Below are 91,591 nucleotides of genomic sequence, written 5' to 3'. Positions count from 1 at the left end.
TTTGTCTAAGAAAAACTTAATTTTAGGATTTACAGGCATGATCATTCTCCTTTTTTAAGAATAACTATAGTATACTATACAGTGTAATTAAATTATAACATTAAGAATAATAGACCTTTTTTAAACTTTTTTAAGATCATATAAATTAAAATTATATATTGGAGTGGGGTGAAAAATATTTTATTTAACTTTGACCGCATTAAATATTATCCAATAGATGAAAAGGAGATGAAAACGTTATTCGTCCTGTTTACTAATATGGGAAAACAAAATGTTACGATTGTTAAATAAAGGGGAACTTTAAGTGGAAATATGGGAAGCAGCATATATAGCAGGTATAATTGATGGTGAAGGTAGTATAACTCTCACAAGAATGCACAGTAAAGAACATAGGAGACCATGTATATCAATATCTTCAAATGATAAGGAAATGTTAATTTATATTCAAAATTTAGCAGGTGGAAGCATTTATAACAAAAAAAATTACAATCCAAATAAACACAAAAATTCCTATACACTTTACATAAAAAAGAAGAATGAGGTTTTCCATATTCTAAAAGAAATTCATCAATTTTTAAGAATAGACCAAAAAAAGAAACGTGCTGAATGGATCCTAACACATTATGACTCGGTAACCCCTAGGAATGGAAAATATAATAAACAGATGATCAGTGAAAAATTATTGTTTGAGCGTAATTTTTTTGAGCTTTAGCACTAGTATTGACATTTTGCCAAATAAAAAACCACCAACATATGTATTGGTGGAGACGGTGGGACGTGCTCTTCCATGCTTTCGTCATGGCACTGACTATATCTTGAACCTAATCCGTGTCAGGTTCTCCGGCGTCTTATGTGAAATATATATTTGCCTTATTTAGCGGAATTTCACATCCTAGTGCTACCCCATTTAAGTGGTAGCCTATAAGTCGATACACGGCTGTTGGATTACTCCACACACCGCTCGGCATTGCCATATTACTTATTAAATACCAATTAATTCCTCTTTAAAAGTAACTTAGGTTTCACCGATAAAGCCGGATTTTCACTTTTGTATCACTACAAAAGGCGACTATTTACTAATCGAACCCACGTCCAGAGATATCGCCACTCAGGCTTCTACACGCGTAGTTGGTATATTATATTTCGCTACATCATCAGCCTACCAACAGGCTTCCGAGTAGCTAGTCTGATTGGTTTCAACTATCATCCTCAGACGGCGAATGACAGTATAGCCCGCTTCATTTGAGACCCTTCAATCTGCATCACGGGCGAATGCAGGAAGGATCGCTTTAGAACTACTTACGCAGCTGCTAAAGCTGGTTGATTGTTAGTTTTGCCAGTTATATTTAGGCGAATAACGTTTTACGAGCCGTAACCTCGACGTGCAACCTGAGCTCAATCTACCCCTGTCGAATCCGTAACGTCCCCATAAAAGAGAAACGCTCGGGGTTTAAATCGAGCAATTATTAAGTTATGTCTTTTAATGACAATTCTTATTATATCATAAACAGCTTTAAAATCAAGGGCTGGAAGGTTTTACATACGATCGCGATCCTTTATGGCCCGATCAACATCGCGTTTCATTTGTTTGCGCTTCAAATCTTCCCGTTTATCATATTTCTTTTTCCCTCTACCAAGTCCAATAAGGATTTTTGCCACACCATTCTTAATATAAACCTTTAATGGAACAAGAGCATACCCCTGTTGCTGTGTTAAACCAATCAACTTATCAATTTCCTTGCGGTGCAATAGTAATTTACGTGTTCGTGTTGGATCATGGTTAAACCGATTTCCCTGTTCATACGTTGCTATATGCATGTTAATAAGTTTTATCTCGCCGCGATCGATTCGTGCATGTGAATCCTTTAAATTGATCCGGCCTGCGCGAATTGATTTTATTTCTGTACCTTGCAGTACAATACCCGCTTCATACGTATCTTCAATAAAGTAATCATGGGATGCTTTTTTATTTTGGGCAATTGTTTTTCCGGTTCCTTTTGGCATATCGGCTTCCTCCTACTACTTACGTGAACCTTATTCTACCAAAAATCAGTGTAATTAGCCACCATCTAAACAGTGTTTCCCGTATTTTTAACAAATTACTCCATCAACCCTTTTGTAATCATATCGACATTCCATTCCATCATCTTTATATACGTATCCCCTTCTTCACCCGCTTCTCCTAATGAATCCGTAAATATTTTCCCTACAATCGGTGCCCCTGTCTCATTGGATACTGTTTCCATGCTACGAGGATCAACGCTAGTTTCTATAAACAACCCTGGAATTTCTCTTTCATTAATAGTATCAACAACTGACTTTATTTGATCTGGTGTGCCTTGGTTTTCTGCATTGATTTCCCAAATGTATGCAGCATGGAAGCCGTATGCTGCCGAGAAATATTTAAACGCACCTTCACTTGTTACTAAAACCCGTTTTTCTTCCGGGATTTTATTAACTTTTTGCTTTATTTCATCATCCATTGCCTTTAATTTTTTAATATAGTCCGCAGCATTTTGTTCATATATTTCTTTATTATCCGGATCTGCCTTTATTAATGCGTCCCTTGCATTCTCCGCATAAACGATCCCATTTTTTGCATCCAACCATGCGTGTGGATCAGGCTCTCCTTTATGTCCACCTGATTCTAATAATTGTGGATCGATCCCTTCCGTAATGCGAAAAACTGTCTCGTCTTCTTCTGACTTTCCGGCTGTCTCAATCATCTTATGAAACCAGGAATTTCCTGCCTCTAAGTTGAAGCCGTTATAAAATACAATATCTGCATCAGACGTTAACTGCACATCCTCTGGCAATGGCTCATATGAATGTGGGTCCGTTCCAATTGGTACCAAACTGTGGACCTCTGCAAGATCACCAGCAACATTTTGCACAATATCATATAAGATTGAATACGTCGTGACAACCTGAAGTTTTTCTCCGTTTTGTTTTGCATCAGCAGCTTCCTCTTTATTCCCCGAACATCCTGCAAATATAAAAACTGCCGCAAACAATAACATGAAAAATAAACCTTTTTTCATTTTCAAAAGTTCCTCCTTTTTTATGAATACGAAGCACGTTTCTTACGGGACCGTATTGTCCGCCATAGAACACCATGCTTTGGTGAAAAAATAAATGTAATGAAAAACAAAACAGTTGCCACCAGTACTATCGTCGCACCTGAAGCAAGATTTGCTTTATAACTGATATAGAGGCCAATCACGGCCGCAATAACACCAAATCCTGATGAAATAAATATCATGGTCGATAGCCGATTGGTTAACAAATATGCCGTGGCTGCAGGTGTAATCAACATGGCAACTACCAAGATAATCCCAACTGTTTGCAATGACGCAACAGTTACCATCGTCAATAATGTCATCAAAAAGTAGTGAATTAACTTATTTGGTAAGCCATATGCTTGCGCCATTGTCGGATCAAAGGAAGTCACCAGTAATTCCTTGTAAAAAACATATACGCTTACAAGTACAATCAGCCCGATTACTAAAGTCATCCACATATCCGAAGGTCTGACAGCCAACACATTTCCAAACAGGATATGATATAAATCGGTGCTGCTTTTCATTAGCGTAATTAAAATAATCCCGAGCGCAAAAGCAGAAGTAAACACTATTCCGATTGATGAATCGTTTTTAATCCGGCTGTTTTGACTAATATAGCCAATTCCAATTGCCGTGAGTACCCCTGTAAAAACTGCCCCAAAGAAGAAGTTTATCCCTAAGAAATAAGAAACCGCTACACCAGGTAAAACAGCATGTGAGATCGCATCCCCCATTAAGGCCATTCCGCGTAGGACAATAAAACAGCCAATCACCCCACAAATAATTCCAACCATAATGGATGTTAACAATGCCTTTTGTAAAAATTCATAGTGCATTATTGCTTCAATAAAGTTCATGATTTCACCGCCAATTCTTTAAGAAAGGAAAGTTGGCCTTGGTATGCACGAGCAATTGTTTCCGGGCGCATGACATCCTCTACATCACCAAATTCAACTAACTCCTGATTAAGCAAAAGTATTTGTTGAAAATAATCTTTTGCCTTACTTAGATCATGGTGAACAACTAAGATTGTCTTCCCTTGATCCCTAAGCTCCTTTAAAATCCGAATGATAGTCTCTTCACTACTAATATCGATCCCAACAAATGGCTCATCAAGGAAAAACAGTTCAGCTTTCTGCGCTAGTGCGCGTGCTATAAATACCCGCTGTTGTTGCCCACCGGATAATTCACCAATTTGCCGATTTTTAAATTCAAGCATATCGACTTTTTCAAGGCATTTTAACGCTAAAGCTCTCTCTTGTTTTTTTGGCTTCTTAAACATCCCTAACTGTGGATATGTTCCAATCAAAACAGTATCAATCACCGAAATTGGAAAGTCCCAGTCAATATTACTTCGTTGTGGTACATAGGCAATCTCCTTTCTAACCGCTTTCCTATCCTTATTTAATATTGTAATTTCACCTCTGTCTTTAGGAATTAAACCGAGAACCGACTTGAGTAATGTGGATTTTCCAGCCCCGTTAGGTCCAATTATTCCGACCATCTTTCCAGGTGTGATGGAAAACGAAACATCCCTTATAGCCTCCTTGCCATAATAAGATACATGTAAATGATCAACAGCAATGGATCTACTCATTTTTAACCCTTCCTTCCTTTATTTTCCTAGGCTGACAACTTAAAGTGCCGTTATTAGACGTATATCATTTGCGTGTAACTTAATTAGTTTCAGTTAGGATAATTAATTATACTTTAACAATAAAGTTTCATTAGTGCAACTTATATAATTAAATCGTATGCTAGTTATATAAATTGATGACAATAAAATTAGTTTTTCTGATAAAAGGCACAAAAAAATGCTGACCCACTATCGAGTCAGCATTTCACATTATGATTTTTTCTTTGATTTATTTTTCGTTTTACGATGACTTGGTTCTTTTTCGCGCTTTTTTCGTTTTATGGTACCAGCTAATTCAAAATCAACAGCATATTCATCCAAATTTACGCTTTCAACCCGAACGTCAACTTCATCTCCAATCCGATACACCGTACCAGTGCGTTCCCCAATTAGGGAGTGGCTGCTTTCATCATAATGATAATAATCATCAGTCAAGGTACTTACGTGAACAAGTCCCTCTACTGTATTTTCCAACTCGACAAACATACCAAAATTGGTAACCGAACTAATGACACCCGTGTATTCCTCACCAATTCTATCTTTCATATATTCTGCCTTTTTCAGATCATCCGTGTCTCGTTCTGCATCAACTGCGGCCCGCTCCATTTCAGATGTGTGTCTAGCAATTTCCGGTAACCGTTCTTTCCATTGTGTAATTGTCTGTTTGTCCATCTGTTTCTCAATTAAGTAAGTCCGGATCAACCGATGTACAATCAAATCAGGATACCGCCGAATAGGAGAGGTAAAATGCGTATAAAATTCCGTTGCTAAACCGAAATGACCAATACTTTGAGGATCATATCTTGCTTGTTTCATCGACCGCAACATAAGTTTGGAAACGATCATTTCTTCAGGCTTGCCTTGAACCTCATCAATTACCTTTTGCAATGCCTGCGGGTGTACTTCATTCGCAGTACCTTTAACAACATAACCGAGACCACCTAGAAACTCAAAAAAGCTTTGCAACTTTCCTTGATCCGGTTCCTCATGAATCCGATGAATAAATGGCACATCCATCCAATGAAAATGTTCGGCAACTGTCTCGTTCGCTGCTAGCATAAATTCCTCAATTAACCGTTCAGCAACCGATCGTTCACGAAGTACAACATCTTCCGCTTTGCCATTTTCATCAACTAATACTTGTGCTTCTTTAAAATCAAAATCAATTGCTCCACGACCCATTCGCTTTCCGCTCAAAATAGATGCCAGATTTTCCATCTTTTCAAACATTGGCACAAGCGCTTCGTATTTGCTACGAACTTCCTCATCTTTATCAACTAAAATTTTATTTACATCACTGTATGTCATTCGTTCTGTTGTCTTAATCACACTTTGAAAAATTTCGTGATTGACAACTTCACCTTTTGTATTAATCTCCATTTTACAACCAAGTGTTAATCGATCTACATGAGGATTTAACGAACAAATTCCATTAGACAATCGATGGGGAATCATTGGAATAACACGGTCAACTAGATAGACACTTGTCCCCCGTTCAAATGCTTCCTTATCCATTGGTGTGCCTTCTTTTACATAATAGCTGACATCAGCAATGTAAACACCAAGCTGATAATTCCCATTGTCCAGCTCTTTTACTGATACTGCATCATCAAGGTCTTTCGCATCAGCTCCATCAATTGTTACAATAACCTCATCGCGTAAATCACGTCTAAGTGTCAATTCTTCGTCCCTGATTTGTTCTGGAGCTTTTGCCGCCTGATCTAATACTTCTTCAGGGAAATCTATCTTAATTCCATGCTTGTAAATGATCGAGATAATATCAATTCCAGGATCATTTTTATGCCCAAGGATTTGGATAACTTCCCCTTCCGCACTCTTTCTTCCTTCTGGATATTTTGTAATATAGACGATAACCTTATGGCCACTAACTGCACCATGTGTCATGCTTTTTGGGATAAAAATATCATTTGGAATTCGCTTATCATCCGCAATGACAAAGCCAAATGAACGGTTATTCTCGAATGTTCCGACAACCGTATGAACTGCCCGCTCCAGTATGCGGATTACCGTCCCCTCAGGGCGATTTCCACCCTCACTTTTCTTTTCCAAACGGACTAACACTTTATCATTATTCATAGCCGATGCCATGTCAGAATGGTGGATATAAATGTCTCGTTGTTCTTCATCATCCGGAATCAAAAATGCAAATCCTTTCGCATGCATTTGAATTCGCCCACGGATAAGATTCATTTTTTCTGGCAAGCCAAAGCGATTTTTCCGAGTGCGAACGAGTTCTCCTTCTTCTTCTAATTCGTTTAGGGATTTAATGAGCTCTTTAAATTCCTCTGCATATTCCAGGTCTAAGACTTCCTCTAATTCTTCAACGGACAAAGGCCTTGTACCATTTTCATTAAAAAAAGTAAGTATTCTTTCTTTCAATTCGTCCATATGCTCACCTTCTTCCTACTCTATTGTTACCTTTTAGTATGTTTTATAATCGAAAAAACATTCTATTCCTGCCAATCAAGCGATTCCAAGAAATCAAAGATATCCTCATATAGCTGTTGCTTTTCGTCATCCAATGTGATCACATGTCCAGATTCCTCATACCATTTTATATCTTTATGATCTGCTTCAACATTGTCATAGATAAATGAGGCACTAGCAGTATTTATCATTTGGTCTTTTCTCGCTTGTACTACAAATGTCGGTGTATAAATAGTATCGACATTATTTTTCACTTCTGTAATCAATGAACCTAACTCTTCAAACATTTGACCAGAGTTTTCCACCAGTTCAGCAACCTCCTGTTCGATGACAGTGGCTTCTTTTTCTTCTAACTGCTTATACTCTTTAGCAAATGTCTTAAATCCTTGCGTTAGCTGTGTCTCGTTATCAAAAAACATCGGTGCACACATTGGAATTACAGCTTTTAATTTTTCCGAGTATGCTAATTTCAGTCCTAGAACACCTCCAAGTGATAAGCCGGCAACAGCTATTTCCTGATAACCGAGATCACGCAAATGCTTTAAAGCGTTCTGAACATCTTCCCACCATTGATCTGGATTTGCTTTGATCAATTCCTCTGGTGGAAGTCCATGTCCACGATAAATTGGTGCGTGAGTTGTATACCCCTGCTTTTCTAAATAACGACCAAGCATTCTTACATCTGCTGAATGGCCTGTAAACCCATGTAATAATAATACCGCACGTTGACCTGCTTCAAACGTAAAAGGTTCTGGTTGTTTTATTTTCATTATGCTCAAACTCCTTCAAAAATCCTTTAGCATCATTTTATTTATCTATTGTACATGATACGACAAAAAATAACCCTTATCACGCAATTTGTGATAAGGGTTATTGTCTATTGTAGTACATATGCACTTAAGAAAGCGAGAACAAAAAAGAGAACACCGGTTATAATTGTACTGCGATGTAAAAACAGATCGGCACCTCTTGCTTTTTGTTTCCCAAATAATTGCTCTGCTCCACCTGAAATAGCGCCAGATAGACCTTCACTTTTTCCGGATTGTAATAGTACTAAAATAATCATAATTACTGCGTCTATAACTAATAATACGTGTACTGCCCCTACCATTTCGGCACCTCCTGTAACGTACAAATACCTATTAGTACTGTAGCATAAGTTTGTTTTATATAGCAAGTGAATCTTTTGAAAAATACCGGATTCTACTTAACCTTGGACGGATTACACAATAAATTTTATCATATAAAATAAGATTACGTATAGAAACAGGTGAAAAAATGGAAAAAGAATATTGGTTAACAATGAAGGATAACGTGGATGTCTACGTCAAAAAATGGTACGAGGAATACAAACAACCAAAAGCAATCATCCAGCTTGCCCATGGTATGGTTGAGCATATCAATCGCTACAATGATTTTGCCAATTTTCTAGTGAAGAATAATATTTTTGTTTATGGAAACGATCATCGTGGCCACGGAAAAACAGGCGAAAGTCAAGGTACTTTTGGCTATCTTGCCGATGAAAATGGCTTTACGAAAACAATGGAGGATCTATTTACAATTACAAAGACAATAAAACATGATTTCCCCGGCATACCCATTTTCTTGTTTGGGCATAGTATGGGGTCTTTTCTAGCACGGTATTATATTCAAACACACAGCGCTGAAATTGATGGTGTTCTATTATCTGGAACGGGATTTTATCCGAAAGCCACTTCCTATACTGGGCGAAAAATCGCCACTTTACTTGCACCTAAAAAGCCAAGCAAGCTGATGAATTTCATTGCTTTTAGTTCTTACAACAAACGCATTGAACAGCAGAAAACAACGTTCGATTGGTTAACACGCGATGATCAAATTGTCCAAGCGTATATGGATGATCCCTATTGCGGCCATGTACCAACAGCACGTTTCTTTGTTGATTTAATGACAGGACTTTCCATTATTCATCAACAAAAACGGAATTTGGGCATACGCCATGATTTGCCTATGCTTCTGATGAGTGGAGATGCGGATCCTGTTGGCGACTATGCAAAAGGTATTTGGAAAACGGCACATTTATATGAAAAAGCTGGCCTTGAAAACATCACGGTAAAACTTTTTAAAGATGGCCGCCACGAACTTCTGAATGAAATTAATAAAGAAGAAGTTTTTCACACAATTGTGGAATGGGTTAAGGCAAGTCTTAATTCAACCAATGTTAGCAGTTAATGGAAAAAGACAGCGTTTCCATTAAAAATGATTGTGCTAAACCGCTTGATAACTTGAAACCGCCAAGATAAAGAGGTTAAAATAAGAAATAGGATTTACATATTTTTTATTAGGAAAGGCTGGTCGTAAAATAATGGCAACGATTGACGGAATTGCTGCATCAAATGGAATTGCAATCGCCAAAGCTTATCAACTTGTTACACCTGATTTATCATTTGATAAGAAAACGATTGATAATCCCAATGCGGAAATCGAACGTTTAAATAAAGCACTGGAAATATCAAAAGAGGAATTAGAAAAAATCAAGGCACATGCCAAGCAGGAGATCGGTGACGAACATGCTGAAATTTTCTCAGCTCATTTGCTTGTGTTAAGTGACCCAGAATTAATTAATCCTATCAAGGACAAGATTAAATCTGAAAATGTCATCGCCGAAAGTGCTTTAGATGAAACAGCAAACATGTTTATCGACATGTTTAAAAATATGGATAATGAATACATGCGTGAACGTGCAGCAGATATTCAGGACGTAACAAAACGAGTGATGGCACATTTGTTAGGTGTTACATTTCCCGATCCTGCTCTAATCGATGAAGAGGTAATTGTAATTGCTCGTGATTTAACCCCTTCTGATACAGCACAGTTAAATCGCCAATTTGTGAAAGGTTTTGCTACAGATGTAGGTGGTCGTACATCCCATTCGGCAATTATGGCAAGATCACTGGAAATTCCAGCTGTAGTTGGATCTAAGGAAATTACCAATATTGTTTCCCAAGGTGACATGGTTATTGTGGATGGAATAGAAGGAACTGTTATAATCAACCCATCTGATGAAGATCTATCCAAGTACAAGGAAAAGCAAGCGAATTTTGCCAAGCAGAAGGAAGAATGGGCTAAATTAAAAGATGAACCAACTATCACATCTGACGGCGAACAAGTAGAATTAGTAGCTAATATTGGTACCCCTGAAGACATTACAGGTGTTTTAGCGAATGGTGGAGAAGGTGTTGGGCTTTACCGGACGGAATTTTTATATATGGGCAAAAGTGAACTACCAAACGAAGACGAACAATATGACGCCTACAAATCAGTATTAGAACAAGTAGGTAATAAACCGGTTGTTGTCAGAACATTAGATATCGGCGGCGACAAAGAATTAAGCTATTTAGATTTGCCAAAAGAACTTAATCCATTTTTAGGTTTTCGCGCTATTCGTTTTTGCTTAGAAAATGAATCCGTATTTCGAACCCAATTACGTGCCTTGTTACGGGCAAGCGTTCACGGAAATTTAAAAATTATGTTCCCAATGATTGCAACACTTGATGAATTCCGTCAGGCTAAAGCAATTCTGTTAGATGAAAAAGATGATTTAACTTCTGAAGGCATAGATGTTTCGGATGATATTGAAGTCGGAATTATGGTTGAAATCCCATCTACCGCTGTAATCGCCAAACAATTTGCTAAAGAAGTTGATTTTTTCAGTATCGGTACGAATGATCTGATTCAGTATACAATGGCTGCAGATCGAATGAATGAACGCGTTTCTTATCTTTACCAGCCATACCATCCAGCAATATTGAATTTAGTCAACAATGTTATCGAAGCGGCGCACGGTGAAGACAAATGGGTTGGCATGTGCGGTGAAATGGCTGGAGATCCAATTGCTATACCAATTCTCTTATCCCTTGGCCTTGATGAATTTAGTATGAGTGCAACATCAATTTTACCAGCACGCACTCAGATTCGTGACTTGTCAAAAGAAAAATTAGCTTCCTATAAAGACAAGCTTTTAGGAATGGGAACCGCAGAAGAAGTTGTCGAATTTGTGAAGGAGAAAACAGAATAAGTTATGAAGAGTGAAAACCCACCCGGATGTTTCTGGGTGGGTTTTTGCTTTGGTTTTCTAGCCGCGCCGCCGATGTTTCTGCTCTCGTGCCGATGTTTCTGCTCTCGGGACGATGTTTCTGTTCTCGGGCTGATGTTTCCGCTCTCGAGCTGATGCTTCTCCTCTGGCGCCGATGTTCCTGCTCTCGCGCCGATGTTTTTGCTCTCGCGCCGATGTTCCTGCTCTCCCGCCGATGTTTTTGCTCTCGGGCCGATGTTTCCGCTCTCCCGCCGATGTTTCTGCTCTTGGGCTGATGTTTCCGCTTTCGAGACGATGTTTCTGTTCTCGGGCTGATGTTTCCGCTCTCGGGACGATGTTTCTGCTCACGTGCCAGTGTTTTTGCTCTCCCGCCGATATTTCCGCTCTCGTGCCGATGTTCCTCGCTTTCCAGTCGATAATAGCCGCGAATTCCAGCCGCTACTTTCACGCAACCACGTCTACTCCGAAATGATCTCAAGCTTCTCTTCAATCGCGGTACGTCCTTTGTTTCGCGAAGTCTGTTTCGGATAGCCAATTTGCATGACAGCAGCTATCTTCACTTTTTCACTATCTAGCCCGATATCCCGCGCGAAACCGGGATCATGCATATAGGGTGTGATCGTCCAAAGCATTCCTATCCCATACGACCATGCTGCCAGTTGCACATTTTGAATAAAAGCACAAACAGACGAATACTCTTCTTCATACCGGATCGGATCTTGATTCTTTTCAAAAAATATTAGTGCATGGTGGGGAATTTCTAGCAAAAACTGTTTCATAGAATCAATCATCTTTACTGTCTTTGGATCATCATCGCTTTTAAGCATGCCGATGCGCTGGTAACTTGCAATAATTGCATCAACAAAAGGCTTTCTTCCTTCCCCTTGATAGAGTTTAATATTCCAGGATTCCTTCATATAATGGGTTGGTGCCCATGATCCGTATGTAAAAATTTCTTTTAACATTTGCAAATCGACTTCTTCTGGACAAAAACTAAACGTGCTTCTTCTTTCTTTGATTGCCTGTAAAATATCGATGGTACTCACCTCGTTAATCTATTATCCTTAAAAATAGATTAGCACATTGTGACACCATAACTGAACTATTTAGAATGTTTCTCCCGTCATCACCGACATAAATTCCTTATAAAACTTTGGATAATCCAATTTAAAGGCAATCCGGTGTTCCCTTCCCTTTTCATTCTTGAGATTCAAATATGGTCGGATATCGGCAATACTTTGTCCTTTCGCAATCCCATCTCCTTTTTGGACAATATGGACAGGCAGTTTATAAAAGACAAACATTTCCTCATGAATAGTGGCCATTAAAGTCAAAGCATCATGGACTGGGCTTCCCTGAACATTAGGATTCCGTTTCTTATAAAAATTATAATAATAATCCAACATAGGCTTGATAATTTTCGCTTTACCAATATAATCTATATAATCAACCATTTGCGGTGTAACGATTGCCTGCTCGGTAACATTTAATGGGATAATCGTTACATTATGTGCATAGGTTAATACCGTCTTTGCAGCGATCGGATCCTCATAAAAATTGGCTTCTGAAACAGCTGTAATATTTCCGGGAACCCAAAATGCCCCACCCATAATGTAAAAGCATCTTACTTTCTTCATTAATTCTTGATATAAAATAAACATCGTAGCTAGGGAGGTTAGTCTACCAATATTGACAATAACCAGTTCATCTTGATAGTGTTTAATAATGTTAACGATTTCAAAGAAGTTTTCAAAAACACCGTCATGCATATTTTCTGGCGGTATGATCGGGCCAAGTCCATATTCTCCATGAATCTCGGGAAAGAAGGTTGGTTTTTCACCATTCAAGGGGATATTCGCTCCCCCAATAATCTTAACTTCATCTTTTGTAATATCAAGTAAATTAGATACATATTGGACATTTTTAACTGCTCTTTCCTTTGGCACATTTCCATAATCCGCTACAATTCCAACAATATCAACTTCATCTTTAAAATAACCATAGATCAGCGCAACTGTGTCATCAATACCAATATCACCAAAGACTAAAACCTTTACGGCCATAAAAAGCCTCCCCTATTTTTATACGTGTAAAATAAGTCCTCTTTACACTTTATTGCTCTTTGATATTGTCCTAGACTACATCTTTTTACCCAATTTAAAATGCCATCTATTTATCATAAATAGATGGCATGTATGTTGTTGCACTTATTGTTTATTTTTTCAAATTATAAAATGAATCTAAACCACCGTATACACCCATGCCTGCTAATTCATCTTCAATGCGAAGTAGTTGGTTGTATTTTGCTACGCGATCGGTTCTCGATGGTGCACCTGTTTTGATCTGACCAGCGTTTGTGGCAACTGCAATATCAGCAATTGTCGCGTCTTCTGTTTCACCTGAGCGATGGGAAATAATAGCAGTATAACCCGCACGTTTAGCCATTTCAATTGCCTCAAATGTTTCAGTTAATGTACCAATTTGGTTTACTTTAACTAAAATAGAATTTCCAACACCTTGTTCGATTCCTTGTCCGAGTCGTTTCGTGTTTGTAACGAATAAATCATCACCAACCAATTGCACACGGTCACCTAAACGATCGGTTAGTTTTTTGGTACCTTCCCAATCATTTTCATCCAAGCCATCTTCAATCGAAATAATCGGGTATTTATTTACTAATGATTCATACCAGTCGATCATTTCATCAGATGTATGAACAACACCCTCACCTTTTAAGTTGTATTTACCATCCTCATAAATCTCTGATGAAGCAACATCCATGGCTAATTTTACTTCTTCACCTGGTTTGTATCCAGCAGCTTCAATTGCTTCAACAATCGTTTGAAGTGCTTCTTCATTTGAGCCTAGGTTTGGTGCGAATCCTCCTTCGTCACCTACGCCTGTATTATAGCCTTTTGATTTTAATACACTTTTTAGGGAATGGAAAATTTCCGCACCCATTCGTAATGCTTCTTTAAAGGTTGGTGCACCAACAGGCATTACCATAAACTCCTGGATGTCTACGTTATTGTCGGCATGTTCACCACCATTTAAAATATTCATCATTGGTGCTGGTAGAGTTTTGGCATTAAATCCACCTAAATAGTTGTATAATGGAACTTCTAAGTAACTTGCTGCAGCATGTGCAACAGCCATAGAAACACCTAGAATAGCGTTAGCACCTAATTTTCCTTTGTTTTCAGTACCATCTAATTCGATCATAAGACTATCAATGATATTTTGACGGGTAACATCTAATCCAAGCAATTCTGGTGCAATAACTTCATTTACGTTTTGAACCGCTTTTTGAACGCCTTTTCCAAGGTAACGTTCTTTATCACCGTCACGTAATTCAACTGCTTCGTGCTCACCTGTTGAGGCACCACTTGGAACCAATGCGGAACCAAATGCACCTGATTCTGTAAAAACTTCTACTTCCACTGTTGGATTACCGCGTGAATCTAATACTTCACGAGCGTATACGTCTGTAATATATGGCATAAAAATCTCTCCTTCATTATTTGTTGGGATACTAACACTATTTAATTAACGATTCACCAGTCATTTCTTTTGGCTTTTCAACATCTAATAAATCAAGCATGGTTGGTGCTAAATCAGCTAAAATACCACCATCTCTTAATCCAACATTGTCTTTCGTAACAATAACTGGAACGGGATTCGTCGTGTGTGCAGTCATTGGTTTCCCTTCAAGTGTTACAACTTCATCTGAATTCCCGTGATCTGCAAAAATAATGGCATGTCCACCAAGCTCTGTAATCTTATCAACTACTTTACCTAAACATTCATCAACCGCTTCAATCGCCTTAATCGTTGGCTCCAGCTTACCAGAATGCCCAACCATATCAGGATTGGCAAAGTTCAAGATGATAGCATTTTGTTCACCAGTATCAAGTTCGTCTAATAATGCATCCGTCACTTCGTAAACACTCATTTCTGGTTTCAAGTCATATGTGGCAACTTTTGGCGAATCGATCAGGACTCGTTTTTCACCAGGAAATTCTTGTTCACGACCACCGCTCATGAAGAATGTTACGTGCGGATATTTTTCCGTTTCGGCAATACGCAGTTGGTTCAGGTCGTTTTGTGAAAGTACTTCACCAATTGTATTGTCTAAGTTCACTGGTTCATACGCCACATAGCCGTCAACAGATTCACTAAAATTCGTCAACATGACAAAGTCAAGATTTTTTGGAACCCCATCACCACGATCAAAATCATGAAAATCCTCATTAGCAAATGTCCGAGAAATTTGGATAGCGCGATCAGGCCGGAAATTATAGAAGATAATAGAGTCTTCATCTTCAATCGTAGCATTTGGTTTTCCATTTTCATCTGTGATAACAGAAGGAATTACGAACTCGTCATAAATACCATTTTCATAAGAGTCATCAATTAGTTCGTATGGATCTTGATAGGCTGGCCCTTTTCCATAAACCATTGCATCGTAGGCTTTTTTTACACGGTCCCACCGTTTATCACGGTCCATCGAATAATAACGACCAGAAATCGTGGCAAATTTTCCAACACCGTATTCATTCATTTTGTCTTCCGTTTGTTTGATAAATTCTTTTGCGGTTTGTGGACCTACATCACGTCCATCTAAAAATGCGTGCACATAAACGTTTTCTAACTCTTGTTCTTTTGCTAATTTTAGCAGTGCGAACAGATGGCTAATGTGACTATGAACTCCACCATCAGACAATAAGCCAAATATGTGTAATGCCTTATTGTGCTCTTTGGCATGTTGCATTGATTTAACAAAGGCACCCTTTTCGAAAAAATCTCCTTCTTTAATGGATAGGTTGACCCGGGTTAAGCTTTGATAAACGATTCGTCCTGCACCAATATTTAAATGACCAACTTCCGAATTACCCATTTGGCCTTCTGGAAGCCCTACCGCTTCACCACTGGCCTGTAATTGATTGTGCGGATATTTCTCCCAAAGTCGATCAAAATTTGGTTTATTTGCTTGTTTGACTGCATTCCCTTTTTCTTCGCCACGGATACCAAATCCGTCTAAAATAATAAATGCAGCTAATTTATCTTGACTCATTTTGTACCTGCCTCCACGAGCTGAAGAAATGATTCAACTTCAAGACTTGCGCCACCAACTAATGCTCCATCAATGTCTGACTGTGCTAATAGTTCGTCAACATTTGCTGGTTTGACACTTCCGCCATATTGGATAATCGCTTTTTCAGCAATTTCATCTGAAGTAATTCCTTTAACTACATTACGTATATGGGTGCACACTTCATTTGCTTCTTCACTTGTTGCTGTTTTTCCTGTTCCGATTGCCCAAATAGGTTCATAAGCGATAATCGTTTGAGCAACTTGTTCATTCGTTAGACCTTTCATTGCTTCGGTAACTTGATTTTCCACATGATTCATTGTCTCGTTTGCCTCACGTTGCTCAAGTGTTTCACCGACACAAACAATCGGAACGAGATTATGATTAAATGCTGCATGGGTCTTTTTATTTACCGTTTCATTCGTTTCTGCAAAATATTCCCGGCGTTCTGAGTGACCCAGCACAACATGTGTAACCCCTAAATCGTTTAGCATAACCGGACTAACCTCACCAGTAAACGCTCCATTATTTTCAAAGTGCATATTTTGTGCAGCAACTTTCACACTAGATCCTTTTGCTTTTTCGACTAACGAATGTAGAAAAGGAAAAGGCGCACAAACTATCGTCTCTACACGATCATTATCTGGAGCCTTTTTCGCAACGTCCGCAACGAATTGATTTGCCTCTGACAAAACTTTGTTCATCTTCCAATTTCCTGCGATTACTTTTTTTCGCATCGTCTCACCCCATCTAAAAGTTATTTATCATCTAATGCTTGTACACCTGGAAGTTCTTTTCCTTCCATAAATTCTAATGATGCTCCACCGCCAGTTGAAACATGGTCCATATCATCGGCAAAACCGAACTTTTCAACAGCAGCAGCTGAATCACCACCACCAATTACGGTATAGCCTTCTGTGTTCGCTAATGCTTCAGCAACTGCCATTGTACCACCGGCAAAAGCATTCAATTCAAACACACCCATTGGACCATTCCAAATGATAAGCTGTGAACCAGCAACAATCTCGCTGTACAGTTCCCGTGTTTTAGGACCAATATCCAATGCTTCCCAGTCGGCTGGAATTTGATCAATTGCAACGATTTTTGTATTAGCATCTTCTGAAAAGTCATCAGCAACAACGACATCAACTGGTAATACGAAACGGACACCTTGATCTTCTGCTTTTTTCATAAACTGCTTAGCCAAATCTAATTTGTCTTCTTCCAATAATGATTTACCAATTTCGTGCCCTTGAGCCTTAATAAACGTATAAGCAAGTCCGCCACCAATTATTAAGTTATCTACTTTATCTAGAAGATTGTCGATGACACTGATTTTATCTTTTACTTTTGCTCCACCAATAATTGCGGTAAATGGACGATCGGGCTCTGCTAACGCCTTTCCTAGTACACTGATTTCCTTTTCCATGAGAAACCCAGCCGCTGCGGGCAATTTTTCAGCAACACCGGTTGTTGAAGCATGGGCCCGATGTGCAGCGCCAAATGCATCATTCACATATATATCTGCTATAGCTGCAAACTCATCAACTAATGCTGGATCATTTTTTTCTTCTCCTGGATCAAAACGAACATTTTCAATCAGTACAATATCGCCGTCACTTACTTGGGAAATTGCTTCATTTACTTCTGCACCATAAACTGTATCTGTTTTGATAATTTCTTTTCCCGTAAGATCACTTAGTCGATCTGCAACTGGATCTAAACGTAATTCTTCAACTACTTCACCCTTAGGTCGCCCAAGGTGGCTTGCTAAAATAAGGATTGCGCCATGTTCGGTTAAATAATTGATTGTCGGTAATGCTGCTTTTATGCGTGTATCATCCGTTACTTTGCCGTCTTTCATTGGCACATTGAAGTCCACGCGACAAAAGACCTTTTTCCCTTGTAACTCAAGGTCTTGCAGTGTTTTTTTATTCATAACAGAAAGCCTCCCTTGAATAATATATGTATCGACTTTGTTTTTCCCTTAGAAAGCCCTTTTTAACCATAAGAGCAAAGGCATTAGACATTGTTATAACAAAAAAAGCCCAATTTTTATTTTAATCTTGAAAAAGGAGGAGGAAAAACATATCCTCCTCCATTATAACTTAAATGTTTTTTATAGTCCTTGTTTGCTTAAAAATGCAGCCATATCTACACAGCGTGTTGAATAGCCCATTTCGTTATCATACCATGAAACAACTTTAACCATATTGTCTTCAAGAATCATAGTAGATTGGCTATCAAAAATAGAAGAATGTGTGTTGCCAACAATATCGGATGATACAAGCGGATCTTCTGTATACTCTAAAATGCCTTTCAAACCGCTATTAGCAGCTTCTTCAAATGCTTTGTTTACTTCTTCGATCGTAACATTTTTATCAAGTTCTGCGACTAGGTCGATTAATGAACCATCTGGAGTTGGCACGCGAACTGCCATACCATTTAGTTTACCGTTTAGTTCAGGCAATACTTTTCCAACAACTTTTGCTGCACCAGTTGTTGTTGGGATAATATTTTGTGCTGCAGCACGGGCACGACGGTAGTCCTTGTGTGGCAAGTCAAGAATTTGCTGATCATTTGTGTATGAGTGAACAGTTGTCATTAAGCCACGTTTCAAGCCAAATTTTTCATGTAGCACCTTAGCAAGTGGTGCAATTCCATTTGTTGTACATGATGCGTTGGATAATACATGGTGTTTACTTGGATCATAATCTTGTTCGTTTACACCCATAACCATTGTTAAATCTTCTTCTTTGGCAGGTGCTGAAATAATTACTTTCTTCGCCCCAGCATCGATATGTTTTTGTGCATCGTTGCGTTGTGTGAAGCGTCCAGTTGATTCAATTACGATTTCCACACCTAAATCTCCCCAGCCTAAGTTTGCAGGATCGCGTTCAGATAGTACCTTGATTTCTTTTCCACCAACAACAATGTTTGATCCGTTTACGGTTACTTCCTGATCCAACTGTCCGTGTACAGAATCATATTTAAGTAGATGTGCTAGCATGTTAGCATCTGTTAAATCATTTACAGCAACTACCTCTACCTCGTCATTTTTCAATGCTTGACGAAATACATTACGTCCAATACGTCCAAATCCATTAATTCCTACTTTTACTGCCATTTTATATTCCTCCTAAAGTATTCATTTTATTTTTATTACAATATATTTAAAGGGATTCATCCCTTAATATCTGCTCTGCTGCCGCTTCATCAGTAATAAATAAATCACTCTTACCTTGTTCGAAATAGGAAGCGATTGCTTGTGCCTTAGAACTTCCGCCGGCAACGGTAATAACACATTTAGCTGGATCTAGGTCTTCTAGCTGGATGCCAATTGTTCGCACCTTGTAGACGACATCACCTGCCTTATTGAAATAATAGCCAAATGCTTCACCTACTGCATGCTTATCAGCCAATTGCTGCATGATCTCATTTCCCGTTTTACGGCGCTTCGCCATCGTTAATGCGTCACCAATCCCATGTAAAACAACATCTGATTTACGAATTAACTCTAGAATTTCATTGATTGATGGCTCACGAAGCATCGTATGATAGGATGTTTCACTTAACGGATCAGGGACATAAAGCATTCGATAATCACCATTTGTTTTCTGCGCCATTTCTGCTACGATCGTGTTAGCTTGATTTTCTACCTTTTCTCCGATACCACCACGCGCAGGGACAAATAAGCACGGACCTGGAATATCGCTAGGAGTCATCGCTTGTGCCACTGCAGCCATTGTTGTACCCCCAGTGACTGCAATTGTTTGATCAACAGCAGAAGTTGAATTAAGAAAAGATACACACGCTTTTCCCATTTCTTGTTTTACCCAAGATTCATTATCACTATTACCCGGAACAACCATCACTTGCTCTACCTGTAATTTATCCTTTAATTGCTCTTCTAAAACACTCAGACCCATTACTTCTTTCATAAAGACAGCAAGTTGATTCACTACTACTTTTCCCTCTTCCGTGATAAGCATTCCTTTTGTCGTAATGTCGAGCAAACCTTGGTTATGTAAAAAATCAACCTCTGCCCGAACAATACGTTCCGAAAGAGCTACATGCTCCGCAAGTCCTCTCCTCCCTATTGGTTGGAAAAGACTAACACTGTTTAAAATGGAATAACGCTGTTGCATAGCATGAAGCAGGTCTGGGTATAATTTCTTTTGTAAATCTATTAAAGCTCTCATCAATAAAGCTCCTTTATTGGATCAATAATGTCCCGGATGGTCATATTATGTCCCGCGTAGAGCAAAAAAAATACACAAACAATTATTTTGTATATTTTTATACTATCATAATGCTAAATTAATTCAACTGTTATGCTTGTCATTTGCTTCTTTTAATACATGTTCAAGTGAATCATAATTTATTTGTTCGCAATTCAATTCAGTTGCATTTATTTTTACATAAGGTATTAATAGTTGATATTCTTCTAACCACTCATCGTTGGTGTAGATATCCCGTTCTTCAATTGTAAATGAATAATCATGTTGAAGTAAATCGAGAAGCGAGCGTGCATCCTCACATAAGGAGCAATTTTCTTTTGTGTAAAAGATAACATTAAACATGTGCTTCCCCCCATTGTTTTCGTTGATGCCAGTATTTTTAACTGTTCCCGATATTTCATAACAGTTCTGCGGGCAATATTAATGTCAAATTCCTCGGCCAATTGGCTTTTTAATGCTTCATCTTTATTTTGCCATAAAATGCGAAAAAACTGTAGTACAAAAAAGACAGCCGAGAAGAAAAGAAAAGGAGAAAGATTGAAATCACTTTGATTTCAATCTTTCTCCTTATTGTATTAACTCTTTACTACTTCCTGCCCCCGGACATTCCAAGTAACCGCAAATAATATAACAGCTAAAGCACAGGAACCTATTATCAACATAAATCCAGTATCCCAACCAGAAATTTGAACGACGTAACCTAATAGAGCATTAGCCATAACCGCTCCCCCAAGATAACCGAATAATCCTGTTAAACCGGCAGCAGTACCAGCAGCTTTCTTAGGAACAAAATCTAGTGCCTGTAAGCCAATTAACATAACAGGTCCATAAATTAAGAAGCCTATTGCGATTAAGGCAATATTATCAATTAATGGGTTTCCAGCAGGGTTTAGCCAATAAACAAGAACAGCTAATAAAACACCTGCCATAAATACAACCCCAGCAGGACCTCGGCGACCTTTAAATATTTTATCGGAAATATAACCACATAAAAGTGTTCCAGGTATACCTGCCCATTCATATAAGAAATAAGCAATTCCAGACTCTTCCATGTTGAATCCTTTTTCCTCACTCAAATAAGTCGGCGCCCAGTCAAGCACACCATACCTAACGAAATAAACAAAGACATTCGCAATCGCAATTGCCCAAACCCATTTATTATTTAAGACATACTTAAACAGAATTTCTTTTGTTGTCAGCTCCGTTTCGAACGTTTTCTTAGACTTACTTGGATAATCATTTCGATATTCTTCTATTGGTGGTAATCCAACCGATTGAGGGGTATCACGCATTAAAACAAATGCAAGTACAGCAACAATAATTGCTACGATTGCTGGTAGGATAAATACACCTTCATATCCCACGTAAGATGCCCCAAGATATGTTGAAATGAGTGAAACTCCGGCAATCGCAAGCGGCGCCATAAGGCCTCCCCCAACATTATGGGCTACATTCCATATAGCTGTTTTTCCACCTCTCTCACTAACACTAAACCAGTGAACAAGTGTCCGACCAGATGGTGGCCATCCCATTCCTTGAAACCATCCATTTATAAACAACATAACAAACATAATTGCAACAGATGAAGTAAAGAAAGGAACAAATCCCAATAAAAGATTAATAATTGCTGATAATACTAAACCAGTGGCTAAAAAATACCTCGCATTACTTCGATCAGATATGGTTCCACTTACAAATTTACTTATTCCATAGGCAATGGAAATAGCGGATAGCGCTAAACCCAATTCTCCTTTTGTATAACCTTGTTCCGTTAAATACGGAATTGCCAATGAAAAGTTTTTGCGAATTAAATAGTATGCTGCATACCCAATGAAGATCCCTATAAAAACTTGAAGTCTGAGCTTTTTATATTCAGAGTCAATTTTTTCTTCTGGTAACCTTTCAACTTCAGGTGCAGGTTTTAAAAAGTTTCGCATATATAAATCCTCCTTTTGTATAACAACGTTGTTCAATCTAATCACTAATCAGGAGAATTGTAATAGAACATTTCCATGTCCAACTATTATTCCACCTAAATAATTCTTTTTTAATGACCAGTTATTTATTACTTTTCATCCCTCCTTATTTTAAAAATTGGACACATTAAAAAGACCATACTTTAATAAGCACTTTCCTCGTAGGAATAGCGCATATCAAGTATGATCTCCAAATCTCCAACATACATTAACTTTTCATTTTTTATATTATCTCTTTTTGAAAGCGCCGTCAACATTTTTTGACTATATTGTGAACACTATAATTTCGTGACATATATATCACATTGGATATAAGATTATAATGGACTCAAACATCAAAAAACTAGGTGATGTACCATGGTCAAGTCCTATTAGGGATAAACATTCTTCTGGCTATTATTTGGGTGGGTAACATTTTTTTTGTTGACTAGGGCATCTATCCAGCAGTTAAAAAAATGCAATCTCTGAACAACGTAGATTCTTAACATATTAATTAGGCTACATACCATCATTGGGTCTTTGGACTATTATTTGCTTGTGGCATATGGCTAATTGGTTAAAAAACAATCTTACAGCCTTAAATTAATATAAAAAAGGAAAGGATCCCTAAATGAGAGGATCCTTTCCTTTTTATATTTTTCTATGTCATTTACGCTAAGCGCGCCCGGAGGGATTCGAACCCCCGACAGACTTGGTACCGGAAACCAACGCTCTATCCAACTGAGCTACGGGCGCATGCAAAAGAAAAATTAACGCGACAAAATTTATTATAACGCCATAACGAATCAGATACAAGCCCTTTTTCCTAATTTATGAACATATAGCTATTACAAATTAATTATTATTTTTTTGAGAAAAAAGAGAAAAAGTCTAAATTATGATTTTTACATGTATAATATATGTTAATTCAAAAAAATCAAATTAATTAAAAAACCACTAAAAAGGAGGATACCATGCAAACCGAATCACCACTCCTAAACGTTCGTAATTTACATACACATTTCTTTACCAAGTCAGGCGTAGTAAAAGCTGTTGACGGTGTCGACTTCGATATTAAACCTGGTGAAACATTAGGGATTGTTGGTGAATCAGGATCAGGTAAAAGTATAACCGCAATGTCCATTTTAGGCTTAGTACCTTCCCCACCTGGAAAAGTTGTTGATGGCGAAATTCATTTTAAAGGGGAAAACCTACTCCATAAAACGGAAAAACAAATGCGCGAGATACGCGGTAAGGAAATAGCAATGGTTTTCCAAGATCCAATGACCTCATTAAATCCTGTTTTCACCGTGGAAAAACAAATGGTCGAAACTATTTTGGCGCATGAGAATTTTTCCAAGAAACAAGCAAGGGAACGAGCTGTTGAATTATTGGATTTGGTCGGTATTCCTGATCCGAAAAAACGATTAAAAAATTACCCACATGAATTTAGTGGTGGGATGCGACAACGCGTTATGATTGCGATGGCATTATCATGTAACCCTTCCCTGCTCATTGCTGATGAACCAACAACCGCTTTAGACGTCACTATCCAGGCGCAAATCCTGGAGCTTTTCAAAAAAATGCAGCAGGAACTCAATATGGCAATTGTCATGATTACACATGATCTAGGTGTTGTTGCTGAAGTATGTGACCGAGTAATGGTTATGTATGCAGGTAAACCAGTTGAATTCACCGATACTAAAAAACTATTTGACTATGGGAAGCATCCGTACACACTAGGTCTTATGAATTCAATCCCTAAAATAACCACAGAAAAACAGAAACTTGAAGCAATTGATGGGTTACCACCCGATTTACGTGCACTACCAAAAGGGTGTAGTTTCGCACCGAGATGTAAACATGTGATGGAAAGCTGTTTGTCAACTGACCCAGATTTAAAATCAGTTGACGATGATCATTTCGTTCGTTGTTTGTTATATGAGGAAGCAAAAAAGGCGGTATCAACATGAGTACATTATTAGAGGTTAAAAATTTAAAAAAGCATTTCCCATTAAAGGGACAAAAATTATTTTCAAAAGATAAACCTGTTCTTAAGGCTGTAGATGGTGTATCTCTTTCTATTCAATCCGGAGAAACATTAGGCCTTGTGGGCGAAAGCGGGTGCGGAAAATCTACAGCCGGTCGCACAATTCTTAAATTACTGGAACCAACAGAGGGCGAAATCCTTTTTAAAGGAGAAGATATCACATCTTTTCGTGGAGAGAAACTCCGCAAACTAAGAAAAGACATGCAAATCATTTTCCAGGATCCATATGCTTCATTAAACCCAAGAAAAACAATTGAACAAACAATTACCGAACCTATGAAAATATTTAATGTTTCAAAGGAAGACCGCAGCAAGAGGCTATCGCGCTTACTCGATGTTGTTGGGCTAAGTTCCTACCATAAAAATAGATACCCACACGAATTCAGCGGGGGTCAACGTCAACGGATCGGGATTGCCAGGTCACTTGCACTAGACCCTGAACTTGTCATTTGCGATGAGCCTGTATCAGCTTTGGATGTTTCGATTCAGGCACAGGTCATTAATTTAATGGAGGATCTTCAGGAGGAATTTAACCTTACATACATTTTTATTGCCCATGATTTAAGCGTTGTGCACCATATTAGCGATCGTGTTGCTGTTATGTACCTGGGAGAACTCGTTGAAACCGGAGAAGTCCAAGAACTTTATCAAAATCCGAAGCATCCGTATACACAAGCATTATTATCAGCTGTTCCAGAAGCAAATCCACACCAAGAAAAACAACGAATTATTTTGACCGGTGATCTACCCTCACCGGCAAATCCACCACAAGGCTGCAAGTTTCATACAAGATGTCCATTTGCAGAAGAAATCTGCCGCACCCAGGAGCCGACTCTCAAGAAAGTTTCAGCGACTGGACAAATGGCATCGTGTCATTTTGTTGAGGAGGTGGTTGAATAGAAAAATCCTCTACAATCCATTTATGTTGAACTAGTAAATCTGGTAAATCTCAGAAGGGGGAACAATTCATGAAAAAGCGTAATTTACTATCACTGTTTGCTTTACTTTTATTTATTGCGTTAGTCGTTAGTGCTTGTAGTAGCGATACAAGTTCAAAGGATACGGATACGTCCGACGATAGTGGAGATGACACTGCAAAAGCCGAGGAAACAGATGGAGAAAAAACCCTTATATTCGGGCGTGGAGCTGATTCCATTCAATTGGATCCATCAAAAGTAACGGATGGCGAATCTATTTATGTAACCAATCAAATCTATGATACGTTAGTACGTTATGAAGAAGAAAGCACAGAAGTACGACCAGCCTTAGCATCGGAATGGAATGTATCAGATGACGGTTTAACTTGGACCTTCCAATTACGTGATGACGTTAAATTCCATGACGGTAATGACTTTTCCGCAGAGGACGTTGTATTTAACTTTGAACGTTGGGCAACATCAGCCGAATTTATTTACTATGGTTATATGTTTGGTGCTTCAGAAGATGATCTTGGTGGAATTATCGAAAAAGTTGAAGCTACTGGTGACTACGAGGTTACAATCACACTATCGGAACCAAATGCTCCATTCCTACAAACATTAGCGATGCCGCCATTTGGTATTGCAAGTCCAGAAGCAGTTGAGGAGTATGGTGAAGACTATTTTAAAAATCCAGTTGGAACGGGACCATTTGTTTTTGATGAATGGGTTCCAGATGACAGTATAACGGTTACGAAGAACGAGGATTACTTTGGTGAAGTTGCCAATGTTGATAAAGTAATTTTCCGTACCATCCCAGATAATGGTGCTAGATTTATGGAGTTACAGTCCGGATCAATTGATATGATGACAGGACTAAACCCTCAAGACATTCAAACAACCGAAGATGATGAAAACTTGCAAATTATTCGCAGGCCTTCGATGAATGTGAGCTATATGGCAATGAACACAGAAAAAGAAGGGCCAATGACAGAAAAATTAGTACGCCAGGCAATTAATTTAGCAATTGATAAAGAAAAACTTATTACATTGTATGAGGGAATTGGAAAAGCAGCTAAAAACCCACTTCCACCATCATTATGGGGATTCAACGATGATGTTGAAGATTATGGCTATGATGTAGAAGAAGCAAAAGCATTACTTGCTGAAGCAGGATATGCGGATGGATTTGACATAAAGCTATATACATTTGCTAATCCAAGACCATACATGCCACAACCGAAAGTAACTGCTCAAGCGATTCAGGAAATGTTGAAAGAAGTAAATATTAACGTTGAAATAGTTGAAAATGACTGGGATACCCATTTAGCAGCAACAGAAAATGGTGAACATGATATGGCATTCTTAGGCTGGACTGGCGATAATGGTGACCCTGACAACTTCTTATACGTTTTACTGGACAAAGACAATGCCAAAATGGGGTCAGCAGGAAACATTGCTTTTTATAAGAGTGATGAGATCCATGATTTATTAAAGCAAGCACAGACAGAAATGGATCAGGATAAACGTACAGAGCTTTATTTAAAAGCACAAGAAATCATTCATGAGGATGCACCATGGTTCCCAATCGCACATACAACACCACCAATTGCGGCAAATAAAAGTGTTGTTGATTATGTGCCACACGCAACTGGCAGTGAACCATTTAACTTTTTAGATATTAAATAGCAGTTTTTCTAACAAATAATTATTTTCCTAATGGAGGGAAATTCTAGAGACCTGTAGTTAGATACAGGTCTCTGGAGAAAACTCCAACTAAACGGAGGAATCGAACCATGCTAAAATTCATTATTCGAAGACTATTCATGCTTATCCCCGTGCTGATCGGTGTCTCCATTCTCACATTTTCTCTTATTCATTTAATACCAGGTGACCCCGCCAGAAGTATGCTTGGTGAAAAGGCGACTGAAGCCCAGCTCGAATCATTACGCGCTGAACTTGGATTAAATGACCCGTATATCGTTCAGTATGGTCGGTTTTTAGGGGATATTTTACAAGGTGATTTGGGCGAATCTGTCCAATCAAAGGAAAATATTGCATTTGAACTATTACATAAATTGCCTGCAACAATTGAATTAACAATTTTTGCAATGATTCTTGCCATTGTAATCGGTATATTAGCTGGTGTTATTGCTGCTGTTAAACAATACTCCTGGTTTGACAATATCAGCATGACTGGCGCTTTATTCGGTGTATCATTGCCCATTTTCTGGTTAGGATTAATGATGATTTGGTTGTTCTCGGTAAAACTGAATATTTTACCACCATCAGGAAGACTAACAGCAGGCATTGAACTTAATACGATCACAAATTTTTATTTATTAGATAGTATTTTAACCGGTAATTGGCTCGCCTTTAAAGATGCTTTTTTACATTTATTAATGCCAGGTCTTGCACTTGGAACTATACCAATGGCGATTATAGCTCGCATGACTCGTTCAAGTATGTTAGAAGTTATGCGTCAAGATTTTATCCGAACAGCTAGTGCAAAGGGACTTAGAAAGCATCTGGTTGTCTTTCAGCACGCATTAAAAAACGCATTTTTACCAGTGTTAACGGTAATCGGCTTGCAATTCGGTCTATTGCTTGGTGGCGCTGTACTAACGGAAACAATTTTTTCATGGCCTGGTGTAGGACGTTATGTCTATCTTGCCGTGCTCGGCCGGGATTATCCTGTCGTACAAAGCACCATATTAATTATTGCAACCATATTCGTTTTAGTAAATTTACTAACTGACATTCTTTATAAATATGTGGATCCAAGGATACGATTTGATTAATGTTATTTCCTTCTAACTACTGAAAACAGAACTCTTATTATGAAAGGATGTGCAATACATGTCACTTCAACCAAATCCTATACCAGATCCGGACTCCATTAAAACGAATGAAACTGAACAACCGAAGTCAAGTCGATTATGGGTAGACTCATTAATGCGAATTATTAAAAGCAAAACTTCCTTTATTGGGTTATGTATTATTTTAATACTCATTTTAACAGCCATATTTGCGCCAATGATTGCAACACATAGTCCAACAGATCAAAATATTATTGATCGATACATGGCTCCATCGTCTGATCATTTACTTGGTACAGATGAGCTTGGACGTGATATATTCAGTCGAATTGTGTATGGATCACGCATTTCCATACAAATTGGTGTAATTGCTGTTGGTATCGCGATGATTGTTGGTGTTCTATTAGGTGGTATAGCTGGCTATTTTGGGCGATGGGTCGACCAGATAATCATGCGAATTATTGATATTATGATGGCTTTTCCTAGTATCCTTTTAGCGATTGCTCTTGTGGCTGTACTTGGTCCCAGCTTACGTAACGCAATGATAGCCGTTGGGATTGTTGGTGTACCACAGTTTGCCAGAATTGTTCGCTCGGCAGTTTTATCTGTCAAAGAAACGGAATATATCGAGGCAGCAAAAGCCATTGGAGCTAAACATGGTAGAGTTTTAATGCAGCACGTCCTACCAAATTGTGTTGCCCCGATAATCGTTCAGGCTACACTAAGTGTTGGTACAGCAATCTTAGATGCAGCTGGTTTAAGCTTCCTAGGTCTTGGAGCGCAACCACCAACACCCGAATGGGGGGCAATGTTAAGTGACGGGCGTGCGGCACTACAGAACGCACCATGGGTAGTAACATTTCCGGGACTCGCTATCTTCTTCGTTGTCCTTGGATTTAACCTATTTGGTGATGGATTGCGCGACGCATTAGATCCAAGGTTAAAACAATAGTGACATTTCTGATAATAATATTGTATGATTAAAGGTAAAGCAACTGCTTTACCTTTTTCTTTTTTTAAAGGCTGTTTTAAAAAGTGAGGTGTAACCAGATGACAAAATATATTCCTGTTTTAATTTGTGTGTTTTTCGCATTTATCCTATTTTTCATATCCTTCAATGGTTCTGCAGACAAGCATATAAATACGTACCCCAATCTTCCAGCACCGATTGGCGAAGAAAAGATTTTAATCACATCTGCTGGTCAAGCAGCTGAAGGAACAATACTGCTAACAATTGCTGAAAACCTAAACCTTGAAGCCGATTATCGTCCGCGGGCTTTGGCAACTGATCTTTATGATTATCAAAGTGTTGTCATTCTCCTTGGGTTCAGTGCGAACGGATTGGCGCAAACCCCTAGATCCTTTGTAGAAGAAGTATCACGAACAGAACAGATCGTAAAAGAATCAAAACGAATGGAATTGCCGATCATTCTTGTTAATCTTTCTGGAGGACATCGTGAGGATAAAGAAACAATAAAACTTTTCAACGAGACAGTTCCTTATGCCGACTATTATATCGGATTAAAAAATTTAAGACATCCAAATCAATTAGTATCCACACTCAAAGCTCATCATGTGCCAACAACATTGGTTACACAGTTAGACGATATATCTACACCCTTCAACTCGGCATTTCGATAATGGTCATATTTATAAGAAAGGCCTGATATTATGCTCAAAGAAAAAAGTTATTCCTTAATTGGTTTTCTAGGGCTTCTATTCCTTACATATGGTGAATTGTTCCCAACCTTTATTCCGAACTGGTCCCTATTTATTAGTGACAACATTAACGAGAGTATCGTGATGCATGATAGTGGACAACTATTGGTAACTGCTTTTGCTTTCATAGCAAAATATGTACTGATTTACTTTTTCATTTATTTTGGTTCCATGTTGCTTGCCCACGCCATTACGAGACAGGTAGAATCTATTCGTTTTTCCTTATTGTTTATCAGCATAACGATGATAGCCATCACTTTGTTTAACCAAATTTATCATGAACACTTTTCCTATCTTGGCCATATGGTAACGATCGGAACAGTTATTCTTCTTAACCTATACATACCGAAGCAAAAGCATTTTTATTTTATTTTTTCAATCGTTCTTTTTCTCATTTTAATGGCCAGCGAATGGCTGCAACTGATTCCTGCACTGTCCCAATTTGGGTTTGGGACTAATGATATGGCGGTGAGTATTAAAATTGCCGACAGCTATTTTACCGAAAATAGATTGTACAACACACTGGCAACGATCTTTTTTGTTGCCTTTCTAACCATTGCTGTCATTTTAAGCTTCCTCATTCATCTTGTAAATAAACAATTTTACACATTAAAAAAATATCAACAGCAAGAAGAAGAATTAAAGGAGACGCGCATTGCACTCATTGAATCATCTGTTTATCAGGAAATAAATACATTAGTACATGATTTAAAAACACCATTGGTAACGGTGGAAGGATTGACCTCACTGATAAATTTAAAAATGCAGCCAACAACAGACACCTATGTACAAGAGTATTTCAACCGCATGGACAAGTCATTAGAAAAAATGAAGGATATGATATCGGAAATTCTCTATGAAAATATCAAGCAGCAAATTCCTGTTCAAGAATTACTGGAATATGTTACAAGTCATCTTGATCTGAATGAACAACAAGTTGATTTAGTAATCAATGTTCAGGAAAACGTGCCACCGATCTATGTTAATAAAATTCGGTTTTCCCGTGCTATCTCGAATATTTTAGAAAATGCGATTACATCTTTTTCCGGAAAAGCAGGATATATTCACATCCATGTCAAAAGAGTAGGTAGTGGTATTTTACTTCGCATACAAGATAATGGACCTGGCATCCAGTCATCCCATTTAAAAAATATTTGGCAAGACGGTTTCAGCACAAAAAACTCATCTGGAATTGGACTTTCTTTTGTCAAAAAGGTAGTAGAAAATCATTGCGGAAGTATTACGGTCAACAGTATTCCTGGAAGCCATACACAAATGAATATTTTACTTCCGATCCATAAAGAGGGTGAAAAAGTAAATGGGTACAACCATTCTAATAGTCGATGATAATGAAGATATACGTTTTACATTAAAAGAGATATGTCATTATGCAGATTGGGGGGTATTAGAAGCAGCGACAGGTAAACAGGCGATTGATTTGTATACAAAAATGAACCCTGACCTTGTTTTATTGGACTATCACATGCCAGATTGGGACGGAGTAAAAACGACAAAAGCAATACGTAATGTAAGTCAAACGGTGCCAATTATTGTGTTAACAGTTGATGAACGTCAAGAAATAGCAGATACCTTTCTTAATGCTGGAGCAACCGATTTTGCCTTAAAACCAATTAAAGCTCCCGACCTACTTTCACGTATCCGGATCAACTTGAAAATCGGTAGACTGACGGAAAATCAAAATAGTGTATTTGTTGATAAAGGAATCAATCAAGCCACACTCATGTCGATCAAAAATTATTTGATTCAGCAAGATAATCCCTCGACAATTAATGATATTCAACAAGCATTGCCGATTGCTTATCAAACCGTACATCGCTACTTAATTTACCTTGAAGGAAAAGGTGAAGTGGAAGTAATTTCGAAATACGGGAAAAAAGGACGTCCAAAAAACACCTACAAATTTATTTAACTTCCTGCATGACGGTTTATATTCTTTATAAACGGGAATGATGGAAGGTGTATTTTATTATTGAACAAATTTGTCGATCGTTTTTGTTTGACCTTTTTTGACCTATTAGTTATGATAAAACTATCCAATCCAAATGGATCAATTTGAAGAATTAGGAGGATTTACACATGAATTTAATACCTACAGTTATTGAACAAACAAACCGTGGAGAACGTGCATACGATATCTACTCACGTTTACTTAAAGACCGCATCATCATGTTAGGAAGTGCAATTGACGATAACGTAGCAAATTCGATTGTTGCGCAATTACTTTTCCTAGAAGCAGAGGATCCTGAAAAGGACATTTCCATTTATATTAACTCACCAGGTGGCTCGATTACAGCTGGTATGGCGATATACGATACGATGCAGTTCATAAAACCAGATGTATCAACAATCTGTACTGGTATGGCAGCATCAATGGGGGCTTTCCTATTAACTGCCGGCGAAATTGGAAAGCGTTATGCACTACCAAATAGTGAAGTAATGATTCACCAACCACTAGGCGGTACACAAGGTCAAGCAACAGATATTGAAATTCACACAAGACGTATTTTAGAAATGCGGGAAAAACTAAATCAAATCATTGCCGAACGAAGTGGCCAACCATTAGAAGTGATTCAACGTGATACAGAACGTGACAACTTCATGACTGCAGCAAAAGCAAAAGAATATGGCTTGATTGATAAAGTTCTAGAACGCAAAGACGATAAATAATTTAAATCCCCTGACTAATTCCAGTCGGGGGATTTTCTTTTTCTATTTGCAAAAAACGCCTTGCAAGTCTATTACATCTTTGTTTCAGTAACAAATGTAACTAAATGTGTAATCGCAGCCTCTTCATCAGCACCATCACCAATTAACGTAATCGTTTCCCCTGTTCCAATCGCTAAACTCATTAATCCCATAATACTTTTCGCGTTAATTCGCTTGCCATCCTTTTCTAAAAATAAATGTGATCCATACCGATTTGCCTCCTGTACAAATCGTGCTGCAGGCCTTGCCTGTAATCCTGTTTCAAGTTCAACTGTCACTGATCGCTCAACCACTCTGATCATCCTCTCCAATGTTGTAAACGCTGTCATTATATCTCTTAATAAGCAAAACAATAGTAAAACACCCATCAGTCCTTGAGGTTAGTGTAAATCAAGATGTTCAGGTCCGTTGATTTCTAATTTTAAAAATGTAGAATGTTACGGACTTGAACACGATGCAAGGAAGAACTTCATTCATTTAAGAATACTGCTTATTAGGGCAGGATAAATTATCAACAATTGTACCATGAAAACTAATTAAAGTGAATACTTATTCAGTTTTCGATTAATTCACCGCTTCGAATTTTCTCAGCATACTCATCAATTTTTTTTAGCCGGTGATTGACACCAGATTTTGATATCTTTCCACTTGACACCAGTTCCCCAAGCTCTTTTAACGAAACATCCTGATGTTGGACACGCAAAACTGCTATTTCCCGCAGTTTTTCTGGTAATACTTCCAAGCCAACCGCTTTTTCGATTAGATTAATATTTTCAATCTGTCGAAATGCTGCTCCAATTGTTTTATTTAAGTTAGCTGTTTCACAGTTTACTAAGCGGTTGACCGAATTCCGCATATCGCGAACAATGCGTACATCCTCAAATTTAAATAATGCGTTATGTGCACCAATTATATTAAGAAATTCTGTAATCTTTTCAGCTTCTTTGATATACGTAATATAGCCTTTTTTACGTTCCAACTTACGCGCTTTCAGATCAAAACTATTCAGCAAGTCACATAATGCATCATTATGCTCTTGATAAAAATTATAAATCTCTAAATGATAGGATGATGTTTCCGGATTATTTATCGACCCACCTGCTAAAAAAGCTCCACGTAAATATGATTTTTTACAGCAAGACTTCTTTAGAAATTGGTTTGAGATCGTACGAACAAATGTATACGGTTCTCTCAAGATATCAAGATCCAATAATAGTTCTTGAACATCTTCTTTCATTCTGACGATATAAATATTATTTTTTTTCAACTTCATTTTTTTCCGAACAAGTAACTCAACGGGAAACGAATAAGAAGTTTTGATCAATGTATAGATACGGCGTGCAATAGCTGCATTTTCTGTTTGTACATCAAGTGTATAATCTTGTTTAGATAACGAGATAGCACCGTTCATGCGAATTAAGGCAGCTAATTCGGCAGTCGTACAGCATTCATCTACCTCCATTGCTGTTAATTCCTTTTTAATTTCAGATGCAAACGACAATTTATTCACCTCCGCCTAACAATTAATGGAACCTATTGATCAATGATCGAGTATAGTAAGGCAGCAATTTTATTTGTATCGTGACGAAGTGTTGCTTGGGAATGATCAATAATATCCCCTTCAACAATCTGCAAATTCATAGCAAGTAACTGATCCGTATCATAAACAACGGGATCAGCATTTTCTTCTGCATAAATCTCACGGACTGTCTCACTAATCGGCTCATTGTGTACAACAATCGAATCCACACAGCCCTCACCAATATGATCATGTATAGCTTGCACATGGTCACTAGCAGTATATCCTGTTGTTTCTCCCGCCTGTGTCATGACATTGCAAACGTAGACCACATTTCCTTTTGCCTCACGAAGTGCTACATCTATTTGCGGGATAATAAGATTCGGCATGATACTTGTATACAAACTCCCTGGTGAAATGACGACCAAATCAGCCTGTTCAATCGCCCTGACAGCATTAGGCAATGGTTTAACTGGCTGCGGTTCTAAAAACACCTGCTTAATTTTTTTATGTGCTAATGGAATAGATGATTCACCAGACACAATTGACCCATCGTCCATTTCTGCATGTAACGACATACTTTCATTTGATATTGGGTAAATATTTCCTTTTACATTAAGTACACGACAAATTTCTTTAATTCCAGTATAAAAATCCCCTGTAAGAGAAGTCATAGCGGCCAGCAACAAATTACCCATTGAATGACCAGATAAACCATTACCATTGGCAAAGCGGTGTTGAAATAAATCAAGCAACATTGGCTCTGCATCAGATAAAGCGGCAATCACATTTCGAATGTCTCCTGGGGCAGGAATCGCCATTTCCGAACGTAACCTCCCCGTACTACCTCCGTCATCTGCCACTGTGACAAGTGCAGTTAAATTTATTGGCAGATCCTTCAGACCACGCAAAAGGACCGGCATTCCTGTTCCACCACCGATAACGACTACATTTGGTTGTGTCCTTTTACTCATATGTTATGGCCCTTCCCTTTATCAATATCACGATGGGTAATATGGGTAATATAGCCAGAAGATAATCTCTTCGCAAAATACTCAGTAATGGCAACAGATCGATGCTGGCCACCCGTACAACCAATTGCAACAACAAGCTGTGACTTACCCTCTTTTTTATATTGTGGCAGCATAAATTGGAGTAAATCGAGTACTTTTTCATTGAACTTTTGTGTGTCTGACCATTTAAATACATATGATGAAACTTCCTGATTCAGTCCTGTTAATGGCTGTAAGTGTGAAACATAATGCGGATTTGGCAAAAACCGTACATCAAAAACTAAATCAGCATCAATTGGTACCCCGTACTTAAACCCAAACGAAACCATATGAACAGAAAATATCTCTTGTTTTTCCTCTGAATAGGCATGGAGGATTTTTTCGCGTAATTCTCGTGGTTTTAAATTAGTTGTATCAATTACGCGTTGTGCTCTCCCTTTTAATTCATCTAATATTTTCCGTTCTTGTTTAATGCCATTTAGTGGCAATCCACCGACTGCAAGCGGATGTGAACGACGTGTTTCCTTATATCGAGTGACTAATGACTCATCTTTCGCATCAAGGAAGAGAATATGTTCTTGAAGCCAATCCTCGTCACCCAAAATATCTAATGCTTCAACTAATGAATCAAAGAATTCACGTCCACGTAAATCCATCACTAATGCAACACGTTGAATACTATTTGTTGCATCTTTCATTAATTCTAAGAACTTTGGTAACAATGCTGGGGGCAGGTTATCAACACAATAATAACCAAGATCCTCAAAGCTTTGCACAGCTACCGTTTTTCCGGCACCGGACATACCAGTAATAATAACTAATCTTGTTTCCTTATTATCTATATTGTTCACTGCGTCTCCTCCTTATGGTGCGGACGGATCGAGGCGTAGATCAAGCAGCTCATAATCTTTTGTATACGCAAACGATCCATATAACGTTTCACTTGATGCTAAGACATGATTGAAAATGTGATGATCCCCTTCAGCCATTGGTAATTCATGCACAAGATCAAGAGAAACCCATTCCAATTCTCCTTCTTTACAATGCTTTGTTAACTCACCATTAAAATAATGGGAAACAAAGGTGAACATCATCCACTCCTCTGTAATAGCCTCGTTTTCAAAAACACTGAAGGTAAAGACGCCAGCTAAATTCGGATTGATCAACGTTAAAGCTGTTTCTTCGTAAAACTCCCTTGTTACTGATTCCTTGATGGATTCACCTTGCTCCATTTTTCCTCCAGGAATCGCATACCAGCCACGTCGAGGCTTTTTTATTACTAAAACCTTTTTGTTATTGATTAATATGCAGTTTGTCACGCGTTGCATATGCATTGCACCTCATTAATTTATAAAAAACATTATCTCTATTATACAATGAATTTTTCCTTAGCAACAAGGATATGATTGAAAGGGATTTTTTTACTAATGAACCCGACAGAATTGGACAAACATAAAAAAAGACAGAGGCGACAAGCACCTCTGCAAAAAAACTAATTTATCTATTAAAAGGGGGTCAATTAGTTAATTATATTATACCCCAAAATTGTTTCGAGCATGTTACAACAGCGTTAAAATGCAATTACTTGTTTTTATTATGATTTTGCTGCTTTCAGTTCTTCAAGCAAATCCTCAATGTAACTTTGTGCTGATTGTGCTGCAATACTTCCATCACCAGTTGCTGTTACAATTTGTCGAAGTTCTTTTTCGCGAATATCTCCCGCTGCAAAAACACCTGGTACACTTGTTTCCATGTTTTCATTTGTTGGAATATAGCCATCGTCATTGGTTACTCCTAATGATTTAAATGATTCGCTAAGCGGTACCATACCAATATAAATAAACACACCATCTGCAGCAAATTCATTTTTTTCGCCGGATTTTTTATTATTTAGTGAAACACTACTTACTTTTCCTTCAGGGCCATTGATTGTATCAACAACCGTATCCCAAATAAACTCAATTTTTTCATTGTCAAATGCTCGTTGTTGGATAATCTTTTGTGCACGTAATTCATCACGGCGATGAATAATAGTCACCTTATTGGCAAAGCGTGTTAAATAAATACCTTCTTCAACAGCAGAATCCCCACCACCGACAACAACAAGGTCTTTTCCTTTAAAAAATGCCCCATCGCAAACGGCACAATAAGATACACCACGACCGCCTAATTCTTCTTCACCTGGAATACCTAACTTTTTATATTGAGCACCCGTTGTAATAATAAGTGCACGTGTTTTATATTCATGTTTTCCTGCTTTTACTAATTTGTAATCGCCATGGTCCTCAACATCTTTAATGTCACCATAAGCATATTCGGCACCAAACTTTTTAGCATGCTCGAACATTTTATTTGATAAATCCGGCCCTAAAATATGCTCATACCCAGGGTAGTTCTCTACATCTTCTGTGTTAGCCATCTGGCCACCTGGGATTCCTCGTTCAATCATTAATGTGTCTAAATCTGCCCGTGAAGCATAAACAGCCGCTGTCATACCAGCAGGTCCTGCTCCGGCAATGATAACATCATACATACGTTCTTCGGACATTGAATTTCAGCCCCTTTTCTCTATTATTGTTCAGCCAACTTAATCGTATAAGAATCGGTTCATTTCGTCTATTTTTCTGCTCAAATCTTTATAACCACGGTTCCTTTTCATTAGCTAGCACCGAATGTTGTCGACAGCCCTCTTTCCATAATGACATTGCTTTTGCCTGATCTCCTTCATGATAACTTGCAATACTGAACCATCTATAATATGAAGGATGATTTTTTACAACTCGCTTAACAAGTGTGCGAAAACGCATTACTGCTTCACGATACATTCCTGTTCTAGCAAGTGTAACTGCTATTCGTAATTTTTGCTGTTCTTGAATCGGATATACATTTTGTAACGACTGAATATGTTTTTCACATTCAACCTTCTGATCAAGTTCGCAATAAAAAACCGCCAAATTCGAATGACTGACTAATGAATCGGGTTCGTCTTGCAATATGTCAAGTTCAAGTTGAATCGCTTTTTCCCGAAACCCGGTATAAAATAATGCCTGTGCATAATCATGTTTTGCCTGTTTGTGTTCAGGAAATAATGTAAGCATCTCCTCGATTATTGGCATTGCTTTGTCCCATTCATTATTTTCCATATGATAAAAAACCGTTTCTTGGTAAATTAGAAGTTCATCCTCTTCTTCCAGATCCCAATCATCTTCATCTTCTTCATCTATATCAATTAAATGTAGCAAACTTTTGGCTTCTTCACTAAAATCGCCTTCAGGTTCAATAGTAAGATATGATTCCGCGTATTTTTTTGCATCATTCAGTAATCCTAAATGTGCGTAATTATTTGCTAATAAATAGTAACAATCCATATACTGATCACCAGTAGATTGCAATACATTTGTTAACAATTGATTTGCAGCATGGTACGAACCAATTTCCGTATAAATAATAGACATTTGACATTTGTACAACGGATCATTTGGCTTTTGTTCAATTGCTTTTTTTAACCACTTCAAAGCAATATCAAATTTTCTTTTGCGGAAGGCTTCCACACCTTTTGTAAAATAAAAGTCACCTTCAGGAATAAAAGGGAGAACATTATTTTGTCTACTCTTTACGATATTATTCTCTAAATGTTGCACACTTATCCCCCTGTTTCTTCATACATACATAATACTATACAAGCACTAAAGCTGACATAACTGCTTTAACAGTAACGTCAGCTACCTACTTCTTATTTAGGCTAGATCAAAGTATATCATATTTATCCATTGAAAGGGATTGCTTTTAAAAACAAAATGAAAAACTTCTACCTTTTTTGTAAGATAGAAGTTATAACGAACATTATTTATCTGGGGTTACCGCTTCATGAAGTAATTCATCTAATTGATTTTGATACGTTTCTTTTTGTTTCTCACTCCAGTGCAATGCTTCCGCCATGTAGGCAATTACATTATCTTTATGAGTTCGAACCCAATTAATGTCGAAAAATAATGCTCCTGTTCGACGAATAAAGAAGTCAACTGGTTTATATGTTAATTCGTACTCTAGTGCATAAATAAGCTGTGCAAAAACCACTGGATCAATAGCTACTTTCTTCGCTTCCTCTTGTTTTTCTTGATACAGCTCAAAAATGGTATCGATGTTTGATCCGTATTTCTTAACTAGCATTTGCGCTGTTTCTTCATCTATTTTTAAAGCAACAGCCTCTTTTACCTTCCGATCCTTGAAGCGTTTGTATCCATTTGAACCGCCAACTTCGCCACCCGAAATCGGTAAATTAAGGGTTTCTGATTTAGAGTATAGAATCCCTTCCTCGTCTTTTAATTGTTTTACCACAGTATTTACTGCCTGTTCCGCCATTTTACGATATCCGGTTAATTTACCACCAGCCATCGAAATCAAGCCAGAGTCGGAGATGAAAATTTCGTCTTTACGGGAAATTTCATCAGGGTTTTTTCCCTCTTCAGCGATTAACGGACGTAACCCCGCCCAACTCGATTCGATATCTTCAGCTTTCATTTCAAGGGAAGGAAACATATAATTAATTGCATCAATTAAATAATCTCGGTCTTCTACTGTCATTGTTGGATGTGCAATATTTCCTTCATAACTCGTATCAGTTGTTCCAACATATGTCTTGTTATCTCTCGGGATAGCAAAAATCATCCGGCCATCAGGTGCATCAAAATAAATCGCTTGTTGTAATGGAAACCGTTTTTTAGGAAATACCAAATGGACACCTTTCGTTAGATGCAACGATTTACCTTGTTTAGAACCATCGATTTCACGTAGATCATCAACCCAAGGCCCACAAGCATTGACGATTTTTTTCGCATACACGTTATAAGTTTCACCTGTAAGCTGATCACTAACTACTACACCAACTATTTTTCCGGATTCACCATAAATAAAATCAGTAGCCTTCGCATAATTGATCGCATGCGCACCTTTTTGAACTGCTTTTTTCATTACTTCAATGGTTAATCTGGCATCATCTGTTTTATATTCTACGTAATAGCCAGCCCCTTTTAATTCCTCTTTTTTAATAAGTGGTTCTTTTTGCAATGCTTTTTCCGGACTTAACATTTTCCGCCGTTCCCCTTTTTTAACGCCAGCAAGAAAATCATATACCCGTAAGCCGATATTTGTTGTAAACGGGCCAAACGAACCACCTTTATGAAATGGTAACATCATCCATTCTGGTGTTGTTACATGTGGACCATTTTCATAAACGATTGCCCGTTCTTTTCCGACTTCAGCAACCATTTTCACTTCGAATTGTTGTAAATAGCGTAATCCACCATGAACAAGCTTTGTCGAGCGGCTGGAAGTACCTGCTGCAAAGTCTTGCATTTCAATAACACCTGTTGATAAACCACGTGTCACGGCATCTAGTGCTATTCCAGAACCGGTTATTCCACCACCAATAACAAATACATCCAGTGGCTTTTCAGTTAATTTTTTATAAATATCATTACGTTTAAAACTTGAAAAATTCGTCATTTTCCATTCACTCCCCTAAAATTCCACTCTCAAGATATCATTACCCGCTTATTAGGAAATTCATGTATTCTAAATGGAATTTCTTTTAAATTGCGTATTCAAAGTCTACCAAATTTTGGGACCAGATACACACAAAAAAACCACAAAACACACAAATGATTTTCACCATTTGTGTTTTGTGGTTTCTCCATTTCTCCGTCCCATGTATTAACTTATTTGTATCATATCATATCTTTTGCTTTTCGCAAAGGATTTTACTTAAAAGCCTGTGCCGCTTTAACTGCTTTTTTCCATCCATCATACAGTTGCTCACGTTGGTTTTCATTAATTTTTCCTTCAAATGTATGATCCATTTTCCACTGTTCAGCAATTTCTTCTTTACTTTCCCAATATCCAACCGCTAACCCTGCTAAGTACGCAGCACCAAGTGCAGTTGTTTCATTAATAACAGGTCGTTCAACTGAAACGCCCAGCATATTACTTTGGAATTGCATAAGGAAGTTATTTTCAACTGCTCCACCATCAACCCGAAGCGTTTTCAAATCAATTCCGGAGTCGGCAATCATCGCATCTACCACATCACGCGTTTGGTAAGCAAGCGACTCTAATGTAGCTCTGACAAAGTGTTCTTTCGTTGTACCACGCGTAAGGCCAAAGACCGCACCACGTACATCACTATCCCAATACGGAGTACCTAAACCAACAAATGCGGGGACAACATATACACCCTCTGTTGAATCTACCGCCTTTGCCAATGATTCACTCTCCGGCGAATTATCAATTATTTGTAGGCCATCACGTAACCATTGTATCGCCGAACCAGCTACAAAAATACTCCCTTCCAATGCATATTCTACTTTTCCATCAACACCCCATGCTAGTGTCGTTAATAAGCCATTGTCTGATTTTACACCTTCATCACCGGTATTCATCAGCATAAATCCGCCAGTTCCATAGGTGTTTTTCGCCATCCCTTTTTCAAAGCATGCCTGACCAAATAATGCCGCTTGCTGGTCACCGGCAATGCCTGCAATTGGTACTTCATGTCCGAAAAAGTGGTAGTCGGCCGTTTTTCCATACACTTCCGATGACTGTTTCACTTCTGGTAGCATTAACTTCGGTACACCAAGAATATCTAGCAATTCATCATCCCATTGCAGATCATAGATATTGTACATTAACGTCCGGGAAGCATTTGAGTAGTCCGTAATATGTTTTTGCCCACCAGTCAATTTGTAAACAAGCCATGTATCAATTGTTCCAAATAATAAGTCACCATTATCTGCCTTTTCCCGTGCACCTTCCACATTATCCAAAATCCATTTAACCTTTGTGCCTGCAAAATATGGATCGATTAATAATCCAGTTTTATCACGAAACAGATCATTGTAACCTTGTTCTCTTAGTTCTTTACAAATATCCGTTGTTTGCTTAGATTGCCAAACAATCGCTTTGTATATTGGCTTACCGGTATTTTTATCCCATACAACAGTCGTTTCTCGCTGATTCGTGATCCCAATCCCTGCTATTTGCTCTGGTTCAACATCAGATTTCCGTAACACATCTGTAATACACGCTAAGATCGATGTCCAGATTTCATTCGCATTGTGTTCAACCCAACCAGGCTTTTCAAAGAATTGCTCAAATTCCTTCTGTCCAGTCTCGACAATCTCCCCATGATGATTAAATAATATGGCACGTGAACTCGTTGTGCCTTGATCAAGTGCCAAAATATACGTATCCATTGAAATTCCTCCCTATTTACTTTATTTTCTCGATCATTCCTAACGTCCGTTCCATTTTTCTGCTATTTTATACATACTACTATTCACCTATATTATAACGCAGAAAATTCTATTCCATTGTTAGTATGACATTGGAATAGAATTTTTATCATTTATAATAATACGAATCACGTATCAGCATCTTCCATCATCCGCTTCTCCATTTCTTCCTTCGTATATATCAAACGCATTGGATTTCCACCAACGAATGACCCAGCTGGAACATCTTTATGCACAAGTGTACCCGCAGAGACAATTGCCTGATCACCAATTGTAACCCCCGGCAGAATTGTCGAATTTGCTCCAATCATAACCTCATCACCAATTATGACCCTACCAATCCGATATTCCTTAATCAAATATTCATGCGCTAAAATCGTTGTATTATAACCAATAATACTATTGCTTCCAACCGTTATTTTTTCGGGAAACATCACATCTGGCATAACCATCAAGGCAAAAGCGGTTTGTCTGCCTACTTCCATACGTAAAAACGTCCGATACAGCCAATTTTTCATTGTCAAAAATGGGGTGTAACGTGCTAACTGAATCACAATGAAATTTTTCATCACTTTCCAGAAAGGAACAGTCTGGTAAATTTGCCACAATGAATTTGCTTTGTTTACCTGATATCGGTTCGTGTTACGCATGACTCACACCCCTAAAATCGATAGTAAATCTCTGAAATCGTCCAATATATAGGTTGGGTGATATCTTTCTAACATCTCTTTTCCTTTTAATGACCAAGCAACACCAGCTGTTTGAACCCCTGCATTCTGTCCTGCTTCGATATCATGTGAATTGTCTCCAACCATTAATGTTGATTCTACTTTTGCATCCAGCTCATGCATTGCTTTGATAATTGGCTCTGGGTGTGGTTTTGCATGTGTGACATCATCAAGTGTTATAACGGTATCAAAAAAGTGATCCATACTAGTCAACTTCAATCCTTTCTCAACTGTATGCCACATTTTGGTTGTCACAACACCAAGTTGGATGCCTTGCTCCTTTAAACGTTCCAGTGTTTCTATTACATAAGGGAAAGCAGTGACATATTCATCATGATGTTGTAAATTGTGCTGACGATATGTTTCCACCATTGCATCTGCTTGCGATGGATCCAAGGTTTCAAACGATTCTTTTAATGGAGGTCCAATAAATTCAATCGCTTTTTCTCGTGTAAAATTTTTCCCATAGTAATCAAACGTATGCTTGAAAGAAGCAATAATTAATTCATTCGTATCAATCAATGTACCATCAAGATCAAAGAGTATTGTATGAGTGCTCATGTGATGTTTCCTTCCTTTTGTAATATTCTGGTCGTTTCCACAAAAAAGAGATGGTGATTGTTAGTAATATTGCCGTTATTAGTCGAATTACAAGCAATGGCCAAACCGGTATCCCCAGCGGAATAAATATAACGGTATCTTCCACAACAGCATGACAAGATACTAAAAAAATCAACGCCAAGTACATATCCCTTTTCGAAACACCGTCTTCTTTTACCGCTTGGATCATTAAACCTGCACCATAGGCTAACCCAATTGTTAACCCCGCTACAAGTGTCATAGACGTGTTTTTTTCCATACCAAGCAATTTTGTGAATGGAGCCAAACCATTCGATAATTTGGTTAAAAAGCCTTTTTCCCGCAAAAATTGCATGATGATCATGAGTGGTATGACAATTAATGCTAATTGCGCTACCGCAACGATTGCCGTCTGGACCCCTTGACTAATGATTTCAAACCATCCATTTAAAGCTCGCTCAGATGGTGAAATAAAGCCATATTGTGCAGGTTCGGCACCGCCAGACCATAGCAAATTTATGATAACAGCAGCAATTAGGGCAAGAACAATTCGAATACCGGATATCAACCAGCCACTGACACCCACCTTAGCAGCAACTGTCGATTCAATAAATAAATTATGTGAGAATGACAGCATAACTGCTAAAATAAACACTTCTTTAATAGAGAAATCAAATGACACAATTGCTGCAATTCCCGCATATAAATTCAATGAGTTTCCCAGCACTAATGGTACTGCTGCTTCACCAGGAAGACCGATAAAACCCATAACAGGGCTTAGCTGCTTAATAATCCATGGTAGTATCGATGTATATTGTAGAATTGTTACAATCAAGGTAATCGGAAAGATGACTTTTCCTAATGTAAAGGTAACATGTGCCCCTTGACGAAGACCACGATAAAAAATTCCAGTCAATGCATCATTCCTCCTTTAAGAAAACTGTTTATTTCTTTTTCGGTTTTATTTTTGTACCATCGTAACGATACTTAGCCATCCCAGATTTTCGACGATAGATAATTAACGCAATACCCACTACGATGATAACAATAGAAATCACTTGTGCGGCGCGCAGTCCTCCAGATACTAGGCTATCTGTACGCATTCCTTCGATAAAGAAACGACCAACAGAATACGTCATCGCGTAACTTAAGAACACTTCACCACGAACTGGATTGAATCTACGCAAGAATAACAAGAAGATAAACACAAGAATATCCCAAAATGATTCATATAAAAATGTTGGGTGATACATGATCCCATCAATACACATCTGATTCATAATAAAATCAGGTAAATATTGATGAAAACTATTATATGTAGCTTCTGTAATTGGGCCGCCATGTGCCTCCTGATTCATAAAATTACCCCAGCGACCAATTGCCTGCCCTAATATAATACCCGGAGCAAGAACATCTGCCAGCTGCCAAAACGATACTTTCTTCACTCGTGAGAATACGATCGCAGTCAACACAGCACCAATTAATGCCCCATGAATTGCAATCCCGCCATTCCAAATGGCAAAAACATCCCACCATGTTCCACCTTCATATTGTTCCCATTCAAAAATCACGTAATAGATGCGGGCACATATAATCGCAATAGGGATCGCAAATACAACTAGATCCACGACTAAATCTTTTTTCAGCCCAAGTCGGTCTGACTCCCTAGTTGCCAAATATAGTCCTAAAAAGGCACCAAATGCAATAATGACCCCATACCAGTAAATGGTTAATGGACCTATTTCTAAAAACACACGATCCAGTGTAGGTGCACTACAAGTCACAAAAATCACTCCTATTCCATGCCATCTTTTTCCTGATCAATCATGGTTGTTAACCTCTCGGAAAACTCTTCTGCTGCATTAACACCCATTCGTTTTAAGCGAAAGTTCATCGCTGCAACTTCAATAATAACAGCAAGATTTCTCCCTGGACGAACAGGAACGGTCGCTTTTGGAAGCTTTACATCCATAATTTTCATTGTTTCCTCATCCAAACCAAGCCGATCATATTGTTTTTTCTCATCCCATAATTCCAAATTAATGATTAATGAGATTTTTTTGTAGCTGCGTACTGCACCTGCGCCAAATAATGTCATAACATTAATGATTCCCAGCCCGCGAATTTCCAGCAAATGTTCAATTAAGGCTGGTGCATTACCAATCAAACTATCGTAATCTTCTTGACGGATTTCTACACTATCGTCCGCTACCAGGCGATGACCACGTTTTACCAGTTCAAGTGCAGTTTCACTTTTACCAACACCACTTTGCCCCGTTATAAGTACCCCTACACCATAAATATCTACAAGCACACCATGAATAGCCGTAAATGGTGCGAATTTTGCTTCAAGATAGTTGGTTAATCTACTAATCACCCGTGTAGTTTTTCTAGGTGAATGTAGAATAGGTACACCAGATTTATTGGCAGCATCAATTAACACTTCTGGGATATCCATCCCCCTACTGACGACAATTCCTGGTGTAATATCTGTGCACAGCTTTTCTACCCGATCTCTCTTCTGTTCATCTGTCAAATCCAAAAAATAGGCCATCTCTGTTTTCCCAATAAGTTGTAAGCGCTCTTTTGGATAATACTTAAAATATCCCGTCATTTCAATTCCTGGACGGGAGATATCACTTGTCGTAATTTCTCTATGTATCCCATCTTCCCCAGCAACAAGTGTCAAATTAAAATTTGCCAATAAATCTTTTGTACGTACTTTTTCCATATAATGGTACCTCCAGTCAAACACACAATAACTGCTTTTTATTGTAGCACATTTTTTGTTATGCAATATAGTGAAACACTACGATGAATTCTTGGATAAACAAAAGGGCTTTTTTCTAAATGACTGTTGCTTTACACAATAGATATAAAATGCGACGTAACTAACGCGGAAACATCAGCCTGAAAACGAAAATATCAACCCGATCGTGGAATCATCGACCCGAGCACGTGTATCAAAGTAACTTATTTTCTTGTAACGATAATCCAATCTTCATTTCAATGTTCGCATTCTCTATCAACTACGAAATTAAATAAACAAACATTACGAAAGATTTTTAAAAATATATATGTCAGTTGTAAATGAAACTTTTTGCAACAGGTAACCGTATATATAATTAGGATTTTTATCAGCTATAAAAAAGGAAAGTCCCAATAAAAGGAGGCGAAATATATGCCTAAACGATTAACCAGATCAATTATGGATCGTAAAATTGCGGGAGTATTAGGAGGAATTGCCGAATACTTTAATATAGATGCTACGATTGTAAGACTTGTATTCATTATCGCTTTAATCTCAAGTGTATTTACGTTGTCATTGATTTACCTTGTAGCAACAATTATTATTCCAAATGAGGGTGAGGTGCATTAATGTTCCTACGCTGGCGGGGAAATTTCACCGAGACCCAATTTATGCTTCGCAGGTATAATGCCTGCGATTTTTTGTTGACTTTTTTCGCAATGCTTGTTGTTTTTAATTCGTAGTTAGAAAATGCAACACAGCGACACAAATTGAAATGAAGATTGGATCATCGTTACGGAAAAACACTTTGCTTTGATACGCGGGCTCGGGTTGGTGTTTCTGTTTTTAGGTCGATGTTTTTCGCGTTCGGGTCGATGATTCTGCTTTTGGGTTGATGTTCCCGCGCTCAGGTCGATGATTCCGCTCTCGGGTTGATGGTTCCCGCGTTAGTTACGTTGCAGTTTATATCTATTGTGATAAAACAAATAAAACAGCCTGTAAAAAGTATAATAGGTTACCATAATCGGTAACCTATCATTTTCCTGGATCTGATCCTAGTACTTCCATATATAAAATTGCTCTTTACCTAGTACCTTTTTTGCACCTTCATTTACTGCTGCATCATCTTCTTGACTCTCTCTAAACTGGTCCATAATACCGAAAGCCTGTGATTTATGTGCTGAAATAGCTGCTAACTTTTTATCAAAAGCGCCCGTAACATCATTTTTCACATCAGGCTTACCTAATTCGTCAGCAGAATCATTTGAAATTGCTTGTGCCCATACAGTTGGACGCGTATCCTCATCCATCAGCCGAACAGCTTCAATGGCGGCTGCACCTAACGCATTATGATCAGGATGTACTGCATATCCAGGATAATGGGTGATCACAAGACTTGGTTGAATTTCTTCTAAAATGCCTTTTAGATGGTGGGCAACTTTGTGACGATCCTCAAATTCGATTGTTTTATCACGATAGCCAAGCATTCGTAATTCAACATCAAGTGCCTTACATGCATTTATTAACTCTTCCTTACGAATCTCCGGTAATGTTTCGCGATTGGCAAATGTAGGTTTCCCCATGTTGCGACCCATTTCACCCAATGTTCCACATAAGTATGTAACAGGTACACCCTGTTCACGAAATTCCGCAATTGTTCCTGCTGCACCAAACGATTCATCATCTGGATGCGGGTATATAACAACAACATGTTTTTCCATTTTATCACCTATCCCCTCTAGAAATGCGATTTTCAATATCGAAATGGTGTCTCACTAACTTCTAGCGATACCATTAAACGTCCTTCACGATCATGTCCAGCTAGTAGTAACTGATTATCTCCCTGTATCATCCAATCCGTTAATCCTTCAGCATATATCCAACCAAATTCCATTTTTAGTCCAGCACGATATGCTTTTCCGTCACCAACAATTTTTGCCTGGGAAAATTTCACTTTAGCATTACGAATATAGGCTCCAACATTGTATGCTTTATCATCAAAATGACTTGCATATGCACCATTGGTTGTTTCTAAATGTACATAGACGTCTTTATTAATAAAACGTTCAAATGTTTCTTGTACTTTTTCGATTTCAATTGGTTTCATTGCTTTGCTCCTCTCCAGAAACTTCTCTTTTTACATTACCTAAATGAAGGGAATGCGTCAAAAAATTTGACCGCTTACCGATTTCGTTAGATTAATTGATTCAGCGAAGGTTCAGCAAGCTAAAACTAGTTTTAAATGATTTCTGTCAGACCAGTTCGAACAGAAAAAGACAGTAAACCCATAAAGGACTTACTGCCTATAACATCACTTTGAACCAACTCTCTCTTTCTCCTCAAGCACTTCTTCCATCCGCTTTCGATCACGTTCCAGAATGGGCTTCAGATAACGTCCTGTATACGATACTTCAGTTTCCGCAATTTGTTCTGGTGTTCCCGTTGCAATAATTTGCCCACCACGGTCTCCGCCTTCAGGACCGAGATCAATGATATGATCGGCTGTTTTAATAACGTCAAGATTGTGTTCAATAATTAAAACAGTGTCACCATTGTCAACCAAACGTTGGAGTACATTTAACAATCGTTTAATGTCATCTACATGTAATCCTGTTGTCGGTTCATCTAAAATATAAAATGATTTGCCATTGGATCTTCGGTGCAATTCACTAGCTAATTTCACCCTTTGCGCTTCCCCACCGGATAATGTTGTGGCAGGCTGACCTAGTTTGACGTATCCAAGTCCAACATCATAAACGGTTTGCAGCTTTCGTTTTATCTTAGGGATATTGGCAAAAAAGTCCAGTGCTTCTTCAACGGTCATCTCCAAAACATCAGCAATATTTTTGCCTTTGTATTTCACTTCTAATGTTTCCCGGTTATAGCGTTTGCCATGACAAACCTCACACGGAACATAGACATCCGGTAAAAAGTGCATTTCAATTTTTATAATGCCATCACCTCGGCATGCTTCACAACGTCCACCTTTTACATTAAAGCTAAAACGTCCCTTTTTGTAGCCGCGAATTTTGGCCTCATTCGTTTGTGCGAACACATCACGGATATTATCAAACATACCCGTATAGGTTGCCGGATTCGACCGTGGAGTTCGTCCAATTGGTGATTGGTCAATATCAATTACTTTCTCAATGTTATTTATCCCATTAACTTTTTTATGTTTTCCCGGCTTATGTTTTCCACGATAAAGCTCTTTAGCTAATGATTTATATAAAATCTCATTTACCAACGTACTTTTACCCGAGCCGGAAACACCCGTTACGACTGTCATTAACCCAAGAGGAAACTTAGCTGTTACATTTTTTAAATTGTTTTCTTCAGCACCGACTACTTCAATTTGCTTTTTGGTTGGTTTTCGACGTTTGACTGGAAGGGGAACAAATTCCTTCCCCGCTAAATATTTACCGGTTAAAGATTTCTTGTTTTTCATCACCTTCTCAGGTGTCCCACTCGCGACAATTGCACCACCATGCTCTCCTGCACCAGGCCCAATGTCAATTAACCAATCGGCCGCAAGCATTGTGTCTTCATCATGTTCGACAACAATTAATGTGTTGTCCAAATCACGCATCTGTTTCAACGTATTAATTAAGCGATCGTTATCACGCTGATGTAAGCCAATTGATGGTTCATCCAACACGTATAATACACCTGTTAATGCAGAGCCAATTTGTGTTGCTAAGCGGATTCGTTGGGCTTCTCCACCAGAAAGTGTCCCGGCAGCACGGGATAATGTTAAGTAATCAAGCCCAACATTATTTAGAAACTCAAGACGATTACCAATTTCCTTCAAAATCATTTGAGCAATTTTTTCTTCCTTTTCGGTTAGATTAAGACTATTGAAAAATTCTTTTGCCTCGGTAATGGAAAAGTCTGTAACCTGACTGATGTGCAAATTATTTATCAATACAGCAAGTGCTTCTTCTTTTAATCGATATCCATTACAGGTAGGACAATTTTTATGGGCCATGTATTTTTCCAGCGTCTCCCGAATAAAGTCTGATGATGTTTCCCGAAAACGTCTCGCAATATTATTTAAAACCCCTTCAAACATAATTTGGTTGTCACGTACATTACCAAAATCGTTCACATAATGAAAATGGACTTTTTCCTTTCCACTCCCATTTAGAATAATGTCTAGTTGTTTTTTTGGTAGTTTTTTAATCGGTGTATCCATATCAATTTCATAATGGGTACAAACACTTTTTAATAGCTGCGGATAATACTGCGAACTAATTGGTTCCCAAGCGGCAATCGCGTGTTCATTTAACGTTTTATCCCAATCTGGAATAACCAAATCAAGATCAACCTCCAAGTTGGTTCCTAATCCATCACAAGTTGGACACGCTCCAAATGGGCTATTAAAGGAAAATAGGCGAGGCTCCAGTTCACTGATCGAAAATCCACAAATCGGACATGCATGGTTTTCACTAAATTTTAATTCCTCTTCACCAATCACATCGACAATTAGATTGCCTTCACCAAGAGCTAAAGCTGTTTCAATTGAATCACTTAGGCGGCCGGCAATCCCATCTTTTACAACGATCCGGTCTACCACAACCTCAATTGAATGCTTTTTATTTTTCTCGAGTTTGATTTCATCCGTTACCTCACGCATCTCTTTATCTACACGAATCCGGACATATCCTTCTTGTTTTAACTTCTCAAACGTTTGGACATGTTCCCCTTTACGTCCAGAAACAACTGGGGCAAGAAGTTGTAATTTAGTGCGCTCTGGATATTCCAAAATACGATCAACCATTTGTTGTACGGTTTGTGAGCTAATTTCGATACCATGTTTTGGACATGTCGGGCGACCTATCCGAGCGAAAAGCAGACGTAAGTAATCATAGATTTCTGTAACTGTTCCGACTGTTGAACGTGGATTCCTACTCGTTGTCTTTTGATCTATCGATATCGCAGGAGATAGTCCTTCAATTGCATCAACGTCAGGCTTATCCATCTGTCCTAAAAACTGGCGTGCGTATGCAGAAAGGGATTCAACATAACGGCGCTGGCCTTCCGCATAAATTGTGTCAAATGCAAGTGATGACTTACCTGATCCTGATAAGCCAGTTAAGACAACAAGTTTGTTTTTCGGAATGTTTATATCGATGTTTTTTAAATTGTGTGCTCTGGCACCTTTTATTTGTATAGATTTACTAGGCATAAGACGGTCATCCTTCCGCTTTTAGTTCAAGAACAATATCGCGCAATTCTGCAGCTTTTTCAAAATCAAGCGCCTTGGCTGCATCTTTCATTTCTTTCTCCATATTCTCGATAAGTTTTTTCTTTTCCTTCTTCGGTAACTTCGAAATATCCTTCGTCTTTTCATCATATGTTTCCTGATCTTCGGCTGCAATGGTTGCTTGAATTACATCGCGTACATCTTTTTTAATTGTTTTCGGAGTAATATTATGTGCATCATTATATGCCATTTGCTTTTCACGACGACGATTCGTTTCATCGATCGCAACCTGCATGGATTTTGTAATTTTGTCAGCGTACATAATAACTTCACCATGTTCATTTCTTGCTGCACGCCCCATCGTTTGGATTAACGAACGGTCGGAACGTAAAAATCCTTCCTTGTCTGCATCTAAAATAGCAACGAGAGAAACTTCCGGTATATCAAGCCCTTCACGTAATAAGTTAATCCCAACGAGTACATCATATTTTCCTGTTCGCAAATCACGAATAACTTCGATCCGCTCCAATGTTTTTATTTCCGAATGTAGGTAAGCAACTTTTATACCAAGCTCTTTTAAATAATCCGTTAAATCTTCCGCCATCTTCTTCGTCAGTGTCGTAACGAGCACTCGCTCATTGCGCTCTGTTCGCTCATTAATCTCACCAATTAAATCGTCAATTTGTCCCTTAATTGGGCGAACGTCTATTTTGGGATCCAACAAACCAGTTGGACGAATAATTTGCTCAGTCATTTTCGGTGAGTGCTCCATCTCATACGGTCCAGGAGTTGCCGAAACGTAAATGAGCTGATTGGTTTGTTTCTCAAATTCACCAAATTTCAATGGTCGGTTATCCAATGCTGATGGAAGCCGAAATCCATGATCAACTAACACTTGTTTTCTAGCTCTGTCACCATTATACATCCCTCTAATTTGTGGTAACGTAGCATGCGACTCATCGATCACCACCAGGAAGTCATCCGGAAAATAATCAAACAGCGTATATGGAGTTGCCCCTTCCTCGCGCAACGTCAAATGCCTTGAATAGTTTTCAATTCCCGAACAAAAGCCCATTTCTTGCATCATTTCTATATCATAATTTGTCCGTTGTTCTAGTCGCTGCGCTTCCAGCAGTTTGTTTTGATCACGTAATTCTTTTAATCGTTCTTCTAGCTCTTTTTCAATATTTTCAATCGCTTTCTTCAGTCTTTCCTCCCGTGTAACGAAGTGGGAAGCAGGGAATATCGTTACGTGTTCCCGGTCACCAATTATTTCCCCTGTTAGTGCATCAACTTCACGGATTCGGTCTATCTCATCACCAAAAAATTCAACTCGTAAACAATGCTCTTCTCGTGAAGCTGGAATTACTTCAACAGAGTCCCCCCGCACACGGAATGTACCACGTTGAAAATCAATATCATTTCTTGCATATTGAATATCTACCAAATCACGCAACAATTGATCACGTTCTTTTTCCATTCCCATCCTTAATGAAAGCATGTGACTACCATATTCTTCTGGTGAACCTAGCCCATAAATACAGGAAACACTAGCAACTACTAAAACATCACGTCGTTCAAAAAGTGATGACGTCGCTGAGTGGCGTAATTTATCGATTTCATCATTGATACTAGCATCTTTCTCAATAAATGTATCTGAAGAAGGTACATATGCTTCTGGTTGATAATAATCATAAAAACTTACAAAATATTCAACAGCATTGTTCGGGAAATATTCCTTAAACTCACTGTAAAGCTGACCCGCCAATGTTTTATTATGTGCTATGACAAGTGTTGGTCGATTGATCTCCTTGACAACGTTTGAGACAGTAAATGTTTTCCCTGTACCCGTTGCACCAAGTAGTGTTTGATGGCGTTGACCCGCCAACACTTTTTCAACTATTTCTTTTATTGCTTTCGGTTGATCTCCCTGAGGCTCATATTTAGCCACTAGTTCAAACTGTTCTTCCACAAGGCAACCTCCGTTCATCTTCAGAATCATCTTGCCATTATTCATCTAGTTTAACATAAACACGAACAAATATTCTAACATTTTGCTTATTATTGCTACTGACCATTGTACCCGAATTTCAACCAATAAAATCATTCTTTCCTAAACACAAAAACACCAGCCAGTCGCTGATGTTTTTTATTTTGTACGGGTAGCTATTAACTTGTCAACAATTGTGTATATTGGTTCACCAACAAGATTTTTGTGATATGCATTGATTGTTTGCTGGTACTTTTCCCTTTGATGGCTGTTTGAGAAAAAGTTAATAATTTGATGTTCCAAATCGTTTAGTGTTGCTCGTATTACCAATCCTTGCTGCTGCAACTGATCCGCGTTAATTTCCTCTTGACCCGGCAATGGATTATAAACAAAAATCGGTTTTTTCTTTTGTAAACTTTCACTTATGGTGACACCGCCTGGCTTTGTCACAACAGCATCCACTTGTTCATATAAATCATTCATCTCGTCTCTGCTTGTTATATAAGAATGGGGGATTACATTCGGGTTACCTCTCCGTTTAATTTCTTTGAACAACTTTATATTTTTACCACATAAAATATGAAACCGCAGACGATCTTCCCATATTTTATCCAGTAAACGCGCTATTGCTCCAACCCCAAGACTTCCTCCAGTAACAAGCAGTGTGATTTCCCTTGTTGTCTGCCGCTTCTTTCTCTGTTTCGAAAATGAAGCATGGACTGGAATACCTGTAATAAAAATACGATCAGCTTGAATTCCTTGGGCTACTAAGTAATTTTTGACCATAGCAGTTGGGACAAAATGATAATCAATACCATGTAAGCCCCATACACGATTAATGAAGTAATCCGTATACACATTAATAATTATCGCATCAAGCTGTTTTTTCTCTTTTAAACTACTGGCAATCATGGAAGGAAGCGCATGTGTACAAAAAATTATCCGAGGCTTTTTCTCCTGGATCAATCGCTTAAAAAAATATGTAAATAATAATTCGTAGAGAACATGACGACCGGAGTGAACATTTCGGTTATATGCTGCATGCTGGTAAAGCCAATTATAAACATTCGGGAATCGTTTGATCCACGCCAAATATGTGGATGACACTGCTTTCTCGATTTTTCCATAACTATAGGATAAGATATCCACTTTATCACAAGTTATTTTTTGCTCACAATTTTTCAAATCATGTATTAACGCATCTGCAACATGATGATGCCCTGTTTGAATTTGCATAAATGGCAAAAACAATGCTGCTATTCGTTGATTCATTGCGATCATCTCCATGTAGCTAATCCCATCAATTACCTGTCAACCAGTCTAAAGATGCATGGTATAATTTTGAGTGGAGAGGAGCTTTCTTCTATGAAAATTTTACTTACGCTTATTCTGATCATTTTTATTATTTTTATCTACAAAGCATATAAAAACACAAAAGACGTTACAATCAATAAAATTACAGTCGCAAGCCAACCAAACAATCTAAACCAGTCATTATCCATTCTGCATCTTTCCGATATACATGTAGAACATATTTCGATAACACCGGAGCAATTAGCAACTAAACTAAGGAATGAATCGTTTGATATCATCGCCTTAACAGGGGATTTCTTAGATCGCAAACGAAGCATTCCAAAACTAGCACCTTATCTTGCCGTTCTCCAGCGTTTACATCCGAAATATGGTATTTATGCAGTATTTGGCAATCATGATTACGTCCTCCATGACACGGAACTTCATGAACTCAAAATGCTGTTAGAAACTTATGACTGCCATGTTTTACAAAATGCTAGTGAAACAATCACAATAAACGGAAACAAGGTAAATATTATCGGCATTGATGACTATAGTACAAACCGAAGTAATATCCCATTAGCTTTTCAACATGTTAAAAATGGGACTAACATAATTCTGACTCATGACCCAACAGTAGTGCTGGACATGGACAGTTATAAATTTGACTATTTGATGGCAGGTCATTTTCACGGTGGACAAATATGTTACCCAAAAGCATACCATCTAGCTAAAATGGGAAAACTTGCACGCCAACATATTATTAAAGGGCTGCATAAGCAAAACAACATGCCATACTACATTAGTGAGGGATTAGGTCAAACAGGATTAAATATCCGCATTGGCAGTCGACCAGAAATTACTTTTCATCATATTACAACGCAATCAGAATCCTAGCTTCAACAATTGCTCTTTCGACATAAACAAATATACCGGCTGTTGAAGACATGGTGTGTTTCCCAAGAAATTAATCGGCAGGAAAGTCAACTTTTTATAAAGAATATAATAAAAATTACTGATTGGATAGATCTCAAATCCTAGTTGGTCTGCACCACGATACAAAGTTGTTATCCCAATAATACCTTTAATTTCATTTGTTTTCTGATGCATCCTTACAAAATTGGCGAGCCGAGGCAAAGAGCGTTTAATCATATGATAAACATACACCCCTCGCTTCATCTCACTATTAATTTGGTTCAGATCACGAAGCATCTTTACATTGTGCAAGTGAATTTTTATGAGTAAATCATTTTTATTAATTATTGTACCATCGCTTAGCACGGCCGACTTTCCTTTATATCGGGTTAGCCTAACGCGAAATAATGTATTTTGTTGTTCATGGTCCGTTACATAATGTAAACGGGTCATACGAAAATAAATAGGGTCGAGTGCATTCCACACGCTTAGTAAATAGCTTTTCATTTCGCTTTCTCCTCAAATTAATTCCGTTACCACTAGTTTGTAATAAAAGAGGGGAAAATATAAAAGGAATATTTTAGGATATAAAAAATGAAGGTCTCACATTAGAGGCCTTCATTTTCTGTTAATCCTAGTAATTATTTTCGTGTCGTCTTGACGAATTTGCGATTTTGCAATTTTCGTTGGTGTTACCAGTAAAAATCTTTGCGCATCCCAGTCAGGTGCTCCAAATTTTGTGTTTACTCTGCATAATTTATCGGCTGTTGTTGTTCGTCACTGCGATATTTTTCTTTTGCAAATAAAACTCCTAATTCATGATGATCACCCTGGTAAAACGCGCTTTGTACGAAGCGAATTTCACCTGAGTCATCCACAATATCCAGTTTAAAAAATGCACCATTAGCTTGCAGTGCTCGGTAAAAACCTGCTACATCAAGTACTTTCTGACCATTCACCTTGTAAATTGTTTCACCTGTAAGTATTCCTAATCGATCCGCCGGTGTATCTGGTATAATTGCCAAAACCTTTAATCCGTTTGCCGAAATATTAAAATAAGGTACTTTTGCTTTATCGCGAATTCGATGCTTATAGCTGATAAATTCTCTGCCTATAATAGCTACTAAAACAGCTACTAACGATATCCATGAGACAACCATACTCAGTGAAGCCAATAACAATACGAGCACACCAAGTGTACCGATCGATGTTGCCAGTTTTCGTTGAACTATTTGTGGAATGTTTCCTTTTATTACATGATCAAACCCGATTAAAAACGGGACCAATAAAATACTGTACGTGTCCCCACCAAATGAAAAATATGGCCAAAATGGAATAAAGGATGTAATGAAGCCAGAAGGCACTAGTACAAAAAATGGAATAACACTCATCTTCTTTACATGGTGTTGTCCCACCCATTTCCCGCGATTACCCAAGATCAAATCAGGAAATGATGCATTTCGTTTCACTCGCCTTAATTGAATTGCCTCCACAACTAGAAACATCCCAAGTAATAAAACCAATCCTGAAAAGTTTGACTCGGTGAATAAATTACTGTCCATTTCAACAAATGATTGCTGTTTTAAAAAATATGGAATAAACAATAGTAATAGATATGTAAGTCCAATTGTATAACTCGGGGAAAGAAGCGTAAACCTCAATGATAAACTTAATACAATACTAACCACACTTAACAATAAAATAGTTTCATAGGAAAAAACAATACCAATTCCTAACGTAAATAATGATAAAACAAGACCTGAAATAATAGAAATAAGCCATGTGTTATTCCATTCCGAAAACACATCGAAAATTTTTGTACCAAAATTATTTCGTTCTCTTTTAATTCGACTAATTCCACTTAAGACAACTAAAATAACTGCCCAATATAACAACGGATTTAGAAATAGTCTTCCAATTCCCATCAGTAATTCCATTAACCATGCTTCTACCATTTGATCACCTTCCAGCACTAAGCCACTTTCCTATTGTTTATATTCGATAATCAATTAACAGACTCCTGCTTTTCCAACTTATTAATAATCCTATTTTACCATGACAAAGCGTTTCGTGTATCACAAATTTCAATTTAAAAAATCCGCGAGAGATTCTCGCGGATTTAGGTTACTTGTATAGTTCATTTAATGCTTTTTCCATTTGGCGATCGTCATCACCATCACGGATATGATCAACGATTTGTGCTTCGATTAAGCCAGCTGTTTTTTCATCAATTTCCCCTGTCACTTTTATATCATTGTCTTGTTGGAATGTTTTTACTGCTTCCACTGTTTGTTTATTAAAGTAGCCATCACTTCTTCCAGGATTATAACCTAGTCCATCCAACATTATTTGAATGTTTTTCACTTTTTCACCTGTATGGTTATATGTCAGTGGATTTTCTATTTGAACAGGGTTGGAATAAAAATAATCTGGTTGTTTAACCTTGATTGTCGGTTTTATCCCTTTTTCATGAATCCACATTCCTGTTGGTGAGAGCCATTTATAAAAGGTCAATTTAATTGTGCTTCCATCCCCCATCGGAACTGCTTGTTGTACGGTTCCTTTTCCAAAGCTTTTTGTTCCAACAACATCATATCCCGCTTCTTTCATTGCTACAGCAAGGATTTCAGAAGCGGACGCACTGCCTTCATCAATTACGACACTAATTGGATACTCTTTTTTTGCATCAAGTTCAGAATAATAAGGGGATTTTCCTCCATCTTGATCTTCAATCTGAACATACGGCATATCTTTCGGAATAAATAGCTTCAAAATGTCTTCTACAGCATTAAAAAGACCGCCAGGATTTCCTCGTACATCAATAACTAACCCTTCAATACCATCTTTCTCAAGTTTTGCCAACTGTTCATTAAATTCTGTTGCCGTATTCTCAGAAAATGTAGTGATTTCCAGTATGCCAGTTTTTTTGCCATCTATTTTCTTTACATTTGAATGAACCGTCTCAACTGGAATATCATCACGTTTAATCGTAACATTAAATGGATCCGAAACCCCTGCTCGCTGAACTTTTAAAACGACTTCAGATCCTTTTTCACCACGAATCTTTTCAACTGCTTCCGCAAGTTCAAGACCTTCTACACTTTCTTCATCAACGGTTAGAATTTGATCATTTGGTCTTAATCCCGCTTCTTCAGCTGGTGAGTCTTTGATTGGTGCAATGATTGTTACTTTCCCATCAACCATACTTACCTCTGCACCAATGCCTTCAAAGGAAGATTCAATTGTTTCATTAAAATTCTTCATCGTTTCAGCATCCATGTAGGTGCTGTAAGGATCATCCAACGACCCGAGCATCCCTTTGATCGCACCTTCAACTAATTGCTGATCATCAACGTCCATTAAATAATGCTTCTTAATTAACCCGAATGCTTGGACAACTTTATCCATGTTCTCTGGTTGTTCTACTTCTTCATCACCTTTAATTAAGGGGGCCTCAGCATTTTCTTCTTTGACTTGCTCGTCCGGCTGTGCCAGTTTCACACCAAAATACGCACCGGCAAAACCTAGAACCAAAGCCGCAATTAAAATAAAGACGATGTGCTGCTTTTTAAACGTCATTTTTTCACCCCAATTGTTATTTTCTGATTGGTGGTTCCATATGTAAGGAAAACAAAAAATGCTAACTTATTTTCCCAAATTGTTAGAGAGATGGAAAGCTTAGAAGTATGATGTTTCTTAGCAACCACACTCCAACGTTGATCATATACTAAAAGGCACCACACCGTAATGTGCGATGCCTTTAATACTATAGTTTATGCATGCATGCGTCAAATAATGTAATCCAAATCATTTGAGATATGGCATTGGATTTACTCCACTATGATATTTCCATTGCCCTTTGTGAACTTCAAAATGGCAATGACTTCCATATGAATTACCAGTGTTCCCCATGTTCCCTATTTGCTGACCTACGCTTACTTGTTGCCCATAACTTACAGAAAGACTAGACATATGAGCGTATACAGTTGTTAAATTTAAATGTGGATGATAGATATATACTACATTCCCATAACTGCTAGAGTATTCTGCTCTTGTAACTGTACCAGATTCTGCTGCATGGATTGGTGTGCCAACTGAATTAGCAATGTCAATTCCATAATGATATCCTAAGCTTCTAGATCCATAGCCCGAAGAAAATCTACCATTTGCAGGCCAAATTAATGTGCCACTTCCACCAGTACTGATATTCCCTGAATTACTAGAACCACCCGAATGATTTGAAGTACTTGACTGTGCTTTTGCTCTTCTTTCCTTAGCTTGTCTTTCTAGTTCCGCCTTCTGATTCATAGCGGATTTCTTTGCTTTATCGATCGCTGCAGCCTGTTGTTCCATCACTCGTTGCTGCTCTTCAAGAGACATCTTGTAATCCTCTAAATGTTCGTGTTCCTCTTCTAGTTGAGCCATCAATTTTTCCTTTTCCGCCGCTTGTTCATCTAATTGGGTTTTCAACGACTCTAATTCATTTTTTTGATCTTCTAACGCACTTTTCTTCTTTTCTACTTCTTTTTTACTTTCCTGGACTTCAATTTTCTTTTTTTCTAATGCCTTTTTGTCTGCTGCAAGAGACTCCATTATGTTTTTATCAGAATCCATAATTGTGTTTACCGCCGATGATCTGCTGATAAAGTCACCAAAGCTTTGAGAACCAAGGATAACCTCCATATACTTCATGCTTCCGCCGTTTTTTTGGATTGCGCGTAATCGTTCCTTTAGTAGAGACTCTCGTTCCTTGATGCTATCTTGTAATTCTTTAATTTCCACTTTTAAATTTTCAATTTTTGTTTTTAGTTGTTCCAATTCTTCATTCGTTGATTTAATTTCATCTTGTTTCGCTTGGATTTTGGTTTTTGTATTTGATAGCTTTTTATCTATTGTTTTAATATCACTTTCAACTGTATCTTGCTTTGATAAATTCTTGTCAATCTTTTGTTCGGTTTTATCCTGTTTATTGCTGATATCACCTTGTTTATCTTTTAGTGCTTCTTTTTCTTTTTGCAACTCATTGATTTTTTTATCCACGTCATCCATTGATTTCGCCTCAACATGTTTCCAACTGCTGAAGTTTGCTCCAAGTAATAGAATACCTATAAGTATATACGAAACTATTTTTTTCATCTCGCATCTCCTTTCCCCTGTAAAAAACATGCTTCATTCTTGTCCATCTTTACCCTGGTTCTTTTTGTATGTATTGAGTACAGTTGCAATACACTTTGCTTTCCCACGGGAGTCTACGTATATTGCAACTGCTCACAGCATCTAACAATTTTTATTCGTACTCAAAAGCAGCAATTTTTTATAAACTGTCTTATACTTTTAAGAACTTGCGGACACTCATCACACTTCCCCAAATACCGATTAGTGCACCAATTAGTAGAATAATAAGCGATAGTTGCCATGCAAATGGATTGTATGGCAGTAAATCAACAAAGCTATATGAGAAATTCTCGCTAAGATTATTTTCTATATAATAATAACCACCTAGAATTGCTGCGATTGGAATGATGGAACCAAGTACACCGAGCAACATACCTTCAATGAAAAATGGCCATCTGATAAAGCCGTTAGCTGCACCAACTAGTTTCATAATCCCTATTTCTTTACTTCTAGCCATAATTGTAAGTTTTATTGTGTTTGAGATAAGGAAAATCGCTGTAAAGAGCAGACCAACAATCAATACCAAGCCAATATTTCGTGCGTATTTATTAAACTCGAATAGGCGCTGTACAACATCTTTTCCGTAATTGACTTCTTGTACATTATCAAAATCATCAATCTTATTTGCCACATCTAATGTGTCTAGTGGATCTTTTGTTTTAACTACATAAACGTGATTAAGTGGGTTATCTTGTTCAAATAACTGCCAGGAATCTCCTTCTTTTCCCATACTTTCAATCAATTCTTCCAGTTGTTCGTCCTTTGAAGAAAACACAACTGAATCGACATCACCGATTTGTTGGATTTTATCGCCTAATTGTTTAATTTGATCCTCGTTCGCAGTAAGGTCAATCAACACATTGATTTCGACATCATCTTCAATATTGTCTGCCATCTGATTTAAGTTGAGCATTAAGGCAAGGAATGCCCCTACTAAAATCAATGTTGTCGTAACAGCACCAACAGAGGCAACGGTCATCCAGCCATTACGAAAAATATTTTTAACACCTTCACGAAAATGACGTTTCATTGTTCTAAATCTCATAGCCGTATTCACCTCGATGTTCGTCCCTTACAATCAAGCCATCCTCTACTGCGATTACACGTTTTTTTATTGTGTTAACTATCTCTTTGTTATGTGTCGCCATAATAATTGTTGTACCTCTATCATTAATTTCTTCAAAAATCCGCATGATTCCCCATGATGTATCGGGATCTAAATTTCCGGTAGGCTCATCGGCAATAACAACTTTCGGATTATTCACAATCGCACGTGCAATCGAAACGCGCTGTTGTTCACCACCTGATAATTCATCTGGGATAAATCTAGCTTTGTTTTTTAAGCCAACAAGGTCTAGTACCTCCATTACACGTTTTCGTATATTTCGCGGAGATTCCTCAATAACCTCTAATGCAAATGCGATATTTTCATAGACTGTTAGTTTTGGTAAGAGCTTAAAATCCTGAAAAATAACACCAATATCGCGTCTTAGATATGGAACATTTCGTTCTCTAAGCTCACTCATATCTTTTTCATTAATAACAATAGTTCCTCCTGTTGGTTTAACCTCTCGATACATCAACTTAATAAACGTTGACTTACCTGCACCACTAGGGCCTACTATGTAAACAAATTCGCCCTGTTCAATCGATATATTAATGCCATTAAGTGCTGTCACACCGTTTGGATATGTTTTATACACGTCTTTCATTTTTATCATAATTTCAATCACCTTTTAGTTTATTGTTGTTTGTTCTAGGATGTCGAAACTTCATATAAATAAAATCAAAATCATGCTACATTCAATTAAATCCTATTTATACTTATCCAGTATAACATTTTTCGCCAGTATTTTTAGACAAAAAAATATTACATTTTCATTTCAAACGCTGTATTATTTTAACTCTTCAGAAAGTTAGTTTTTTTATGGGAATTCATAATTATATGTGAAGGAAGTACAGAGGAAAAACAGAAAGCTTGGCCATGATGGAAGGTCCAAGCTTTTGTGTGTTTGATTTAACAATTTCAATTTCTTATTTCTTTTCTGCTAACCATGAAGCTAACAAGTCTACATCGTCACCAGTAGCCATTCCTGCTGGCATTGTTCCTTGATCGCCTTCTTTACCATTTTTAATGATATCAGCGATTTCATCTGCAGAGTATTTAGATCCTACTTTTTGCAAATTAGGACCTGCTCCACCAGATAGGTCTGCCCCATGGCAAGATGCACAGTTACTCTTAAATACTTCTTCAGCTGCTGAAGCATCTACTGTACCGCCATTATCTGCAGATTCTTCTGTTGCAGTATCATCTCCGTTATCTGCAGGTTCCTCGCTTGCATCGTCATCCCCACCGCCACAAGCACCTAATACTAGAGCTGTACCAAAAAGAACGGTAAATAGCCATTTCTTCATCTTTAAATCCCCCTAACAAAATTTAATATTGACTATCAGTGTTTATTATAACCCTTTTATAAAGTTTTAAAACCCTTATCCAGTCCATAATTTTGTCTCTATCATACCAAAATGCAGGGGGATCAATGATCATGGCAAATTGTGTCAATTTCATGACATAACTTAGCTAATTTGGGATCGCAAATAAGCATCAATAAATGGATCAAGATCTCCGTCCATTACACCTTGCGTGTTACCAACTTCAACATTTGTACGATGATCCTTTACCATAGAATATGGGTGGAAAACATATGAGCGAATTTGACTCCCCCAACCGATTTCCTTCTGTTCTCCGCGAATGTCATCAAGTTCTTGTTGCTGCCGTTCGATTTCCAATTGATACAGCTTAGACTTTAACATTTTCATGGCTTGTTCACGGTTTTGAATTTGTGACCGTTCCGATTGGCAGGTAACAACTACATTTGTCGGTATATGTGTAATTCTCACCGCTGAATCAGTTGTGTTAACATGCTGACCACCAGCACCGCTTGCTCGATACGTATCAACTTTGATATCTTCCGTCCGAATATCAACCTCTACATCATCGTCAAATTCCGGCATCACGTCACAGGAAACGAATGATGTGTGTCGTCGACCAGATGAATCAAACGGCGAAATACGTACCAACCGATGAACGCCCTTTTCTGCTTTTAAATAACCATATGCATTGTGACCTTTTATTAGCAATGTAACACTTTTCACACCCGCTTCATCACCAGGTAAATAATCAACTGTTTGTACATGGAAACCTTTATTATCAGCCCATCGTTGGTACATTCGTAGTAGCATACTTGCCCAATCCTGCGATTCTGTTCCACCAGCACCCGGATGTAGTTCCAAAATCGCGTTGTTAGCATCATATGGTTCACTTAACAGCATTTGTAATTCAAACGCATTAGCGTGCTCACGTAACTCTGCCATCCCTTGTTCTAAGTCCGTAAATAAGTCTGGATCATTTTCTTCTTTTACTAATTCATAACTCACCTGTAAATCAGCCAATTTTTCTTCAAGATCGGTAAAGCCATCTACATATTCTTTTAGACCATTCGATTCATTAATAACCTTTTGAGCAGTCGTTTGATCGTTCCAAAAATCGGGGTCTGTCATCTCCATTTCCAATTCCTTAATCCGATCTTGTTTATTTTCTAAGTCAAAGAGACCCCCTAAAATCGGTAATTCGTCCAGCTATTTTTTCTAATTCGTGGTTTATTTCTACTAGTTCCATTATTTTCACCTCAGCAAATTTCTTCTGTCTTTCTATTATTCCCTTACGAATTTCTCTTCGTAAGGGAATAATTGTTGTTATTTTCCGTGACAATTTTTATATTTTTTCCCGCTTCCACAAGGACAAGGATCATTACGGCCGATGTTTTCCTTCTTCACATATGGCTTGCGGGTTTTCTTCTTATTTTCTTCTCCACCAGAAACAGCTTGGGTATTCTTCACGACTTCCTCACGCTGCAGGTTTTCACGAATTTGTGCTTTCATTACATATTTAGATACTTCCTCTTCAATTGCAACAATCATTTCCTCAAACATATGGTAGCCTTCTGCTTGATACTCTTGCAATGGATCATTTTGACCGTATGCCCTTAAATGAATACCTTGACGTAATTGTTCCATCTGATCAATATGATCCATCCATTTTGTATCAACTGTTCTTAGTAAAATAACCTTCTCAAATTCACGCATTTGTTCTGGAGTTAATTCTGCTTCTTTTTCATCATATTTAGCATTAACTTTTTCCATAATCCAATCAATTATTTCTTCAGGCTCTTTCCCTAGTATATCATCCGTTGAAATATCTTCAGGATCTAACAAATTCCCATGTGCATACTCAACAATCGCATTTAATTCCCAATTTTCATCGATGTCATCAGCTGTATGAGAGTGTACAACTCGTTCTACAGTTGACTTAATCATGCCTTCAATAATTTCACGTAGGTTTTCAGAATCAATTACATCAAACCGTTGTTTATAAATAATTTCGCGTTGTTGACGTAAGACATCGTCATAAGACAATACGGTTTTACGTGCGTCAAAGTTGTTTCCCTCGACACGTTTTTGTGCTGATTCAACGGCTCGCGAAACCATTTTACTCTCAATTGGCTGAGTATCATCCATCCCTAACTTTTCCATCATTGAGCGTAGGTTATCAGAGCCAAATCGACGCATTAATTCATCTTCCATCGATAAATAAAATTGCGATAACCCTGGATCACCTTGACGTCCTGACCGCCCACGCAGCTGGTTATCAATCCGACGCGATTCATGTCGCTCCGTTCCGATTACCGCAAGTCCGCCAAGATCAACGACACCATCCCCAAGCTTAATGTCGGTTCCACGCCCAGCCATATTTGTCGCAATCGTTACTGCACCTTTTTGGCCTGCATTTTCGATAATCTCTGCTTCTCTGTAGTGATTTTTAGCATTCAAAACATTATGCTTCACACCCATTTTTTTCAACATTTTCGAAATCAGTTCAGATGTTTCTACAGCAACCGTACCTACTAATACTGGTTGTCCTTTTTCATAACGCTCTTTAATGTTCTCAACTACAGCACGAAACTTGCCTTCCATTGATTTATAAATCATGTCTGCGCGGTCATCACGAATAATTGGTTTATTTGTTGGAATCGCGATAACATCCATGTTGTAAATATTACGAAATTCTTCTTCTTCCGTTTTTGCTGTACCAGTCATACCAGAAAGTTTTTGATACATACGGAAAAAGTTCTGGAAGGTAATCGATGCTAGTGTCATGCTCTCATTTTGAATTTGTAAGCCTTCTTTTGCTTCAATCGCTTGATGAAGTCCGTCACTATAGCGTCGCCCTTTCATTAATCTTCCGGTAAACTGGTCGACAATAACAACTTCACCTTCCTGCACTACATAATCTGTATCACGATGCATCGAAGCATGAGCTTTCAATGCTTGGTTAATATGATGTGTCAATGTAACATGGTTTAGATCAAATAGATTTTCAATCGAAAAATAACGTTCTGCTTTATTGATTCCCTCTTCTGTTAACTGGACACCTTTTGTTTTTTCATCATACGTATAATCTGTTTCATGTTTAAGCATGCCTACAAACGAGTCTGCTTGCTGATACATGGCTGCAGATTTTTGAGCGGACCCGGAGATAATTAATGGTGTTCTTGCTTCATCAATTAAAATCGAGTCAACTTCATCGATGATGGCAAAATTTAGTGGGCGCTGAACCATTTGCTCTTTATAAAGAACCATATTGTCACGTAAGTAATCAAAACCATACTCATTATTTGTACCGTACGTAATATCACAATAGTACGCATCCCGCTTCTCTTCTTTAGATAAGCCATTGCCATTTAAACCGACTGTTAAACCGAGAAAACCATACAATTCTCCCATTTCTTCGGCGTCACGACTAGCTAAATAATCGTTTACTGTGATAATATGGACACCTTTTCCGGAAAGAGCGTTCAAATAGGCGGGTAATGTCGAAGCAAGTGTTTTTCCTTCCCCAGTTTTCATTTCAGCGATATTACCTTCGTGGAGGGCAATGGCACCCATTAACTGGACTGGGAATGGACGCATCTCAAGTACCCGCTTAGAAGCCTCCCGGACTGTTGCATAGGCTTCTACCATCATATCATCAAGACTTTCGCCGTTTTGGTAACGTTCTTTAAATGCTTCTGTTTTTCCTTTTAATTCGTCATCAGTTAATTTTTCATATTCCGGTTCTAATGCATCTATCTTGTCTACTATTTTTTGATATCGATTGAGTTGTTTTTGGTTTCCATCACCAAAAATCTTTTTCAATAATCCAGGCATATAAAACGCTCCTCAAGTTAAAAATCACTACATACAAAAAATTATAATCCACACTTAATAATAACACTATCTAAACAAGTATGACAACTGCTTGTGATTTGATCAACGTGTAGTGAGGGTTCCCTGTATGCCTTTTTTGGAAATGTAAAGAGCAGCTCCGGGCGGAACTGCTCTTCGCTGAGGAAAGTCTGCGGAAACTGGGCATAAAAACCCGGAGCTGCAAATCGAGGAGATCCATTCATGAGAGTGAATAATTTTTATCTATATTATGTTGGTTTCGCGATAGTTCAGTTAATTTCCGATTCGTTGCAGCAACAATCTCCATTAATTGTGTTATCGTTTCTTCATGTTGCTGCACTTTTATCACGAGAGCATCAAACGCGATGCAGTCTTGTTCATTCATATGTATTTCCTCCTTTCTTTCTTGCATCTTATTTATACCATGGATACGATATTTTAGACCAATTGCCATTTTTCGATTTTGGGTTTCAATTCGACATGTTTTTCAAGCAAAACGTCAAGATCCGACAGTGATTTTCGTCTATTTACCGAAAATATGGTAAAACAATTGATCCAAAATCCAAATTTGGTAATCTCTTCGACAAATTTAGACAAACGCAGTATAAACGCTGATAATTAAGCATAAAAAGAAGGCTGACATGTGTGCCAGCCCTCTCATTTATATCTATTAACTATTTGGTTCAATCAATCCATATCTTCCGTCTTTGCGACGATAAACAACATTTGTATCACCTGACACAGCATTTGTGAAAACATAAAATGCGTGTCCTAACATATCCATTTGTAGTACAGCTTCTTCTGAATCCATTGGTTTTAAATTAAATCGTTTCGTTCTCACAATATCTACTTCATCATCTGATTCCTCTAATTGAACTGCAGCTGATTCTTTTTCAAGTTCGGCAAATACATGTTTAGGAGAACCATTTTGCCGAAATTTACGATTAACTTTAGTTTTATATTTACGTATTTGTCTTTCCAGTTTGTCTACTACAAGGTCGATGGCAGCATATAAATCAATGTGCTCTACCTCTGCACGAAGTAATAAATTGGTCATCGGAATGGTAACCTCAATTTTCTGCTCATCATTATAGACACTTAAATTCACATGTACATCTGAGGTTGGCGGTGTATCAAAGTATTTTTCCAGCTTACTAATTTTCTTTTGCACATAATCACGTATAGCTCCAGTCACCTCAATATTCTCACCACGAATGTTATATTTCATAAAAGTGTCCTCCTTTCATCCTTATGTATTTACTATTCAACAATACCCCGTCCAATTCCTGCTTAAACCAATAAATAATTGCAAAAAAGTTGAAGATTTTTGTCGAAAAGTAAGTAAAGTCGTTCTACATAAGGGCTTGCAAGTAACCTATTTCATAAAAAAATAGAAAACCTCTTTATAAAGAAGTTTTCTACTCTTTTTTATCCATAAACATTCCGTCAATCGTTTGGACATTTTTATATAGATTTGTATACGTCTTATTCGATTTTTTTTGTTTTTTAACTTGTTTCATTTCCTGTTTTAAATCAGCAAAAAGAGAAGCCATGCTTTGCTGTATGGTGTTGTTCATCGTAACAAGCTTTTCGCCAATTTGATTTTCTTCATCTGTGAATGGAGGTGTAAGTTCTTGTAGAAGATCCCCTCTTTTTTCTATTAACCGATTGACATCGCCAATAATTGCTTCACGATTCTTAGCCGAGATATCTCGACTAAGTATTTCTTCCAACTCTAATGTAACTTGAAAAAGTGGCTCCAGGCGATTCATCAAACACTTGCCCCTTGCGTAAATTGTTTTTGGCGGGTTTTTAAAATAACTTCTTTCCATGTGTCACGAAATTCAGTTACAAAGCCTAGAACTTCTTCAAGCAGGCTCACATCATTTTTTATATTTCCTTCCTTAAGTTGGAACTGCATGTATTCATATAATGGTAAAAGCTGATTGGAAATTTCAATTTTTGGATCTAATGTTATCATTAATTCTTGAATAATATTTTGTGCTTTCTGTATGTTCGTATTTTTAGATTCATAATTTTTTCCGTCCATATCTTTCATCGCTTGTTTGATGAATTTAATACACCCATTGTAAAGCATTAAGGTTAACTCACCACTTGATGCTGTGTTAACCGAATTATTTTGGTAGGTTTGATATTGTTTGTTAGCTGCCATTTGCAAACACCCCTTATTAAATCTTCTCATCCACTAACAATCCCATAAATTCAGCCATTGCTGCATACATATCCAGCATTTTTTTCGGTGGGATTTCTTTAATTACTTCATCTGTTTTTGGATTTACAATCGTGACATAATACTCGTCCAGTTTTTCATGGTATTCAAATTTTAAATTCGTTCGAAGTGGCTCCATAAAATCATTTAACTTTGAAAGAACGCTTTTTACGTCTTCCTTATTCGTTTTTTCTTTGCTATTATGCAATGCATTTCTCTGCTCCTGTGCAGGTTCCATTAGCTGACTAATAGATCGATCCTTTGCAGTTGTCATTTGCTCGTTGTTATTTCTATCATGCAAGGGGTGGGATCCGATCGATACATTTTCTAACCTCATTGCCCATGCAACTCCTCATTTTCTTTTTATATCGGCTAAAAAAGAGAAATGTTTAAGTGGGTTCACAACTATTTATGACATTTTATGTATTGTCTTCATCCGTTAACAGATGTAGCAAATCAAATGGTATATTAGCTGCTTCATCATTTTGTTTTTGAATATCTAAATAGACTTCTTTCCGATGGATTTCAACAGACTTTGGAGCAGCAATCCCTAATTTAATTTGGTCACCATCAATTTCCAACACATTAATTTCAATATCATCCCCAATTTGAATAGCTTCATTTCGTTTCCTGGTTAATACGAGCATGATGATTCTCCTTTCGTTTAAAGGATTCAGATGGGAAAATTGGTGCTTTTGATGGGTACTCATCTGTCGTTATAATATATTGCTTCCCAAGTTGCTTTGCTAGGTTAACAATTACAGGTGCCTTCAAATTTAATGTGCTCGTGTTAAATGGATTTTTTAAGGTGACAATCGATAGAACAGCAACATCTTGTTCCGATTCAATTTGCAAATTATCCAAGATTGTATCATCTAAATCAAATGCGTATTCTTGATAAAAATGGTACGGATTTGTGACGATAAAAGCGAGATTTTCAGTTGTCACAGATTGCAAAAACTGAAAAACTGGGTTTCCAGGGAAATCTAATAAAACAAATTCTGTTTGCTCATCGAAACCAGGTAACCCCGTACGAAAGGTGATTCTTCTTTTGTCCTCAACGTTTATTTGTCCAACGTATTTTGTATTTAATTTCATCGCTAAAACCTTCCTTTTTTTATAAACTCCCTACGACTCTGGAAATAGATGCACAAAATCAATATCTAAGTTTTGATACTGTTTCATGTTAATATTCACTGATCCACGTTCATATTGGTGGATCGGTTTATTTATCTTAGCATCAATGATCGGCTTATTCGGTTTTACATTAATATCCACTTCTGCAGGCTGAAAATCCAAGTGAACCGAAAAATGGGAAGGAATAAATTTTATACCAAGCGTTTTCATCCCATCAAACGCATTGGCAATTGCCTGCTGTGGAATCGGGTTCCCTTTATTTTCAATCTTCATCAGTTGTGCACCTTGTTCAGCGCGTCTCCCAATTCCCTCAAGCAAAGCCTGATGGCCCTCATTCGCAAACTTTTTAATCAGTTTCGAAACATGCATGCGATTCATGTCTTCCCATGCCTGTGTCTGGTCTATATTAAGCTTAGCTGGTTTCGTTTTCACCGTTAAGTCTGCTTTGGGCTGTTCAATCGATAGGTCTGCTTTAGGTTGCCGAATTTCCTGTCTTGCCGGAGTTTGCTGAATCTGAATTTTTGCCATTTGGGATTGAAGTCGTATTTGCGGTAACTGCATGTACCTGCCTCCTATCCTAATTAAAAGCTGCATTTCGAAAAATTTTTTTGTAAGTAAAAGCCCTGAACACCGTATCGAGGCGTGATCAGGGCTGAATTGATTAGCGGAGAAAATCTACTAATGACGGCTGAATAATTTTGGACCCAGTTGATAATGCAGCGCGATGGACACTTTGTTGCGTAATTAATTGGGTAATTACTTTTTCATAATCGATATCCTCGTTTTCCGACATCATTCGTTTTGCCGAAATTTCTTGATCACCCAAACGATTTTCTACTAAATCTAATCGATTCATACGCGCACCTAAATCTGCTCGTGCATTGATGACATTATCAATGTTTTTGTCGATGGTATCAAGGCTTTGTTCGATAGCAGCTTGGTCGTCATCTTCAAGTGCTTTAATGAATGTGTCAATATCTCCAAATAGATCATCTGCAGTATTAGGATCACCAGAAAAAACACTTTCTGCATCAACATTTGCCTTCAATTTAGTCCCATTCGCTACCTCGATAGTTACAGGATCTGAGTTAGTAGGGATCGTAATTGTACCATCACTCTCAACAGGTTTAGTGTCCGTTTTTGTACCGTTAAAAATGTATTTCCCATTCACATTCGTATTCGCGATATCAATAAGATGCTCTTTTAACTGTTCAACTTCTTCTTTAACATTTTTACGTTGTTCAGCATCATATGTATCATTACTAGCCTGTACTGCTAATTCACGCATTCTTTGTAATGCTTTTGTCGCTTTATCAAGAGCCGCATCAGAATTATCCATCCATGTGTGTACTTCATTCGTATTTCGTAAATATTGTTCAACTTCCGACACTTGTGAGCGGTAATTAATTCCTTTCATCGCAATTACTGGATCATCTGATGGTTTGGTAATCTTTTTACCGGTGTTAAGCTGATTAAAGTATGTATTCAAACTATCATAGCTTTTCGATAAATTATTCAGCATATTGTTTGATAGCATACCTTGAGTTATCCGCATATTAAATCACCTACCTTCCTACTAGTCCCATATTATTAATAATCCGATCAATCATCTCATCAACTGCTGTCATGCTTCTTGCTGCCGCACTATATGCATGCTGAAACTTGATCATATTAGACATTTCTTCGTCAAGCGATACCGAAGTGACCGACATTCGCTGGTTTTCCACTTGGGAACGGAGAATGCCTGTGTTATTCGTCATACGATTTGCCTCCTGCGCCCGAACACCTAAGTCACCGATGAGTGATTCGTAAAAACTATTTACAGATGTGTTGTCACCTAAATCTTCTATTGGTGTGTCAAATACATCAGCTAATGCTGAGGCGTTATCACCGTTGCCAGAGGCCGGGTCTTCACCATCCTGTGCCGAAGCTGCAGCTATCAAGTCAGGATCTTTCAAGATAGCATCCTCAACTGTAATTCCTTCAGCAGCATCTTCACCCGATTTAATTTTAAAGAAATCTTCCCCTTCTATACCTTCCAAGTCATAACCATCACTATGAACCTCATTAAATTTATTAGCAAATTTCCGAGCCATATCATTTAATTCTGAAAGCATATTAGGATATTCACCTTTTGTAATTGAATCACCATTCTCATCTTTAGAAACATAACCATAAGACTCTATAAAGCCTTTAAGAGATCCGTTTGAATTCAATATTGATAAATCTTTCCCGTCTACGGTTACAGAATCCACAGCGTTATTTGAGTAATCCACTGAAAGCTCATTAAACGTCAATCCCTCATTAGGATCTCCATTCACCAATTTAATAGGATCATCAAACGATTTCCCCTCGTTATCCACCACTTCAATCGTGGCCAATCCATCAGCAATATCTAGTGAACTATCACTACTTTTTTCATAGCTTACTTTAATATTAACGATCCCTGATAATTCATCGATCAAGCGGTCACGCTCATCATATAAATCATTTGGTAAATAGCCATTGATTTCAATATTTTTAATTTGCTTATTAAGTCCGTCAACTTGTTTAATTAACGAGTTTGCATCCTTTACCGTTACATCAATTTGATTTTTTAAATCGGACCGAATTGAATTTAATGAATCGGATAAATAGTTAAATGTTTCTGCAACTGCAAGTCCTCGTTGGGCAACTACTGATCGTGCACCAGAGTTCTCTGGATTCACAGAAAGATCTTGCAATGATTGCCAAAACTGATCCATTGTTTTCGATAGACCACTATCAGATGGCTCGTTCATTAGTTCTTCCATTCGGCTAAGTGCATCTGCCTTTGTATCCCAATAGCCTGCTTTACTGTTTTCCGAACGAAATTGATAATCTAGATACTGATTGCGGATTCGTTGTACCGTTCCCGCTTCCACACCAGTACCTAATTGACCAGCAATTTGTGGCCGATTTCTTGATGCACTTGGGTATGGGGTCAATGTTTCAAAATTCACACGTTGTCTTGAATAGCCTTCCGTGTTTGCATTCGAGATATTATGACCTGTTGTATATAATGCTGATTGTTGTGCAAATAGCGCCTGTTTGGCCATTTCTAAACCATGGAACGTACTCATTTGCGGGTTTCTCCTCTCTCTTCACAAAATTACGCCTTTGAATCAAATACAGTTCGTTTAGCCGCTTCTGTATTCTGGTTTTGATCTTTGCCGTAATTCATATTCTTTAATGATGGACTCATCATGTCTAAAGACAATTCAACAAACTTCATCGACTGTTGAATTAATGCATGATTCAGTTGTTCTTGCCTTTTTAAACTAGTCATTGTTTCCGTTAAAACGGTTGTTGTTTGAATTAATCGAGCGCAAATGTCCTGATCTTCAATGTGCTCAAGCATGTTCGTTATCGTTACCGTTTCATCACCTATTTGGTTATCTTTAAACCAGCTTTCGACTACTTGCTGGCGTACTTTTTCAAGTTGTTCCAATGCTTGTACATGCTGACGCTCTTTAATCAGCAACGGTTGCAATTCATCAATCGAACCTTGTTTAATAACGTCGGTCTTCTCCTGCGAAATTGCGAGGAGTGATTGATGAAGTTTCGTTAATTTATCAAGCGTTTCTATAATTTGTTGAACGGACAAAGTGACGTCCTCCTTATCGGTGCTTCGACCAAAATGCAATCATTTTTTGGGCGGTTTTTTCAGAATTCACCTGGTAATCTCCGGATTCAACTGCCTTCTTAATGTCTTGAACATACTTGGAACGTTCAGCACTTGGCTGACTATTTTCCTGCAGTTTTTTTGCTTGATTTGAGATTTCCAATTGATCTAATTTAGTGGAGTCTTTTTTATATTCTTGTTGCTTTTGTATGTGATTTTTGTACGGGTTAAAATTCGTTTGATTCGGACCGTTGATTTTCATTTAAAAAAATCACCCTACCTTTCATTACATGTTCCGTCCTTTGCGATCATTTCCTGTTTTTATTATCGGCATATTTTTGTAAAAGTAAAGGTATGTTTTATTGATTTTTATTTCGATTGTCTATGCTGTAATAAATATTTTTCTTCGCTTCTGCTTCTTCTCTGGCTAATTGTCGCTGTTCCAGTTTTTCCTGCTCTTCCAAGTCTTGCAAAATTTCCTGTGAACAGGCCTCACACAATTTACCTGACGTTATATTTTTTCCACATCGTTCACACGGATAGGCGAGTTTTGGAAATTGGGATGTCCGTAATCGCTTTTCCTTGATAAATTTGATAATTAAATTCTCTTCAATTCCCGTTGCATCAACAATTTCCGTCAATGTTGCTTCCCTATTTTCTCTTTTACGTAAAAAACTATATACCATTTGAAATGCTGCTTCTTCCTCTTTGTAGCAATCTTGACATATGTCACGAATATTTTTAACGAAAACTGCACTACAACGTGAGCAATTTGCTAATTCAGCCATCATGAATCCCCCAAATTTTTTACTCCATTATAACATATAGCTACTTTAACTCCGCTATCCACGAATCAATGTATAAGCATAAATTTGTGGACAGCCACCCTCTTTCAACAATGCTGCTGCATGTCGTAAAGTAGTACCTGTTGTATATATATCATCGACCAGAAGGACTGGTTTGTTAATGTTTTTGGTGAGTGTAAATGGATTTTTTGAAAATATCCGCTCTTTCCTCGTTTTCTTTGATTGTTTTTCCCCATCAATGCGTGTAATGATTTCTTGACATGGAAGAGGTAAAAAGTCGGCTAACATCTTTGCTTGGTTAAAACCGCGCTCCTTCAACCTTTCCGCGCTTAATGGTATTGGGACTGTCACTGTTCCCTTAGGCAGGAAATTAAAATGCTGTTTAAAGGCTTGATAAAAATTCACCTTGAAAATATCGCCTAAACAATAGTCACCACGATATTTCCATCTTGTGATGATTTCTTGAATCGATTCATTATAAACAAAAACGGAATAATTTTTTACCAAAGGATCATAACCTAACTTATGTTGCTCCCAACGTAAACAATCGACGCAGACAGGCTCTTCACTAATTCTGCTACACTTGCTGCAACGCTTTCCCTCAACCAACTCGAGTTTACACTCACATGCTTCACAAAGATACTTTTGCTTGGATAAAAACAAAATCGTGCTCCAGCTCATTTCTGGGATCAGTTGCTTATCACACCATAGACAATGCAATTAACGAAACCCTCCCCGCCTATTCATGTTACGAATTGATCTTACTGCTTGCACCATCGCCTCTGTTTTCCCATCATGCAGAAATAGTACTTCACCTGTAGGATCATCAGGACTTCTACCAGCACGTCCAGCAATTTGCACTAGTGCTGCCTCGTCAAACACCTCATGTCCGGCATCAAAAACAACAACATCAACGGAAGGAAACGTAACCCCTCGCTCTAAAATAGTTGTTGTTACGAGTACAAAAATTTGCTTTTCTCTAAATAATTGCACTTTCTTCTCGCGGTCTGGATCTGATGCGTGTACAAAGGTGATATCCGCAACTTTTTCTAGCACTCCTAATGTAAGTAACCGCTTTGTTAAGTCCTTTTTTAATTTTTCAGCTAGGTTAATTGTTGGAACAAATAATAATAATTGACGTGTTGAATTGATTCGACTTTTCGCCCATTTTAGGAACGTCTTAGGTGGGGTAGTGTTGGCTAAATCCTTTTTTAGGTTAAGACTCAATTTCAAGATAGGGATAGGTAATGGATGGCCGTGAAATCGGATTGGTACAAAGACATGTGGAAGTTTTTTACGTTCGATTTGCATTCGTTGGATTTTTCGTGGTGTTGCCGTTAAATAAATCATTGTACCTTTTGTTCTTTTTGCCCGATTGGCTGCAAAAGGGAGTGAAGCATCAGCATGAAATGGGAATGCATCAACCTCATCAATGATCAGAACGTCAAAGGCTTCCTTAAACCGAAGTAACTGATGGGTTGTGGCAAGGATAAACTGTGCATTACCAACTTTTTCTTCACTCCCGCCATACAACCCCTGGATCGAAATATGCGAAAAAGCTTGCTTAATGCGGGGGAGAAGCTCACGGACAACATCTGCCCTTGGGGTTGCTAAACAAATACGCTGGCCCAGTTGAAGTGATTTCGTAATTCCCGAAAAAAGCATTTCGGTTTTACCTGCTCCACACACTGCCCATACAAGTAATTCCGACTCCCTATTTTCAATCGCTGTTACAATTCGCTCAGCCGCAAGTTGTTGAACATCAGTAAGCTGCCCATCCCAAAAACACGGGTCCTCATGAGCAGTCCATTCAGGTTGTGGTCCAGTCCATTGATAAAGGGACTCACATTCCATCACACGGCCCATCTCAATGCATTTCCGACAATACAGATGGACTTTGTGACAAGACTGACAAGGAATCTTAGCAAATAATGATGCTTGTTTGTTTCCACAGCGATTGCACTGTTGCTGATAAAATGTTTTGGTAATTGAAGAAAGTGAGGTAAAATGTTCAGCTATAACAAGCTGTTGAAAGGCTTCATCTTCCAGCGGTATTTCGCTTCGTAATAATAGTTTCCCAGAAAAACGTTTCGAGTAATCTTGAAGCGCTACTGTACTATTCAATTGAATCACACTCCTAAGGTATAATGGGGAAAAACATAACCACCAGCCGAGGCTATGGCTGGTAGTTCTATTCATAATCTCTATTTTGCATACCAGGCAACACCTAATGCTCCTTCTCCTAAATGTGTGCCGATAACTGGTCCAAAATAACTGATGGAACTATCTAGGGTTGGGGATTTATCATCGATTTCTTTCTGTAATTCAATCGCTGCTTGCTCACAATTTGCGTGGATAATAACAACCCTAAGATTTTTCCCTTTGTTGATATCATCTTCCACCATTCCGATAATTCGATTTAACGCCTTTTTGCGTGTCCGAATTTTTTCAAATGGAACAATTACTTTATCAACAAAATGAAGAATCGGCTTCACCTGCAACAAGCTACCAACAATAGCTTGTGCACTATTCAAGCGGCCGCCACGCTGTAAATTTTTCAAATCATTAACCATAAAATAGGCGCGCATGCTTTGTTTCATTTCATCAAACCGATCAATGATTGCTTCTGGTGTGTGACCAGCCTTAACCATCTCGACTGCTTCTAATACATAAAATCCCTGCGCCATACAGCTTAACTCTGAATCATACGGGTAAACTTTGATTCCATCTACCATGTCCCCAGCACTGGCAACCGCTTGAAGTGTACCACTAATACCACTGGATAAATGGATGGAAATAACAGCATCATAATCAGCAGCAAGCTCGTTCAATTTATTTGTAATGTATCCAATGGATGGCTGAGAGGTTTTTGGTAGTTCCTCTGCTTGTCTAACTTTTTGATAAAATTCCTCCGTCGTTATGTCGACTTCCTCCTGATAGGATGTATCACCGAATACAACACTAAGCGGGACCATATGAATACCAAGTTTTTCCCTTGTTTCAGCAGGTATATATGCCGTGCTATCTGTCATTACAGCAATCTTCATTTACGAACCTTCTCCTCTGCAAGTTTTTCCAAAATATAATATAAATGAATCCAATCTACATGGCGTACTTATTTAATATCATTTTACATGAAGCAAATAGAAATTGCATTAATAAAATAATACGATATCCCAACCGTAATCATGCATTCACGTCCAGAAAAAAGTACCCAGCTACCATATGGCAGCAGGGTACATTTGTAACAAAGCTATGGAAGAACAATTTATGCTATAAAACTTCCACCCATCCTTTACGAATAGCAGAAACAACGGCTTGGGTACGATCGTTTACATTCATCTTTTGTAAAATATTACTTACGTGATTTTTCACCGTCTTTTCACTGATATACAAGGATTCGGAAACGGCACGGTTACTCTTACCTTCCGCAAGTAATTGCAATACTTCACATTCACGTTTTGTAAGTAGATGAAGTGGCTTACGATATTCTACACCATATTCGGAGATGCCCAGCACATTTTCCTGTGCCAAACGGCGATACTCTTGGACCAAATTGTGTGTTACTTTAGGATGCAAATAAGATCCACCATCACTAACGACTTTAATTGCTTCAATTAATGCATCTGAATCCATTTCCTTCAACAAATACCCCTGTGCACCAGTTTTTAATGCATGTGTGACATAACTTTCATCATCATGAATAGATAAAATAATCACATGTGTGTTAGGGAAATTTTTCACTAAATCCGATGTGGCTTGTACACCATTCATATTCGGCATATTAATGTCCATTAAAACAACATCAGGTTGATGCTCTTTCACAATCTCCGCAGCAACAATCCCGTCATCACCTTCTGCAACAACATCAAATGATGGTTCAAATTCCAAAATACGTTTGACACCCTCGCGGAATAGCTTATGGTCGTCAATTAACACAATCTTTGTTAGTTTAGTTTTATTCATAGCTTTTGTTCCTCCTACATCATCTAATGCTAAATTTAATTTATCTATACCCTATTACATACTAAAGTGTAAATTTATCGCTTCTCTTTATATCGGTATATTGATAGTGACTTTATATATGTCTTTCGTCACGAATTTTTGGACTTGATGTATAGTCTATTTGTCACTCCATCGTGTACGGAACACTTATGAGTATAGTTGTCCCATTGCCAATGACCGAATCAATCGTCATGGTACCTTCTAGCATTTCTACTCGTTCGCGCATGCCGATCAAACCAAATGATTTATCTCGTTTCATAGACGTATCAAAACCTTTACCATTATCTTTGATAACGACAATGACATGTTTTTTATTCATTTCAACTTTTACTTTTATCAATGTCGCCTCTGCATGTTTTGTGGCGTTTTGAACGGCCTCCTGCACTAAGCGAAAAATAGCAATCTCATACTTTTGATTTAATCGTTTTTCACTTCCCATTGATAGAAATTCTATTTTAGTAGAATGATAGTCTTCAATTGTTGATAAATATTTTTTCAGAGTTGGTACAAGCCCTAAATCATCCAATGCCATCGGGCGGAGATCATAGATGATTCGGCGAACTTCATACAATGATGAACGAATCATTTCCCGCACACTTTTAACTTCCTTTAAGGCATTCTCAACCGATCCTTCACGAAAAGTCCGATCAACCAATTCTGATCGCAGTAATATATTTGCTAACATTTGTGCGGGTCCATCATGAATTTCCCTTGATATCTTTCTTCGCTCTTCTTCCTGCGCTTCAATAATTTTTAGTCCGAATTCCTGTTTCTCTTTTGCTTCTTCAATCATTTCATTTACCTGTTTAAAATCATCATTTAGATAAGTGAGGATGACGGTTATCTTCCCTGCAAGTCCTTCTGCACGCTCAATTGTCTGGTCTAACGAAATTAATCTTCTTTGCAGATCATCGCGCTTTTCACGTAATAATTTCTCTTCCTGACGCAGTATCGCCAATTCGGTTTGCATTTTATGGGTGCGCTCATAAACTTCTCGTATTTCATCTTCTGAATACCGGTCGAAGTATTTACTAACTTCAGATAAACGCTGTCTGGAAAACCGTACCTTTTGTTGAAGCTTATCTCCATCATCGATATGTTTTAGTACTTTTTCCTTGGTTTCCGTTAATTCCCTTTGTAGTTCTTCATAATCACTACGGGCTGCTTCACTTATATTAAAAATTTCATCCTTGCTATTCTCGACAACATCGATCATTTCGTCTATTACAGTATCTAACGCTTTTTCTGAAGTTTTACGTACCATCGTTCTAACCACCAACCTATGCTATAATAATTCGCAAGTTATTCTTTTTTTAATAGGGTCATTTTGGAAAGTTTATCCCTTTTTATATTCCATCATTCCTATAGACTTTACTGTTATTTGCCTAGGAGGTTAATTGTAACATGTTATCTAACTATTATACCGTAAAAAACGAAGGATCAGACCAGATTATTATTCAAAAATCGCGCTTTATTGGTCATGTGAAACGTACGGAAACCGAAGAAGCGGCACTTGACTTTATCCAAGCGATTAAGAAAAAACATCATGATGCCACACACAATTGTTCAGCCTATCTCATCGGTGAACATGATCAAATTCAAAAAGCAATTGACGATGGTGAACCAAGTGGCACGGCAGGTGTACCAATACTAGAAGTTTTGAAAAAGCAAAACCTAAAAGATACGACCGTTGTTGTTACCCGTTACTTTGGCGGTATTAAACTTGGTGCAGGAGGCTTAATTCGCGCGTATGGCAGCACAACATCACAAGCCATCCAAACAACTGGTATTGTTAGACGTCAATTAATACAAGGAATTTCTATTACTATAGATTATACCATGTTAGGCAAGCTTGAGAATGAAATACGCAATTCCCAGCATCTTTTATCAACCATTCATTATTTGGAAAAAGTAGAACTAATTGTTTATGTGAAAAAGGGTGAAGAACAATCGTTTAAGGAATGGATCGTTGAATTAACAAGTGATCAAGCAACAATTACTGATACAGACTTGAAATATGTTGAAATAGATGTAGAAAAAAGTGGGGAATAATCCATGTGCTATATTCCATTTACTAACAAGATTGGAATATAGCACAGTCATTTATCATCATTCCGTATTACATGTTCTTAAGTGCAGCATCATCAGCAATCAAAACAACATTCTCATGTTTTTGTAAAATCGATGCTGGAAAACTTTCCGAAACCTCACCATTTACTAGTCGGGCAACAGCATCTTTCTTTTTCTCTCCAGATACAAGCAGGACAATTTGCTTACTCTCCATAATCGAGTTAATCCCCATTGTAATTGCTCTCGTTGGCACATCGTCAATCGAATTAAAAAAGCGTGCATTTGCTTCCCGAGTTGATTCATCTAGATCAACAATGTGCGTTCTGCTGGAGAATGGAGTCCCTGGCTCATTAAAACCGATATGACCATTTAACCCGATTCCCAGCACTTGAATATCAACATTGCCTGCTTGGCTTATCTTTAGCTCGTAATCCTGACACCCTTTTTCTAAATCGTTACCGACCCCACTTGGCAAATTTGCTTGATCTGTTGGAATATCAATATGTTTAAACAGTTTCTCATGCATGTAATAATAATAGCTATTTGGATCGTTTTTCGCTAGACCAACATATTCATCAAGATTAAAAGTCGTTGTATTTTTAAATGATAGTTCCCCATTGCTGTGCTGTTCGATTAACTGCTGGTACAATCCTTCAGGTGTAGATCCTGTTGCCAAACCAAGTACAGGATTCTTCTTTGTTTTGATTACCTCCATTAAAAGGGCACATGCTTTTTCACTCATCTTCTGATAATCGTTTACTCTAATAATTTCCATTGATTATTCCCCCTTATATGCCACCATTCCACGGCAAATTGTTAATTGAATTGATAATGCATCATCAACAATTAATACATCGGCATCTTTCCCCATGGCAATGCTCCCTTTTTGATCAAATATATGAAGCTGCTTAGCGGGATTAACGGATGTCATTTCAATCACATTTTCCAGTGTTAAATTGGTTAATTGCAACATGTTCTGAGCGCCTTGGTGCATTTTTAAAATACTGCCAGCTAATGTCCCATCTTCTAACACGGCACGATCGTCCGTTACGATTACAGGCTGACCACCAAGTTCATAGTTCCCTGCCTGCAAACATTTCGCCCGCATTGCGTCTGTAATTAAAATTAACCGTTCGCTCCCCATATTATCATATATTAATTGCAACATTTCTAGTGAAACATGAATACCGTCAGCAATTAATTCCGCACGTATTTCCTCCAACTGTAATGCAGCACCAACAACACCAATATCACGGTGATGAATCCCTGTCATGGCATTGCACAAATGTGTCACCTGTCTTACCCCATAGGAAACTGCTTTTTTAATACCTTCGAACCCAGTACCGGTATGGCCAGCAGAAACGTTCACACCCGACTTATGCAAATAGGAAATAAACGAACCATCCGTATCATGTTCAGGTGCTAATGTTATGGTTTTAATTGTATTCCCAGAAAGCTTCTGCCATTTTTGAAACTGCTCGATGCTTGGTTCCATAATATATTCAAGTGGTTGGGCACCTGCTTTGCTTTTTTCTATAAATGGACCTTCCAAATGAACTCCGATAACATCTGCCTGTCCAGGTTTATTTTGATAGTTTGCTACATTCGCTAAAGCATTATCAATATTTTCCGGAGCTTGGGTAATGGTTGTCGCCAAGAAACTTGTTGTTCCCTCTTTTGGCAATGCTTTCGCCATTGTGTCGAGTGCCTCTTCCGTAGCGTCCATTACATCAGCACTATCTGCACCGTGAATATGCCCATCAATAAATCCTGGGATGACATTTTGATTTTTTGCATCGATTATTTCCACTTCTTCGGCCATTTGTACGGGCTGCTGATCATCTGGATAAATTCCCTTAATTTGGCCGTTTTCTATTAATAATGACCCATTAGAAATTACGTTTGTTTCCGTGAAAATTCGTGCATTTTTAATATATAGTGACTTCTGACTAGCCATATTCGTTCCATCCTCCTATTTCAAAGCTAATTCCTACATTATATCATATATATAGTTGTCTATACATTTATATAGGTGTATACAGGATTTTTTTTATTTGCTAAAATTACATGTAAAATAGGCTAGGCTTGAAAGGGGGATTCGCATGATCGACAAAAACTCTCCATTACCAATCTACTATCAACTGGAAAAGGAAATAAGGAGATTAATTCATACAGAACAACTACTCCCAGGTGAATTGTTACCTTCTGAACGGGAATATGCCGAAAAATATGATATTAGCAGAATGACAGTAAGACAGGCGATTAATAATCTTGCCGCTGAAGGATTATTATATCGCCGCAAAGGAAAAGGTACATTTATTGCCGAGAAAAAGTTCGAACAGGATTTACAAGGATTAACAAGCTTTAGTGAGGATATGCGTTCGCGTGGGTTAACTCCTGCCAACAAATTAATCAGTTTTCAATTAATAGAAGCAACAGAGGAAGTTGCTACATTACTGAATTTGGATATAACGGATCCCGTTTATGAGGTGAAACGAATACGCCTGGCAAACGACGAACCAATGGCTTTAGAAACAATTTACACCCCTAAAAAAATTGTTGGGGATATACACGAAAGTGATTTTGCATCTTCATTTTACCAATTCATTGAGGAAAAACTACAATTTACGATTCGACATGGAGATCAAATAATTGAGTCAGTTATTGCCAATGATTTCGAAATAGAGCACCTAAACTTGACGAATGGCGACCCAATCCTGCTTATGCAACGGACATCCTATTTGAATGACGACAAGAATTCCCCGCTCGAATACGTAAAATCGGCCTATCGCGCGGATAAATATAAATTTAAATTGCAGATGAAGCGATAAGCAATAAGGGTTTTCACTATAACAAAAGCTAGTGCCCATAGTTAGAACTAGCTTTTGTTTTTCCATTATTCTACTTCAATTACATTTTTACTTCCAGCATTGATGGTACCTTGCTCGGTAATTTTAATGGTGTCATTTTCTCCTAGGTTTGTAAACACAATTGGTGAAATCACGGATGGTGTATTTTCTTTAATATAAGCTAAATCGGCTTTTACTAAGATATCACCTTTTTTCACCGTATCTCCCTCTTTCACATAAACATCAAAGCCTTTTCCTTCAAGTTTCACAGTATCTAAACCAATATGAACTAAAATTTCATGTCCTTGTTCAGAGCGGATTCCCACTGCATGTTTCGTTGGAAAGACATTGAGAATTTCCCCATCAACAGGCGAGACGAACGTTCCATCTTCTGGGTCAATCGCAATTCCGTCTCCCATCATTTTTTGCGAAAATACTTGATCCGGAACTTCAGTGATTGGCATGATTGTACCCTTAACAGGCATCACAAAGTCATCGCCAGATAATTTTGCTGAAGTAGTTTCTTCCGGCTGCGCTTCTGTTGGTGCATCAGCTTCTGCTGGAGGTTGCATATTGTTATTGTCCATACGCTTACGCATTGCGGTTGCTAGAAATTCTACTGTTGTACCAACGACAACTTGCAGATTCTTCTTATTGATTTTCATTACACCATGAGCGCCTTGATGTTTTAATGCTTTTTCATCAATTTTACTCATATCATTTATTTGTAAACGCAAGCGTGTTGCACAGTAATCTAGTGTATCAATATTGTCTGGGCCACCTAATGCATGTAAATAATAGTAAGCTTTTCCTTCATAGTCTTTCGTACCTGTGCCTTTCTTCGGTAAACCAACCCGTTCGTTTTCTTCGACATGGTCCTCATCTTCATCCTCACGTCCCGGTGTTTTCAAATCAAGCTTCTTAATGAGGAAGGTAAAGACAACGAAGTATATCGCGCCGAATACAATACCTTGCAATAAGAGCAAGAATGGTTTTGTCGCTATACCTAAGTTAATTAAATAGTCAATTAAACCTGCTGAGAAACCAAAACCATCTTTTATGCCGAACCAGAAAGCTACCATCATCGATAATCCGGTTAAGACAGCATGTACAGCATATAATAATGGTGATAAAAACATGAAAGAATACTCAATTGGTTCTGTAATACCAGTTAAAAATGCTGTAAGAGCAATACTACCTAAAAATCCACCAACTGCTGCTTTACGATGCTTTTTCGCTGTCACATACATCGCAAGACATGCACCTGGTAAACCAAACATCATGATTGGGAAGAACCCAGCCATAAAGAACCCTGCAGATGGGTCACCGTTTAGGAAACGATTGATTTCTCCATGCCAAACTTGTCCAGCTGCATCTGTAAATGATCCAAAATCAAACCAAATAAATGTATTAATCACATGGTGTAGTCCAATCGGGATTAATAAACGGTTAAAGAGACCGTAAGCACCAACACCAACTGCGCCAGAACTAATAAACCAGTTACCTAACGCATCAATTCCGTTCTGTACCGGACCCCAAAGAAGGCCAACCAGACCAGAAATGATAACCATTAAAATAGAGGTGATAATCGGAACAAATCGTTTTCCGCCGAAAAAGGCCAAAAACTCTGGTAGCTGAATGTCATGAAATTTATTGTATAAATGTCCAGCGACAATACCAGCAATAATCCCGGCAAATACGCCTAAATCAAGATCACTATTTATCGCTTTGTAGCCACCTTCTAAAACTAGATATCCAACAGCACCTGACAATGCTGCTGCACCGCTTCCATCACGTGAAAAGCCAATCGCGATTCCGATTGCAAAAATTAGTCCTAAATTATTTATAATTCCATTACCAGCCGCAGTGATAAATGGTATATCCAATAAATCATCCGCACCAAACCGAACAAGCAGTGCCGCAGCCGGTAACATGGCAATCGGAAGCATTAACGATTTTCCAAGCCTTTGCAAATAACCTAACAAGTTTAACACTCCTTCCATCCCAATAACTGAAGCTTTCTATTCGAATTATATTATCCATATATATAGTTGTCTATACAGGATAATCTAAAAAACAACATTTTCTCAACTAAAGAGAAAATGTTGTTTTTGTTCTTATTTCACATTTGAGTTCACGAGACTACTTTCAGGAACGAAATTACTTCTTGTTACTCCTTAACCAATGCCTGAATCAGCTCTTCGGATGATTGAATCTTAAAATTCTCAGTTTGATCAATCATCTTTTTCAGCATCATTTTATATTGCTCTTGCTCTACCACAATATATTCCCGCCTTTTAGAAATTCTCGGTATTTATCACGTCATCATAGCCGTATTTTTGTGATACTATGTTGTTTTTTATAAAAATTCAGTTTATAACAACAAAACAAATCGTACAACAGGACAGCAGCATAAAAAATACTGTCAAAATTTGTCGCAGATTGCCGACTATTAACACGATTCGTTATCATCAACTCGTTTTTGATCGTCTTTTCTAATTTATATTGGACAGAAAATGCGAACGCCTTCAAAATCACCATGTAGTGGTGAACAAATCAAAGTAAACTAGTGAAAATCATCTACTCCAGCATATGCAACGATGAAGCCGGGTGATTAAGATAACAGGTACTCATATCATTTATCGTTTTAAATACCGAATGTTTTTTATTCTTGAACCTTTAAATTTCCATATTTTCCCTGATTGAAAAAACATCCCTCAAGCAATGTTATGATTTAAAATCTCTATTCTCCGTGTTTATTTCTCCACTTATTAAATTCGAGATACTCTTTAAACTGCTCTTTGGATACTCCAGATTCCATTGCTTCTTGTACAATTTTCAACCACTCATCATCTAGTTGGTCCTCTGCCACACTCTGATCATCACGAATCAAATCATTAGCAGATACACCTAACACCGCACCAATCTTCTCAACAAATTGGATGGATGGATTTGTTTGAAGGTTACGTTCAATTGAACTTAAATAGGATTTGGCTACACCCGCTTTTTCTGCTAATTCGGAAATAGACATCTTTTTATCCTGGCGTAATTTTTTTATTTTTTCACCGATCAAGCCCACACACCCTCTTTCTGTGATGATTATACCACAAGAAAGATATTGGTTCTATATAAAGCACAATTTCCTCAAAAAAATTTTTCTCTGTTTATTATTTTTGATTATCTTTTAAAAACAATCGAACTTCATCAACAGTAAGGCCAATAGTTTTCGCTTCTTTAATTAGGTTAACCCACTCTTTATCAAGGCCAGTCTTGTTACCTGTTTTTATCATTTTCTCGTCCCCCATTTAGTTTCCACGTAACCCGAAGAACCCGAACCTCAGACGTTTCGTTGAACATCTGTGCCTTCCAATAGGTCACTCTACCCTGATAGGTCCAATTTGTTATAAGACTACTATACTACAATTGGCATGTCTTTTGGTTGTCTTGTTTTGTCAGAATGATACTAGTTTTGTAAAAATTAGAACTAATTACCCATGAACCAAAATTAGATTAACCAAGCTTTTTTACTTTATGTCTAGAATATGGCATATATGCTAACAATACAAATTTTTTTGTTGCTTGTCTATTTCCCTATGTGTAGCCAACCATATACTATATCTGTTAATACAAGAAACGTTAAACAGCATATTTTGTTCTTTATAAAGAACCAACAACATAAGTATAGGACAAACTATCGACTTTTGAAACCTTGAAAAACAAATAAAATTCGTAATTATTATCCACTTGTCGTTCATTATCGCAGAATATCTCCCGTTTTCTTGATTTATCTAACTTTAAAAAGAACATTAGGTGCTTTATAATGAACATATAGTAAATAATACTTACCCAAAAGGAAGGAATACAAACGAACTATAAGTGCGTGTTCAAAAATTTGCTAAATAGAAACGAGGTCGACTAAGTACGTCACGTCCTGTGCGTTGAAGGTCGAGGCGGCATAGTCTTGAGGACCGGACTTGCGCAAGACGTGGGCGGGTTTTGTAGAAGCTCCTTTATTGCCAACGAAGAGATTCGCCGCTTATCATTTGTTGAGTTTTGAACCTCTACATAGACTAATTTCAAATAATTCATTATAATTTAACTAAGATTATTAAACAAGAGGAGAATACTTGTGGAATCAAGACTAAAAAAGAAAAAAATGAAGAAAAAAAGAAAATGGCCGTTTTGGATTGGTGGCATTCTTATTATGATCATTGTACTTATTGGTGGATACCTTTTTTATTTGTTTGACAAAGTTGGGGATACGGTAGCAGTTATGCATGACCCACTCTCTCGTGATGAAGATCCGGATCGACAGAGGGAATTAGAATCCATTTTTAGCCATACCAAATCCGTAAATATTCTACTTCTTGGGGTAGATGAGCGAAAAAATGACAAAGGACGATCAGATACGATGATTCTTCTGTCATTAAACCCGAAGACAGATTCGCTATTAATGCTCAGTATTCCACGTGACACATACGTTAACATCCCTGGACACGGAATGGATAAAATTAATCATGCTTATGCATTTGGCGATGTGGAATTATCTATTAAGACAGTGGAAGAGGCTTTTGATATCCCAGTTCATTATTACACAAAGGTGAATATGGAAGGATTTAAACAGGGGATTGACGCATTAGATGGTGTAAATGTTATAAATGACCAAGCATTTTCCCAAGGTGGTGCAACATTTTCTACCGGTGATATTCATCTGAACGGTGAAAAAGCACTAAAATATATTCGGATGCGCAAAGATGATCCCCGTGGTGATTTGGGGCGTAATGAACGACAACGCAGCGTTATTACGGCGGCGATGAATGAAGCCGCTAGTTTTTCCAGCATTACGAAGGTCGGTGACATTTTAGGTATTCTTGGAAACAATGTAAAAACCAGCCTTAATATGGACCAGTTACAGGCACTATTTCGTGATTACCGAGGAACCCGCAAACAAATTAAAACGATTGAAATTACTGGAACAGGTAAAAGACTTGATAAATGGTATTATATGGTGACCGAAGAGGAATTTGATCGCATCACAACAGAAATTCAAAACCACATGGACGTAAAGCAATAACAACAAAGTCATTCTACAAAAATTTCCAGAATGACTTTTCTATTCTTTATACATGTTCGAACGCGGAGAAAATGTTATGATAAGAGTAGAAATTGTTTGATTGAGGGGGTTTCACATGAAAAAAATAGTTACACTTTTATCCATATTGTTATTCCTCATTCTCGCTGCATGTTCGGATGATGAAGCGACACCACAAGATCGTTTCGATACATATGTGAAGCATTGGAATGATCAGAAATTCAGCGAAATGTATGACATGATTTCCAACAAATCGGCTGAGAAATATCCAACCGAGAAATTTGTTGATCGATATAAAAAGATTTATCAAGACCTTGGAATATCAGATTTAAAGGTATCCTATAAGAAACTAAGCGAAAAAAAACTGGAAAGTGCAATGGATAAAGGAAAAGCTACATTTCCAATCACCGTAAAGATGCAATCAATTGCTGGTCCTATTTCTTTTGACTATAAAGCAACGCTCGTAAAAGAAGGCGAAGACGATAAAGAAAATTGGTATGTTCAGTGGAATCCAGGTTTCATTTTTCCAGCGATTAAAGATGGCGGAAAAATTGGTATTGATACAGTAGCACCTAAGCGTGGGGAAATATTAGACCGTAACAAAATGCCATTAGCCATCAATGATATCGCTTATGAGATTGGGGTTATTCCTGAAAAATTGGGCAATAATTCCGATGCAATGAAAAAGAAAATTGCCGATTTATTAGGAATGTCCGTTGATGAAATGGATAAAGATTTAAATGCGGACTGGGTTGAACCGGACTTATTTGTACCACTTAAAAAAATACCGAAATCCAAAGAAAATGTTCTTAATCAATTGTGGGAATTAGATCCTATTATGGGCCGTGAAGTAACAGGACGTGTATATCCCTCCGGTGAAGCAGCAGCACATCTAGTCGGCTACATCGGGAAAATAACCGCCGAGGAATTAGAGGAACAAGAACCTGGTGAGTATAGCGCAAACGACATGATCGGAAAACGTGGCTTGGAACAACTTTATGAAGCGAAATTAAAAGGAGAACAAGGCGTGACCATCACCGTTTCCAAAGAAGGCGAGGATGATGTAACCCTAGCCGAAAAAGAAGTTCAAGACGGCGAAAATGTGCAAACGACAATTGATGTTGACCTACAGGAGAAAATTTATGCATCCTATGATGGAGAAGCCGGAACAACAGCTGCAGTCGACCCTAAAACAGGTGAAACATTGGCACTTGTTAGTAGTCCAGCATTCGATCCAAACGAATTACTTTTCGGCGTTAATCAAACCGCATGGAATAAAATGCAAGACGATCCGCAGCGACCATTGATTAATCGCTTTTCGGCAACATTTGCACCAGGATCTGTGATGAAGCCAATCACAGCAGCAGTTGGTCTGAACAATGGCAGTATTGTCCCAGGTGAAGGAATTGAAATCAATGGACTTGATTGGAGTAATGGAGAAGGCTGGGGCGACTATAAAGTTCATCGTGTATCAAGCTCAAATGGTCCCGTTGACGTTACGGATGCACTAATCCGCTCCGATAATATTTATTTTGCAATGAAAGCAGTTGACATGGGTGCCGAGGCTTATGCGAAAGGCTTGAAACAATATGGTTTCGGTGAGGCTATACCATTTGACTATCCACTTGAAAAGTCTACTATTTCATCAAGCGGAAAATTTGATAATGAAGTTCAATTAGCAGATTCAAGCTATGGTCAAGGACAAATACAAGTCAGTCCACTCCACCTTGCCATGGCATACACATCATTCTTAAACGATGGAAACATGTTGAAACCCGTACTACTAGCGGATGAAGAAACTGGTCAAGTATGGCAAAAGGATCTTATCACAAGTGAACAAGCAGATGTCATTCAAGATGCGTTACGAAAAGTTGTTGACTCACCAAAAGGTACAGCAAAAGGGGCTAGAAACGCTGACTTTGCCATATCCGGTAAAACAGGAACAGCTGAACTGAAAAAAACTGCGGATGAAAAATCTGGCCAAGAAAATGGCTGGTTCGTCGGTTATCCAACTGATGAACAGGATATCCTAATTGCGATGATGATTGAGCATACAGAGGACAAAGGTGGAAGCAGTTTTGCAGTTGACAAAGTAACAGATATCATGAAGGACTTTCATAAATAGTTTGTGGAAAATTGCTCTCAAGACAGTTGATTGTCTTGGGAGCTTTTTTATTCGGGGCAGCGTGACTGGTTCTCGGTTCTCGCGCCGATGTTTTGGCTCTCGCGCTGATGTTTTGGCTCTCGCGCCGATGTTTTGGCTCTCGCGCCGATGTT

Annotated in this window: 87 protein-coding genes, 1 tRNA gene, 1 other RNA gene and 1 pseudogene; 18 read left to right on the top strand and 72 right to left on the bottom strand. The window is 37.9% G+C overall.

The window, feature by feature from the left end:
• Window positions 1-304: 304 nt before the first annotated feature.
• Window positions 305-712, top strand: coding sequence for an LAGLIDADG family homing endonuclease (locus ACW2QC_RS12495; RefSeq protein WP_457544305.1), 408 nt, complete (start codon window positions 305-307; stop codon window positions 710-712).
• Window positions 713-1,077: 365 nt separating this feature from the next.
• Here the strand turns inward: ACW2QC_RS12495 and ssrA are convergent.
• From ssrA to secG, 8 genes are all read right to left on the bottom strand, one after another.
• Window positions 1,078-1,420, bottom strand: a transfer-messenger RNA (tmRNA) gene (ssrA, locus tag ACW2QC_RS12490).
• Window positions 1,421-1,536: 116 nt separating this feature from the next.
• Window positions 1,537-2,004 (bottom strand): SsrA-binding protein SmpB, encoded by a 468-nt coding sequence (smpB, locus tag ACW2QC_RS12485; RefSeq protein WP_457544304.1) that lies wholly within the window; start codon window positions 2,002-2,004, stop codon window positions 1,537-1,539.
• A 95-nt stretch (window positions 2,005-2,099) separates the two neighbouring features.
• Complete coding sequence (locus ACW2QC_RS12480) at window positions 2,100-3,041, bottom strand: metal ABC transporter solute-binding protein, Zn/Mn family (protein ID WP_457544303.1); 942 nt, start codon at window positions 3,039-3,041, stop codon at window positions 2,100-2,102.
• A gap of 20 nt (window positions 3,042-3,061) precedes the next feature.
• A complete protein-coding gene (locus tag ACW2QC_RS12475) occupies window positions 3,062-3,919 on the bottom strand; it encodes a metal ABC transporter permease (RefSeq protein ID WP_457544302.1) in 858 nt (285 codons plus the stop codon).
• Window positions 3,916-4,659 carry a metal ABC transporter ATP-binding protein gene (locus ACW2QC_RS12470; RefSeq protein ID WP_457544301.1) on the bottom strand — a complete coding sequence of 248 codons (744 nt, stop codon included), beginning with the start codon at window positions 4,657-4,659 and terminating at the stop codon, window positions 3,916-3,918. Before ACW2QC_RS12470 ends, ACW2QC_RS12475 begins: the two co-directional genes overlap by 4 nt.
• Window positions 4,660-4,908: 249 nt before the next feature.
• Window positions 4,909-7,107 (bottom strand): ribonuclease R, encoded by a 2,199-nt coding sequence (rnr, locus tag ACW2QC_RS12465; protein WP_457544300.1) that lies wholly within the window; start codon window positions 7,105-7,107, stop codon window positions 4,909-4,911.
• Window positions 7,108-7,169: 62 nt separating this feature from the next.
• Window positions 7,170-7,916: an alpha/beta hydrolase gene (locus ACW2QC_RS12460; protein WP_457544299.1), complete on the bottom strand. Its 747-nt coding sequence runs from the start codon at window positions 7,914-7,916 to the stop codon at window positions 7,170-7,172.
• Between the two features lie 107 nt (window positions 7,917-8,023).
• Window positions 8,024-8,257 (bottom strand): preprotein translocase subunit SecG, encoded by a 234-nt coding sequence (gene secG, locus ACW2QC_RS12455; RefSeq protein ID WP_457544298.1) that lies wholly within the window; start codon window positions 8,255-8,257, stop codon window positions 8,024-8,026.
• A 167-nt stretch (window positions 8,258-8,424) separates the two neighbouring features.
• On the opposite strand from secG, the gene ACW2QC_RS12450 reads away from it, so the two are divergent.
• Window positions 8,425-9,357, top strand: coding sequence for an alpha/beta hydrolase (locus tag ACW2QC_RS12450; RefSeq protein ID WP_457544297.1), 933 nt, complete (start codon window positions 8,425-8,427; stop codon window positions 9,355-9,357).
• A 133-nt stretch (window positions 9,358-9,490) separates the two neighbouring features.
• Window positions 9,491-11,203, top strand: coding sequence for a phosphoenolpyruvate--protein phosphotransferase (gene ptsP / locus ACW2QC_RS12445; RefSeq protein ID WP_457544296.1), 1,713 nt, complete (start codon window positions 9,491-9,493; stop codon window positions 11,201-11,203).
• A 1-nt stretch (window position 11,204) separates the two neighbouring features.
• On the opposite strand, the gene ACW2QC_RS12440 is transcribed toward ptsP, so the two are convergent.
• The 13 genes and pseudogenes from ACW2QC_RS12440 to ACW2QC_RS12380 all read right to left on the bottom strand — a co-directional run bounded on the left by ACW2QC_RS12440 (window position 11,205) and on the right by ACW2QC_RS12380 (window position 23,265).
• Window positions 11,205-11,711 carry a hypothetical protein gene (locus ACW2QC_RS12440; protein WP_457544295.1) on the bottom strand — a complete coding sequence of 169 codons (507 nt, stop codon included), beginning with the start codon at window positions 11,709-11,711 and terminating at the stop codon, window positions 11,205-11,207.
• The gene (locus tag ACW2QC_RS12435) at window positions 11,680-12,267 is read right to left on the bottom strand and encodes a nitroreductase family protein (protein WP_457544294.1); all 588 of its coding nucleotides are present in this window, start codon (window positions 12,265-12,267) and stop codon (window positions 11,680-11,682) included. Before ACW2QC_RS12435 ends, ACW2QC_RS12440 begins: the two co-directional genes overlap by 32 nt.
• Before the next feature lie 60 nt (window positions 12,268-12,327).
• Complete coding sequence (locus ACW2QC_RS12430; RefSeq protein ID WP_457544293.1) at window positions 12,328-13,284, bottom strand: nucleoside hydrolase; 957 nt, start codon at window positions 13,282-13,284, stop codon at window positions 12,328-12,330.
• Between the two features lie 151 nt (window positions 13,285-13,435).
• On the bottom strand, window positions 13,436-14,722 hold the full coding sequence (eno, locus tag ACW2QC_RS12425; RefSeq protein ID WP_457544292.1) for a phosphopyruvate hydratase: 1,287 nt from the start codon (window positions 14,720-14,722) through the stop codon (window positions 13,436-13,438).
• A gap of 37 nt (window positions 14,723-14,759) precedes the next feature.
• Complete coding sequence (gene gpmI / locus ACW2QC_RS12420; protein ID WP_457544291.1) at window positions 14,760-16,295, bottom strand: 2,3-bisphosphoglycerate-independent phosphoglycerate mutase; 1,536 nt, start codon at window positions 16,293-16,295, stop codon at window positions 14,760-14,762.
• Complete coding sequence (gene tpiA, locus ACW2QC_RS12415; protein ID WP_457544290.1) at window positions 16,292-17,050, bottom strand: triose-phosphate isomerase; 759 nt, start codon at window positions 17,048-17,050, stop codon at window positions 16,292-16,294. The genes gpmI and tpiA overlap by 4 nt, the downstream gene beginning before the upstream one ends.
• A 20-nt stretch (window positions 17,051-17,070) precedes the next feature.
• Entirely contained in the window at window positions 17,071-18,252 is a 1,182-nt protein-coding gene (locus ACW2QC_RS12410; RefSeq protein ID WP_457544289.1) for a phosphoglycerate kinase, read from the bottom strand.
• Window positions 18,253-18,432: 180 nt separating this feature from the next.
• Entirely contained in the window at window positions 18,433-19,440 is a 1,008-nt protein-coding gene (gene gap / locus ACW2QC_RS12405) for a type I glyceraldehyde-3-phosphate dehydrogenase (RefSeq protein WP_457544288.1), read from the bottom strand.
• 46 nt (window positions 19,441-19,486) lie between these two features.
• Window positions 19,487-20,515: a sugar-binding transcriptional regulator gene (locus ACW2QC_RS12400; protein ID WP_457544287.1), complete on the bottom strand. Its 1,029-nt coding sequence runs from the start codon at window positions 20,513-20,515 to the stop codon at window positions 19,487-19,489.
• A gap of 123 nt (window positions 20,516-20,638) precedes the next feature.
• Complete coding sequence (locus ACW2QC_RS12395; protein WP_457544286.1) at window positions 20,639-20,896, bottom strand: glutaredoxin family protein; 258 nt, start codon at window positions 20,894-20,896, stop codon at window positions 20,639-20,641.
• A 29-nt stretch (window positions 20,897-20,925) separates the two neighbouring features.
• A pseudogene (locus tag ACW2QC_RS12390) lies at window positions 20,926-21,036 on the bottom strand (RNA polymerase factor sigma-54); the annotation flags it as partial.
• Window positions 21,037-21,129: 93 nt separating this feature from the next.
• Window positions 21,130-22,491 (bottom strand): glycerol-3-phosphate transporter, encoded by a 1,362-nt coding sequence (gene glpT, locus ACW2QC_RS12385; protein ID WP_457544285.1) that lies wholly within the window; start codon window positions 22,489-22,491, stop codon window positions 21,130-21,132.
• Window positions 22,492-23,189: 698 nt separating this feature from the next.
• Window positions 23,190-23,265: transfer RNA gene (locus ACW2QC_RS12380), tRNA-Arg, on the bottom strand.
• Between the two features lie 218 nt (window positions 23,266-23,483).
• On the opposite strand from ACW2QC_RS12380, the gene ACW2QC_RS12375 reads away from it, so the two are divergent.
• The 9 genes from ACW2QC_RS12375 to clpP all read left to right on the top strand — a co-directional run bounded on the left by ACW2QC_RS12375 (window position 23,484) and on the right by clpP (window position 32,702).
• Window positions 23,484-24,482 (top strand): ABC transporter ATP-binding protein, encoded by a 999-nt coding sequence (locus ACW2QC_RS12375; RefSeq protein ID WP_457544284.1) that lies wholly within the window; start codon window positions 23,484-23,486, stop codon window positions 24,480-24,482.
• Entirely contained in the window at window positions 24,479-25,459 is a 981-nt protein-coding gene (locus ACW2QC_RS12370) for an ABC transporter ATP-binding protein (RefSeq protein ID WP_457544283.1), read from the top strand. The genes ACW2QC_RS12375 and ACW2QC_RS12370 overlap by 4 nt, the downstream gene beginning before the upstream one ends.
• A gap of 68 nt (window positions 25,460-25,527) precedes the next feature.
• Window positions 25,528-27,165: an ABC transporter substrate-binding protein gene (locus tag ACW2QC_RS12365; RefSeq protein WP_457544282.1), complete on the top strand. Its 1,638-nt coding sequence runs from the start codon at window positions 25,528-25,530 to the stop codon at window positions 27,163-27,165.
• Window positions 27,166-27,272: 107 nt separating this feature from the next.
• Window positions 27,273-28,277, top strand: coding sequence for an ABC transporter permease (locus tag ACW2QC_RS12360; protein WP_457544281.1), 1,005 nt, complete (start codon window positions 27,273-27,275; stop codon window positions 28,275-28,277).
• A gap of 58 nt (window positions 28,278-28,335) precedes the next feature.
• Window positions 28,336-29,247 carry a nickel transporter permease gene (gene nikC / locus ACW2QC_RS12355; protein WP_457544280.1) on the top strand — a complete coding sequence of 304 codons (912 nt, stop codon included), beginning with the start codon at window positions 28,336-28,338 and terminating at the stop codon, window positions 29,245-29,247.
• A gap of 98 nt (window positions 29,248-29,345) precedes the next feature.
• Window positions 29,346-29,936, top strand: a complete 591-nt coding sequence (locus ACW2QC_RS12350; RefSeq protein WP_457544279.1) for a DUF6305 family protein — start codon at window positions 29,346-29,348, stop codon at window positions 29,934-29,936.
• Window positions 29,937-29,966: 30 nt separating this feature from the next.
• Window positions 29,967-31,361 carry a sensor histidine kinase gene (locus tag ACW2QC_RS12345; RefSeq protein WP_457544278.1) on the top strand — a complete coding sequence of 465 codons (1,395 nt, stop codon included), beginning with the start codon at window positions 29,967-29,969 and terminating at the stop codon, window positions 31,359-31,361.
• Window positions 31,333-31,944 carry a response regulator gene (locus tag ACW2QC_RS12340; RefSeq protein ID WP_457544277.1) on the top strand — a complete coding sequence of 204 codons (612 nt, stop codon included), beginning with the start codon at window positions 31,333-31,335 and terminating at the stop codon, window positions 31,942-31,944. Before ACW2QC_RS12345 ends, ACW2QC_RS12340 begins: the two co-directional genes overlap by 29 nt.
• Before the next feature lie 167 nt (window positions 31,945-32,111).
• Window positions 32,112-32,702, top strand: a complete 591-nt coding sequence (gene clpP, locus ACW2QC_RS12335; protein ID WP_457544276.1) for an ATP-dependent Clp endopeptidase proteolytic subunit ClpP — start codon at window positions 32,112-32,114, stop codon at window positions 32,700-32,702.
• A gap of 71 nt (window positions 32,703-32,773) precedes the next feature.
• Here clpP and ACW2QC_RS12330 read toward each other — a convergent pair whose 3' ends face one another.
• From ACW2QC_RS12330 to hprK, 14 genes are all read right to left on the bottom strand, one after another.
• The gene (locus tag ACW2QC_RS12330) at window positions 32,774-33,034 is read right to left on the bottom strand and encodes an HPr family phosphocarrier protein (protein ID WP_457544309.1); all 261 of its coding nucleotides are present in this window, start codon (window positions 33,032-33,034) and stop codon (window positions 32,774-32,776) included.
• Window positions 33,035-33,294: 260 nt separating this feature from the next.
• Window positions 33,295-34,242 carry a DNA-binding protein WhiA gene (whiA, locus tag ACW2QC_RS12325; protein WP_457544275.1) on the bottom strand — a complete coding sequence of 316 codons (948 nt, stop codon included), beginning with the start codon at window positions 34,240-34,242 and terminating at the stop codon, window positions 33,295-33,297.
• A gap of 32 nt (window positions 34,243-34,274) precedes the next feature.
• The gene (locus tag ACW2QC_RS12320) at window positions 34,275-35,234 is read right to left on the bottom strand and encodes a gluconeogenesis factor YvcK family protein (protein WP_457544274.1); all 960 of its coding nucleotides are present in this window, start codon (window positions 35,232-35,234) and stop codon (window positions 34,275-34,277) included.
• Complete coding sequence (gene rapZ, locus ACW2QC_RS12315; RefSeq protein ID WP_457544308.1) at window positions 35,231-36,115, bottom strand: RNase adapter RapZ; 885 nt, start codon at window positions 36,113-36,115, stop codon at window positions 35,231-35,233. Before rapZ ends, ACW2QC_RS12320 begins: the two co-directional genes overlap by 4 nt.
• 21 nt (window positions 36,116-36,136) lie before the next feature.
• Window positions 36,137-36,601, bottom strand: coding sequence for an NUDIX domain-containing protein (locus ACW2QC_RS12310; protein ID WP_457544273.1), 465 nt, complete (start codon window positions 36,599-36,601; stop codon window positions 36,137-36,139).
• 266 nt (window positions 36,602-36,867) lie between these two features.
• Window positions 36,868-37,821, bottom strand: a complete 954-nt coding sequence (gene trxB / locus ACW2QC_RS12305; protein ID WP_457544272.1) for a thioredoxin-disulfide reductase — start codon at window positions 37,819-37,821, stop codon at window positions 36,868-36,870.
• 88 nt (window positions 37,822-37,909) lie between these two features.
• Window positions 37,910-38,914 carry a tetratricopeptide repeat protein gene (locus ACW2QC_RS12300; RefSeq protein ID WP_457544271.1) on the bottom strand — a complete coding sequence of 335 codons (1,005 nt, stop codon included), beginning with the start codon at window positions 38,912-38,914 and terminating at the stop codon, window positions 37,910-37,912.
• A gap of 202 nt (window positions 38,915-39,116) precedes the next feature.
• The gene (locus ACW2QC_RS12295) at window positions 39,117-40,778 is read right to left on the bottom strand and encodes a glycerol-3-phosphate dehydrogenase/oxidase (protein ID WP_457544270.1); all 1,662 of its coding nucleotides are present in this window, start codon (window positions 40,776-40,778) and stop codon (window positions 39,117-39,119) included.
• Window positions 40,779-41,032: 254 nt separating this feature from the next.
• Window positions 41,033-42,523 (bottom strand): glycerol kinase GlpK, encoded by a 1,491-nt coding sequence (glpK, locus tag ACW2QC_RS12290; protein WP_457544269.1) that lies wholly within the window; start codon window positions 42,521-42,523, stop codon window positions 41,033-41,035.
• A 167-nt stretch (window positions 42,524-42,690) separates the two neighbouring features.
• Window positions 42,691-43,212, bottom strand: coding sequence for an acyltransferase (locus tag ACW2QC_RS12285; protein ID WP_457544268.1), 522 nt, complete (start codon window positions 43,210-43,212; stop codon window positions 42,691-42,693).
• A 3-nt stretch (window positions 43,213-43,215) separates the two neighbouring features.
• Entirely contained in the window at window positions 43,216-43,851 is a 636-nt protein-coding gene (gene ppaX / locus ACW2QC_RS12280; protein ID WP_457544267.1) for a pyrophosphatase PpaX, read from the bottom strand.
• Window positions 43,826-44,785, bottom strand: a complete 960-nt coding sequence (locus tag ACW2QC_RS12275) for a nucleoside recognition domain-containing protein (protein ID WP_457544266.1) — start codon at window positions 44,783-44,785, stop codon at window positions 43,826-43,828. Before ACW2QC_RS12275 ends, ppaX begins: the two co-directional genes overlap by 26 nt.
• Before the next feature lie 28 nt (window positions 44,786-44,813).
• A complete protein-coding gene (gene lgt / locus ACW2QC_RS12270; protein ID WP_457544265.1) occupies window positions 44,814-45,653 on the bottom strand; it encodes a prolipoprotein diacylglyceryl transferase in 840 nt (279 codons plus the stop codon).
• 11 nt (window positions 45,654-45,664) lie between these two features.
• Entirely contained in the window at window positions 45,665-46,600 is a 936-nt protein-coding gene (gene hprK / locus ACW2QC_RS12265; RefSeq protein WP_457544264.1) for an HPr(Ser) kinase/phosphatase, read from the bottom strand.
• Between the two features lie 450 nt (window positions 46,601-47,050).
• Between hprK and ACW2QC_RS12260 the strand changes: the two genes are divergently transcribed.
• Window positions 47,051-47,248 (top strand): PspC domain-containing protein, encoded by a 198-nt coding sequence (locus tag ACW2QC_RS12260; RefSeq protein WP_106496691.1) that lies wholly within the window; start codon window positions 47,051-47,053, stop codon window positions 47,246-47,248.
• A 425-nt stretch (window positions 47,249-47,673) separates the two neighbouring features.
• On the opposite strand, the gene bshB2 is transcribed toward ACW2QC_RS12260, so the two are convergent.
• From bshB2 to ACW2QC_RS12235, 5 genes are all read right to left on the bottom strand, one after another.
• Window positions 47,674-48,339, bottom strand: a complete 666-nt coding sequence (bshB2, locus tag ACW2QC_RS12255; RefSeq protein ID WP_457544263.1) for a bacillithiol biosynthesis deacetylase BshB2 — start codon at window positions 48,337-48,339, stop codon at window positions 47,674-47,676.
• 32 nt (window positions 48,340-48,371) lie between these two features.
• On the bottom strand, window positions 48,372-48,725 hold the full coding sequence (locus tag ACW2QC_RS12250) for a YojF family protein (RefSeq protein ID WP_457544262.1): 354 nt from the start codon (window positions 48,723-48,725) through the stop codon (window positions 48,372-48,374).
• A gap of 204 nt (window positions 48,726-48,929) precedes the next feature.
• Complete coding sequence (gene uvrA / locus ACW2QC_RS12245) at window positions 48,930-51,806, bottom strand: excinuclease ABC subunit UvrA (RefSeq protein ID WP_457544261.1); 2,877 nt, start codon at window positions 51,804-51,806, stop codon at window positions 48,930-48,932.
• Between the two features lie 7 nt (window positions 51,807-51,813).
• The gene (uvrB, locus tag ACW2QC_RS12240) at window positions 51,814-53,796 is read right to left on the bottom strand and encodes an excinuclease ABC subunit UvrB (protein WP_457544260.1); all 1,983 of its coding nucleotides are present in this window, start codon (window positions 53,794-53,796) and stop codon (window positions 51,814-51,816) included.
• A 177-nt stretch (window positions 53,797-53,973) separates the two neighbouring features.
• Complete coding sequence (locus tag ACW2QC_RS12235; RefSeq protein WP_457544259.1) at window positions 53,974-55,086, bottom strand: MGDG synthase family glycosyltransferase; 1,113 nt, start codon at window positions 55,084-55,086, stop codon at window positions 53,974-53,976.
• Window positions 55,087-55,179: 93 nt separating this feature from the next.
• Between ACW2QC_RS12235 and ACW2QC_RS12230 the strand changes: the two genes are divergently transcribed.
• A complete protein-coding gene (locus ACW2QC_RS12230; RefSeq protein WP_457544258.1) occupies window positions 55,180-56,004 on the top strand; it encodes a metallophosphoesterase in 825 nt (274 codons plus the stop codon).
• On the opposite strand, the gene ACW2QC_RS12225 is transcribed toward ACW2QC_RS12230, so the two are convergent.
• The 27 genes from ACW2QC_RS12225 to ACW2QC_RS12095 all read right to left on the bottom strand — a co-directional run bounded on the left by ACW2QC_RS12225 (window position 55,993) and on the right by ACW2QC_RS12095 (window position 80,567).
• Window positions 55,993-56,529: a YkoP family protein gene (locus tag ACW2QC_RS12225; RefSeq protein ID WP_457544257.1), complete on the bottom strand. Its 537-nt coding sequence runs from the start codon at window positions 56,527-56,529 to the stop codon at window positions 55,993-55,995. The two genes, ACW2QC_RS12230 and ACW2QC_RS12225, sit on opposite strands and share 12 nt — an antisense overlap.
• Window positions 56,530-56,765: 236 nt before the next feature.
• A complete protein-coding gene (locus tag ACW2QC_RS12220; RefSeq protein ID WP_457544256.1) occupies window positions 56,766-57,995 on the bottom strand; it encodes a PDZ domain-containing protein in 1,230 nt (409 codons plus the stop codon).
• A gap of 151 nt (window positions 57,996-58,146) precedes the next feature.
• Complete coding sequence (locus tag ACW2QC_RS12215; protein WP_457544255.1) at window positions 58,147-59,601, bottom strand: S41 family peptidase; 1,455 nt, start codon at window positions 59,599-59,601, stop codon at window positions 58,147-58,149.
• A gap of 228 nt (window positions 59,602-59,829) precedes the next feature.
• Entirely contained in the window at window positions 59,830-61,158 is a 1,329-nt protein-coding gene (locus tag ACW2QC_RS12210; RefSeq protein ID WP_457544254.1) for a murein hydrolase activator EnvC family protein, read from the bottom strand.
• Window positions 61,159-61,348: 190 nt separating this feature from the next.
• Window positions 61,349-62,242, bottom strand: coding sequence for a permease-like cell division protein FtsX (gene ftsX / locus ACW2QC_RS12205; RefSeq protein ID WP_457544253.1), 894 nt, complete (start codon window positions 62,240-62,242; stop codon window positions 61,349-61,351).
• Complete coding sequence (gene ftsE / locus ACW2QC_RS12200; protein ID WP_457544252.1) at window positions 62,232-62,918, bottom strand: cell division ATP-binding protein FtsE; 687 nt, start codon at window positions 62,916-62,918, stop codon at window positions 62,232-62,234. The genes ftsX and ftsE overlap by 11 nt, the downstream gene beginning before the upstream one ends.
• Before the next feature lie 313 nt (window positions 62,919-63,231).
• Complete coding sequence (gene cccB, locus ACW2QC_RS12195) at window positions 63,232-63,612, bottom strand: cytochrome c551 (RefSeq protein WP_457544251.1); 381 nt, start codon at window positions 63,610-63,612, stop codon at window positions 63,232-63,234.
• Between the two features lie 162 nt (window positions 63,613-63,774).
• Window positions 63,775-64,876, bottom strand: a protein-coding gene (gene prfB, locus ACW2QC_RS12190; RefSeq protein ID WP_457544307.1) for a peptide chain release factor 2 whose coding sequence is annotated in 2 segments (ribosomal slippage) — window positions 63,775-64,803 and window positions 64,805-64,876 — 1,101 coding nt in all. Because the reading frame shifts where the segments join, the coding sequence is not laid out codon by codon here.
• A gap of 77 nt (window positions 64,877-64,953) precedes the next feature.
• Entirely contained in the window at window positions 64,954-67,464 is a 2,511-nt protein-coding gene (secA, locus tag ACW2QC_RS12185) for a preprotein translocase subunit SecA (protein ID WP_457544250.1), read from the bottom strand.
• Between the two features lie 238 nt (window positions 67,465-67,702).
• Complete coding sequence (locus ACW2QC_RS12180; protein ID WP_457544249.1) at window positions 67,703-67,867, bottom strand: hypothetical protein; 165 nt, start codon at window positions 67,865-67,867, stop codon at window positions 67,703-67,705.
• 285 nt (window positions 67,868-68,152) lie between these two features.
• Window positions 68,153-68,710 (bottom strand): ribosome hibernation-promoting factor, HPF/YfiA family, encoded by a 558-nt coding sequence (hpf, locus tag ACW2QC_RS12175; RefSeq protein WP_457544248.1) that lies wholly within the window; start codon window positions 68,708-68,710, stop codon window positions 68,153-68,155.
• Between the two features lie 190 nt (window positions 68,711-68,900).
• A complete protein-coding gene (locus tag ACW2QC_RS12170) occupies window positions 68,901-69,254 on the bottom strand; it encodes a flagellar protein FliT (protein ID WP_457544247.1) in 354 nt (117 codons plus the stop codon).
• Window positions 69,254-69,655: a flagellar export chaperone FliS gene (gene fliS / locus ACW2QC_RS12165; protein WP_457544246.1), complete on the bottom strand. Its 402-nt coding sequence runs from the start codon at window positions 69,653-69,655 to the stop codon at window positions 69,254-69,256. The genes ACW2QC_RS12170 and fliS overlap by 1 nt, the downstream gene beginning before the upstream one ends.
• Before the next feature lie 16 nt (window positions 69,656-69,671).
• Window positions 69,672-70,049, bottom strand: a complete 378-nt coding sequence (gene flaG / locus ACW2QC_RS12160; RefSeq protein WP_457544245.1) for a flagellar protein FlaG — start codon at window positions 70,047-70,049, stop codon at window positions 69,672-69,674.
• Between the two features lie 82 nt (window positions 70,050-70,131).
• Window positions 70,132-70,359, bottom strand: coding sequence for a carbon storage regulator CsrA (gene csrA / locus ACW2QC_RS12155; protein WP_457544244.1), 228 nt, complete (start codon window positions 70,357-70,359; stop codon window positions 70,132-70,134).
• A complete protein-coding gene (gene fliW / locus ACW2QC_RS12150; protein WP_457544243.1) occupies window positions 70,331-70,810 on the bottom strand; it encodes a flagellar assembly protein FliW in 480 nt (159 codons plus the stop codon). The genes csrA and fliW overlap by 29 nt, the downstream gene beginning before the upstream one ends.
• 30 nt (window positions 70,811-70,840) lie before the next feature.
• The gene (locus tag ACW2QC_RS12145) at window positions 70,841-71,410 is read right to left on the bottom strand and encodes a DUF6470 family protein (protein ID WP_457544242.1); all 570 of its coding nucleotides are present in this window, start codon (window positions 71,408-71,410) and stop codon (window positions 70,841-70,843) included.
• Between the two features lie 100 nt (window positions 71,411-71,510).
• Entirely contained in the window at window positions 71,511-72,404 is an 894-nt protein-coding gene (gene flgL, locus ACW2QC_RS12140; protein WP_457544241.1) for a flagellar hook-associated protein FlgL, read from the bottom strand.
• Window positions 72,405-72,414: 10 nt separating this feature from the next.
• A complete protein-coding gene (gene flgK, locus ACW2QC_RS12135) occupies window positions 72,415-73,950 on the bottom strand; it encodes a flagellar hook-associated protein FlgK (protein WP_457544240.1) in 1,536 nt (511 codons plus the stop codon).
• Between the two features lie 29 nt (window positions 73,951-73,979).
• Window positions 73,980-74,474: a flagellar protein FlgN gene (locus tag ACW2QC_RS12130; RefSeq protein WP_457544239.1), complete on the bottom strand. Its 495-nt coding sequence runs from the start codon at window positions 74,472-74,474 to the stop codon at window positions 73,980-73,982.
• A gap of 13 nt (window positions 74,475-74,487) precedes the next feature.
• Entirely contained in the window at window positions 74,488-74,754 is a 267-nt protein-coding gene (gene flgM, locus ACW2QC_RS12125) for a flagellar biosynthesis anti-sigma factor FlgM (protein ID WP_457544238.1), read from the bottom strand.
• A 97-nt stretch (window positions 74,755-74,851) separates the two neighbouring features.
• Complete coding sequence (locus ACW2QC_RS12120) at window positions 74,852-75,280, bottom strand: TIGR03826 family flagellar region protein (RefSeq protein ID WP_457544306.1); 429 nt, start codon at window positions 75,278-75,280, stop codon at window positions 74,852-74,854.
• Between the two features lie 54 nt (window positions 75,281-75,334).
• On the bottom strand, window positions 75,335-76,018 hold the full coding sequence (locus ACW2QC_RS12115) for a ComF family protein (protein WP_457544237.1): 684 nt from the start codon (window positions 76,016-76,018) through the stop codon (window positions 75,335-75,337).
• Window positions 76,019-77,422 carry a DEAD/DEAH box helicase gene (locus ACW2QC_RS12110; protein ID WP_457544236.1) on the bottom strand — a complete coding sequence of 468 codons (1,404 nt, stop codon included), beginning with the start codon at window positions 77,420-77,422 and terminating at the stop codon, window positions 76,019-76,021.
• 80 nt (window positions 77,423-77,502) lie between these two features.
• On the bottom strand, window positions 77,503-78,345 hold the full coding sequence (locus tag ACW2QC_RS12105) for a DegV family protein (RefSeq protein ID WP_457544235.1): 843 nt from the start codon (window positions 78,343-78,345) through the stop codon (window positions 77,503-77,505).
• A gap of 226 nt (window positions 78,346-78,571) precedes the next feature.
• Window positions 78,572-79,264, bottom strand: a complete 693-nt coding sequence (locus ACW2QC_RS12100; RefSeq protein ID WP_457544234.1) for a response regulator — start codon at window positions 79,262-79,264, stop codon at window positions 78,572-78,574.
• Window positions 79,265-79,427: 163 nt separating this feature from the next.
• Complete coding sequence (locus tag ACW2QC_RS12095) at window positions 79,428-80,567, bottom strand: sensor histidine kinase (protein WP_457544233.1); 1,140 nt, start codon at window positions 80,565-80,567, stop codon at window positions 79,428-79,430.
• A gap of 140 nt (window positions 80,568-80,707) precedes the next feature.
• Between ACW2QC_RS12095 and ACW2QC_RS12090 the strand changes: the two genes are divergently transcribed.
• Window positions 80,708-81,355: a YigZ family protein gene (locus tag ACW2QC_RS12090; RefSeq protein ID WP_457544232.1), complete on the top strand. Its 648-nt coding sequence runs from the start codon at window positions 80,708-80,710 to the stop codon at window positions 81,353-81,355.
• A 67-nt stretch (window positions 81,356-81,422) separates the two neighbouring features.
• Here ACW2QC_RS12090 and nagB read toward each other — a convergent pair whose 3' ends face one another.
• Together nagB and nagA are read right to left on the bottom strand one after the other, a co-directional pair.
• Window positions 81,423-82,148, bottom strand: a complete 726-nt coding sequence (gene nagB / locus ACW2QC_RS12085; protein WP_457544231.1) for a glucosamine-6-phosphate deaminase — start codon at window positions 82,146-82,148, stop codon at window positions 81,423-81,425.
• Between the two features lie 3 nt (window positions 82,149-82,151).
• Window positions 82,152-83,330: an N-acetylglucosamine-6-phosphate deacetylase gene (gene nagA / locus ACW2QC_RS12080; RefSeq protein ID WP_457544230.1), complete on the bottom strand. Its 1,179-nt coding sequence runs from the start codon at window positions 83,328-83,330 to the stop codon at window positions 82,152-82,154.
• A 145-nt stretch (window positions 83,331-83,475) separates the two neighbouring features.
• Here nagA and ACW2QC_RS12075 point away from each other — a divergent pair, with 145 nt between their 5' ends.
• Complete coding sequence (locus ACW2QC_RS12075; protein WP_457544229.1) at window positions 83,476-84,204, top strand: GntR family transcriptional regulator; 729 nt, start codon at window positions 83,476-83,478, stop codon at window positions 84,202-84,204.
• 65 nt (window positions 84,205-84,269) lie between these two features.
• Here ACW2QC_RS12075 and nagE read toward each other — a convergent pair whose 3' ends face one another.
• From nagE to ACW2QC_RS12060, 3 genes are all read right to left on the bottom strand, one after another.
• Window positions 84,270-86,207, bottom strand: coding sequence for an N-acetylglucosamine-specific PTS transporter subunit IIBC (gene nagE, locus ACW2QC_RS12070; RefSeq protein ID WP_457544228.1), 1,938 nt, complete (start codon window positions 86,205-86,207; stop codon window positions 84,270-84,272).
• A 758-nt stretch (window positions 86,208-86,965) separates the two neighbouring features.
• Window positions 86,966-87,295, bottom strand: coding sequence for a helix-turn-helix domain-containing protein (locus ACW2QC_RS12065; protein WP_457544227.1), 330 nt, complete (start codon window positions 87,293-87,295; stop codon window positions 86,966-86,968).
• A gap of 94 nt (window positions 87,296-87,389) precedes the next feature.
• The gene (locus ACW2QC_RS12060; protein WP_106496653.1) at window positions 87,390-87,512 is read right to left on the bottom strand and encodes an anti-repressor SinI family protein; all 123 of its coding nucleotides are present in this window, start codon (window positions 87,510-87,512) and stop codon (window positions 87,390-87,392) included.
• Window positions 87,513-88,351: 839 nt separating this feature from the next.
• Between ACW2QC_RS12060 and ACW2QC_RS12055 the strand changes: the two genes are divergently transcribed.
• Together ACW2QC_RS12055 and ACW2QC_RS12050 are read left to right on the top strand one after the other, a co-directional pair.
• Window positions 88,352-89,296: an LCP family glycopolymer transferase gene (locus ACW2QC_RS12055; RefSeq protein ID WP_457544226.1), complete on the top strand. Its 945-nt coding sequence runs from the start codon at window positions 88,352-88,354 to the stop codon at window positions 89,294-89,296.
• Between the two features lie 115 nt (window positions 89,297-89,411).
• A complete protein-coding gene (locus ACW2QC_RS12050; protein ID WP_457544225.1) occupies window positions 89,412-91,439 on the top strand; it encodes a penicillin-binding transpeptidase domain-containing protein in 2,028 nt (675 codons plus the stop codon).
• Window positions 91,440-91,591 lie beyond the last annotated feature (152 nt).

Source organism: Virgibacillus sp. FSP13, assembly GCF_054048505.1.
Note: the sequence above shows the minus strand (reverse complement) of the source record. Positions and strands in the feature narration are given on the sequence as shown.

Excerpts from the sequence above, each read along its gene's own strand:
- nagA (WP_457544230.1), bottom strand. The coding sequence starts at position 83,330 with ATGGCTAGTCAGAAGTCACTATATATTAAAAATGCACGAATTTTCACG.
- ACW2QC_RS12400 (WP_457544287.1), bottom strand. The coding sequence starts at position 20,515 with ATGAGAGCTTTAATAGATTTACAAAAGAAATTATACCCAGACCTGCTT.
- ACW2QC_RS12145 (WP_457544242.1), bottom strand. The coding sequence starts at position 71,410 with ATGCAGTTACCGCAAATACGACTTCAATCCCAAATGGCAAAAATTCAG.
- rnr (WP_457544300.1), bottom strand. The coding sequence starts at position 7,107 with ATGGACGAATTGAAAGAAAGAATACTTACTTTTTTTAATGAAAATGGT.
- ACW2QC_RS12120 (WP_457544306.1), bottom strand. The coding sequence starts at position 75,280 with ATGGCTGAATTAGCAAATTGCTCACGTTGTAGTGCAGTTTTCGTTAAA.
- ACW2QC_RS12230 (WP_457544258.1), top strand. The coding sequence starts at position 55,180 with ATGAAAATTTTACTTACGCTTATTCTGATCATTTTTATTATTTTTATC.
- ACW2QC_RS12235 (WP_457544259.1), bottom strand. The coding sequence starts at position 55,086 with ATGAATCAACGAATAGCAGCATTGTTTTTGCCATTTATGCAAATTCAA.
- uvrA (WP_457544261.1), bottom strand. The coding sequence starts at position 51,806 with ATGCCTAGTAAATCTATACAAATAAAAGGTGCCAGAGCACACAATTTA.
- ACW2QC_RS12375 (WP_457544284.1), top strand. The coding sequence starts at position 23,484 with ATGCAAACCGAATCACCACTCCTAAACGTTCGTAATTTACATACACAT.
- nikC (WP_457544280.1), top strand. The coding sequence starts at position 28,336 with ATGTCACTTCAACCAAATCCTATACCAGATCCGGACTCCATTAAAACG.
- secG (WP_457544298.1), bottom strand. The coding sequence starts at position 8,257 with ATGGTAGGGGCAGTACACGTATTATTAGTTATAGACGCAGTAATTATG.
- nagB (WP_457544231.1), bottom strand. The coding sequence starts at position 82,148 with ATGGAAATTATTAGAGTAAACGATTATCAGAAGATGAGTGAAAAAGCA.
- ACW2QC_RS12180 (WP_457544249.1), bottom strand. The coding sequence starts at position 67,867 with ATGAATGAACAAGACTGCATCGCGTTTGATGCTCTCGTGATAAAAGTG.
- ACW2QC_RS12170 (WP_457544247.1), bottom strand. The coding sequence starts at position 69,254 with ATGAATCGCCTGGAGCCACTTTTTCAAGTTACATTAGAGTTGGAAGAA.
- ACW2QC_RS12215 (WP_457544255.1), bottom strand. The coding sequence starts at position 59,601 with ATGACGTTTAAAAAGCAGCACATCGTCTTTATTTTAATTGCGGCTTTG.
- cccB (WP_457544251.1), bottom strand. The coding sequence starts at position 63,612 with ATGAAGAAATGGCTATTTACCGTTCTTTTTGGTACAGCTCTAGTATTA.
- bshB2 (WP_457544263.1), bottom strand. The coding sequence starts at position 48,339 with ATGGAAAAACATGTTGTTGTTATATACCCGCATCCAGATGATGAATCG.
- ACW2QC_RS12060 (WP_106496653.1), bottom strand. The coding sequence starts at position 87,512 with ATGATAAAAACAGGTAACAAGACTGGCCTTGATAAAGAGTGGGTTAAC.
- ACW2QC_RS12320 (WP_457544274.1), bottom strand. The coding sequence starts at position 35,234 with ATGAGTAAAAGGACACAACCAAATGTAGTCGTTATCGGTGGTGGAACA.
- flgL (WP_457544241.1), bottom strand. The coding sequence starts at position 72,404 with ATGCGGATAACTCAAGGTATGCTATCAAACAATATGCTGAATAATTTA.
- ACW2QC_RS12310 (WP_457544273.1), bottom strand. The coding sequence starts at position 36,601 with ATGCAACGCGTGACAAACTGCATATTAATCAATAACAAAAAGGTTTTA.
- flgM (WP_457544238.1), bottom strand. The coding sequence starts at position 74,754 with ATGAAAATCAACGGTCCGAATCAAACGAATTTTAACCCGTACAAAAAT.
- ACW2QC_RS12350 (WP_457544279.1), top strand. The coding sequence starts at position 29,346 with ATGACAAAATATATTCCTGTTTTAATTTGTGTGTTTTTCGCATTTATC.
- gpmI (WP_457544291.1), bottom strand. The coding sequence starts at position 16,295 with ATGAGTCAAGATAAATTAGCTGCATTTATTATTTTAGACGGATTTGGT.
- ACW2QC_RS12410 (WP_457544289.1), bottom strand. The coding sequence starts at position 18,252 with ATGAATAAAAAAACACTGCAAGACCTTGAGTTACAAGGGAAAAAGGTC.
- ACW2QC_RS12090 (WP_457544232.1), top strand. The coding sequence starts at position 80,708 with ATGTTATCTAACTATTATACCGTAAAAAACGAAGGATCAGACCAGATT.
- ACW2QC_RS12345 (WP_457544278.1), top strand. The coding sequence starts at position 29,967 with ATGCTCAAAGAAAAAAGTTATTCCTTAATTGGTTTTCTAGGGCTTCTA.
- ACW2QC_RS12475 (WP_457544302.1), bottom strand. The coding sequence starts at position 3,919 with ATGAACTTTATTGAAGCAATAATGCACTATGAATTTTTACAAAAGGCA.
- ACW2QC_RS12430 (WP_457544293.1), bottom strand. The coding sequence starts at position 13,284 with ATGGCCGTAAAGGTTTTAGTCTTTGGTGATATTGGTATTGATGACACA.
- hprK (WP_457544264.1), bottom strand. The coding sequence starts at position 46,600 with ATGGAAAAAGTACGTACAAAAGATTTATTGGCAAATTTTAATTTGACA.
- flgK (WP_457544240.1), bottom strand. The coding sequence starts at position 73,950 with ATGAGTACGTTCCATGGTTTAGAAATGGCCAAACAGGCGCTATTTGCA.
- ACW2QC_RS12285 (WP_457544268.1), bottom strand. The coding sequence starts at position 43,212 with ATGCGTAACACGAACCGATATCAGGTAAACAAAGCAAATTCATTGTGG.
- fliW (WP_457544243.1), bottom strand. The coding sequence starts at position 70,810 with ATGAAATTAAATACAAAATACGTTGGACAAATAAACGTTGAGGACAAA.
- glpT (WP_457544285.1), bottom strand. The coding sequence starts at position 22,491 with ATGCGAAACTTTTTAAAACCTGCACCTGAAGTTGAAAGGTTACCAGAA.
- ACW2QC_RS12225 (WP_457544257.1), bottom strand. The coding sequence starts at position 56,529 with ATGAAAAGCTATTTACTAAGCGTGTGGAATGCACTCGACCCTATTTAT.
- ACW2QC_RS12105 (WP_457544235.1), bottom strand. The coding sequence starts at position 78,345 with ATGAAGATTGCTGTAATGACAGATAGCACGGCATATATACCTGCTGAA.
- ACW2QC_RS12470 (WP_457544301.1), bottom strand. The coding sequence starts at position 4,659 with ATGAGTAGATCCATTGCTGTTGATCATTTACATGTATCTTATTATGGC.
- hpf (WP_457544248.1), bottom strand. The coding sequence starts at position 68,710 with ATGAAATATAACATTCGTGGTGAGAATATTGAGGTGACTGGAGCTATA.
- clpP (WP_457544276.1), top strand. The coding sequence starts at position 32,112 with ATGAATTTAATACCTACAGTTATTGAACAAACAAACCGTGGAGAACGT.
- trxB (WP_457544272.1), bottom strand. The coding sequence starts at position 37,821 with ATGTCCGAAGAACGTATGTATGATGTTATCATTGCCGGAGCAGGACCT.
- ACW2QC_RS12050 (WP_457544225.1), top strand. The coding sequence starts at position 89,412 with ATGAAAAAAATAGTTACACTTTTATCCATATTGTTATTCCTCATTCTC.
- ACW2QC_RS12075 (WP_457544229.1), top strand. The coding sequence starts at position 83,476 with ATGATCGACAAAAACTCTCCATTACCAATCTACTATCAACTGGAAAAG.
- flaG (WP_457544245.1), bottom strand. The coding sequence starts at position 70,049 with ATGAGGTTAGAAAATGTATCGATCGGATCCCACCCCTTGCATGATAGA.
- gap (WP_457544288.1), bottom strand. The coding sequence starts at position 19,440 with ATGGCAGTAAAAGTAGGAATTAATGGATTTGGACGTATTGGACGTAAT.
- ACW2QC_RS12260 (WP_106496691.1), top strand. The coding sequence starts at position 47,051 with ATGCCTAAACGATTAACCAGATCAATTATGGATCGTAAAATTGCGGGA.
- ppaX (WP_457544267.1), bottom strand. The coding sequence starts at position 43,851 with ATGAGCACTCATACAATACTCTTTGATCTTGATGGTACATTGATTGAT.
- ACW2QC_RS12360 (WP_457544281.1), top strand. The coding sequence starts at position 27,273 with ATGCTAAAATTCATTATTCGAAGACTATTCATGCTTATCCCCGTGCTG.
- glpK (WP_457544269.1), bottom strand. The coding sequence starts at position 42,523 with ATGGATACGTATATTTTGGCACTTGATCAAGGCACAACGAGTTCACGT.
- ACW2QC_RS12450 (WP_457544297.1), top strand. The coding sequence starts at position 8,425 with ATGGAAAAAGAATATTGGTTAACAATGAAGGATAACGTGGATGTCTAC.
- tpiA (WP_457544290.1), bottom strand. The coding sequence starts at position 17,050 with ATGCGAAAAAAAGTAATCGCAGGAAATTGGAAGATGAACAAAGTTTTG.
- ACW2QC_RS12100 (WP_457544234.1), bottom strand. The coding sequence starts at position 79,264 with ATGAATAAAACTAAACTAACAAAGATTGTGTTAATTGACGACCATAAG.
- ACW2QC_RS12370 (WP_457544283.1), top strand. The coding sequence starts at position 24,479 with ATGAGTACATTATTAGAGGTTAAAAATTTAAAAAAGCATTTCCCATTA.
- ACW2QC_RS12395 (WP_457544286.1), bottom strand. The coding sequence starts at position 20,896 with ATGTTTAATGTTATCTTTTACACAAAAGAAAATTGCTCCTTATGTGAG.
- secA (WP_457544250.1), bottom strand. The coding sequence starts at position 67,464 with ATGCCTGGATTATTGAAAAAGATTTTTGGTGATGGAAACCAAAAACAA.
- ptsP (WP_457544296.1), top strand. The coding sequence starts at position 9,491 with ATGGCAACGATTGACGGAATTGCTGCATCAAATGGAATTGCAATCGCC.
- ACW2QC_RS12340 (WP_457544277.1), top strand. The coding sequence starts at position 31,333 with ATGGGTACAACCATTCTAATAGTCGATGATAATGAAGATATACGTTTT.
- eno (WP_457544292.1), bottom strand. The coding sequence starts at position 14,722 with ATGCCATATATTACAGACGTATACGCTCGTGAAGTATTAGATTCACGC.
- ACW2QC_RS12365 (WP_457544282.1), top strand. The coding sequence starts at position 25,528 with ATGAAAAAGCGTAATTTACTATCACTGTTTGCTTTACTTTTATTTATT.
- ACW2QC_RS12460 (WP_457544299.1), bottom strand. The coding sequence starts at position 7,916 with ATGAAAATAAAACAACCAGAACCTTTTACGTTTGAAGCAGGTCAACGT.
- ACW2QC_RS12295 (WP_457544270.1), bottom strand. The coding sequence starts at position 40,778 with ATGACGAATTTTTCAAGTTTTAAACGTAATGATATTTATAAAAAATTA.
- smpB (WP_457544304.1), bottom strand. The coding sequence starts at position 2,004 with ATGCCAAAAGGAACCGGAAAAACAATTGCCCAAAATAAAAAAGCATCC.
- ACW2QC_RS12095 (WP_457544233.1), bottom strand. The coding sequence starts at position 80,567 with ATGGTACGTAAAACTTCAGAAAAAGCGTTAGATACTGTAATAGACGAA.
- csrA (WP_457544244.1), bottom strand. The coding sequence starts at position 70,359 with ATGCTCGTATTAACCAGGAAACGAAATGAAGCTATTCAAATTGGGGAT.
- ACW2QC_RS12210 (WP_457544254.1), bottom strand. The coding sequence starts at position 61,158 with ATGAAAAAAATAGTTTCGTATATACTTATAGGTATTCTATTACTTGGA.
- fliS (WP_457544246.1), bottom strand. The coding sequence starts at position 69,655 with ATGGCAGCTAACAAACAATATCAAACCTACCAAAATAATTCGGTTAAC.
- ACW2QC_RS12480 (WP_457544303.1), bottom strand. The coding sequence starts at position 3,041 with ATGAAAAAAGGTTTATTTTTCATGTTATTGTTTGCGGCAGTTTTTATA.
- ftsE (WP_457544252.1), bottom strand. The coding sequence starts at position 62,918 with ATGATAAAAATGAAAGACGTGTATAAAACATATCCAAACGGTGTGACA.
- ftsX (WP_457544253.1), bottom strand. The coding sequence starts at position 62,242 with ATGAGATTTAGAACAATGAAACGTCATTTTCGTGAAGGTGTTAAAAAT.
- ACW2QC_RS12250 (WP_457544262.1), bottom strand. The coding sequence starts at position 48,725 with ATGAAACCAATTGAAATCGAAAAAGTACAAGAAACATTTGAACGTTTT.